This window comes from Xanthobacter sp. DMC12 (assembly GCF_056314105.1).
In genome coordinates this window covers 168443-280586 of record NZ_JBQUYZ010000006.1, presented here as the reverse complement: position 1 = coordinate 280586, position 112144 = coordinate 168443, and the positions used below count along the sequence as shown (strand labels likewise).

At 68.5% G+C, this 112144-nt stretch carries 110 protein-coding genes and 1 riboswitch (2 of these 111 cut by a window edge); of the genes, 54 read left to right on the top strand and 56 right to left on the bottom strand.

Translation table 11 applies throughout. The features are described from left to right. On the bottom strand, window positions 1-825 hold the 5' portion of the coding sequence (gene serB / locus ACT535_RS21335) for a phosphoserine phosphatase SerB (protein ID WP_476365925.1). It extends 75 nt beyond the left edge of the window; only the first 825 of its 900 coding nucleotides appear in the window; the start codon lies at window positions 823-825; its stop codon lies off the left edge, out of view. Here serB and miaA point away from each other — a divergent pair. Further along, on the top strand, window positions 824-1774 hold the full coding sequence (gene miaA / locus ACT535_RS21330) for a tRNA (adenosine(37)-N6)-dimethylallyltransferase MiaA (protein ID WP_476365924.1): 951 nt from the start codon (window positions 824-826) through the stop codon (window positions 1772-1774). The two genes, serB and miaA, sit on opposite strands and share 2 nt — an antisense overlap. Before the next feature lie 326 nt (window positions 1775-2100). On the opposite strand, the gene thiC is transcribed toward miaA, so the two are convergent. Further along, window positions 2101-3975, bottom strand: a complete 1875-nt coding sequence (gene thiC, locus ACT535_RS21325; RefSeq protein WP_168456522.1) for a phosphomethylpyrimidine synthase ThiC — start codon at window positions 3973-3975, stop codon at window positions 2101-2103. Window positions 3976-4058: 83 nt separating this feature from the next. Then, window positions 4059-4190, bottom strand: a riboswitch (TPP riboswitch). Between the two features lie 149 nt (window positions 4191-4339). Between thiC and bioB the strand changes: the two genes are divergently transcribed. Next, entirely contained in the window at window positions 4340-5317 is a 978-nt protein-coding gene (gene bioB, locus ACT535_RS21320; RefSeq protein ID WP_476365923.1) for a biotin synthase BioB, read from the top strand. A 51-nt stretch (window positions 5318-5368) separates the two neighbouring features. Here the strand turns inward: bioB and ACT535_RS21315 are convergent, their stop codons facing one another. Next, a complete protein-coding gene (locus tag ACT535_RS21315; protein WP_168456520.1) occupies window positions 5369-5635 on the bottom strand; it encodes a hypothetical protein in 267 nt (88 codons plus the stop codon). 298 nt (window positions 5636-5933) lie between these two features. On the opposite strand from ACT535_RS21315, the gene ACT535_RS21310 reads away from it, so the two are divergent. The 4 genes from ACT535_RS21310 (at window position 5934) to ACT535_RS21295 (ending at window position 9632) form a co-directional block, all read left to right on the top strand. Further along, complete coding sequence (locus ACT535_RS21310) at window positions 5934-6728, top strand: thymidylate synthase (protein WP_168456519.1); 795 nt, start codon at window positions 5934-5936, stop codon at window positions 6726-6728. Between the two features lie 24 nt (window positions 6729-6752). Then, window positions 6753-7352 (top strand): alpha/beta fold hydrolase, encoded by a 600-nt coding sequence (locus ACT535_RS21305; protein ID WP_476365922.1) that lies wholly within the window; start codon window positions 6753-6755, stop codon window positions 7350-7352. A 194-nt stretch (window positions 7353-7546) separates the two neighbouring features. After that, window positions 7547-8653 carry a tellurite resistance TerB family protein gene (locus ACT535_RS21300; RefSeq protein ID WP_476365921.1) on the top strand — a complete coding sequence of 369 codons (1107 nt, stop codon included), beginning with the start codon at window positions 7547-7549 and terminating at the stop codon, window positions 8651-8653. Between the two features lie 118 nt (window positions 8654-8771). Further along, a complete protein-coding gene (locus ACT535_RS21295; protein ID WP_476365920.1) occupies window positions 8772-9632 on the top strand; it encodes a protein-methionine-sulfoxide reductase heme-binding subunit MsrQ in 861 nt (286 codons plus the stop codon). Between the two features lie 246 nt (window positions 9633-9878). Here ACT535_RS21295 and ACT535_RS21290 read toward each other — a convergent pair whose 3' ends face one another. From ACT535_RS21290 to ACT535_RS21280, 3 genes are all read right to left on the bottom strand, one after another. Further along, window positions 9879-10385 (bottom strand): acetone carboxylase subunit gamma, encoded by a 507-nt coding sequence (locus ACT535_RS21290; protein ID WP_168456515.1) that lies wholly within the window; start codon window positions 10383-10385, stop codon window positions 9879-9881. A 72-nt stretch (window positions 10386-10457) separates the two neighbouring features. Beyond that, the gene (locus ACT535_RS21285; RefSeq protein ID WP_476365919.1) at window positions 10458-12788 is read right to left on the bottom strand and encodes a hydantoinase B/oxoprolinase family protein; all 2331 of its coding nucleotides are present in this window, start codon (window positions 12786-12788) and stop codon (window positions 10458-10460) included. A gap of 208 nt (window positions 12789-12996) precedes the next feature. Next, complete coding sequence (locus ACT535_RS21280) at window positions 12997-15150, bottom strand: hydantoinase/oxoprolinase family protein (protein ID WP_476365918.1); 2154 nt, start codon at window positions 15148-15150, stop codon at window positions 12997-12999. Between the two features lie 427 nt (window positions 15151-15577). On the opposite strand from ACT535_RS21280, the gene ACT535_RS21275 reads away from it, so the two are divergent. Next, window positions 15578-17467 (top strand): sigma-54-dependent Fis family transcriptional regulator, encoded by a 1890-nt coding sequence (locus tag ACT535_RS21275; protein WP_476365917.1) that lies wholly within the window; start codon window positions 15578-15580, stop codon window positions 17465-17467. 80 nt (window positions 17468-17547) lie between these two features. Further along, window positions 17548-18099 carry a glutathione peroxidase gene (locus tag ACT535_RS21270; RefSeq protein WP_476365916.1) on the top strand — a complete coding sequence of 184 codons (552 nt, stop codon included), beginning with the start codon at window positions 17548-17550 and terminating at the stop codon, window positions 18097-18099. Window positions 18100-18133: 34 nt separating this feature from the next. On the opposite strand, the gene lhpI is transcribed toward ACT535_RS21270, so the two are convergent. Continuing rightward, entirely contained in the window at window positions 18134-19069 is a 936-nt protein-coding gene (gene lhpI, locus ACT535_RS21265) for a bifunctional Delta(1)-pyrroline-2-carboxylate/Delta(1)-piperideine-2-carboxylate reductase (RefSeq protein WP_476365915.1), read from the bottom strand. A gap of 110 nt (window positions 19070-19179) precedes the next feature. Between lhpI and ACT535_RS21260 the strand changes: the two genes are divergently transcribed. From ACT535_RS21260 to ligD, 3 genes are all read left to right on the top strand, one after another. Next, window positions 19180-19464 (top strand): hypothetical protein, encoded by a 285-nt coding sequence (locus tag ACT535_RS21260; protein ID WP_168456509.1) that lies wholly within the window; start codon window positions 19180-19182, stop codon window positions 19462-19464. A 142-nt stretch (window positions 19465-19606) separates the two neighbouring features. Beyond that, window positions 19607-20512, top strand: coding sequence for a non-homologous end joining protein Ku (ku, locus tag ACT535_RS21255; protein ID WP_476365914.1), 906 nt, complete (start codon window positions 19607-19609; stop codon window positions 20510-20512). A gap of 3 nt (window positions 20513-20515) precedes the next feature. Next, complete coding sequence (gene ligD, locus ACT535_RS21250; protein ID WP_476365913.1) at window positions 20516-23116, top strand: DNA ligase D; 2601 nt, start codon at window positions 20516-20518, stop codon at window positions 23114-23116. A gap of 7 nt (window positions 23117-23123) precedes the next feature. Here ligD and ku (ACT535_RS21245) read toward each other — a convergent pair whose 3' ends face one another. Genes ku (ACT535_RS21245) through ACT535_RS21235 form a run of 3 tightly spaced genes read right to left on the bottom strand, consistent with a single transcriptional unit; the run spans window position 23124 to window position 24345 of the window. Continuing rightward, window positions 23124-23924 carry a non-homologous end joining protein Ku gene (ku, locus tag ACT535_RS21245; protein ID WP_476365912.1) on the bottom strand — a complete coding sequence of 267 codons (801 nt, stop codon included), beginning with the start codon at window positions 23922-23924 and terminating at the stop codon, window positions 23124-23126. Between the two features lie 14 nt (window positions 23925-23938). Beyond that, the gene (locus tag ACT535_RS21240; RefSeq protein WP_476365911.1) at window positions 23939-24127 is read right to left on the bottom strand and encodes a DUF3008 family protein; all 189 of its coding nucleotides are present in this window, start codon (window positions 24125-24127) and stop codon (window positions 23939-23941) included. Window positions 24128-24138: 11 nt separating this feature from the next. Next, window positions 24139-24345 (bottom strand): DUF2934 domain-containing protein, encoded by a 207-nt coding sequence (locus ACT535_RS21235; RefSeq protein ID WP_476365910.1) that lies wholly within the window; start codon window positions 24343-24345, stop codon window positions 24139-24141. 134 nt (window positions 24346-24479) lie between these two features. Here ACT535_RS21235 and amaB point away from each other — a divergent pair, with 134 nt between their 5' ends. Both amaB and eda read left to right on the top strand, forming a co-directional pair. Then, window positions 24480-26012 carry an L-piperidine-6-carboxylate dehydrogenase gene (gene amaB, locus ACT535_RS21230; protein WP_476365909.1) on the top strand — a complete coding sequence of 511 codons (1533 nt, stop codon included), beginning with the start codon at window positions 24480-24482 and terminating at the stop codon, window positions 26010-26012. A gap of 64 nt (window positions 26013-26076) precedes the next feature. Then, window positions 26077-26724: a bifunctional 4-hydroxy-2-oxoglutarate aldolase/2-dehydro-3-deoxy-phosphogluconate aldolase gene (gene eda, locus ACT535_RS21225; RefSeq protein WP_476365908.1), complete on the top strand. Its 648-nt coding sequence runs from the start codon at window positions 26077-26079 to the stop codon at window positions 26722-26724. A gap of 80 nt (window positions 26725-26804) precedes the next feature. Here eda and accC read toward each other — a convergent pair whose 3' ends face one another. From accC to ACT535_RS21200, 5 genes are all read right to left on the bottom strand, one after another. After that, on the bottom strand, window positions 26805-28163 hold the full coding sequence (accC, locus tag ACT535_RS21220) for an acetyl-CoA carboxylase biotin carboxylase subunit (RefSeq protein WP_168456501.1): 1359 nt from the start codon (window positions 28161-28163) through the stop codon (window positions 26805-26807). 55 nt (window positions 28164-28218) lie between these two features. Continuing rightward, on the bottom strand, window positions 28219-28698 hold the full coding sequence (accB, locus tag ACT535_RS21215; protein ID WP_476365907.1) for an acetyl-CoA carboxylase biotin carboxyl carrier protein: 480 nt from the start codon (window positions 28696-28698) through the stop codon (window positions 28219-28221). 52 nt (window positions 28699-28750) lie between these two features. Then, on the bottom strand, window positions 28751-29191 hold the full coding sequence (gene aroQ / locus ACT535_RS21210; RefSeq protein ID WP_476327318.1) for a type II 3-dehydroquinate dehydratase: 441 nt from the start codon (window positions 29189-29191) through the stop codon (window positions 28751-28753). A 143-nt stretch (window positions 29192-29334) separates the two neighbouring features. Then, window positions 29335-30132 (bottom strand): DsbA family protein, encoded by a 798-nt coding sequence (locus ACT535_RS21205; RefSeq protein WP_168456499.1) that lies wholly within the window; start codon window positions 30130-30132, stop codon window positions 29335-29337. A 35-nt stretch (window positions 30133-30167) separates the two neighbouring features. Next, entirely contained in the window at window positions 30168-31631 is a 1464-nt protein-coding gene (locus ACT535_RS21200; protein ID WP_476365906.1) for a M48 family metalloprotease, read from the bottom strand. A 239-nt stretch (window positions 31632-31870) separates the two neighbouring features. Here ACT535_RS21200 and ACT535_RS21195 point away from each other — a divergent pair, with 239 nt between their 5' ends. Together ACT535_RS21195 and aat are read left to right on the top strand one after the other, a co-directional pair. Beyond that, the gene (locus ACT535_RS21195) at window positions 31871-33040 is read left to right on the top strand and encodes a pyridoxal phosphate-dependent aminotransferase (RefSeq protein ID WP_476365905.1); all 1170 of its coding nucleotides are present in this window, start codon (window positions 31871-31873) and stop codon (window positions 33038-33040) included. A 106-nt stretch (window positions 33041-33146) separates the two neighbouring features. After that, window positions 33147-33818, top strand: coding sequence for a leucyl/phenylalanyl-tRNA--protein transferase (aat, locus tag ACT535_RS21190; protein WP_168456496.1), 672 nt, complete (start codon window positions 33147-33149; stop codon window positions 33816-33818). Here the strand turns inward: aat and ACT535_RS21185 are convergent. From ACT535_RS21185 to speB, 4 genes are all read right to left on the bottom strand, one after another. Next, window positions 33755-34432: a DUF2155 domain-containing protein gene (locus tag ACT535_RS21185; RefSeq protein WP_168456495.1), complete on the bottom strand. Its 678-nt coding sequence runs from the start codon at window positions 34430-34432 to the stop codon at window positions 33755-33757. The genes aat and ACT535_RS21185 overlap by 64 nt on opposite strands. A gap of 163 nt (window positions 34433-34595) precedes the next feature. After that, window positions 34596-35006, bottom strand: coding sequence for an NADH:ubiquinone oxidoreductase subunit NDUFA12 (locus ACT535_RS21180; protein ID WP_476327323.1), 411 nt, complete (start codon window positions 35004-35006; stop codon window positions 34596-34598). 82 nt (window positions 35007-35088) lie between these two features. Continuing rightward, window positions 35089-36186, bottom strand: coding sequence for a calcium:cation antiporter (locus tag ACT535_RS21175; RefSeq protein WP_476365904.1), 1098 nt, complete (start codon window positions 36184-36186; stop codon window positions 35089-35091). Between the two features lie 95 nt (window positions 36187-36281). Continuing rightward, complete coding sequence (gene speB, locus ACT535_RS21170) at window positions 36282-37262, bottom strand: agmatinase (protein ID WP_168456492.1); 981 nt, start codon at window positions 37260-37262, stop codon at window positions 36282-36284. 341 nt (window positions 37263-37603) lie between these two features. On the opposite strand from speB, the gene ACT535_RS21165 reads away from it, so the two are divergent. Further along, on the top strand, window positions 37604-38815 hold the full coding sequence (locus ACT535_RS21165; RefSeq protein WP_476365903.1) for a GGDEF domain-containing protein: 1212 nt from the start codon (window positions 37604-37606) through the stop codon (window positions 38813-38815). A 45-nt stretch (window positions 38816-38860) separates the two neighbouring features. On the opposite strand, the gene ACT535_RS21160 is transcribed toward ACT535_RS21165, so the two are convergent. The 3 genes from ACT535_RS21160 to ACT535_RS21150 form a co-directional block, all read right to left on the bottom strand. Continuing rightward, window positions 38861-40675, bottom strand: coding sequence for a hypothetical protein (locus tag ACT535_RS21160; protein ID WP_476365902.1), 1815 nt, complete (start codon window positions 40673-40675; stop codon window positions 38861-38863). A gap of 10 nt (window positions 40676-40685) precedes the next feature. Continuing rightward, window positions 40686-41225 (bottom strand): sigma factor-like helix-turn-helix DNA-binding protein, encoded by a 540-nt coding sequence (locus ACT535_RS21155; protein ID WP_168456489.1) that lies wholly within the window; start codon window positions 41223-41225, stop codon window positions 40686-40688. Between the two features lie 163 nt (window positions 41226-41388). Further along, window positions 41389-41784 carry a flagellar export protein FliJ gene (locus ACT535_RS21150; RefSeq protein ID WP_168456488.1) on the bottom strand — a complete coding sequence of 132 codons (396 nt, stop codon included), beginning with the start codon at window positions 41782-41784 and terminating at the stop codon, window positions 41389-41391. Between the two features lie 491 nt (window positions 41785-42275). On the opposite strand from ACT535_RS21150, the gene ctrA reads away from it, so the two are divergent. After that, the gene (gene ctrA, locus ACT535_RS21145; protein ID WP_168456487.1) at window positions 42276-42977 is read left to right on the top strand and encodes a response regulator transcription factor CtrA; all 702 of its coding nucleotides are present in this window, start codon (window positions 42276-42278) and stop codon (window positions 42975-42977) included. Between the two features lie 88 nt (window positions 42978-43065). Here ctrA and copM read toward each other — a convergent pair whose 3' ends face one another. Both copM and chpT read right to left on the bottom strand, forming a co-directional pair. Continuing rightward, window positions 43066-43398 (bottom strand): CopM family metallochaperone, encoded by a 333-nt coding sequence (copM, locus tag ACT535_RS21140; RefSeq protein ID WP_476365968.1) that lies wholly within the window; start codon window positions 43396-43398, stop codon window positions 43066-43068. Between the two features lie 662 nt (window positions 43399-44060). Continuing rightward, window positions 44061-44714, bottom strand: coding sequence for a histidine phosphotransferase ChpT (chpT, locus tag ACT535_RS21135; protein ID WP_476327341.1), 654 nt, complete (start codon window positions 44712-44714; stop codon window positions 44061-44063). A 195-nt stretch (window positions 44715-44909) separates the two neighbouring features. Here chpT and cysQ point away from each other — a divergent pair, with 195 nt between their 5' ends. From cysQ to ACT535_RS21115, 4 genes are all read left to right on the top strand, one after another. After that, window positions 44910-45752: a 3'(2'),5'-bisphosphate nucleotidase CysQ gene (gene cysQ / locus ACT535_RS21130; RefSeq protein WP_476365901.1), complete on the top strand. Its 843-nt coding sequence runs from the start codon at window positions 44910-44912 to the stop codon at window positions 45750-45752. Window positions 45753-45929: 177 nt separating this feature from the next. Beyond that, window positions 45930-46547, top strand: a complete 618-nt coding sequence (locus ACT535_RS21125; RefSeq protein ID WP_210254250.1) for an EipA family protein — start codon at window positions 45930-45932, stop codon at window positions 46545-46547. A gap of 141 nt (window positions 46548-46688) precedes the next feature. Continuing rightward, window positions 46689-48011, top strand: coding sequence for a coiled-coil domain-containing protein (locus ACT535_RS21120; RefSeq protein ID WP_476365900.1), 1323 nt, complete (start codon window positions 46689-46691; stop codon window positions 48009-48011). A 46-nt stretch (window positions 48012-48057) separates the two neighbouring features. Then, window positions 48058-48468 carry a DUF1801 domain-containing protein gene (locus ACT535_RS21115; RefSeq protein ID WP_476365899.1) on the top strand — a complete coding sequence of 137 codons (411 nt, stop codon included), beginning with the start codon at window positions 48058-48060 and terminating at the stop codon, window positions 48466-48468. A gap of 4 nt (window positions 48469-48472) precedes the next feature. Here the strand turns inward: ACT535_RS21115 and ACT535_RS21110 are convergent, their stop codons facing one another. Both ACT535_RS21110 and ACT535_RS21105 read right to left on the bottom strand, forming a co-directional pair. Further along, entirely contained in the window at window positions 48473-49252 is a 780-nt protein-coding gene (locus tag ACT535_RS21110) for a DUF2865 domain-containing protein (protein WP_476365898.1), read from the bottom strand. Between the two features lie 287 nt (window positions 49253-49539). Beyond that, the gene (locus tag ACT535_RS21105) at window positions 49540-49701 is read right to left on the bottom strand and encodes a hypothetical protein (RefSeq protein WP_168456481.1); all 162 of its coding nucleotides are present in this window, start codon (window positions 49699-49701) and stop codon (window positions 49540-49542) included. Window positions 49702-49974: 273 nt separating this feature from the next. Between ACT535_RS21105 and ACT535_RS21100 the strand changes: the two genes are divergently transcribed. From ACT535_RS21100 to ACT535_RS21075, 6 genes are all read left to right on the top strand, one after another. Next, window positions 49975-50904, top strand: coding sequence for a LysR family transcriptional regulator (locus ACT535_RS21100; RefSeq protein WP_168456480.1), 930 nt, complete (start codon window positions 49975-49977; stop codon window positions 50902-50904). Between the two features lie 272 nt (window positions 50905-51176). After that, window positions 51177-51671, top strand: a complete 495-nt coding sequence (locus tag ACT535_RS21095) for a formate dehydrogenase subunit gamma (RefSeq protein WP_476327353.1) — start codon at window positions 51177-51179, stop codon at window positions 51669-51671. Further along, on the top strand, window positions 51671-53233 hold the full coding sequence (locus ACT535_RS21090; protein WP_476365897.1) for a formate dehydrogenase beta subunit: 1563 nt from the start codon (window positions 51671-51673) through the stop codon (window positions 53231-53233). Before ACT535_RS21095 ends, ACT535_RS21090 begins: the two co-directional genes overlap by 1 nt. 18 nt (window positions 53234-53251) lie before the next feature. Further along, window positions 53252-56083 carry a formate dehydrogenase subunit alpha gene (gene fdhF / locus ACT535_RS21085; RefSeq protein WP_168456477.1) on the top strand — a complete coding sequence of 944 codons (2832 nt, stop codon included), beginning with the start codon at window positions 53252-53254 and terminating at the stop codon, window positions 56081-56083. Window positions 56084-56307: 224 nt separating this feature from the next. Then, the gene (gene fdhD, locus ACT535_RS21080; protein ID WP_476365896.1) at window positions 56308-57174 is read left to right on the top strand and encodes a formate dehydrogenase accessory sulfurtransferase FdhD; all 867 of its coding nucleotides are present in this window, start codon (window positions 56308-56310) and stop codon (window positions 57172-57174) included. Further along, window positions 57164-57394 carry a formate dehydrogenase subunit delta gene (locus ACT535_RS21075; protein WP_168456475.1) on the top strand — a complete coding sequence of 77 codons (231 nt, stop codon included), beginning with the start codon at window positions 57164-57166 and terminating at the stop codon, window positions 57392-57394. Before fdhD ends, ACT535_RS21075 begins: the two co-directional genes overlap by 11 nt. A 3-nt stretch (window positions 57395-57397) precedes the next feature. Here ACT535_RS21075 and ACT535_RS21070 read toward each other — a convergent pair whose 3' ends face one another. The 6 genes from ACT535_RS21070 to ACT535_RS21045 form a co-directional block, all read right to left on the bottom strand. After that, window positions 57398-58402 carry a cation diffusion facilitator family transporter gene (locus ACT535_RS21070; protein WP_476365895.1) on the bottom strand — a complete coding sequence of 335 codons (1005 nt, stop codon included), beginning with the start codon at window positions 58400-58402 and terminating at the stop codon, window positions 57398-57400. 82 nt (window positions 58403-58484) lie between these two features. Beyond that, complete coding sequence (pcaD, locus tag ACT535_RS21065) at window positions 58485-59258, bottom strand: 3-oxoadipate enol-lactonase (RefSeq protein WP_476365894.1); 774 nt, start codon at window positions 59256-59258, stop codon at window positions 58485-58487. Between the two features lie 247 nt (window positions 59259-59505). Continuing rightward, the gene (locus tag ACT535_RS21060; protein WP_394077883.1) at window positions 59506-59892 is read right to left on the bottom strand and encodes a DUF3126 family protein; all 387 of its coding nucleotides are present in this window, start codon (window positions 59890-59892) and stop codon (window positions 59506-59508) included. A 68-nt stretch (window positions 59893-59960) separates the two neighbouring features. Then, entirely contained in the window at window positions 59961-60860 is a 900-nt protein-coding gene (gene cysE, locus ACT535_RS21055) for a serine O-acetyltransferase (protein WP_210254249.1), read from the bottom strand. A 78-nt stretch (window positions 60861-60938) separates the two neighbouring features. Beyond that, on the bottom strand, window positions 60939-61691 hold the full coding sequence (locus ACT535_RS21050; RefSeq protein WP_476365893.1) for an alpha/beta fold hydrolase: 753 nt from the start codon (window positions 61689-61691) through the stop codon (window positions 60939-60941). Continuing rightward, window positions 61619-63025: a hypothetical protein gene (locus ACT535_RS21045; RefSeq protein ID WP_476365892.1), complete on the bottom strand. Its 1407-nt coding sequence runs from the start codon at window positions 63023-63025 to the stop codon at window positions 61619-61621. The genes ACT535_RS21050 and ACT535_RS21045 overlap by 73 nt, the downstream gene beginning before the upstream one ends. Before the next feature lie 166 nt (window positions 63026-63191). Between ACT535_RS21045 and ACT535_RS21040 the strand changes: the two genes are divergently transcribed. After that, on the top strand, window positions 63192-63827 hold the full coding sequence (locus ACT535_RS21040) for a glutathione S-transferase family protein (RefSeq protein ID WP_476365891.1): 636 nt from the start codon (window positions 63192-63194) through the stop codon (window positions 63825-63827). Window positions 63828-63851: 24 nt separating this feature from the next. Here the strand turns inward: ACT535_RS21040 and ACT535_RS21035 are convergent, their stop codons facing one another. Then, entirely contained in the window at window positions 63852-64601 is a 750-nt protein-coding gene (locus ACT535_RS21035; protein WP_476365890.1) for a sulfite exporter TauE/SafE family protein, read from the bottom strand. Window positions 64602-64737: 136 nt separating this feature from the next. Beyond that, window positions 64738-65445, bottom strand: a complete 708-nt coding sequence (locus tag ACT535_RS21030) for an aspartate/glutamate racemase family protein (RefSeq protein ID WP_168456468.1) — start codon at window positions 65443-65445, stop codon at window positions 64738-64740. A gap of 253 nt (window positions 65446-65698) precedes the next feature. On the opposite strand from ACT535_RS21030, the gene ACT535_RS21025 reads away from it, so the two are divergent. From ACT535_RS21025 to ACT535_RS20985, 9 genes are all read left to right on the top strand, one after another. Then, window positions 65699-67393: an ABC transporter substrate-binding protein gene (locus tag ACT535_RS21025; protein ID WP_476365889.1), complete on the top strand. Its 1695-nt coding sequence runs from the start codon at window positions 65699-65701 to the stop codon at window positions 67391-67393. A gap of 212 nt (window positions 67394-67605) precedes the next feature. Next, window positions 67606-68550: an ABC transporter permease gene (locus tag ACT535_RS21020; protein ID WP_168456467.1), complete on the top strand. Its 945-nt coding sequence runs from the start codon at window positions 67606-67608 to the stop codon at window positions 68548-68550. Further along, a complete protein-coding gene (locus ACT535_RS21015) occupies window positions 68547-69440 on the top strand; it encodes an ABC transporter permease (RefSeq protein WP_476365967.1) in 894 nt (297 codons plus the stop codon). Before ACT535_RS21020 ends, ACT535_RS21015 begins: the two co-directional genes overlap by 4 nt. After that, the gene (locus ACT535_RS21010; RefSeq protein ID WP_476365888.1) at window positions 69437-70498 is read left to right on the top strand and encodes an ABC transporter ATP-binding protein; all 1062 of its coding nucleotides are present in this window, start codon (window positions 69437-69439) and stop codon (window positions 70496-70498) included. Before ACT535_RS21015 ends, ACT535_RS21010 begins: the two co-directional genes overlap by 4 nt. Beyond that, window positions 70495-70710 (top strand): hypothetical protein, encoded by a 216-nt coding sequence (locus ACT535_RS21005; RefSeq protein ID WP_476365887.1) that lies wholly within the window; start codon window positions 70495-70497, stop codon window positions 70708-70710. Before ACT535_RS21010 ends, ACT535_RS21005 begins: the two co-directional genes overlap by 4 nt. Next, window positions 70707-72149 (top strand): amidase, encoded by a 1443-nt coding sequence (locus ACT535_RS21000; protein WP_476365886.1) that lies wholly within the window; start codon window positions 70707-70709, stop codon window positions 72147-72149. The genes ACT535_RS21005 and ACT535_RS21000 overlap by 4 nt, the downstream gene beginning before the upstream one ends. After that, on the top strand, window positions 72146-73174 hold the full coding sequence (locus ACT535_RS20995; RefSeq protein ID WP_476365885.1) for an ABC transporter ATP-binding protein: 1029 nt from the start codon (window positions 72146-72148) through the stop codon (window positions 73172-73174). The genes ACT535_RS21000 and ACT535_RS20995 overlap by 4 nt, the downstream gene beginning before the upstream one ends. Further along, window positions 73174-74424 (top strand): allantoate amidohydrolase, encoded by a 1251-nt coding sequence (locus ACT535_RS20990; protein WP_476365884.1) that lies wholly within the window; start codon window positions 73174-73176, stop codon window positions 74422-74424. The genes ACT535_RS20995 and ACT535_RS20990 overlap by 1 nt, the downstream gene beginning before the upstream one ends. Beyond that, a complete protein-coding gene (locus ACT535_RS20985) occupies window positions 74421-74894 on the top strand; it encodes an ureidoglycolate lyase (RefSeq protein WP_476365883.1) in 474 nt (157 codons plus the stop codon). The genes ACT535_RS20990 and ACT535_RS20985 overlap by 4 nt, the downstream gene beginning before the upstream one ends. 30 nt (window positions 74895-74924) lie before the next feature. On the opposite strand, the gene ACT535_RS20980 is transcribed toward ACT535_RS20985, so the two are convergent. The 11 genes from ACT535_RS20980 to ACT535_RS20930 all read right to left on the bottom strand — a co-directional run bounded on the left by ACT535_RS20980 (window position 74925) and on the right by ACT535_RS20930 (window position 87086). Next, on the bottom strand, window positions 74925-76088 hold the full coding sequence (locus ACT535_RS20980; RefSeq protein ID WP_476365882.1) for an acyltransferase family protein: 1164 nt from the start codon (window positions 76086-76088) through the stop codon (window positions 74925-74927). Between the two features lie 178 nt (window positions 76089-76266). Further along, window positions 76267-77211 carry an NAD(P)H-dependent flavin oxidoreductase gene (locus tag ACT535_RS20975; RefSeq protein WP_476365881.1) on the bottom strand — a complete coding sequence of 315 codons (945 nt, stop codon included), beginning with the start codon at window positions 77209-77211 and terminating at the stop codon, window positions 76267-76269. A gap of 55 nt (window positions 77212-77266) precedes the next feature. Further along, window positions 77267-78178, bottom strand: coding sequence for an enoyl-CoA hydratase-related protein (locus ACT535_RS20970; protein WP_476365880.1), 912 nt, complete (start codon window positions 78176-78178; stop codon window positions 77267-77269). Between the two features lie 3 nt (window positions 78179-78181). Next, window positions 78182-79390, bottom strand: a complete 1209-nt coding sequence (locus ACT535_RS20965; RefSeq protein ID WP_476365879.1) for an acetyl-CoA C-acetyltransferase — start codon at window positions 79388-79390, stop codon at window positions 78182-78184. A gap of 24 nt (window positions 79391-79414) precedes the next feature. Further along, the gene (locus ACT535_RS20960) at window positions 79415-81220 is read right to left on the bottom strand and encodes an AMP-dependent synthetase/ligase (protein ID WP_476365878.1); all 1806 of its coding nucleotides are present in this window, start codon (window positions 81218-81220) and stop codon (window positions 79415-79417) included. Between the two features lie 10 nt (window positions 81221-81230). Further along, on the bottom strand, window positions 81231-82049 hold the full coding sequence (locus ACT535_RS20955; protein WP_476365877.1) for an ABC transporter ATP-binding protein: 819 nt from the start codon (window positions 82047-82049) through the stop codon (window positions 81231-81233). Window positions 82050-82196: 147 nt separating this feature from the next. Beyond that, window positions 82197-83378 (bottom strand): ABC transporter substrate-binding protein, encoded by a 1182-nt coding sequence (locus tag ACT535_RS20950; RefSeq protein WP_476365876.1) that lies wholly within the window; start codon window positions 83376-83378, stop codon window positions 82197-82199. 44 nt (window positions 83379-83422) lie between these two features. Further along, window positions 83423-84466 (bottom strand): branched-chain amino acid ABC transporter permease, encoded by a 1044-nt coding sequence (locus ACT535_RS20945; protein WP_168456453.1) that lies wholly within the window; start codon window positions 84464-84466, stop codon window positions 83423-83425. Next, window positions 84466-85344, bottom strand: a complete 879-nt coding sequence (locus tag ACT535_RS20940) for a branched-chain amino acid ABC transporter permease (RefSeq protein WP_476365875.1) — start codon at window positions 85342-85344, stop codon at window positions 84466-84468. Before ACT535_RS20940 ends, ACT535_RS20945 begins: the two co-directional genes overlap by 1 nt. Continuing rightward, window positions 85344-86198, bottom strand: a complete 855-nt coding sequence (locus tag ACT535_RS20935) for an ABC transporter ATP-binding protein (protein WP_476365874.1) — start codon at window positions 86196-86198, stop codon at window positions 85344-85346. The genes ACT535_RS20940 and ACT535_RS20935 overlap by 1 nt, the downstream gene beginning before the upstream one ends. Window positions 86199-86324: 126 nt before the next feature. Beyond that, entirely contained in the window at window positions 86325-87086 is a 762-nt protein-coding gene (locus ACT535_RS20930; RefSeq protein ID WP_476365873.1) for a FadR/GntR family transcriptional regulator, read from the bottom strand. A 385-nt stretch (window positions 87087-87471) separates the two neighbouring features. Here ACT535_RS20930 and ACT535_RS20925 point away from each other — a divergent pair, with 385 nt between their 5' ends. The 3 genes from ACT535_RS20925 to ACT535_RS20915 all read left to right on the top strand — a co-directional run bounded on the left by ACT535_RS20925 (window position 87472) and on the right by ACT535_RS20915 (window position 89362). Continuing rightward, window positions 87472-88176, top strand: a complete 705-nt coding sequence (locus ACT535_RS20925) for an alpha/beta hydrolase (RefSeq protein WP_476365872.1) — start codon at window positions 87472-87474, stop codon at window positions 88174-88176. Continuing rightward, complete coding sequence (locus ACT535_RS20920) at window positions 88133-88813, top strand: cysteine dioxygenase family protein (protein ID WP_476365871.1); 681 nt, start codon at window positions 88133-88135, stop codon at window positions 88811-88813. The genes ACT535_RS20925 and ACT535_RS20920 overlap by 44 nt, the downstream gene beginning before the upstream one ends. Before the next feature lie 66 nt (window positions 88814-88879). After that, entirely contained in the window at window positions 88880-89362 is a 483-nt protein-coding gene (locus tag ACT535_RS20915; protein WP_476365870.1) for a YybH family protein, read from the top strand. An 18-nt stretch (window positions 89363-89380) separates the two neighbouring features. Here ACT535_RS20915 and ACT535_RS20910 read toward each other — a convergent pair whose 3' ends face one another. From ACT535_RS20910 to ACT535_RS20890, 5 genes are all read right to left on the bottom strand, one after another. After that, window positions 89381-89590 carry a hypothetical protein gene (locus ACT535_RS20910; protein ID WP_476365869.1) on the bottom strand — a complete coding sequence of 70 codons (210 nt, stop codon included), beginning with the start codon at window positions 89588-89590 and terminating at the stop codon, window positions 89381-89383. Further along, a complete protein-coding gene (locus ACT535_RS20905; RefSeq protein WP_476327417.1) occupies window positions 89559-89852 on the bottom strand; it encodes a BrnT family toxin in 294 nt (97 codons plus the stop codon). Before ACT535_RS20905 ends, ACT535_RS20910 begins: the two co-directional genes overlap by 32 nt. 142 nt (window positions 89853-89994) lie before the next feature. After that, entirely contained in the window at window positions 89995-91014 is a 1020-nt protein-coding gene (gene ilvC, locus ACT535_RS20900) for a ketol-acid reductoisomerase (RefSeq protein ID WP_168456447.1), read from the bottom strand. A 148-nt stretch (window positions 91015-91162) separates the two neighbouring features. Next, window positions 91163-91678, bottom strand: coding sequence for an acetolactate synthase small subunit (ilvN, locus tag ACT535_RS20895; RefSeq protein WP_168456446.1), 516 nt, complete (start codon window positions 91676-91678; stop codon window positions 91163-91165). Window positions 91679-91815: 137 nt separating this feature from the next. Further along, on the bottom strand, window positions 91816-93576 hold the full coding sequence (locus ACT535_RS20890; protein ID WP_476365868.1) for an acetolactate synthase 3 large subunit: 1761 nt from the start codon (window positions 93574-93576) through the stop codon (window positions 91816-91818). Between the two features lie 493 nt (window positions 93577-94069). Here ACT535_RS20890 and ACT535_RS20885 point away from each other — a divergent pair, with 493 nt between their 5' ends. The 8 genes from ACT535_RS20885 to lpxK all read left to right on the top strand — a co-directional run bounded on the left by ACT535_RS20885 (window position 94070) and on the right by lpxK (window position 100960). Next, window positions 94070-94795, top strand: a complete 726-nt coding sequence (locus tag ACT535_RS20885) for a class I SAM-dependent methyltransferase (protein ID WP_476365867.1) — start codon at window positions 94070-94072, stop codon at window positions 94793-94795. A 415-nt stretch (window positions 94796-95210) separates the two neighbouring features. Next, entirely contained in the window at window positions 95211-95696 is a 486-nt protein-coding gene (locus ACT535_RS20880; protein WP_168456443.1) for a hypothetical protein, read from the top strand. A 10-nt stretch (window positions 95697-95706) separates the two neighbouring features. Continuing rightward, window positions 95707-96672, top strand: a complete 966-nt coding sequence (ubiA, locus tag ACT535_RS20875; protein ID WP_476365866.1) for a 4-hydroxybenzoate octaprenyltransferase — start codon at window positions 95707-95709, stop codon at window positions 96670-96672. 85 nt (window positions 96673-96757) lie between these two features. Further along, window positions 96758-97609, top strand: a complete 852-nt coding sequence (locus tag ACT535_RS20870; RefSeq protein ID WP_476365865.1) for a 3'(2'),5'-bisphosphate nucleotidase CysQ — start codon at window positions 96758-96760, stop codon at window positions 97607-97609. After that, window positions 97606-97851, top strand: a complete 246-nt coding sequence (locus tag ACT535_RS20865; protein WP_476365864.1) for a DUF4170 domain-containing protein — start codon at window positions 97606-97608, stop codon at window positions 97849-97851. The genes ACT535_RS20870 and ACT535_RS20865 overlap by 4 nt, the downstream gene beginning before the upstream one ends. 60 nt (window positions 97852-97911) lie before the next feature. Next, window positions 97912-98610: a lysophospholipid acyltransferase family protein gene (locus ACT535_RS20860; RefSeq protein WP_168456439.1), complete on the top strand. Its 699-nt coding sequence runs from the start codon at window positions 97912-97914 to the stop codon at window positions 98608-98610. Window positions 98611-98648: 38 nt separating this feature from the next. Next, the gene (locus ACT535_RS20855) at window positions 98649-99944 is read left to right on the top strand and encodes a 3-deoxy-D-manno-octulosonic acid transferase (RefSeq protein ID WP_168456438.1); all 1296 of its coding nucleotides are present in this window, start codon (window positions 98649-98651) and stop codon (window positions 99942-99944) included. Then, a complete protein-coding gene (lpxK, locus tag ACT535_RS20850) occupies window positions 99944-100960 on the top strand; it encodes a tetraacyldisaccharide 4'-kinase (protein ID WP_476365863.1) in 1017 nt (338 codons plus the stop codon). The genes ACT535_RS20855 and lpxK overlap by 1 nt, the downstream gene beginning before the upstream one ends. A gap of 7 nt (window positions 100961-100967) precedes the next feature. Here the strand turns inward: lpxK and ACT535_RS20845 are convergent, their stop codons facing one another. Beyond that, window positions 100968-101339: a DUF423 domain-containing protein gene (locus ACT535_RS20845; protein ID WP_476365862.1), complete on the bottom strand. Its 372-nt coding sequence runs from the start codon at window positions 101337-101339 to the stop codon at window positions 100968-100970. Between the two features lie 277 nt (window positions 101340-101616). Here ACT535_RS20845 and acs point away from each other — a divergent pair, with 277 nt between their 5' ends. Next, window positions 101617-103569 (top strand): acetate--CoA ligase, encoded by a 1953-nt coding sequence (gene acs / locus ACT535_RS20840; RefSeq protein WP_168456435.1) that lies wholly within the window; start codon window positions 101617-101619, stop codon window positions 103567-103569. Between the two features lie 161 nt (window positions 103570-103730). Here the strand turns inward: acs and ACT535_RS20835 are convergent, their stop codons facing one another. From ACT535_RS20835 to ACT535_RS20825, 3 genes are all read right to left on the bottom strand, one after another. Then, window positions 103731-104003: a hypothetical protein gene (locus tag ACT535_RS20835; protein ID WP_024279661.1), complete on the bottom strand. Its 273-nt coding sequence runs from the start codon at window positions 104001-104003 to the stop codon at window positions 103731-103733. A 105-nt stretch (window positions 104004-104108) separates the two neighbouring features. Beyond that, the gene (locus tag ACT535_RS20830; protein WP_476365861.1) at window positions 104109-104510 is read right to left on the bottom strand and encodes a TIGR02301 family protein; all 402 of its coding nucleotides are present in this window, start codon (window positions 104508-104510) and stop codon (window positions 104109-104111) included. Between the two features lie 59 nt (window positions 104511-104569). Then, window positions 104570-105034, bottom strand: a complete 465-nt coding sequence (locus ACT535_RS20825) for an NUDIX hydrolase (protein WP_476365860.1) — start codon at window positions 105032-105034, stop codon at window positions 104570-104572. Window positions 105035-105219: 185 nt separating this feature from the next. Here ACT535_RS20825 and ACT535_RS20820 point away from each other — a divergent pair, with 185 nt between their 5' ends. From ACT535_RS20820 to ACT535_RS20810, 3 genes are all read left to right on the top strand, one after another. After that, window positions 105220-105783: an HD domain-containing protein gene (locus ACT535_RS20820; RefSeq protein WP_476365966.1), complete on the top strand. Its 564-nt coding sequence runs from the start codon at window positions 105220-105222 to the stop codon at window positions 105781-105783. After that, window positions 105780-106286 (top strand): tyrosine phosphatase family protein, encoded by a 507-nt coding sequence (locus tag ACT535_RS20815; protein WP_476365859.1) that lies wholly within the window; start codon window positions 105780-105782, stop codon window positions 106284-106286. Before ACT535_RS20820 ends, ACT535_RS20815 begins: the two co-directional genes overlap by 4 nt. 217 nt (window positions 106287-106503) lie before the next feature. Continuing rightward, window positions 106504-107688 (top strand): MFS transporter, encoded by a 1185-nt coding sequence (locus ACT535_RS20810; RefSeq protein ID WP_476365858.1) that lies wholly within the window; start codon window positions 106504-106506, stop codon window positions 107686-107688. Window positions 107689-107693: 5 nt separating this feature from the next. Here the strand turns inward: ACT535_RS20810 and ACT535_RS20805 are convergent, their stop codons facing one another. After that, a complete protein-coding gene (locus tag ACT535_RS20805; RefSeq protein WP_476365857.1) occupies window positions 107694-108623 on the bottom strand; it encodes a methyltransferase domain-containing protein in 930 nt (309 codons plus the stop codon). Between the two features lie 76 nt (window positions 108624-108699). Here ACT535_RS20805 and ACT535_RS20800 point away from each other — a divergent pair, with 76 nt between their 5' ends. Both ACT535_RS20800 and ACT535_RS20795 read left to right on the top strand, forming a co-directional pair. Next, window positions 108700-109746 (top strand): ligase-associated DNA damage response exonuclease, encoded by a 1047-nt coding sequence (locus ACT535_RS20800; protein WP_476365856.1) that lies wholly within the window; start codon window positions 108700-108702, stop codon window positions 109744-109746. Further along, window positions 109743-111374, top strand: a complete 1632-nt coding sequence (locus tag ACT535_RS20795) for a cisplatin damage response ATP-dependent DNA ligase (RefSeq protein ID WP_476365855.1) — start codon at window positions 109743-109745, stop codon at window positions 111372-111374. Before ACT535_RS20800 ends, ACT535_RS20795 begins: the two co-directional genes overlap by 4 nt. A gap of 147 nt (window positions 111375-111521) precedes the next feature. Here ACT535_RS20795 and ACT535_RS20790 read toward each other — a convergent pair whose 3' ends face one another. After that, window positions 111522-112144: the 3' portion of a S24 family peptidase gene (locus ACT535_RS20790; RefSeq protein ID WP_476365854.1), read on the bottom strand. It continues 55 nt past the right edge of the window; 623 of the gene's 678 nt are visible here — the last part of the coding sequence; its start codon lies off the right edge, out of view; it ends in the stop codon at window positions 111522-111524.

The following is a 112144-nucleotide window of genomic DNA, read 5'->3' as shown; positions in this document are numbered from 1 at the left end:
GGCGTGGGCGGCCGCCGCCACCGCCGGCTTGGCATGATAGGCGACGCCGAGGCCCGCCTCGCCCAGCATGGCGAGATCGTTGGCGCCGTCGCCCACCGCCATGGTCTCGGACGGGGCGAGATGCAGCCGGTCGCGCAGCTCCACCAGCGTGGCAAGCTTGGCCTCGCGGCCGAGGATGGGCTCGGCCACCGACCCCACCAGCGTGCCCTCCTCCACCAGCAGTTCGTTGGCGCGGTGCTCGTCGAAGCCGATGCGCGCGGCGATCTCCTGCGTGAACAAGGTGAAGCCACCGGAGACGAGCGCGGCATAGGCGCCGTTGGCCTTCATGGTGCCCACCAGCTCCGGCCCGCCGGGGGTCAGGGTGATGCGCTCGCGCAGTACGTCGCCTACCACGCCCGCCGACAGGCCGCGCAGCAGCGCCACCCGTTCGCGCAGTGCCGGCTCGAAGGCGATCTCGCCGCGCATGGCGCGCTCGGTGATGGCGGAGACGTGCGCCTTCAGGCCCACGAGATCGGCCAGTTCGTCGATGCACTCCTGCCCGATCATGGTCGAATCCATGTCGGCCAGGAACAGGCGCTTGCGCCGGCCGGTCTCAAGCTGCACCACCACGTCGATGGGGGCGTCCCCGAGCGCGCCGCGCACGGCGTCGGCCAGCGCGCCCGCATCGGCCGCGAGTTCAGGCGCGAAATGGATGTCCACCGCCACGCCGTCGTCCAGCACCACCGGATCCTGCGCCTCCGGCAGCACGGAAAGGGCGGCATGGATTGCCTCGTAGGTCAAAGCCGGGGCAGATGGGTTTGAAATCAGCGTCGCGACGTAGGCCATGGCAGTTTCAATGCTCGAAAGGGGAAAACCGTTGGCGGTGCTCATCGCAGGTCCGACCGCCAGCGGCAAGTCGGCGCTCGCGCTGGCCGTGGCCGAGCGGCTGGGCGGCATCGTCCTCAATGCAGATTCCATGCAGGTCTATGGCGATCTTGCCATCCTCACGGCGCGGCCGACCGTCGCGGAAATGGCCGAGGTGCCCCACGGCCTCTACGGCCACGTGGATGCGGACACGGACTATTCCGTCGGCCGCTGGCTGGAGGATGCGAAACGCGCCCTTCGCGACGCGCAGGCGGCCGGGCGCCTGCCGGTCTTCGTGGGCGGCACGGGGCTTTATTTCCGCGCACTGACGCAGGGGCTTGCCGAAATTCCCGCCATTCCCGAAGCCGTGCGCGCCGAGGTGCGCGGCGCGGCCGAGGCGCTGGACAGCCCGGCCCTCCACGCCCGCCTCGCCGCGGTCGATCCTTCAAGCGCCGAACGGCTGAAGGTGAACGACCGCCAGCGGGTGTTGCGCGCGCTGGAGGTGATCCACGCCACCGGCCGCTCGCTGACCGACTGGCAGAGGGATGCGCAGCCGCCGGTGCTCGATGCGGACAGGTGCGTGAAAATCGTGCTGGAGGTGGATCGCGATCTGCTGCGGCAGCGCATCGACGCCCGCTTCGAGGCGATGATGGCCGCTGGCGCCCTGGAGGAAGTGCGCGCCCTCGCCGCGCGCAACCTCGCCCCCGACCGCACGGTGCTGAAGGCCCACGGCGCGCCCGCCCTCACGCGCTATCTGAAGGGCGAGATGTCCCTCGCCGAGGCCATCGCCGAGGGCCAGAGCGACACCCGCCGCTACGCCAAAAGGCAGGCCACCTTCTTCCGCCACCAGATGCCCGACTGGGCGCGCGCATCGCCGGAAGCGGCGCTGGGGGCGGTGATGGGGATGCTTGGCGGAGGGGAGATGGGGTGAGCCGGAGCGCTGATCCCTTGATGGAGAGCAGCCGGAGGACGGTGTCGGCGGCATTCATTCACTGTCGCTCCGCCCGCACAGCGTCATGCCCGGGCTTGTCCCGGGCATCCACGTGGGACGGCCGGGAACAGCTCCGCAGACATCCACTCTAACGGAACCACGTGGATGGCCGGGACAAGCCCGGCCATGACGGTGGGACAAATGACAGTTGCCGTCGTGCTCAGGCTTGACCGGAGCACCCAGCTGCCATTTGCGCCGGCTGGAGAAATCGGCCCTCCGGTCGAGCCGGAGGGCGACGGCTCAGTACGCGGCTGCGCCGCCCCGCCTCACTCCGCCGCGGCGGGCGGCGGGGGGGCGACTTCGGGGGCCGGGGTGTAGATCAGACCGCCGCCGTCGCGGAACTTCTGGGCCATTTCGGCCATGCCTGCCGAGGCGAGGTTGTCGGCCTGGGCACGGGCGATGTCGCCGGCTTCCAGCTTCAGCTCCTGCGAGATCTTCATGGAGCAGAACTTCGGCCCGCACATGGAGCAGAAGTGCGCCACCTTGGCCCCCTCGGCGGGGAGCGTCTCGTCGTGGAAGCGCTCGGCCGTCTCCGGATCGAGCGAGAGCGCGAACTGGTCGCGCCAGCGGAAGGTGAAGCGGGCCCGGGAGAGCGCATCGTCGCGGATGCGCGCGGCCGGGTGGCCCTTGGCGAGATCGGCGGCGTGGGCGGCGATCTTGTAGGAGATGACGCCGGCCTTCACGTCGTCGCGGTCGGGCAGCCCGAGATGCTCCTTCGGCGTGACGTAGCAGAGCATCGCCGTGCCGAACCAGCCGATCATCGCCGCGCCGATGGCGGAGGAGATGTGGTCGTAGCCGGGGGAGATGTCCGTCACCAGCGGGCCGAGGGTGTAGAACGGCGCCTCGTGGCAGACCTTGAGCTGCTTCTCCACATTCTCGCGGATGAGGTGGAGCGGCACGTGGCCGGGGCCCTCGATCATCACCTGGCAATCATACTTCCAGGCGATCTCGGTGAGCTGGCCCAGCGTCTCCAGCTCGGCGAACTGCGCGGCGTCGTTGGCGTCCGCGATGGAGCCGGGGCGCAGGCCGTCGCCGAGGGAGAAGGAGACGTCATACTGGGCGAGGATCTCGCACAGCTCCTCGAAATGCTCGTAGAGGAAGCTCTCCTTGTGATGCGCGAGGCACCACTTGGCCATGATCGAGCCGCCGCGCGAGACGATGCCGGTGACGCGGTTGGCGGTGAGCGGCACGAAGGGCAGGCGCACGCCGGCGTGCACCGTCATGTAGTCCACGCCCTGCTCGCACTGCTCGATCACCGTGTCGCGGAACACCTCCCAGGTGAGGTCCTCGGCGACGCCGTTCACCTTCTCCAGCGCCTGATACAGCGGCACGGTGCCGATGGGCACCGGCGAGTTGCGCATGATCCATTCGCGGATGGTGTGGATGTTCTTGCCCGTGGACAGGTCCATCACCGTGTCGGCGCCCCAGCGGGTGGCCCACACCAGCTTGTCCACCTCTTCCGCCACGCCCGAGGTCACGGCCGAATTGCCGATGTTGGCGTTGATCTTCACGAGGAAGTTCCGGCCGATGGCCATCGGCTCGGTTTCGGGGTGGTTGATGTTGTTGGGGATGATGGCGCGGCCGCGCGCCACTTCCTGCCGCACGAATTCCGGCGTGATCTCAGCGGGGATGGCCGCGCCGAGGCCCATGGCCTGATGGTGCGGGTGGGCGCCGCCGTTCACCTTGGCGAGGTTTTCGCGGGCGGCGACATATTCCATCTCGGGCGTGATGATGCCGGCGCGGGCATAGGCCATCTGCGTCGGGCGCTTGCCCGGCTTGGCGCGCAAAGGCTTCCGGCCGGAGAGATCGAACTGCGGCAGGGTGGAGGACTGGCCGGCCTTCAGGCCGTCGTCCTCGGGCTTGAAGGCCCGGCCGTCCACCTCTTCCACGTCGCCGCGCTCGCGAATCCACTGGGCGCGCAGCTGCGGCAGGCCCTTGGTGAGGTCGATGACGGCCTGCGGATCGGTATAGGGGCCGGAGGTGTCGTACACCTTCACCGGCATCTCGGACGGGTCGGTGAGCGAAATCTCGCGCATGGCGACGCGCACGTCCGGCCGGGTGGCGGAGACGAACACCTTGCGCGAATGGGGCAGCGGCCCGGTGGTGACTTTCAGGGAGGACGTCGAGGCTTCGTCCAGCATTGCGGATCTCCGTTCAGCTTGCGCTTTCAACGAGAACCGGGGTGTAGAGCTAGGAGACGGGTGCGGGTCGACGCTGAGCGCCGGGGGAGCACAAGTTCCGATCCCTTCGCCGGTATGACCCGGATCAGGTTCGAAGGGTCATCGCGGCGCCGCGGAAGGATCTCCCGCGAACTTGCGATATCTCAGCCCCTTCCGGGGCCCCCCTTGGAACGATGACACTGTGATGTATACGAAAGCCCAATGTCAACGCTGCACTGCAGCGAACGCATAGGTCAAGTCACCCAATTGGGAAGATCGACGGTATTGGAACCCGGCGCCAGGCCGACTAAACCAGCCGAATAACTTTGCGAAGGAGCATGCGCGCATGGGCACGGGCTTGGCTGAGGATGGCACGATCCGCCACGACTGGACCGTTGACGAGATCGCGGCGCTCATGGACCTGCCCCTGCTGGAGCTGGTCGGCCGGGCCAATGCCGTCCACCGCGCCAACCACGACCCCAACGAGGTGCAGCGCGCGAGCCTGCTCTCCATCAAGACCGGCGGCTGCCCGGAGGATTGCGCCTATTGCTCCCAGTCCGCCCGCCATGCCGAGGTGGACCTGACGCGGGAGAAGTTCCTCGATCCCGCCTCCGTCATCGCCCTCGCCGCGCAGGCGCAGGCCAACGGCGCCGAGCGTTTCTGCATGGGCGCGGCGTGGCGGCGGGTGAAGGAAGGGCGCGAGTTCGACGCCGTGCTGGACATGGTGCGCGGGGTGCGCGGCCTCGGCATGGAAGCCTGCGTCACCCTCGGCATGCTGGAGCCGCATCAGGCCCAGCGCCTCGCCGAGGCGGGACTCACCGCCTACAATCACAATCTCGATACGGGGCCGGACTTCTACGGCGAGATCGTCACCACCCGCACCTATGCGGACCGCATCGACACGCTCACGAGCGTCCGCGCTGCGGGCATCGAACTGTGCTCTGGCGGCATCATCGGCATGGGCGAGACGATGCGTGACCGGGGCGCGATGCTGCAGGTGCTGGCGGGGTTCGATCCCCACCCCGAGAGCGTGCCGGTGAATGCGCTGGTGGCGGTGGAGGGCACGCCGCTGGCCGACCGCCCGCCGGTGGACCCGCTGGAGATCGTGCGCATGGTCGCCACCGCCCGCCTCGTCATGCCCGCCTCGCGGGTGCGGCTTTCGGCCGGTCGGGCGGCGCTCAGCCGCGAGGCGCAGATTCTGTGCTTCCTCGCGGGGGCGAATTCGGTGTTCTACGGGGATACGCTGCTCACCACACCCAATGCCGGCCTCGGCGCGGATGCCGCGCTGTTCGAGGCCATCGGCGGCGCCTGCGAGCGCTGCTAGGCGGGGATCAGGAAGGCTCCCTCTCCCCGTGCGGGAGAGGGGCGTTTTCTCTCACGCAGCCAGTTCGGCGTGGTGCAGGCGCGCCCGTTCGTGACCGCGCGACTGGGTCCGCTCGTCCTTGCCAGACCGCTCGTCCTTGCCCTTGATCTGGCGCAGCACTTCATCGAGCCGGGTGAGGGCGTCGCTGGCGGCGTGCTCCTCACGGCTCGACCCCGCCTCCCAGGCGGCCTCGTTGCGGAAGTCCTCGGCCTGCGCTTCCTGCACCAGAAAGGCGCGGACTTCGAGCAGCGCCGCCTTGAGGTTGGTTTGGGAGTTCATGTGTCTTGCCCTTGATCGTCACGTGTCTTGGGTTGTGCTCTTGCTGGTCTAATACGGCCACGTCGTGGCGAAAAAGGGGGTGTCCGAGGGTCATACGCTACGGAAATCCCTCACTTTTTCGCCATCTGCCCCCGCCGCGCCACAGCTCTCCCAGCGACAGCCTCGCCTTAAGAAGCCGGCAACCGTATTCGCGCCGCGGTGTGGATGGCGGCCGGCGGGTGCTGGCCGCATCCGGGCGGGCGGGCTAAGGTCGACGGGCGGAAGCCTTGTGTTGCTTGATCTTGGCCGGACATACCTAATGGAAGCTTACCACCAGCTCCTGCGCCGCATTCTCGATGAGGGCGTGCGCAAGGACGACCGGACCGGCACCGGAACGCTCTCGGTGTTCGGGCACCAGATGCGATTCGATCTGGGTGCCGGCTTCCCGTTGGTCACCACCAAGAAGCTGCACCTGAAATCCATCATCCACGAGCTTCTGTGGTTCCTCGCCGGCGACACCAACATCCGCTACCTGAAGGAAAACGGCGTCTCCATCTGGGACGAGTGGGCGGATGCCAACGGCAATCTCGGCCCGGTCTACGGACACCAGTGGCGCTCCTGGCCGACACCCGAAGGCGGCGTGATCGACCAGATCGCGCAGGTGGTCTCCGACATCCGCCGCAACCCCGATTCGCGGCGCCTCATCGTCACCGCCTGGAATCCGGCGGACGTGGCGAAGATGGCCCTGCCGCCCTGCCACTGCCTGTTCCAGTTCTACGTGCTGGAGGGCAAGCTTTCCTGCCAGCTTTACCAGCGCTCGGCGGACGTGTTCCTCGGCGTGCCGTTCAACATCGCCTCCTATGCGCTGCTCACCCACATGGTGGCGCAGGTGACGGGGCTGGGCGTCGGCGATTTCGTCCATACGCTGGGCGATGCCCATCTCTATGTGAACCATCTCGATCAGGCCCGCGAGCAGCTCTCCCGCACCCCGCGCGCCCTCCCCTCTTTGCGGCTGAACCCGGCGGTGACGGACATCTTCGCCTTCCGCTACGAGGACATCGAGATCGTGAACTACGATCCCCACCCGGCCATCAAGGCTCCGGTGGCGGTGTAGCCGCCCGCAGCCATCCGGCCAGCCATGATCGAGACGCTGTTCCTGCCCGGCGCAACGGGAGACGCCGCGTTCTGGCGGCCCGTCGCAGCGCGGGCCGAATGGGACGGCACGTTCTTCTCCTGGCCTGGACTGGGCAGCCAGCCGGCCCGGGCGGACGTGAACAGCATCGACGATCTCGTCGGGCTGGTCGCGGGCCGGATGCGCCAGCCCGTGGCCATCGTCGCCCAGTCCATGGGCGGGTACATCGCACTGAAGCTGGCGCTCGCCTTCCCTCACCTCGTCCGAACCCTCGTTCTGTGCGTGACCTCCGGCGGTGTCCCGGTCGCCGACCTCGGCGGAGAAGACTGGCGGCCGGACTATTTCGGCGCCTTCCCGAACGCGGCGCGATGGATCGCCGATCCGGTGGAGGATCTGTCCGGCCGGCTGTCGACGGTCCGCGCGCCGACGCTGCTGCTGTGGGGCGACGCCGATCCCATCAGCCCGGTGGCGGTCGGGGAAAGGCTGGCGCGCCTGCTGCCCGCTTCCCGCCTGTGCATCGTGCCGGGGGCGGGACATGATTTGGCGCAGACCCATGCGGCGGAAGCGGCGGACGAAATCCGCCGTCATCTGATCGCGACTTCGTAAGCCCGCGGGACCGGGCGGGGGCATCATCGGGCTTGTCCGGATGCCGGCTTCGTCCTTAGCTCGAACGCGGGCATGGACTTCCCCTTGGACTTCCCTAGCGTGAGACCGTGCCCGCGGTTGGACTCAATAAGGTGCTAGCAGCCTCGATCGCGGCCGGGCCTTGCGCCTGTGGCGGCACCAACAGGGAGGAAGCCATGGCCGGAACGGGTGATCTTCTGGGACAGCTCATCGGCGCGGCGCTCGGCTCGGGCAGCGTGCGCGGCGGCGGCGCCCCGCAGGGCGGTGGCGGGTTGCCGGGCGGGCTCGGCGACATTCTGGGACAGGTGCTCGGCGGCGGCCAGCGGGGCAGCTCGGGCGGGGCACCTTCCGGTCTGCCGGGCGGCCTCGGCGACATTCTCGGCCAGGTGCTCGGCGGCGGCGGTCCACGCGCTGGCGGCGCGTCGGGGTTGCCCGGCGGTCTCGGCGACATCCTCGGGCAGGTGCTGGGTGGCGGCCGCGCGGCGCCGCAGGGCGGACCCTCCGGCGGCGCATCGGCCGGCCCCACGGGCGGGCTGGAGGACATTCTCGGCCAGATCCTGGGCGGCGGCGGCGCGGGCCGCCCCTCCGGCGGCTCCACGCAAGGTGGGGGTATTTCCGGCGGCGCGGGCGGCGGCCTTGGCGATATTGCCGCCGAAGCGCTCGGCCGCGGCGGCTCCAACCCGGCCGGCGACTATCCCCAGCCGGAGCCGCAGCAGGCGCCGCCCGACTATCGCCAGCCGCAACCCTCACCCCAGCCCGGCCATCAACCTTCTTCATCGGGCGGCAGCGACCTAATGAGATATGGCGGCCTCGCCATCATCGGCATGCTGGCCTGGAAGGCCTACCGCAAGTGGCAGGCCGGCGCCGGCGGACGCTCGGCCTTCTCTTCCGGGGAACCGGACGCCGCCTTCTCCCCCGCCGCCGCGCCGGGCGGGCCGGAAGCCTTTTCCGGCGTGCTGCTCTCGGCCATGGCCGCCGCCGCGCAGGCGGACGGAGAGATCGACGAGGAGGAGGTCTCGCGCATCGGCGGCGGGCTGGAGCGCATGGGCTCCGCCTCTCCCCAGCGCGATGCGCTCATCGCCATCCTCACCACGCCGGTCGATCCCAACGAGGTGGTCGCCGCCGCCGCGACGCCCGAGGCGGCGCTGCAGATCTACGCGGCCTCTGCCCTCGCCATCCGGCCGGACAACGACGCCGAGCACGCCTATCTGGACTGGCTCGCGGGTTCGCTCGGCATCGATCCCGGCCTGAAGGCGCAAATCGACGGCGAGTTGAACGCCTGAGAGAGTTCGCCCCATCACGCCATCGTGCAGGCCATGGCCGTAACGCCGCCGCAGGGGGCGGCGTAAGGGGAAGCGGGCGCCGGGCGGGCGCCTGCACAGCTTTGCCGGAAAGGTCCCGATGCCCCTGTTTCACGAGCGCTCCGGCCGGTTCAGCCCCGAGAAGACCCTGTTCCTCGTCTCCAGCATCCTGCCGGCGGTGTGGCTCGTGGGCCTTGCCGCCAACGGCCAGCTCGGCGCGCGGCCGTGGACGGAGGCGATCCATTTCACCGGCCTGTGGGCCATTCGTTTCCTCGCGGTGACGCTGGCGGTGACGCCCCTGCGGCGGCTGTTCAACCTGCCGAAGCTCCATTTCGGCCGGCGCATCTTCGGCCTCGCGGCGCTCGGCTACGCGGCGCTGCATCTCACGCTCTACATCATCGACCAGGGCTTCGGCCGGGCGCTGAGCGAGATCGTGCTGCGCATTTATCTCACCATCGGAGCGGTGGCAGTGGCGCTGCTGGTCGCGCTCGGCGCCACCTCCACCGACGGCGCCATCCGGCGGCTCGGCGCGACCCGCTGGAACCGGCTGCACATGGCCGTCTACGCCATCGCCGTGCTGGGCACGGTGCATTTCTTCATGCAGTCCAAGCTCGATGTCACCGAGCCGGTGCTGATGGCCGGCATCTTCCTGCTGCTCTTCGCCTTCCGTGTGGCGGGACGCGACGGGAAGAGCGTGACGCCGCTCGCCATGGCGGGGCTCTCGGTGGCCGGGGCGGCGCTTACCGCGGGCGTCGAAATGCTCTGGTATGCGCTGGCGACGCGGGTGGACCCGTTTCTGGTGCTGGACGCGAATTTCACCCTCGACCTCGGCCCCCGCCCGGCCGTGTGGGTGCTGGTGATCGGCCTCGCGGTGGCGACGCTCGCCGCCATCACCCCGCCCGCCCCCCGCCCCTCCCGGCGTGCGGCGATGACCGGAAATACGGAAGGCGCAGGCGCCTGAAACGCGAAAGGAAGGGGTGCCCTGAGCCCCCTTCCTCCCGCTGGCGCCGGGCGCCCGGCGAAAGCCCCCGACGGGCCTTGTAAAAGAAGGATCGATCCGCCCCACCGCCGTCGTCCTCCGGCTTGACCGGAGGACCCATGACGCCGTTCGCCCATCTTTCGGAGGCCTGCTTGAGCCGTGGGATGGGCCCTCCGGTCAAGCCGGAGGGCGACGGTCGTCATCAGCTTGGCGGACGGTCAGGCTCCCTCACGCCGCGGCGCGTTCCGGCACCGGCAGGCCGAGCCATTCGGTGTAGAAGGCGTCGATGTCCGGCTCGAAATCGTGGATCACCGGATACCAGGGGGTCGGCGCCTCCACGTCGTGGAGCGTGCCGCATTCGGGGCAGAAATACTCCCGGATCACCTGCCACGAGGGCGTCGGGGCCATGAGGCGGGGATAGATCTCCTCCATCTTCTGCGGCGTGTCGCGGACATGGACGCGGGCGTGCAGCTTCCAATTGTCCTTCCAGTCGCAGAAATCATGGCCGCACTCGCAGCGCACGGTCCACTTCTTGGAGACCTTCTGCTGCACGATGAAGAGCTTCGGGCCGAGGGGCAGGATGATCTTGTCATCCCACGGCACGCGCTCCTGCAGGATTTCCACATAGGTCACGAACCGCTCGGGGTCCTTCGGGGTGGAGAGCATCTGGTGCAGCGTATCGGGATCGATCTTGCCTTCCACGAGATCGACGATCTTGGCGCGGGTATAGGACATGGTTTCCTCCTGAACATCTTGATTTGCGAAGAAAAAGCGGGCGGCGGCGCGGACCGCCGCCCAGTGGAGGGATCACTCCTCCACGAACTGCACGGTGGTCACGTCCGGCAGCTCGGAGATGTCCATGGAGTAGCGCGAGCCGTAGGTGGGCACGCCGATGTCCTCCTCGTTGAGCACCCAGCTCTCCGGCAGGTCCCAGAACGCCCGGAACTGCTGCTCGAACTTCGGGCCCAGCTTGAAGGAGGCGGCGAACATCTGCTGCACCTGGGTGCCCGCATCCTTGGCGAGGATCTTCTCGCGCTCGCCCTTCATCCACTCGCGGGTGGGGACGGATTTCGCGAGACGCGCCTTGCGGATATCCGCGCGGGCGGCCTTGGTCGCGGCCTCGTCCACCACCACGAGGCCGTCCGGCCCCTTCTTCACCACCACGCCGTAGACATCGCCGGCGAGGCGCTCCAGCACGTAGCCGCCGTTGATGTCATCGGCCACGGCCTGCGGCTCGCGGTCGAGCGGATCACCGAAGCCGGGGCCGCCGCGCATGTAGTTGAGGTAGAGGTCGTAGTCCGCGAACATCTCCTCGGTAGTGATGGCCTGCTTGTCGCGCTTGATCTGCGCCTTGGGCAGCATCGCATCCCAGGTGGGGTTCTCCGGGTCGGTGTCGCCGCCGAGCGGGATGTCGGCGCCGGAGGCGATCAGCTCCTTCAGCCCCGTCTTGTGGGCGGCGAAGCGATAGCCGGAGGCGGCGGGATAGCCACCCATCAGACCCCAGTCGGACGAGATGTGGCCGTTGCCCATGAAGAACATGGTCCAGTCCTTGGCGTTCCAGACCATGCGCAGGCTCTCGAAGCCGCAGCCGCCGCGATACTTGCCGGAGCCGCCCGAGGAGGCCTTGATCTGGCGGCCGAGATAGATCAGCGGCTCGGCCAGTTCCCAGATCTCCATGTCGCCCATGTCGCCTTCCGGGTTCCAGATGGCAGCGGCGTGGGAGAGGCCGTCCTGCACGGCGGTCGCCCCGGTGCCGTTGGCGGCGCATTCGAACGAGTTCACGGCGTGGATCTCGTCATACTGGTTGAAGCCGCCGCCCTGCAGCCAGTTGGAGGTGTTGGCGTTGCCCGCGTTCACCTCCTCGAGGTAGCCGCGGCCGAAATAGGAGCGCGACAGGCCGCGCCAGAGGGCCGTCCAGGCGGACACCAGGAAGTGCCAGGAATAGGAGAAGGCGACGCGGCGGTCGTCCGGGTTCATCCAGGTGCCCTTGGGCAGGCGGAACTCGGTGCCGTAGGCGGCGCCGTCGTTGATCATCTCGGAGGGGATGAGCGTCTGGGTCATCATCACCCAGATGCCCGAGGTGAAGCTCACCTGATGGGCATTGTAGGTGTGCCAGCCCCAGCGGCTCGACCCCTCGAAATCCAGCCGCCAGGTGCCGTCCTTGCGGATGGTCATCTCGCAGGGGGCGTGCATGATGGTGTCGAGCTTGGCGAAGTCGGAGGGCACCCGCACGTCCTCATGGGCGTAGGGCACGTCCACGAAGCCCACCTGCCGGTAGGTGCCGGGGATGGTCATGGCCTTGATGCGCGCCTGAAGGCCGAGGCGGCCATGCTCCACCGCTTCATAGGCGAACTTCCAGTAGGCCTCGATGCCCTCTTCCGCGACCACCTCTTCCACCAGCTTGCGGATCATGTGGCAGCCGGCGATACGGGTGCGCTCGTCCAGCATCCAGTAGCGGGTGGTGCGGACCATGCGCTGGCTCTCGTGCAGCCAGTCGCGGAACAGCTCGTCATTCGCGCCCACCTTGCGGCAGGTGATGGAATAGCCGTCGCCGAAGCGCTGCACCTGCCCCGTGGCCATGGAGCCCGGCCCCACCGCGCCGGTGTCGATGACGTGTGTGACGCCGCCCACCCAGCCGATCAGCTCACCTTCCCAGAAGATGGGGACGATGGTGTGGATGTCGCAGGGGTGGACGTTACCGATGAGACTGTCGTTGTTGCAGAAGATGTCCCGGTCGTGAACGCCCGGATTGGCCTCCCAATTGTTCTCGATCATGTATTTGATGGCCGCACCCATGGTTCCCACATGGATGATGATGCCGGTGGAGGTGAGAAGGCTGTCGCCCGCCGCGTTGTAGAGGGTGAAGCACAGTTCGCCCTCCTGCTCCACGATGGGCGAGGCGGCGATCTTCTTGGCGGTCTCGCGCGCATCCACCACGCCGGCGCGCAGGCGGGAGAACAGCTTGTTGTAGAGGATGGGCTCGCTCTCGCGCAGCTCCAGCTTCTTCAGGCCGGCATAATGGCCGGTGGCCTTGGTGGCCGTCATCAGCCGGTCGCGATGCTCTTTGAGCGTCTCGCCGCCCCGGACGATGCCGCGGGTGGCGCCCTCAAGGCTGGTCTGTTTGACGTTGACGTTCATGGGGTCGTTTCCTCTTGAGATTGGTTGGGTTTGCTGCCCGCTCCCCGTGCGGGAGAGGGCATCTTCCCGTTTCTCCCCTCTCCCCTTGCGGGAGAGGGGGCGGGGGTGAGGGGTGGGCGGCGCCCCTAGGCACCGACGCCGGCTCGTGCGGCGCGATACCCCTCACCCCAACCCTCTCCCGCAAGGGGAGAGGGAGTAATCCCGCCCCTCACACCTCCTTCAGGTGGAAGAGCCGGTGCCCATCGAGCCAGGTCTCGAAGCCGTCGGGCACGACAAACGTGGTGGCGTCGGATTCGATGATGGCGGGGCCCATGACGCGGTTGCCGGGGCGCAGGGATTCCATCTTGTAGAGCTGCGCATCCACCCACTTCTTCTTGCGATAGAACTTGCGGGTGCCGATCTTTGCTTCTTCCGGCGGGGTCTCGCCCTCTTCCGGCTCCTTGGGGATGCGGGGCTTGGGGATCGGCACCATGCCGCGCATGATGGCGCCGGTGACCGAGTATCCCAGCTCCGGCGAGCGGGCGGACGCCGCATAGACGCGGCCATAGGTGGCGTTGAAGGCGTCGGTGAGCTGGTCCCAGTCGCCGGCCGTTCCGGCGGTGGCGATGGGGCTCTCGATCTCCAGATCGTTCAGCTGCCCGCGATACTGCATGCGGTAGCCGGGCTGGAGCGTCACCTGATCGGCCGAATAGCCGTTCAGCTTGAACTCCTCCAGCACGTTGTGGGTCAGCTCTTCCCACGCCGCCTGAAGCGTCTCGGCCGCCTTCACCTTGTCCGCCTCCGGCGCGTCCGGCGGCATGTTGATGTCGAGGGACTTGTCGTAGCGATACTCGAAGTCCGCCGCCGCGCAGCCGAAGGCGGAGAAGCCGGCCGCCCAGGCGGGCACGATCACGTCCTCGAAGCCGAGGCCTTCCGTATAGCCATAGGTGTGGACCGGCCCGGCGCCGCCATAGGAGAAGCAGACGAAGCTCTGGGGCGAATAACCCTTGCCCGAGATCATGGAGCGCAGGTAATCGCGCAGATCAGAGTCGAGCAGCTCGATGATACCGGCCGCCGCATCTTCCACGGAGAGGCCGAGCTTGTCGGCGATCTGCACCTTGATGGCGTCCACCGAGCGCTGCCGGTCCAGCTTCACCGCGCCGCCGAGGAAGTTGTCGGGGTTCAGATAGCCGAGCACCATGTGGCAGTCGGAAATGGTGACGGTCTCGATGCCGCTCTCCTTCCAGCACACGCCCACCCGGTAGCCGGCCGAATCCGGGCCGAGCTTGATGGCGCGGGTGTAGGGATCGAGCCGGATGAAGGAGCCGGCGCCGGCGCCCACCGAGTCCATCGCCACCAGCGGCAGGGACAGCACGAGCCGGGCCATGTCCGGGTCGTTCTTGATGGTCATCTCCCCCTGGGTGATGAGCGCCACGTCGAACGAGGTGCCGCCGATGTCCGAGCAAGCGATGTTCTTGTAGCCCAGCACTTCGCCGAGATACTTCGCGCCGATCACCCCGCCGATGGGGCCGGAGACGATGGTGCGGGCCAGCTCCTTCGCCTTCCAGGAGATGGTGCCGCCATGGGTCGCCATCACGCGGAAGTCGAACTTGGTGCCGCGCTCCTTGAAGGCGTTGGAGATCTTGGAGAGCGTCTGGCGCGAAGGCTCGGCGGCGTAGCCTTCGAGGATGGTGGTATTGGTGCGATGGGTTTCCTTGCGCACCGGATAGTAATCGGCCGAGGCGAAGACCGGGATCTTCTTGCCGCTCTTCTCCACTTCCTCGGTCACGATATCGCGCACGCGGCGCTCGTTCACCGGGTTCTTGTAGGAGTGCATCAGGGAGATGACGATGCCTTCCACCTCCGCCGCGATGAGGTCGCGGGCCGCCTCGCGGGCGCTCTCCTCGCGCAGGGGGATGACCTGCGTGCCCATCATGTCCGTCCGCTCGATCACGCCGCGGGTGAGCTGGCGGGGCACGAGCGGCGGGTCGTAGCGATGGGTGTTCAGGTGGATGCGGTCCTCATAGGCATAGCCGAGGTGGCTCTGCACCGCGCGGCCCATGCGGTGGAAATCCTCCATGCCGCGATTGACGATGAGGCCGCATTTCAGCCCCTTGCGCTGGACCACGCGATTGAGCATCGCGGTGCCGGAATAGACGCCGGTCTGAAGCTGGGCGAGGGCCTCATGGAGCGACATGCCCCAGTTGGCGAGCCCGTCTTCAGAGGAAGCGATGAGGCCGAGGGCCTCGTTCTGCGGCGTGGACTGGGCCTTGCCGACGACGAAGTCGCCGTCCTGGTCCACGAAGAAGGTATCCGTCATGGTGCCGCCGGCATCGATGCCGAGCACCTGGACGCTGCGCAGGTTTCCCACGGGAACGTTCACGCTCGTTTCCTCCCTGTCGTGCCGGCGTTGGATTTTTCGGTGCCGGCTCGCAGCATGAGGGGCAGGATGCGTGCCAATCGCGATCGACTGTATAAATGCGAGGATTCTCCTGATCCTTGTGCAATGCGTCATGTAATCTGGAAGTCTTCGACTGTCCGATTTCCGGACACTTGTTGTCCGCCCCCCGATCGTTTCAGACGACGACTGCCACCACGCGGCCGGCCGGACTTGCGAGCAGCATGAAAGTGCGCGTATTCTCCGGCCAAAGCCGCCGCCGCCGGCCTCGATGCCGGCGGTCAGAACGCGGCAATTCAGGGAGTGAACCCGCCTGCGGGCGCTGCGGCCATTGGCCAAGGCAGCCTGCCGGCCAATGGCTCCGGCGGCGCACACGGGAACGCCGCGCCGCCCGGCCCGGAGGGCAGAGCTGGTGCCACATCGCGAGATTGCGCGCGCCTGGGAGGCGTTTCACCAGGACGGCGCCGCCTCCGCCGTCATCCGCCCGGCGGTGATGGCGTCCTGGCAGCGCTCCCGCCTTCATCACATCGCCGCCGACCGCCCGGCCGCTCCCCTGGTAAGCGAGGCCGAGCTGTTCCGCCGCCGCCACCAGAACAACCGCCTCGTCACCGCCGCCCGTCCGGCCATGGAGGAGGCGCGCCACCTCCTCTCCGACGCCCATTCCATGCTGATCCTCTCCGACCCGGACGGCACGATCCTGGAGGCCGAGGGCGATGCCCGTGCCCTCGACACCGGGCAGGAGGTGAAGCTGCAGCAGGGCGGCCTGTGGTGCGAGGCGGAGATCGGCACCAACGCCATCGGCACCGCGCTCGCCTGCGGGCGGCCGGTGCAGATCCACGCCGCCGAGCATTTCTGCGCCCCCGTCCAGCGCTGGACCTGTGCCGCCGCCCCGGTGCGCCACCCGCTCGACAAGGAGATCATCGGCGCGGTGGACATTTCCGGCTCCACCGACACCTTCAACCCGCAGAACCTCGCCCACGCGGTGGCCCTCGCCCACCAGATCGAGGCGGTGCTCGGCCGGCGCATGGAGATGGAGCACGAGCAGGTGCTGCGCCATTTCCTCTCCAAGCGTTCGCTCTGGCTCACCGAGGAAATCCTCGCCTTCGGCCGCTCCGGCGCGCTGATCTATTCCACCGACCGCGCCCTGAAGGAGGCGGCTCGGCGCTCGGACCGTCTCATCGCGGACGGCCGCCTCGCGGCGCTAAAAGACGTGACGCCCGATGCCTGGGCCGCGCGCATCGCCCAGCTTCTGCCCGGCGCCAGCGTCGAGATCGTGCGGGAGGACGGCGAGGAGATCGGCGGCGTGGTGGTGCTCCATGCGTCGCGCCGTCCGAAGCCCGCCCCGCGCGATCCGGCGCGCGAGCTGGAGCCCCTCGCCTTCGACGCCATCATCGGCGAGAGCGCGATTATGCAGGAGGTGAAGGCCAAGGCCCGCCGCATGGCGGAGAGCGGCCTGCCCATCCTGCTGGAGGGCGAGACGGGCGTGGGCAAGGAGGTCTTCGCCCGCGCCATCCATGGCGTGCGCGCGCCGGCCGGGCCGTTCGTTCCGCTCAATTGCGGCGGGCTGCCGCGCGATCTCATCGCCAGCGAATTGTTCGGCTACGAGAAGGGCGCCTTCACCGGCGCCGATGCCTCGGGCAAGCAGGGCAAGGTGGAGGCGGCGGACGGCGGCCTGCTCTGCCTCGACGAGATCGGCGAGATGCCGCTGGAGCTGCAATCCTATCTGCTGCGCGTGCTGGAGGATGGCGTGGTCTACCGCGTGGGCGGCCACACCGGGCGGCGGGTGGACCTGCGCCTCGTCTCCATGACCAATCGCGACCTCTCCGGCGAGGTGGCGGCGGGGCGCTTCCGGAAAGATCTGTTCTATCGCATCGCCGCGCTGCGCCTGCGCATCCCCCCGCTGCGCGAGCGGGGCGACGACGTGCTGCTCCTGCTCGACCACATCGGCCGCAGCGCCGCCGCCCGTGCCGGCCTTCCGCCCCCGCGCTTCACACAGGCCGCCCGCGCGGCGCTCGCCGCCTATTCCTGGCCGGGCAATGTGCGCGAACTGCGCAACGTGGTGGAAATGCTGATCGCCATGGGCAGCGCCGATGCGCCCATTGATGTCGGCGACCTGCCGCCGGAAATCGCCACCGCCGCCACCGCCGCGCCCCCCGCGACGGACCTTCGCACCGTGGAGGAAGCCGCCATCCGCGCCGCCGTGGAGGCCTGCGGCGGCAACCTCACCCGCGCCGCTCGCCGCCTCGGCATCGCCCGCTCGACGCTCTACATGCGCCTTGCCGCTTTGGAGCGCGACGCCTGACACCTGACGCAGCTTGATCTGCGCAGGTACCGGAGGGCGTGCTAGCCTGCGCACCGACGCAACCATCCCGGCAGGCTCTCATGTCCCAGACGCTGTTCGACATCCCCCTGAAGCGCATCGACGGCACGCCAGCGACGCTGGGTGAATTCAGCGGCAAGGTGCTCCTCGTGGTCAACGTCGCCTCCAAATGCGGGCTCACCCCGCAATATGCGGCCCTGGAACAGCTGTATGAGGCGCGCAAAGATCAGGGGCTCGAAATCCTCGGTTTCCCCGCCAATGATTTCGCGGGGCAGGAGCCCGGCACCGAAAGCGAGATCGCCAGCTTCTGCAGCCTGACCTACGGCGTCACCTTCCCCATGTTCGAAAAGATCTCGGTGACAGGCGCCACCCGCCACCCGCTCTATGACGCGCTGGTGGCGGCCCAGCCCGAGGCCGAGGGCGCGGAGGCCATGCGCGCGTTATTGTCCAGCCGCGGCCGCGCCGCCCCCGCCACGTCCGACGTGATCTGGAACTTCGAGAAGTTCCTGGTGGGCCGCGACGGCCGCGTCGTCGCGCGCTTCGCACCAAACGTGGCGCCTGACGACGAGCGCGTCTCACGAGCGCTCGACGCCGCGCTCTCGGCGGCCGGCTGAACGCCGGCCCGGCGCACGTCGCGGGGTGGCGGGACTACCGCCCCGCCACCAGCTCCGCCGCCACGAGATCCTCGATGGCCGCGCCCACGGACTTGAACAGGGTGATCGCCGAGGCGTCCGCCCGCCCCTGCTTCGTGCCGGCGCACAGCTCGTAGAGATCGGCCTTCACCTGGTCCTTCGACCAGATCCCGGCCGCAACCGGCAGCAAGAGGTCGCCGGCCTCGCCGAGGGCGCCGACATAGGTGTCCACATAGACGTCGCTGGCGAGGATGAGCGCGTCGTCGCTTTCGCGCATGGTGGGGGTGAAGGCGCCCACGAGGTCCACATGGGTGCCTGCCTTCACATCCCGCCCGAGGATCAGCGGATCGTCGGAGGTGGTGGCGCTGGTGACGATATCGGCGGCGGCGACGGCCGCCGACAGGTCGCGCGCGGGCTCGGCCGGCAGGCCCAGCGCGGCAAGCCGTTCCGCCATGGCGGCGGCGCGCTCCGGCACCCGGCCCCACACCAGCACGCGGCGGATGGGCCGCACGGCGCAATGGCCCTGCGCCAGCTGGAAGGCGAGATTGCCGGTGCCCACCACGGTCAGCGTCTCGCTGTCCATGCGCGAGAGGAAGGTGGAGGCCAGCGCCGAAGTCGCCGCCGTCCGCCGGTTGGTGAGCGCATCGGCCTCGATGATGGCCGTGGGCACGCCGGTGGTGCCGTCGAACAGGGCGTAGACACCATGAACCGCGCCGAGCCCCTTGGCGCCATTGGCCGGGAAGACGTTCACCAGCTTCACGCCGAACACCGCGCCGGGCCGCCACGCCGGCATGGTGAGGAGCCGGCCGGGCGTCGCCTCATTGCCCACATGGTGGACGCCGCGCACCGGCGATTCCACCTCCGCCGCCGCGAAGGCCGCCCGCAGCGCCGGCACCAGACGCTCATAAGTGAGCGCCGCCTCGACCGCGCCCGCGTCGTAGAATGCGACCATCCCGCCTCTCCTTTCCGGAAACCTCTTCTAGACCATGGGAGCCCCTGCGCTGCAACGGCACGGAACCAAAGGGCCGCGCGGCCACTTGGTTCTGCAAAGGAGACTTAGCCATGCACCACGATGCAGCGAGCCGCGGCCCCATCCGCCATTTCCTCCACGAGGCTGGCAACTTCTTCCACGCGCCGCCGGGCTCCGAGCCCATCCTCGAATGGCGCGCGAAGGCGACGGGCAGCCAGGTTCTGGTCTGCGACGGCATGCCCGTCGCCCGTCTCGATTGCCACGACCGGCGCTGGAGCTGGCGGGTGCTGGACGATGCCTCGGCGCCGATCCGCGCCGGGTCCGAAGCCGAGGCGCGGCTGCTGGCCACCTTCTACGCGCGGCGCCTGCACGGGTGATGTTGCCGAGATAGCCGGCGGAACTCCCTCTCCCCTTGCGGGAGAGGGTACGCTCCAGCACCGGACGCATTTTCCCTTGCCCGCGCCGCCGCGCGGGTGTGCTCTGACAACAGGTGAGAGAAGGCCTGCAACGAGGGGCGAGATGGCGCCACGGGCGAGCTGGAAGGGATTTCTCACGGTCGGCGCGCTGAGCTGCGCCGTCGGCCTCTATGCGGCCGCCTCCACCTCCGAGCGCATCAGCCTGCATATGGTGAACCGCAAGAGCGGCCATCGCCTGCGCCGGCAATATGTGGACGAGGAAACCGGCAAGCCGGTCGAGAATGACGATCAGGTGCGGGGCTACGAGGTCTCCAAGGGCGAATACATCACCATCGAGCCCGAGGAAGCGGCCGCCGTGCTGCCGGACAACGACAAGACCATTTCCATCGACGCCTTCCTGCCGTGCGACGGCATCGACACGGTGTATCTCGACCGCCCCTATTTCCTCGCACCGGTGGATGAGGCCGCCGCCGAGGTGTTCGACCTCCTGAAGCGCGGCATGGCCGCCCAGAAGGTGGCGGCGCTGGGGGAGGCGCTGCTGTTCCGCCGCGTCCGCCGGCTGCTCATCCGCCCCACCGGCGAGGGCAGTGCGCTGCTCGCCTCCACCCTCTCCTTCGACTACGAGGTACGCTCGGCGCAGGAGGCCTTCGCCGACGTGCCGGAGGTGAAGATCACCGGCGAGATGCGCGATCTCGCGACCCACATCATCAAGACCAAGGCCGGCAAATTCGATCCCGACGCCTATCCGGACCGCTACGAGGCTGCCCTGGCCGAGCTGGTGCGCGCCAAGATGGAGGGCAAGCCCCTGCCCAAGGCGCCGCCGCGCAAGGAAGAAAAGGTGGTGGACCTGCTGGAGGCCCTGCGCGCCAGCGCCAAGGCCACCGGTGGCGCGAACGGGAAGGCCGCCGGCGGAAGCGGCAAGAAGGCGCCCGCCAAAGCCAAGGCCGACAAGAAGGCCGCCGCCGAGAAACCCGCGCCCTCCCGCAAGACCACCCGCAAGGCGAGCTGAGCCATGGCCGACCTTGACCGCTACCGCGCCAAGCGCGACTTCGCCGCCACCCCCGAGCCCTCCGGCGCCGCCCGGCGCAAGGCGAAGGGTGAAGCCGCGCGGCCGGAAGGCTCGTTCGTCATCCAGAAGCATGCGGCGCGGCGCCTGCATTATGACTTCCGGCTGGAGATGGATGGCGTACTGAAGAGCTGGGCCGTCACCCGCGGCCCCAGCCTCGTGCCCGGCGAGAAGCGCCTTGCCGTGCATGTGGAGGACCATCCCCTCGACTACGGCGGCTTCGAGGGCACCATTCCCAAGGGCCAGTATGGCGGCGGCAACGTCATCATCTGGGACCGCGGCACCTGGACCCCCATCGGCGATCCCCACAAGGCCTATGCCAAGGGGCATATGGAATTCAGCCTCGACGGCGAAAAGCTCCACGGCCGCTGGCATCTGGTGCGGATGCACCCGCGCGGCGGGGAGAAGAAGGAGAACTGGCTCCTCATCAAGGCCGAGGACGCATTCGCCCGACCTGAGGGCGCGCCGGACATCCTCGAGGAGGAGCCGCTCTCCGTCGTCTCCGGCCGGGCCGTGGACGCCCTTTCAGAGGATGATCCCCCGCCGAAGAAGCGCGCCGCCAAGGCCGGGGCGGCTACGAAGAAGGCCGGGGCCAAATCCACCGTGGTGAAGTCCCCCATGGCGAAGTCCCCTGCCCCGCCCGCCGACGATCCCCCACCCGATGGCGCGAGGGGGAACACCGGCGCTCCACTCACCCTCCCGAAGGGCGCGAAGGCCGCCCCCCTCCCCGCCTTCGTGCCCCCCGCGCTGGCGACTCTCACGACCAAGGCGCCGGCCGGCACAAGATACCTCCACGAGATCAAGTTCGACGGCTATCGCATCCAGGCGCGGGTCGAAAACGGCAAGGTGCGCCTGCTCACCCGCACCGGACTCGACTGGACTGACCGATTCGGCACCGGCATCCCTGCCGAACTCACCCGATTCCCCATCCGAACCGCGCTTTTCGATGGTGAAATCGTCGTGGAATCCGGCAATGGCGCCACCGATTTCTCCGCCCTTCAAGCCGACCTTTCGGAGGGGCGCAGCGACCGTTTCGTCTATTACGTCTTCGATCTTCTCCACCTCGACGGCCACGACCTGACCCCGCTCCCCCTCAAGGATCGCAAGGACTTGCTGGAAAAACTGGTGGGCGAAACGGGGGACAAGGTGCGCTACAGCGCCCATTTCGAGGACGACGGCGCCCTCGTCCTGCGCCACGCCTGCCGCCTGAGCCTCGAAGGGGTTGTCTCGAAACTGAAGAATGCCCCCTACCACAGCGGCCGGACGCGCGACTGGATCAAGTCCAAGTGCTTGGAACGACAGGAGTTTGTGGTCGGCGGCTTCGTCCCCTCCACCACCTCGCGCACCGCCGTCGGCTCGCTGGCGCTGGGGGTGTTCGAGACCGGCAAGCTGCGCTATGTGGGACGCGTCGGAACGGGCTTCACCCAGCGCGTCGCGGCCGATCTCTACAAGCTGTTAGCCTCTGAAAAGACTGATGTTTCTCCCTTCTCCGGGAAGCTGACCGCAGAGGAAACGCGGGGCGTCACCTTCGTTGAGCCACGCCATGTGGCGGAGGTGGAATTCGGTGCCTGGACCGGCGACGGCCACCTACGCCACGCCGCCTTCCGCGGCCTGCGCGAAGACAAGCCGGCGACGGAGATCGTTCGGGAAAAGCCTGCCGAAACAAAGACTTCCGATCCACCCGCGCCCCAGCGCCGGGTGCGTCTCACCCATCCGGACCGGGTCTATTGGCCGGATGTCGGCCTCACCAAGGAAGGGCTGGCGGACTATTACGCGCAGGTCTGGCGCACCATGGCCCCGTTCGTCACCGGCCGCCCTCTGGCGCTGGTGCGCTGCCCGGAAGGCATTGACGGTCAACGGTTTTTCCAGAAGCACCCGTGGAAGGGACTGGACAAGAACATCCTCCAGGTGCCCGATCCGAAGGAGAAGGATGAAGCCCCCTACCTCGCCATTCGCGACCTCGACGGCCTGACGGCGCTGGTCCAGGGCGCGGCCCTGGAGATCCACCCATTCGGGGCGACGCTGGCGGACTGGGAGCGGCCGGACATCCTCACCATGGACCTTGATCCCGCCGACGATGTGCCGTGGCGGGACGTGATCGTTGCGGCTCAGGAAGTGAAGCAACGGCTTGAGAAAAAAGGCCTTTCCGCCTTCCTGAAAACCTCCGGGGGCAAGGGCCTGCACGTCTGTGCGCCGCTCCGGCCCAAGGCCGACTGGACCCGTTTGAAGGCCTTCACCAAGCAGATGGCCGAGGAAATGGCGGCTGACAGCCCGGAGCATTTCGTCGCCACCATCAGCAAGGCCAAGCGCAAGGGTCGGATTCTCATAGATTATTTGCGTAACCAGCGGGGCGCGACGGCGGTGGCACCTTATTCCACACGGGCGCGGCCGGGGGCCCCGGTGTCCATGCCGCTGGCGTGGGAGGAGCTGGGCGAGGCCATCGGCCCGCAGCATTTCAATGTCGGCAACGCCATGGCGCGGCTTATGAATCTCAGCCAGGACCCATGGGGCGATTTCCGCGCCGCCGCGGTGCCGTTGCCAGAATAGCGTGGCGCTACTTTCGCTTGCCCTTCTCCGCGGAAAGGCTGCGGCGCAACGCATCCATGATGCTCACCACATTGCCGCCGGTGGGAGCCTCGGGGGCTGGCTTGGCTGCCTTCTTCGCCGGACGCTTCTTGCGCTTGGAGGCGATGAGATCCATGAGCCCCGCCTGCACGGGGTCATGTACCATCTCCGGTTCAAAGGCTTGCGTGCGCTCGGAAATCAGCGTCTTGACGAGGCCGAGCGCAGCCTTGTCCGGTGCCTCCCGCGCTTCCGGCGCGCCATCGAATTCGCGCACCTCATCCCCGTAGCGCAAGGTCCACAGGATGAGCCCGCTCGCGCGCGGCTCCAGCATTACGCCGCGCTCGCGGCGATACATGACCAGGCGCGAGAGCGCGGCCGTCTTTGTTTCCTCCATGGCGGAGCGGATGACGGCAAAGGCTTCCGCCCCAACGGCGTCGTCGGGAACGAGATAGTGCGGCTTGTCCAGGTAGACCCAGCCGATGCTGTCGCGCGGGACGAAGCTCTCGATGTCGATCGTGCGGGTCGACTCGAGCGCGATGTCGTCGAGTTCTTCATCCTCGACAAGCACATAGCTGTCATCGCCCGTCTGGTAGCCGCGCGCCTCGTCCGCCTCGGCAACCGGCTTGCCCGAGCCCTCGTCCACGTATCGGGAGACGATGCGGTTGCCCGTCTCCCGGTTCAGGGTGTGAAAACGCAGCTTTTCCCGCTCTGACGTGGCCGGTGTCATGGCCACCCGGCAGGTCACGAGCGAGAGCTTCAGGTAGCCCTTCCAGAAGGCGCGCGGCGCCATGGACCGCTTACCGGTCAGTCTTTGGAGACATGGGACGGCTTGCCCTTCTGCTTGGTCGCGGCAAGGTCATGAAGCTCCTTCTCGCTCATGGAGTCCACCATCTGGCGGGAGGCCCCCTTGAGGGAAGATTTCTTGCGCTCGCCCTTCTTGACGGACAGGGCGGCGCCGGCCGCCATCTGCTGGGCCTTTGATTTTGCTGGCATTTGAAGCCTCCTCAGTAAGAGCGCCGGCCTTTCAGGACTTCCAGTTCCGCCCGCTCCCAATATTCGCGGTCGCGGCCCTGCGGGCAGCCGTCGTCCCGCCAAAGCGCGTGGGCGCGCCAGCGAATGCGATCGCGCTCGGTATCGGAGAGGCCCTGCAAGGCATTGGCGGTTTGGCCGGGCTCGGCGGTGATCGGGCTCGGGTTGGTGGCGTGGGGCATTCTCGTTCCTCCGCGCAAAAGTCGGCGCGCACGCGCGCTTCGCCCCCCTCGCCCAAAACCCTGCCCCGCGCGCGATGGTTCCCGCGGCCCTACGGGACGGCTAGAACAGGCCAAATCAGAATGAGGAGACGACCATGGCGCGCTTTCCCGTCACCGGCGAAATCGAAGCGGACTCAGACGCCCTGTTGGCGCGGCTCGGCATCCCGGCCGACCGCCTCAAAGGGACGCGCGAGGCAGTGACGCCGCTGACCGGGGAAGTCATTGCCCGCATCACGGAGATGGACGCGCCCGCGGTCCAGGAGGCCATCGGCCGGGCCCATGCCGCCTTCCTCCAGTGGCGCCTGGTGCCGGGGCCGCGGCGCGGCGAACTCGTGCGCCTGTTCGGCGAGGAGTTGCGCGCGGCCAAGGCCGACCTTGCCGCGCTGGTGACGCTGGAGGCCGGCAAGATCACGTCCGAGGGCCTCGGCGAGGTGCAGGAGATGATCGACATCTGCGACTTCGCCACCGGCCTCTCCCGGCAGCTTCACGGCCTCACCATCGCCACCGAGCGGCCAGACCACCGGATGATGGAGACCTGGCACCCCATAGGGGTGGTGGGCGTCATCTCGGCCTTCAACTTTCCCGTCGCCGTGTGGGCGTGGAATGCCGCGCTGGCGCTGGTTTGCGGAAATTCGGTGGTGTGGAAGCCATCGGAAAAGACGCCCCTCACCGCCCTCGCCGTGGACGCCATCTTCTCCCGCGCCGCCGACCGCTTCGGCGGTGTGCCGGAGGGGCTCTCCACCCTCGTGCTGGGCGGCCGCGCGGCGGGAGAGGCGCTGGTGGACGATGCGCGGGTGCCTGTCATTTCCGCCACCGGCTCCACCGCCATGGGCCGGCATGTGGGGCCGCGCGTGGCCCAGCGCTTCGGGCGCGCGATCCTCGAACTGGGCGGCAACAATGCCGCCATCGTCTGCCCCTCCGCTGATCTCGACCTGACGCTGCGCGCCGTCGCCTTCGCCGCCATGGGCACGGCCGGCCAGCGCTGCACCACCCTGCGTCGGCTGATGGTGCATGACAGCGTCTATGACGCGCTCCTGCCCCGCCTGAAGTCGGCCTATGCCTCTGTGAGCGTGGGCGATCCCCGCGCGGAGGGGACTTTGGTGGGTCCGCTCATCGATGCCGGCGCGTTCGAGGCCATGCAGGTGGCTCTGGAAGCCGCGCGCGCAGCCGGCGGCATCGTCACTGGCGGGGAGCGGCTGGGGGCCGAGTTCGCGCTCGATGGCTATTATGTCCGCCCCGCGCTGGTGGAAATGCCGGCGCAGACGGACACGGTGGCGGCAGAGACCTTCGCGCCCATCCTCTATGTGCTGCGCTACACCGACCTTGCCGACGCAATCCGCCTCAACAACGAGGTGCCGCAAGGCCTCGCCTCGGCCATCTTCACCACGGACCTGCGGGAGGCGGAACGTTTCCTCTCGGCGGCAGGGTCGGATTGCGGTATCGCGAACGTGAACATCGGCCCGTCCGGCGCGGAAATCGGGGGCGCGTTCGGCGGCGAGAAGGAGACCGGCGGCGGACGCGAGGCGGGCTCCGACAGCTGGAAGGCGTACATGCGCCGCGCGACCAACACCATCAACTACGGCTCGAGCCTGCCGCTGGCCCAGGGCGTGACCTTCGACGTGGGATGAGCGCAGCGATTGGGCTCGACACGGCGGCAGGACTGCGCTTCAACCGATTTAACGGAGATACCCCATGACCCTTCCGAGCCCCCTTCCCTTCGTCGCCAAGGCCCCGGTGGTGCCGGTGGTGGTCATCGAGCGCCTTGAGGATGCCGTGCCGCTGGCCCGCGCGCTTGTGGAGGGCGGCCTGCCGCTGATCGAAGTCACGCTGCGCACGCCGGTGGCGCTGGAAGCCCTGCGCCTGATCGCTGCCGAGGTGGAAGGTGCCATCGCCGGCGCCGGCACCGTCACAACCCGCGCGCAGATCGAAGCGACCATCGATGCCGGTGCCACCTTCCTCGTCAGCCCGGGTACGACGCCGGAGCTGGCGGCCGCCTTCACCGAGACGCCGATTCCGGTGATGGCCGGCTGCGCCACGGCGTCCGAGGCCATGCGGCTGGCGGAATTGGGCTTTGAGGTGCTGAAGTTTTTCCCGGCCGAGGCCTCGGGGGGCGCAGCCTTCCTGAAGTCCATTGCCGGCCCCCTGCCCCACCTGCGCTTCTGCCCGACGGGCGGCATCGGCCCCGCGAATGCGGGCGACTATCTCGCCCTGCCCAACGTGGTGGCCGTAGGCGGCTCCTGGGTGGTGCCGACCGATGCGATCCGCGCCGGCAACTTCGCCAAGGTGCGCGAGCTTGCGGCGGCGGCGGCCCAGCTCAAGCGGGCGGCCAAGTTCGGCTGAGCAGGCGCCTCTCCTGAAACAAAAAGCCCGGCGATCACGCCGGGCTTTTTCATTCTGGGAGCGGTGTCAGATGGCTTTCGTCAGCCGACGGTCTTGCCTTCGCCCTCCGCGAGGAAGTGCTCCAGCCAGTGGATGTCGTACTGCCCCTCGGCGATGGCGCGGGTGCGCACCAGCGTGCGGAACAGGGGTAGTGTCGTGTCGATGCCGTCCACCACGAACTCGTCCAGCGCCCGGCGCAGCCGGCGCAGGCACTCGTCCCGCGTCTTGCCGTGGACGATGAGCTTGCCCACGAGGCTGTCGTAGGTGGGCGGGATGACGTAGCCCTGATAGGCGTTGGAATCGACGCGGATGCCGAGGCCTCCGGGCACGTGATAGTGCGTGATCTTGCCCGGCGAGGGGCGGAAGGTGGTCGGGTGCTCGGCGTTCACGCGGCACTCGATGGCGTGGCCTTCCATCACCACGTCGCTCTGCTTCAGCGTCAGCTCCTCGCCGGCGGCGACGCGGATCTGCTCGTTGATGAGGTCGATGCCGGTGACCATCTCCGTCACCGGATGCTCCACCTGGATGCGGGTGTTCATCTCGATGAAGTAGAACTCGCCGTTCTCGTAGAGGAATTCGATCGTGCCGACGCCGAGATAGCCGAGCTTGCGCATGGCGCTGGCGCAGGTCTCGCCGATCTGGGCCCGCTGGGCCGCGGTGATGACGGGGGACGGCGCCTCTTCCCACACCTTCTGATGGCGGCGCTGGAGCGAGCAGTCGCGCTCGCCGAGATGGATGGCGTGGCCCTTCCCGTCGCCCAGCACCTGCACCTCGATGTGGCGCGGGGTGCCGAGGTATTTCTCCAGATAGACGGCATCGTCGCCGAAGGCGGCCTTCGCCTCCGTGCGGGCGGTAGAGAGGGCCTGCGACAGGTCGTCGGCGGTCAGGGCCACCTTCATGCCGCGCCCGCCGCCGCCAGCGGCGGCCTTCACCAGCACCGGAAAGCCGATTTCGGCGGCGACGCGGTGCGCCTCCTCATCCGAATGGATGCCGCCGTCAGAGCCGGGCACCACGGGGATGCCGAGGGCCTGCGCTGTCTTCTTGGCCTCGATCTTGTCGCCCATGATGCGGATGTGCTCCGCCTTGGGCCCAATGAAATGGATGTTGTGATCGGCCAGAATCTCGGCGAAGCGAGCGTTTTCGGCGAGGAAGCCGTAGCCCGGATGCACCGCATCCGCCCCGGTGATCTCGCAGGCAGCGAGCAGCGAGGGAATGTTGAGATAGCTCTCGCGGGCTGGCGGCGGGCCGATGCAGACGCTCTCGTCCGCAAGGCGCACGTGCATGGCGTCGGCGTCGGCGGTGGAATGCACCGCCACCGTCGCGATGCCCAGCTCCTTGCAGGCGCGCAGGATGCGCAGCGCGATCTCGCCGCGGTTGGCGATGAGGATTTTTCTGAACATCAGCGGTGCGTGCCTTGTGGGTGCCTGCGGGTGGGCCTGCCTCGTCCGGTCGCGCTCATTCGATGATGAGCAGGGGCTCGCCGTATTCCACCGGCTGCGCGTTGCCCACGAGGATGCGCGTCACGGTGCCGGAGCGCGGCGCGGGGATGGCGTTCATGGTCTTCATCGCCTCGACGATGAGCACGGTCTGCCCCTCGCGCACGCTCGCACCCACCTCGATGAAGGGGGCGGCGCCGGGCTCGGCGGCGAGATAGGCGGTGCCCACCATGGGGGAGGCAACGACGCCGGGATGCTTGGAGAGGTCCGCAGGGGCCTCGGCCGCGACAGCCGGCGCGGCCGCTGCGACGGGGTCGGCCGCCGGATAAGGAGCGGCGTAGGGTGATCCCTGGGCGATGGTGACCGGGGCGGGCGCGCGCACCACGCGGATGCGCAGGCCCTCGTGCTCCACCTCGATCTCGGTCAGGTCGCTGCCCGAGAGGAGATCGGCGATCTCCTTGACGATGGCGGTGTCGATGGGAGGGTTGGAGGGCTTCATGATGTTCCTGGCTCTGGCCGGCCAAAGGGCCGCGCGAGGGCGTTGAGGGATCTTAAGGGGTCTGCGGCAGGCCGGCGATGGCGCGCAGGCCCAGCACATAGCTCTGGGGTCCGAAGCCGCAGATCACTCCGCGGACGACGGGCGACAGGTAGGAATGGTGGCGGAAGTCTTCCCGTGCGAACACGTTGGACAAATGCACCTCGATGGTCGCCACCCCCACCGCGGACACCGCGTCGCGCAGCGCGACGGAGGTGTGGGTGTAGGCAGCGGCGTTGAGGACAATGCCCCGCGCACCGCGGGCCGCCTGGATGAAATCCACCAGCGCGCCTTCCGAATTGGTCTGGCGGAAGACGATGTCGAAGCCCAGCGCTTCGCCCTCGGCCCGGCACAGCGCCTCGACATCGGCAAGCGTCGCCGCGCCATAGATGCCGGGCTCGCGGGTACCGAGCAGGTTGAGGTTGGGCCCGTTCAGGACGTGGACGGTTTCTGTCATCCGTGCGTGATCTGCCACCGGCCTCCTGTCGGCCGGGTCGCAGCCTTATAGGGGTGCGCGCGCCCGATGGAAAGAGTGCCCGCGGAACGGGCGGCCAAGGCGGCCGCCCCCATCCGTGAGCATTCGGGCGGGTGACGCCCCTTCTACTTACCCGTCTGCTTGCTGCGGGCGTCGGCGACAGCGGCCTTCAGCTTGTCGAAGCCGACGGCGCCGATCACCACCTGATCGCCGATCACGTAGGACGGCGTGCCGTTAAGCGAGAGCGCCTCGGCGATCTTCATGCTCTCGTCGAGGGTGGCGTTCAGCTCGGGCGAAGTGGCCTGCTTCTGGATCAGCGCCGGGTCGATGCCGACCTCCTTCGCCGCCGCCAGCGCCTTGGCGCGATCGGCCTGGCCGCGACCGCCGAGAAGGGCCTGATGGAACGCCATGTACTTCTCGGGGGCCACCATGCGCACGGCGACGGCCACCTGCGCGGCCTCGACCGAGCCCTGGCCGAGCACCGGGAACTCCTTCAGCACCACGCGCAGCTTCGGATCCTGCTTGATGAGGTCCTGAAGGTCCGACAGCGCCTTTTTGCAATAGCCGCAATTGTAGTCGAAGAACTCGACCAGCGTGACGTCGCCCTGCGGATTGCCGGCGACGATGCCGCGCGGGCTCGACAACAGCAGCGGCTTCAGCTCGGCCACCGCCTTGCTGCGCTGGGTCGCATCGGCCACCATCTGCCGGCTTTCCAGCACGGAGATGGCTTCCTGGAGCACTTCCGGGTTCTGGATCAGATACTCGCGGATGATGCCGCCGAGTTCCTTCTTCTCCTCGTCCGTGAAGGCTGCGGCCGGGCTGGCGGCAAGGAAGAGGGCCGGCAGGGCGGCCAGCGCCAGCGCGGAAAGGCGGGCGGCGAGGTGCCGAAAGCCGGTTCGGGCCAGGCCCGTGGGGGAGAACATGCGGGGCTCCTTGGGTGAAAAGCTGTCTTTGAGCATCAGCGCTGATTGGCGGCCGATGCGGGCGGTTTGAAATTCACGAGATCGTCGGCCTTGAGCCAGCCGGGCGAGCCCTGCGGAAACTTGGTCCGGGCGCGGGCCGCGAGTTCCCGGCCGAGCTTGAAGTCGCCGGACGCGAAATAGGACTGCGCGGACGCGAGGTCCGCATTGGCCGTATCGCCTGAACGGCCATAGGCCAGCGCGAGCGAGCGCCAAGCGGACGGGGAGTTCGGATCACGCTGGGTCGCCTGCACCAGTTCGCGGATGGCTTCCTGGGTGTAGGTCTGGTTGCCCGACTGCACGAGCGCCTGCCCCAGCATGGCGCGGATGAGCGGCGCGCCATTGGTCATCTGCACAGCCTTGCGGAGCGGTGCGACGGAATCGCTCGCGCGCCCGGCCTCAAGCAGCGCCTGCCCCTTGAGCTCGTAGAAATAGGGGTTCGACGGCTCCTTGGCGATGAGGGCGTCGATCTGGCGGATGGACGAATCCACATTGCCGAAGCGGTAGGCCGAGATGGCACGCGCATACTGGGCCGCCATGGAGCCGTCGGAGGGCGGGTAACGGCGTGCCACCGCCTCGGGACGCTCCATGAAGCCGATGAGCTTCGCGCGCATCATGTCGTGGCGCGCCTGCAGGGCCGGGGGGTCCTTGACCTCGTAATAGGGGCTCGCCTTGGCCAGTTGTTCCAGCGCGGCGATACGCTCGCGGGCCATGGGATGGCTCAGGGCGTAGGGATCGATCCGCTGGCTGATGAAAAGCTGGTCGTTCTGGAAGCGCTCGAACGTCTGCAGCATGCCCTTGGCGGACTGGCCAGTGGCATTGAGATACTTCACTGCCGAGCGGTCGGCGGCGGATTCCTCGCCGCGCTGATAGGAGAGCAGCGAGCGGCGGATCATCTCCTGCGGCGCCGACATTGCGGCAGCGCCCATGTTGCCGACGTCCCGGCCGTTCATGCCGCTCGCCGCGCCGGCCGCGACGCCGCCCGCCGCCAGAAGCATGGCGACGATCGCCATGGTCTGCGCACCGGCGATCTGCTCCCGCATCCGGGCGAGGTGGCCGCCGGCGATATGGCCGGTCTCGTGGGCGAGCACACCGATGATCTGGTTGGGCGTCACCGAATCGACGAGCGCGCCGGTGTTCACGAAGATGCGCCGGCCATCGGCCACGAAGGCGTTGAAGGCCCGGCTGGAGATGAGCACCACCTCGACGTTCTGCTGGGCAAGCCCCGCCGCCTTGAGGATGGGGCGGGTATAGTCCTTGAGCAGCGCCTCGATCTCGGTGTCCTGGATGGTCTGCGGCGCCGACTGGGGGGCCTGTTCCTGCGCGCGGGCGGCAACAGTCCATGTCGCCTGCACCGGAAGGGCCGTCGCCGCAGCAAGACACAGCACGCGTCCGGCGGTGCGCAGCCCGCCCCCCACACGCTCCGCCAATCCGATCCGCTGTTCCGCTCGGGCTCGATCCATTCCGTCAACCACCACGCAAGCCGCCATTCACGCAGGGACTAAAGCCATATCCGCCTTGGCTCGCTCCGGGGCACAGGCTACGAGATTGCCGGACACTGGCGTCGGCGAAAGCCGAGGTCAATCCGCTGGCCTTCACGTTGGGGCGAACCCGCCTCAGGGACAGGCAGAATAAGGCGGCAGCACGGCAGCGCGAGCATCGGCGCGGCCTTCACCCGCAGGAACGCAACGGAATTTCGGCAATGCGGCAGGTTCTTCCCCTCCTCTCCCGGCGCAGTGCGGTCGAGCCCTTTATCGTCATGGACGTGATGGAGCACGCCGCCCGGATCGAGGCGCAGGGCGGGCATGTGATCCATCTGGAGGTTGGCCAGCCGGCGGCCCCGGCACCGCTCGTCGCGCGGCAGGCGGCGGCCGCCGCGTTGGCAGCCGGACAGGTGGGCTATACCGCCGCCCTCGGTATCCCGGCCCTTCGGGCGCGCATCGCCCGCCATTACGAAGAGCAGCACGGCGTCTGCGTCGATCCGGAGCGGATCGTCGTGACCAATGGGTCGTCGGGTGGCTTCATCCTGGCTTTCCTGGCCCTGTTCGAGCCGGGAGATCGCGTGGCCATCGCGGCGCCGGGCTATCCGCCCTACCGCCACGTCCTGTCGGCGCTCGGCTGCGAGCCGGTGCTGATCGAGACCCGCGCAGAAGATCGCCATGCTTTGACCGCCGAGCGGCTGATGGAAGCGCACCGGGCCGGGCCGCTCAAGGGCGTTCTGGTGGCGAGCCCCGCCAATCCCACCGGCACCATGATGGACCGCGCCGCCCTGACCGCGCTCCACGCCTGCGCCCGCGACCTCGGCCTCGCCTTCGTCTCTGACGAAATCTACCACGGGCTCGATTACGCCTTCCCGGCGGTGAGCGCGGTGGAGATCGGCGACGATGTGACCGTCATCAACTCCTTCTCCAAATACTTCTGCATGACCGGCTGGCGCGTCGGCTGGATGGTGGTGCCGCCGGGCGTCTCGCGCACCATGGAGCGGCTTCAGCAGAATTTCTCGATTTCGGTGCCCACCCTGTCCCAGATCGCCGCCGACGCCGCCTTCGAGGGCCGCGCCGAGATGGATCAAGTGAAGGCAACCTATGTCGAGAACCGGCGCATCCTGACCGAAGGGCTGCCCGCCGCAGGCCTCGGCCGCTTCCTGCCGGCCGACGGCGCCTTCTACCTCTATGCCGACGTCTCCGACTTCACCGACGATTCGGCCGCCTTCGCCCGCAGCCTGCTGGACGCGGCCCATGTGGCGGCGACGCCGGGGGTGGATTTCGATCCGTTCCACGGCCGCCAGTTCCTGCGCTTCTCGTATGCCGGCTCCGGCCCCGACATGGCGGAAGCCGTCCGGCGCATCGGTGACTTCCTGAAGCGGGGGTGAGAGGGGAACCGGCGCCCCATTCTGCGTGTCAAAGGGTCGCAGGACCCTCCGGGAACTGGGGCGGGACGCCACACGGCCGCTCCATTTGCTGGTAGGATGAACCTCCATGAGCCGGCCCAACGATCAGATCGTCGAGATCACGCCCGATGTGCTGCTGAAGGCCTATGCCTGCGGCATCTTCCCGATGGCCGAGAGCGCCGACGATCCCGGCCTCTACTGGATCGAGCCCGAGCGGCGCGGCATCATCCCCCTTGATGCCTTCCACGTTTCCTCCCGCCTCGCCCGGACCGTGCGCGCGGACAAGTTCGAGGTCCGCGTGGACAGCGACTTCGAGGCGGTGATCGACGGCTGCGCCGAGCCCCAGGAAGGCCGTGACAAGACCTGGATCAACGCGCCGATCCGCCGCCTCTACGGCGAACTGTTCGCCCGCGGCCGCTGCCACACAGTGGAAGCCTGGCGCGACGGGCGGCTGGTGGGCGGGCTCTATGGGGTGCGGCTGGGTGGCGCCTTCTTCGGCGAGAGCATGTTCCACCGGGAGCGGGACGCCTCCAAGGTGGCGCTTGTGCATCTGGTGGGACGGCTGATCGCCGGCGGCTTCCGGCTGCTGGATACCCAGTTCGTCACTAGCCACCTCAAGACCTTCGGGGCACTGGAGGTGTCACGCCGCCACTATCACAAGCTGCTGGAGCACGCGCTTGAGGCGGAAGGCGACTTCTACTGCTGGCCCCGCGCCGTGACCGGAGAGGGCGCCTTGCAGCCGATCAGCCACACGTCATAGATCGGGTGCTCCACCGCGTGCAGGCCTGGGCTCGCCGCGAACATCCAGCCGGTGAAAATCCGCTTGGCCTGCCCCTGCAGGGTGACCTCGTTCACTTCGGTGAAGGAGGTGGTGTTCTGCGTCTCGGTGGCGGGGCGCGTGTAGCAGACGCGCGGCGTCACCTGCAGGGCGCCGAACTGGGCCGTCTCGCCGATGGCAATATCGAACGAGGTGATCCGGCCGGTGATCTTGTCGAGGCCGGCATAGACCGCAAAGTCGTTGGCGATCTTCTGCGTCGGCGGCTGCACCACCACCACGTCGCCCTCATCGCCGGGAGGGGCCGGCTGAAAGCCCGCCTGCGGCGGCTGCTGTTGTTGCGCGGCGGCCGGCGGCGGTGGCGCGGGCGCCCGCTGGATGGCGGCCGGGGCCGCCGGACGCTGCGCGGGAGCTGCGGGCGGGGCGGAGATCACCGGAACGCTGTTGGGCACCGCGGGCAGCGGGCGCTGGTTGGGAATCGTTCCGGGCGGCGGCAGGGGCGTCTGCTCGATGGTGCCGCGGCTCTGCGCCAGCGCCTGAGGCATCGCGGCGGCAATCAGGCCGGCGGCCAGCAGCGAAACGGAGCAGAGGAAGCGCATCAGTCTGTGGACCCGTGGAATGAAGGCGGCGCGACCGGGAAGCGGTCCGGCCTCTCTCCCCTTCTGACCGCCTGAATCAGGCGGTGGCAAGGCGGCACCGGGGGAGCCGCCTCAGAAAGCAATCCGTGCCACGAGGGGCGGGATCCCAATGCGCGGGGCCGGCCTATTCGCCGGGCGTCCAGGCCTTGTAGTCGCCCGTGACGCGGGGACGCAGGCCGCCGGCCAGCACCGATCCCTTGGGACGGTAGGCGCCGGGCGTGCCGGTCATGTTGCGGCGGTGCGGCTTCTGCCAGGAGCGGGGGGTGTAGGTCTCGTCCACCGGCGGGGTATCCACGCGGTGGTGGATCCAGCCCCACCAGCCGGGCGGAATGGTCGAGGCTTCGGCGTAGCCGGGATAGATGACCCAGCGGCGCTCGAAACCCAGCGTCGGGTCAACCGCGCCGCCCTTGGTGCGATAGTAGCGATTGCCGAACTCGTCCTCGCCCACAAGCTCACCGAACCGCTTCGTCCACCACATGGTGCCGACGGTCTGCTTGTTCCACCAGGTGAAGATGTAGAGCAGAAGGTTCTTCACGGCCCGCGCCTCGTTCAAGTCGCGCGGAACATGCCATCCGCCCCGCCCGATGTCCACCGCCGGACAGGGGCCGATCCGCGCTTTAGGGGGCAAACAGCAGCATCACATAGACGCAGAACACGATCAGGTGGACCACGCCATTGAGCGCATTGGTCTTTCCCGTGCCGAAGGACAGCACCGAGAGGACGAAGGTGAGCAGCAACATGGTCCGGTCCTCGTTGTCGAGGCCGAGCACCATGGGCCGCCCGATCATGACGCTGATGAACGCCATGGCCGGGATGGTCAGCGACACCGTGGCGAGCGCCGAGCCGAGGGCGATGTTGAGAGAATGCTGCAGATGGTTGCGGGCGGCGGCGCGCACGGCCGACAGGCCTTCCGGGAGAAGAATGAGCGTCGCCACGAGCGCGCCGGTCACGGCATCGGGATCGCGCAGGGCGAAATGGGCGAGGAAATCCTCGAACGAAATCGCCACCCAGCCGGAGAGCGCCACCACCGCCCCGAGGCTCCCCAGGAGCATTAAGACGGCACGCAGGAAAGCCGGCAACTCCGGGGGCGCTTCCGCGTGGCCTTCCGGCTGCGCGTTGAAATGCTCGCGGTGGCGGACCGTCTGCATGTAGAGAAAGGCCGCGTAGAGGGCGAGCGCGATCGCCGACATGTAGATGAGCTGGAACGGCGAGAAGATGCCGGACGCCCCTGCCCGCGTCTCGCTGGGCAGGATCAGCAGCATCACCCCGAGGGCGATCGTCGCCGAGAGATAGCCCGAGACGCCCTGCTGCTGGATGGTCTGCTCACGGTGGCGGATGCTGCCCAGCAGGAGGCACAGGCCGACGATGCCGGCATTCACGATCATCAGCACGGAGAGCACCGATTCGCGGGCGAGCGTTGGGTTATTCTCTCCGTTGAGCATCATGGAGGCCATCACCGAGACCTCGATGACGGTGACCGAGAGCGTGAGGACCAGGGTGCCCCACGGCTGGCCAAGCCGGGCCTCCACCACATCCGCATGGCCGACGGCCGAGAAGGCCGAGCCGCACAGGAGCGCGACCGAGCCTATGGCAAGCAATCCCGGCAGGACGCCGGATGCGGCTGGCGAGACGCCCGGCCACAGGAAGAACGTCAGCGCCAGCAGACCACCCAGGACCGGCAGGACATAGGCCGAGACGGCAGGCCCCTTCCCCATCTCTTCCCTCCCCGGCCGCGGCTGACGCTCAGTGAGGCCTTTCCTTATCCGGTTCGCACCGCAAAAGGTACTGCCATCCTGCCTGCGCCTTTCGCCTAAAGCGCCGGCGAGCGCCCCCCCTCCTTGCGTTCCGCCAGCAGGCACAGATAGAGCGAGGCGAGCGTCGCGCCGGCGAGCGCCGTGATCTCCGCATGGTCGTAGGGCGGGGACACCTCCACCACGTCAAACCCCTTGAGGTCGAGCGCACCGAGGCGCCTGAGGCAGGCGATCACCTCGCGGGTGGAGAGGCCACCGCACACCGGCGTGCCGGTGCCGGGCGCAAAGGCGGGGTCGAGGGCGTCGATATCGAAGCTCAGATAGACCGGCGCATCCCCCACCCGCTCGCAGATGTGCCGCGCCAGCGCCGCGGGCCCCATCTCGCCCGCCACGTTGCCGTGGACGATCTCGATGCCGTAGCTGCGCGGCGCGTGGGTCCGGATGCCCACCTGGATCGAACGGTCGACCCGGATGAGCCCGTCCTTCACCGCCCGGGTAATCATGGTGCCGTGGTCTACCCGGTCCCCAGCGTCGTCCCAGGTGTCCTGATGGGCGTCGAACTGCACCAGCGCCACCGGCTGGCCGAGGCGTGCCGTGAGTGCCCGCAGGATGGGATAGGTGAGGAAATGGTCGCCGCCGAGGGTCACGAGGTGGCTGCCGCGGGCGTAATGGGCGGCCGCCTGCGCCGCGATGGCACCGGGGATACCGGCCGGCAGTCCGTAGTCGAACACGCAATCCCCGCCATCGGCGACGTCCAGCTTCTCGAACGGATCGAAGCCGAAAGGGTAGAAGGGATCGCCATCCAGGATGGAGGACGCGGCGCGGATCGCGCGCGGTCCGAACCGCGTGCCGGGCCGGTTCGACACCGCCACATCGAGGGGCACCCCCCAGACGACCACTTCGGCTCCGCCCCCGTCGCGGGCATAGCGCCGGCGCAGGAAGGAGGCGACGCCCGAGTAGTTCGGCTCGGTGGACTGGCCGTGGCGGAAAGCCGGGTCCAGGGCCCGGTCGACGGGGCGGGGAAGGGTCGGATCGGCCATTTTATCCTCGCAGGGATTTCTCGCGCGGCAGGGAGTTCACGAGGCGGTGGGACGTCACGGGCGGCGGGTCGTCTCCCCACGAACGAATCCAGCGCCGCCGGCCCGTCCGCGCCGGCGCATCATAGCGAAGGCTGCGCCGCCCGAAAGCACCGGCCAGCCCGGTTTCCGGCCCCCCGCCGGGTCGCCGGAGGATGGGAAAACGATGCGCACAATCGGAAACAAAATTACGCCGTACAATAGTAGGACGAACGACTTGTGCGCACGCGCACTACACGCTATTGGCGCATACAACCAGCTTTTCTCCTTTTGCGCGGACGAACGGTCCTGGAGCGGCCCGATACATGGATTTCCAGGTCCAGACTGTGTTGTCGGTCTCGGCCGTTGTGGGCCTGCTTCTGGCTGCCCTGCAACTCCTGGCGGGATGGCGGTTGCGGCAGTCCTGCCTGTTGGTGTGGTCGCTTGCCAACCTGTTCCTCACCACCGGCTGCGTGTTCCTCGCCGCGCGCACCAACATCGGTCTTCCGGTCAGCGCGCTGATCGGCAATGGCTGCATCCTCATCGGCATGGGGCTCATCTACAGCGGCATCCGCGTCTTTGACGAACGGCCGCGGGGGCTGGTCGCCGTGGCGGCGGTCGCGCTGTTCGGCACAGGCCTCCTCGGCTTGTCGCTGTGGAGCGGAAACAACATGGCCGACCGGGTCACCATCACCTCCATTCTGGTCGGGTGCTGGAGTGCGACAGCGGGACGCGCCCTGATGCAGACGTCCGGCGGCGGACCGATCATCTCGCGTGTCGCTTCGGCCATCGTCCTGATCGCGGTGGCCGGCGGCTACACGGTCCGGGGCGTCGGCGTGCAGTTCGGGCTGCTGCCGTTGCCGGGCAATGGCGGCCCGGCGGAGGTGCTGGTGGTCATCCTCGGCCTCGGCCTCGCCATCTGCTGGACCTTCGGCAGCCTGTACATGGTGCTCGAGAAGGTCGCTTCCCGCGACGATCTCACCGGCCTGCTCAATCGCCGCGCCGCCCTGCAGCGGGGCGAGGAACTGCTGCGCATCGCCCGCGCCCGGCGCCAGCCGTTCTCGCTGCTTCTGGCAGACCTCGACCACTTCAAGTCGGTCAACGACCGCTTCGGCCACGACGTGGGCGACCTCGCGCTGCAGCGGTTCGCCGCTCAGGTGCCGCAATGCATCCGGCCCAATGATGTCGCCGGGCGCTATGGCGGAGAGGAGTTCTGCATCCTGCTGCCGGGGGCCGGCGCGGAAGGTGCGCGTGCCACCTCTGAGCGGCTGCGCCTGCTGGTGGAAGAGCAGCTTCGCGAAGTGGCCGGCTACAACATCGGTGTCACGCTCACCGTCGGAGCGGCCACCTTCGTGCCGGGAAGCGGCGGGCCGGACACCATCGCCGACCTCATCGTCGCGGCCGACGGTGCGCTCTATTCCGGCAAGGCACTGGGCCGAAACCGCACGGCCATGGCTCCCCTACCGGTCGGGGGGGCACCCAGCATCCCCCAGGAGGCTCCCGGCCACGGGGCAGCGGCCGCCGACCTCTCCCGTTAGTGAAGGCTCAATGCGGCTCGCCAGCCGGCACGCGGCGCGGACGGTTCATTCCGGCACCAGCCGCCCGCGGTAGACGACGGCCGTGCCTGGCCCGGCCGAGGTGTCCGGCCGCTCCACCGGCTCGCGGGTGACAACCAGTTCGGTTCCGGCGAGGCCCTTGCGTCCGAGACGCGCGAGGTCCGGCAGTCGCTCCGACAGGCCGGCCGAGAAGGCACCAATGAAGCGCGCGCCCGAAGCCGGAGAAACCAGCCACAGGCGATAGGTCTCGCCGTCCGGCGGCGCCGGAGCGAAGGACCGCAGGTGCAGGGCGCCGCTGTCCGGATCGATCCGGACCGAGACGGCCGGCAGCGGCTCCGCCTGCATCACCGCGACCCAATAGCCCTCACCCGGCCAGACCCACTCGCGATAGGCCGCCACTCCGCCCAGCCCCAGGCAGAGCACCGCGAGGAGAAGCGAAACCCCGCGCCAGGGGCCGTGCCGCACGACGATGCGCGTGGGCGGGTTCGGCTCGTCAGGCAGCGCGGACACCTCACCGGAAGCGACTTCAGCCGCCCATCCCGGCAGCGGCGCCTCCTCGGCCTTCTCGCCCGCGGCCGGATCGGCGGACGGGGGCTCGCTTGCCGGCGCTTCCTGAGGCACAGCTTCAGGCGAGGACGCCTCGGCGGCATCTGCGGGCACGCCAGCCGGAGCGAGCGCCTCTGCCCCCTCTTCCAGTTTCTTCGGCTCAGGGGCCTCGATCACATCCGGCACCCTGGGCGCTGAGGCAGGTTCAGGCACAGCTTCGGCCACGGGCGACGGAGCAGACTCCAGCGCGGCCTGCTCCGTTTCAACCGGCGGCGGCGGGGAAACGGGAGCGACCGGCGCGGCCTCAGCCGTATCCGGGACATCACCCGACACCGCCAGGGCCGTCGGCTCCTGCACTACGGGCGGCGGCTCCGGAACGGTCGCGGCCGGTCCCTCCGGCGGCGCTGCTTCAGCCGGCTCAGCCGCTGGTGGGGGCGGCGGAAGGCTCCCCGCGACCGACGCCGTTGCGACAGGCGGCGCGCCATCCCCGGCCGGGGCAGGCGTCTCGGCGACGGGCTCCGGCTCCGGCGGTGGATCGGGCTCCAGGAACATGAAGGCCGGTGGGGGCGTGAGCGGCTCGGGCGCCGGACGGGGGCGCGGCGGAGGCGGCACCAGTTGCAGCGGCGCTGCCTGCTCCGGCAACCGCGAGGCAATGGGCGTGCTCTCCGGCCGGGGCAAGGCCGGATGCGCCACCTCGGACGTCACCGGAGACAGCGGTCCCATCAACCGCGCGTCCCGGATCGTCCCGACTGGCGCGCGGCCCGGGTCCATCGATTGGGACGGCCCCATCGGGCCCGCCTCGAGCGGCGGGAAAGACCGCCGGCGGGCGGGCCGTTCCGCGCCGCGCGCAGGCTCGGTGCGACCCGGCTCGGCGCTGCGGCCGAGGCCGAACAGCCGTCGCACCCGCGAAACGGCGCCCGCTCCCTCCCCTGTCCCCGACCGCAGCGGCCGGCCTTCCGGCAGAGCCGGACGGCGCGGCGGATCGGGCGATGGCGACATGCCGCGCGGCAGGGAGGCCCCGCGCAGCGCGGGCGGGGCGCTCCTCAGATCCGAGGCGATGGCACGCCAGATGTCCGGCGAGGGGATCACCGGCACCGCCAGCTCATGCAGCGGGGCAAGCCGACGCTCCCACAGGCGGACGAGGGCGGCGAACTGCGGCTCGGCGGCACACCGGGCGCGCACGCGGCGGCGGTCGTCATTGTCGAGGGTGCCGAGCACGTATTCTGCGGCGAGGATGCGGTCCGCATCCGGCGGGGCCACACGCTCGGGCAGGCGATCAGGCAAGGCGGGGCTCATGGGATGGCTCTCATGGCCGCCGCCCCAGGAACTCGCCCAACTGGTGGATGCTGCGGGCCATCCAGGCGCGGATGGCGGGCGCGGGCGCGTCGAAATAGACCGACAACGCCTCGTAGCTCCAGCCGTCATAGAAGGCGAGCAGCAGCATCCGCCGCCGCTCTTCCGGCAGCCGGCCGAGACAGGTGAGGAGGCGCGTCAAGGCCGGGCTGCGGTGGGGCGAGGCGATGGGATCGTTGCCGCGCTGGGCGGCGTCGAACGGCTCGAAGGCGTCGCCCACCGGCCGCTGCCAGGCCATGTCGAGGGCACACCCCCGCGCGATGGAGACCATCCAGCACACGGGGTCCTCGTTCTGCCGAAGGGTATGCGCCTCGGAGCGAACGCGCCGGTAGGCCTGCCGCACGGCTTCCGCGGCAAGCTCCGGGCGGCGCAGCAGGCGCAGCACGATGCCGTAGAGCTTCGGGCTGGTCAGCCGGTAAAGCTCTTCGAATGCGCGCAGATCGCCGGCGGCAACCGCGTCGACGAGGGCATGGACCTTGCGGTGGGGAGTCACGGAACACTCGTGCTCGGGGTTTGGCCGAGCAGAAGCTACCGGAGCGGCAGACCCGAATGGAAGCCTCAAGGTTGCAGGAACCGGCCGCGGATGGGAAAAATCGTGTTCCGCACCGCAGCAACGGCTACCTGCGTACCCCCTTGAAACTTAAGCTATACCGCGCTCAGAAGCGCACCGGCGCGTTGGGCCTGAGCGGCGGGCGGCGGGTCGTGTTGTCCACACGCGCGGAACGGTCCATCTCTCCGGCCGCCTCTACCAGCGCGAGGTCCGCCTCGGCCTCTGTCAGCGTGGCCTTGGCCTCGTCCTGCTGAACCTTGAGGTCATCCGCCGAGCGGCGCAGGTTGTCGCGGCGGGTGCGGGCGGCGAGCGCGAGCGGCGGATAAGCGAAGTGCCGCGGATCGGTGATGCCGGAGCGCGCCTCCTCGGCGGCGATGTCGCGGTCCAGATCCTGGGCCATGCGCTCGAACTCGGCGATCATCGTATCGATCTGCACGAGGCGCCGGCGCGCATCGTCGATCTGGAACCGCTTGGCACGGATCAGGGGGTCACGCGACTTCATCGGCGTCTACTCCGGTACAAATGACGCTGCCCTTCGGTGGTCGCGCACGCTGCCTGCCATCCTGCCTGCCATGTGCGCCGGGGCTTCCGGGCAATGAGAATGTCCTGTGCTGGTTGCCCTTTCCTTACCTCCGGCGTCGCCGTAGCGGGAAAATCGTACGAACCGCCCCGTCGGCAACCAATCGTTTACCGCCTTCGTTAATGATGACGCTACGGTTCGGGTGATGCGCCGCCGCGCGCTCATCCGGACGCCGGATCAAGGGGCTCGGGCGAGGGGTGGTCGGGCGGTTTGCGTGGGGCTGTGGAAAAACCTTAAGTGCCTGAAATGGAGTCAGTCTTGACTCCCATGCACAAAGATTTTTCCGCAGACTCTTGTGGGCAGGAATCGAGTTCTGTTAACGATTCTACACACGTAACGCGAATCACCCCGATGGCCGAGCAACGAAAGTCGGCGCCGCCGCCTTTCGGCTAGTTGCGAGGAAAGGGATAGCCATGCGCGTCTTGCTCATCGAGGACGACAGTGCTACGGCCCGAGGCATCGAATTGATGCTGAAGACCGAGAGCTTCAACGTCTATACGACCAACCTCGGTGAGGAAGGCGTGGACCTCGGCAAGGTCTACGAATACGATATCATCCTTCTTGACCTGAATTTGCCCGACATGTCCGGCTTTGAGGTCTTGCGCTCCCTTCGCGTCGCGAAGGTGAAGACGCCCATCCTCATCCTTTCCGGCCTCGCCAATACGGAAGACAAGGTAAAGGGCTTCGGCTTCGGCGCCGACGACTACCTGACCAAGCCCTTCCACAAGGACGAGATGGTGGCGCGCATCCACGCCATCGTGCGGCGCTCCAAGGGCCATGCCCAGTCGGTGATCCAGACCGGCGACCTCATCGTCAACCTGGACACCAAGACCGTCGAGGTGGAGGGCAACCGCGTCCACCTCACCGGCAAGGAATATCAGATGCTGGAGCTGCTCTCGCTCCGCAAGGGCACCACCCTCACCAAGGAGATGTTCCTGAACCATCTCTACGGCGGCATGGACGAGCCCGAACTGAAGATCATCGACGTGTTCATCTGCAAGCTGCGCAAGAAGCTGGCGAACGCGTCCGCCGGCAAGAACTATATCGAGACGGTCTGGGGCCGCGGCTATGTGCTGCGCGAGCCCATGCCCGGTGCCGAGCGCATCGCCGTCTGACCTGACTGCCCTTTCCCTTTTCTTCTCGTCACGAGGCCCCGCTCCGGCGGGGCCTCTTGCGTTTGGGGCCTATCGTTTCGGGCTTCGGCTACTTCTTCGCGGGCGCGCGAGCCTCGGCGCGGGCGAGCCAGGCCTTCATGAAGGCGATCTCCTCCTCCTGCGCCTTGATGATCCCCTCCGCGAGCTTTCGGATTTCGGGGTCCTTGCCGAAAGCGAGTTCCACCTTGGCCATGGCGACAGCCCCCTGGTGGTGGGGGATCATGCCGCGCACGAAGTCCACGTCGGCATCGCCGGAATAGGCGATGTCCATGTCCTTGTGCATCTGCGCCCCGGCGGCCTTGAACGCGGCCGTGGAGGGGGTGTCGGCTGCCGTCGTGGCCGGACCGCCCATGGCGTGGGGCATGGTCTGCATGTCGTGCATCATCGCACCGCCGGGCATGGTCGACTGGGCCGCCGCCGGGCTGATGGACAGAAAGCCGGCGACAACGACGGCAGCGAAGGTGAAGGGCACGGCCGCGCGAAGGCGTGCCGCGAAAGTGCGGGACCGCATGGGGTCTCTCCTCAATGATGGCATGTCCGTTCCGGCGCCCTCGGCCGGCGCCGTGGCCGTCAGGCCCAATGTCGGGGCGGCGGGAGCTGGACTTCCGGCCCCAGGGCGGGCCGCTCGGGCGAGGGCGCGGGGCCGAGACGCTGGCCGGCTCCGTCCGGCCGCGGGGCGAGGTCAAGCGCTGGCGCGACCCAGTGGCAGGACATCAGGCAGCCGTTGCCCAGGCAACAGGACGCGCCCGAGGGCACCGAGGCGCCGCCCGCATGGGAAAGGCGCGGCGTCACGACAGGCCGCGCTATTCGATGCAATGAGCCGGCCGGTTCGGGCAGAAAGGAAGCCGCCAGGGGCGCCGCCACGGGGGCGATAGCCTCACGAGAACTCGACGCTGGCGCGTCCTGCGCTGCTTCATGATGACAGCCGAGGCGGGCGAAGGCGGCGCCGCTCGTCGCAGCCGCCAGACCCAGCGCGCTGCAGAGCAGCGCGACAAAAAGGAGAAGCCGGGCGGCAAGGCTCATGGAGCCATATCCTCGGTCCGATCAGGCCGCGGTCAGGGTAACCGTATCTCCGTCCTGGGTGAAGGCGACGGAAAGGCCGCAGTCTTTGGCCAGGAGGCCGGCATAGAAGGGCTGCACCGAATGGGCGTCCAGCCCGCCCTCGGGAAGGGTGCCCTTGGCCAGCGCCTCGATGCCCTGCGGGATGCGGGCGCTCTGGCCGGTGGAGACGAGGGCAAACGTCACGTCGTCCCCCTCCCCCGCCCCGGTGACGCGGATGACGCCGCCGCGCGGCACGGTGGTGCCGGCCAGAAGCACGAGGTTGAGCAGCAGCTTCACCCGGTTCTTGGGCAGCAGCACGCGCGGCAGCGTCCATTCCAGCGCCGTGCGCTGGTCCTCGATCACGCCCCGCACCACCTGCTCGGCATCGCCCGTGTCGAGCCGCGCGCCGGCCGAGCCCGCCGCGCCGAAGGCGAGCCGGGTGAACTGAAGCCGGGCCGAGGCCTGCCGGGCGCTCTTGGCGATGAGGTCGAGGGCCACGTCGCGCATGTCGGCGGCGTTCTCGTCTTCAAGAACTTCGAGGCCGTTGACGATGGCGCCCACCGGGCTGATGACGTCGTGGCAGACCCGCGAGCACAGGAGCGCGCCGAGATCGAGCGCGGAGACGGCGAGCGGAATGCGGGGGGCGTCGGCGGACATGACGTTTCCCGGGGCGGCGACGGAAACGGCGCCGGGCACCGCATGCGTCTCGAACAGCGAATCCGTCTTGAGGGACGGCCGGACCTGATACACCGCCGCCGGGAAGGGCCACAAGCCGCGCGACCCTCCCGCCGCATCGACACACGGTCCGCACCCGTCTAGAGACGACCGAAATCCGCCCATCGAGACCCGACCATGACCCAGCGCCCTCCCCGCTCCCCCGCGCCCACCGATGCCGCAATCCTCGCGGGGCTGGCCGAGGCGGCGCTCGCGGCGGGCGTTGCGATCCGGCGCATCGAGGCGGAGGGCATCGATCCCAGCCACAAGGCGGACCTCAGCCCGGTGACGGCGGCCGACCATGCGGCGGAAGAGATCATCTGCGCGGCGCTGGCCCACCTGCTCCCCGGCGTCCCGGTGGTGGCCGAAGAGGCCATGGCGCTGGGGGCGCAGGTGAATTGCGGCAACCGTTTCGTACTGGTCGATCCCCTCGACGGCACCAAGGAGTTCATCTCCGGCAACGGAGAATACACGGTGAACATCGCATTGGTGGAGGACGGCACGCCGGTGCTCGGTGTCGTCTATGCGCCGGCGCGGGCGTTGCTGTTCGCCGGCCGGCCCGGCGCCGCCTTCCGCGCCATCCGCGCGCCGGGCGCGGCTGTGGATGCGCAGGACTGGACGCCCATCGCCTGCCGAAAGGTGCCCGATGGCCCCATCGTCGTGGCGGCCAGCCGCTCCCACGGCGATCCTGCCACGGACGCGCTGATCGGTCGCTACGAGGTGGCCGAGCGCATTCCCGCCGGCTCGGCGCTCAAGTTCGGCCTGCTCGCCGAGGGCAAGGTGGACCTTTATCCCCGCCTCGGGACCGTGATGGAATGGGACAGCGCGGCCGGCCATGCCCTCGTCGCCGCCGCTGGCGGCAGCGTGACCCGGCCGGACGGCAGCCCACTGACCTATGGTCATGCGGACGCCAGCTACAAGGTGCACGGGTTCATCGCCTGGGGGGCAGGCGGCCCGGCCCGCGTGCGCCCCGCGGATTAACGCGGCGATAACACGCGATCATCATGGTGATTGGGATGCAACGGCTCGGGACAAGCGACGGCACGCCTTTGCGCGGTCACACTGGTCGCCATAATTGGCTCGATTCGTCCCGCTGTTTGCGAATTTCAACGCCCGCCCGCTGAAGCCCTCCGGCCGACGCCCACCGCGAGAGACCCCATGCGCTTTGCTTCCGTGCGCTTCTCTTCAAGCCTCCTGAAGACCGCCCGCGCGCTCGCGCTCGCCGTGGGCCTCATCTCGGGCCTGCCCCTCGCCGCGGGGCTCGCGCCGGCCGCGGCACAGGGCCAGACGCCGCAGAACTATTCAACCAACGAACTGGTGAGCAAGGGCCACTCCTTCTTCGGCAGCGTCTCCCGCGGGCTGGCGCTGTCCATCGAGAAGGCGGTGAGCCAGTGGGGACAGCCCAACGGCTACATTCTCGGCCAGGAAGGCGCCGGCGCGTTCATCGGCGGCCTGCGCTACGGCGAGGGCGTGCTCTATACCCGCAACGCCGGCGACCTGAAGGTCTACTGGCAGGGCCCCTCGGTGGGCTGGGACTTCGGCGGCGACGGCGCGCGCACCATGATCCTCGTCTACAATCTCAAGAGCGTGGACGACATCTTCCGCCGCTTCGGCGGCATCTCCGGCTCGGCCTATCTGGTGGCGGGATTCGGCATGACGGCGCTCGGTGCCGACGGGATCGTGGTCGTTCCGATCCGCTCGGGCGTGGGCGTGCGCCTCGGTGCCAACCTCGGCTACCTCAAGTTCACGCCCAATCCCACCTGGAACCCCTTCTGACCGCATTGGGGCCTGACGGCGCTGGCACGCGCGCGCGGGCCATGGCATGAATGAAACGGGCGCCCGCCGCGAAGCGGGCGCTGGCTCAGGTGACGGCGGTGGTCTTGCCGGCGTGCCTCCAGGCGAAGGGCGAGTGCGCGCGTGATCGAGCAGATCATGTATTTCATGCTGGGCGTGCTGATCGCGACGCTCGTGGCTCTGCTCGTGCTGCCCGCTGTCTGGCACCGGGCTGTCCGGCTCACCACCAAGCGGGTGGAAGCGGCGGTTCCCATCTCCATCTTCGAGGTGCAGGCCGACAAGGATCAGCAGCGCGCCTTCTTCGCCCTCAACCAGCGGCGGCTGGAGCTGCAGTCGGACGCCATGCGCGACACGATTGTCGCCAACGCCGCCACCATCGAGACCCAGCGCCAGCACGCGTTCAATCTGGAAGGGGAGTTGAAGACCCTCCAGGCCCAGCACGCCTTGCTTCAGGCCACCAGCGCCGAGCGCGATGTGCTGCTGGGCGAAACCCAGGATCAGCTCGCCGACCGCACCGCCGCCGTCGCCCGCCTTGAAGAGGCGCTGGCCGATCGCACCGCCGCCCTGGCCGCGCTGGAAGCCGCGCACGGCACCCTCACCGGCGATGCCCGCGCCCAGGCCGAGGCGCTGATGGCGCGCGAAGAGGCGCTTTCCGCCGCCCGCGCACGCATCACCGCGCTGGAAGCGGACGTGGCCGGCCTGAGCGCGCGCCTTTCCGACACCACGCGCCGGCTCGAAGAGACCGCCGCGACCCTGGACGCCGAGCGCGCGGCCACCCTCGAGGCCCGCGCCATCGCCGCACAGGCCGCCACGGAGCTTTCGACCGACCTCACGGAGACGCAGGAAGCCCTTGCGCTCAAGGTGGCGGAGAGCGAGGCGCGGGCGCAGGCCATCGCCGCGCTCGAAGCCGAGCGCGACCGGCTGGCCCAGGCCCTCGCCATTGCCGAGGGCGACCTCGACGCCAACCGCGCCGTCGTCCACGCCTTCGAGCAACGCCGCGCCAGCGAATTCGTCGCGGCCGAAGCCGAGAACCGGCGGCTGGAGGATGCCCTGCGCATGCTCAAGGCTGACCATTCCCTGATGGAAGAGGCGGTGCAGCGCCGTCGCGACGACGGCAGCGCACCGGTTCCGTCAGCCGTGGTGGCTGTGTCCCCTCGGGCGGACGACGCCATCCTGCGCGAGAGCATGACCGATCTCGCCGCGCGCCTTGCGGCCCTCACCGCCCGGCTGGAAGGCGATGGCTCGCCCATCCGTCAGGCCGTGGCCGACGGGGCTGGTGGCGACCTTGCCGCCCGCATCCGCGCCCTGCTGGAGCAGGCCGACGCCAGCATTGGCGACGAAGGGCCGTTATCCGGTGACGGCGCCGCGACCGAGGCCGAAGTTCAGCCCGCCGCAGGGACTGTCCGCCGCAGCCGCAAGTCGTCACGCAGCCGGGCCGCGGTTTGAGCGGTCCGGTTTCGCGCGCCGACGTGCGAAAGTCCGGAGAGGACGCATGAGCGATCCAGATTCCCCCGCGGCCCGCATTGACGCGAAGATTGCGGGGCTGACCGACTGGCGCGGCGCCGTGCTGGCCCGCGTGCGCACCCTGATCCATGAGGCCGATCCCGAGGTGACCGAGGCGGTGAAGTGGGTGAAGCCCACCAACCCCTGCGGCGTGCCCACATGGGAACACGCCGGCATCCTCTGCACGGGCGAAATCTACAAGAGCTATGTGAAACTCACTTTCGCCCAGGGGGCGGCGCTCGATGACCCGAGCGGGCTCTTCAATGCCGGCCTGGGCGGCGGCACCCGCCGGGCCATCGACATTCACCAGGGTGAAGAGGTGGATGCCGACGCGTTCAAGGCGCTCGTGCAGGCGGCCGTCGCCCTCAACCTTGCCCGGCAGGCCTCGAAACGGCGGTAGCGTCCTATCGCGACGCCAGCGTCAGCTCGTCGAGGCGCGCCCGCATGGAGCGCGGCAGTTCGGGGAAGCGGGAGGGCTCGACGAAATCCGCCGTCCGGTAGGGCGGCCCCTTGGTCTTGCCGGTGAAGACGCGGGTGCCCTCGGCGGTCATCACCACATCGCCACGCCTGAGGGTGGGATCCTCCATCACGTCCACATGGGTCAGGCCACCCACCTTGCCGTTGCAGGTGCAGCCCTCCACGAGGCGCTGGCGGTAGACGTAGGCATTGGGCAATTCCGAATACGGCTTTCCCTCGCGCGTGACGGCGCCATCGATGCCGCGCGCGGGGTCCGAGGTGCTGACGACCGTCATCTTCGCCGCCGGGCAGAAGGCTGCGCACTGGGCGAGATCGCTCTTCTCCGCGCCCGCGCGGCCGGGAAGGGGAAAATAGCGCCCGTCGCAGGTGCGCACACAGAAGCCGTGGCCGCCGCCGCTGTAGCTGGGGGCACCGTCCAGCCCGCGCGGCGTGACGAGAATGCGCGGCTGTTCGCTGGCTCGGTAAGACGGGCGCCCGCCGAACAAGGCTGAGAAAAAGTCCGTGAGCGGCGATCCGCCGTGCGAGGGAAACAACCCGCGCGACTGCGCTTTGGCCTCGCTGCCAACGGGCGCGAGCGAAAGGGCGAGGCCCAGGGCGAAAGCGGCAATCAGAGCCAGGAGCCCCTCGCCGATGCCGCGTCCCGATAGCGGCTCGCCCCCGCCGGCCTTCTCGGCCTGCCGCGCACCCAGCCCCGATCGTTGTGCCATCTTCCACCCCGTTCCAAGCATCTCGGCGCGTGGTTGCGGCCACACGCCGTCGCTAGGCTGCTGCAGGTCAGACACCTGCTCAGGCCGACGACGCCTGCGGCGACCCAATCGTTCCACCGGACGTGCAACGCCAATCAGGACGGAGACGTGCGGGCCGAAGGCGGTCGCAGCGAATTCGGCGCGGTTCGCAGCGCCTGACGAGGCCCCGGGGCATGGGGCTCAGGACGAGCGATATCGGCACGAAGACGGCAGCGCAAGCCACAGCCAAGCTTGATGTCGTTAATATCTCAGGCGAAGGCGGATACGCCGTGAACAGGCGGCCGCGGCGTTTCGGCCGGGCGCTCGTGCGGCTGCGTGAGGACCGCAAGGGTGGGCGTCGCAACCAGCAGGGTAGCGAACAGCATCACGACCACGGAAATCAGAACGGACCCATTGGCTACGCGGGGCATCGCGGGACTCCCTCTCCCCGATTCCGGCTGATGGTCCGCCGCACCATCGCCATCCCTAATATAACCTTAATTCCTGGTGGACGGTTCCTGTGCTCAAGGTCACGTTCGCGAGAGTGGGGTTGCGCGAATCAATAAACACACCGCCCGCCTACCGCCACCGAAGGCAGTGAGGTTTCCCGTTTCCCGCCGTGGCAGTGGATGACCCTCGCCGGCGCTGCGGTGCGGCAACGAAGCCGCCTTGCGCGTCACCGCCCGCCGCACTGATATGGCGGCATGATAGACAAGCTCGAATACCTGATCGCCCTTGCGCGTGAACGCCACTTCGGCCGGGCGGCCGAGGCCTGCGGTGTCACCCAGCCGACCCTCTCCGCCGGGATCAAGCAGCTGGAGGACACGCTGGGGGTGCTGCTGGTACAGCGCGGCTCCCGCTTCATGGGCTTCACCCCCGAGGGCGAGCGCACGCTGGAATGGGCGCGGCGCATCGTGGCCGACAGCCGCGCCATGCGTCAGGACATCGACGCGCTGAAGCGCGGCCTCGCCGGCCCCCTCCGCATCGCAGCCATTCCCACGGCCCTGCCCATGGTGGCGGCGCTGACGACCCCGTTCCGCGCCCGCCATCCGGACGTGCGCTTCACGGTCATCTCGCGCACCTCCATCGAGATCCTGAACCACCTGGAAAATCTGGAGATCGACGCCGGGCTCACCTATCTCGACAACGAGCCGCTCGGCCGCGTGAACACGGTCCCGCTCTATCGCGAGCGCTACCGCCTCGTGACCGCCGCCGATGCCAAGTATGGCGACCGGGAGAGCGTGACCTGGGCGGAAGTGGCCGAGCTGCAGCTCGCCCTCCTCACCCCCGACATGCAGAACCGGCGTATCGTCGACAATCTCCTCGCCGCCGCCGGCGCCAGCCATAAGCCGACGCTCGAATCCAATTCCATGATCGTGCTGTTCACCCATGTGCGCACGGGACTGTGGTCGAGCGTGATGCCGGCCATGCTGGCGGATTCGCTGGGGCTGACCTCCACCGTGCGCTCCATTCCGATCCTGGAGCCGGACATCTCCCACTCCATCGGCCTCGTGGTGCCCCATCGCGAGCCGACGACGCCCATCACGGCGGCTCTCGTAGCGGAAGCACGGCGCATCGCGCCGAAGCTGGAGCAGGCGACTCTGACCGACCCGGCAATTGCTGCAATGCAATAATTCGGGGCGGCCCGTGCCGCTCCCAAAACCGTGTCCGCATAGAAAAACACGATCAATATACCAAGAACCATCCCAGACTGACCGGAATGACGCAGGCCAGCGCCTTGATTTCCGGTCTGCGCCCCTCTCAACCAGGCCCGGCTTGATAGAGATGTTCTATTGCAACATCCTACAGCTGCCTTGATTGAAGGGCCACGTGTGACACACTTTCCCCCAAGCAACACGAAGCGGCGGCAACGCGGCCTCGGGCAGTTGGGGAAAGCGAGACGTCCATGGCGGTCTATGAGGATTGGAGCACCGAGCGCGCAGCGCAGGTGATCGCGGAGCACAAGCATCTCGACGGGGCGACCATGCCGATCCTGCACGCCATGCAGGAGACGTTCGGTTTCGTGCCGGATCCCGTGGTTCCGATGATCGCGGAGACGCTCAACCTCTCCCGCGCCGAGGTCTACGGCGTCCTCACCTTCTATCATGACTTCCGCCGCGAGCCCCCGGGCCGCACGGTGGTGAAGCTCTGCGCGGCTGAGGCCTGCCAGTCCATGGGCAGCACCGCCCTCACGGCCTATGCGGAAGAGAAGCTGGGCGTCGCGATGGGCGAGACCTCGGCCGACGGCCGCGTGACGCTCGAACCCATCTACTGCCTCGGCCTGTGCGCCTGCGCCCCCTCCGCCCTGGTGGACGGGCAGCTGGTCGGCCGCCTCGACCGCGCCACCGTCGACGAAATCGCCGAGTGCGTCGCCGCCGGCAAGCACTTCGGAGAGGTGTGATGAAGTCCCCCCGCATCTTCGTTCCCAACGACGCCACCGCCATCGCCTGCGGCGCCGACCGCGTCGCCAAGCGGCTCGAGGCCGGCCTTCTCGCCCGTGGCATCACCGCCGACATCACCCGCAACGGCTCGCGTGGCCTGTTCTGGCTGGAGCCGCTGGTGGAGATCGAGACCGAGCGTGGCCGCATCGGCTACGGCCCGGTCACGCCCGCCGAGGTGGACGAACTGCTGCACGCCGGCTTCCTGCACGGCGCCGATCACCCCAAGTGCATCGGCGTGGTGGATGAGCTGCCCTGGCTGAAGAAGCAGACCCGCCTGACCTTCGCCCGCATCGGCATCATCGATCCGCTCTCCCTCACCGAATACGAGGCGCACGGCGGCTATCGCGGCCTCAAGCGCGCGCTGGAGCTGGGGCCGTCCGGCACGGTGGAAGAAGTGTTCGAGAGTGGCCTGCGCGGCCGTGGCGGCGCGGGCTTCCCGACCGGCATCAAGTGGCGCACGGTCGCCGCCGCCCCGGCCGACCAGAAGTACATCGTCTGCAACGCCGATGAGGGCGACTCGGGCACCTTCGCCGACCGCCTCATCATGGAGGCGGACCCCTACTGCCTCATCGAGGGCATGACCATCGCCGGCCTCGCCGTGGGCGCGACCAAGGGCTTCGTCTACTGCCGCTCGGAATATCCCATCGCCTTCGTGGTGATGGAGAAGGCCATCGAGAAGGCGCGCATGGCGGGCCTGCTCGGCGACAACATCATGGGCTCGGGCGTTTCCTTCGACATGGAAATGCGCATGGGCGCGGGCGCCTATGTCTGCGGCGAGGAAACGTCGCTGCTGGAGAGCCTTGAGGGCAAGCGCGGTCTCGTGCGCGCCAAGCCGCCGCTGCCGGCGCATGTGGGCCTGTTCGGCAAGCCCACCGTCATCAACAACCTCGTCTCCCTCGCCACCGTGCCGATCATCCTCGACAAGGGCGGCAAGTTCTATCGCGACTTCGGCATGGGCCGTTCGCGCGGGACGATGCCCATCCAGCTCGCGGGCAACATCAAGCACGGCGGCCTGTTCGAGACCGCCTTCGGCATCACGCTGGGCGAGCTTGTCGAGGAGATCGGCGGCGGCACGGCCTCCGGCCGTCCGGTGAAGGCGGTGCAGGCGGGCGGGCCGCTGGGCGCCTACCTGCCGGTGCATCAGTTCGACACGCCGTTCGACTATGAGGCCTTCGCGGCCAAGGACGCGCTCATCGGCCATGGCGGCATCGTGGTGTTCGACGACACGGTGGACATGGCCCACATGGCCAAGTTCGCCATGGAGTTCTGCGCCCACGAAAGCTGCGGCAAGTGCACCCCCTGCCGCATCGGCTCCACGCGCGGCGTCGAGACCATCGACAAGATCGTCGCCGGCGAGAAGCGCGAGCAGAACCTCGCGCTGCTGGAAGACCTTTGCCACACCATGAAGCTCGGCTCGCTCTGCGCGCTCGGCGGCTTCACGCCCTACCCCGTCGTCAGCGCCCTCACCCATTTCCCGGAAGACTTCGGCGCCACGCCGAAGCTCCCGGCCGCGGCCGAATGACCGTAAAGGAACGCCCCCATGTCGCTCGTCCATGAAATCGACTACGGCACGCCGGCTTCCAAGTCGGAGAAGCTGGTTACGCTCACCATCGACGGCATGAAGGTGCAGGTGCCGGAAGGCACCTCCATCATGCGCGCCGCGATGGAGGTGGGGAACCAGATCCCCAAGCTCTGCGCCACCGACATGCTCGACGCCTTCGGCTCCTGCCGCCTGTGCCTCGTCGAGATCGAGGGCCGCAACGGCACCCCCGCCTCCTGCACCACCCCGGTGGCGGACGGCATCGTGGTGAAGACCCAGACCGAGCGGCTCAAGAAGATCCGCAAGGGGGTGATGGAGCTCTACATCTCCGACCACCCGCTGGACTGCCTGACCTGCTCGGCCAACGGCGACTGCGAGCTGCAGGACATGGCCGGCGTCGTCGGCCTGCGCGACGTGCGCTACGGCTATGAGGGCGAGAACCACACGAAGCTGGGCAAGGACGAGTCCAACCCCTACTTCACCTATGAAAAGTCGAAGTGTATCGTCTGCAACCGCTGCGTCCGCGCCTGCGAGGAAGTGCAGGGCACGTTCGCGCTCACCATCTCCGGCCGTGGCTTCGACAGCCGCGTCTCGCCCGGCATGGACGAGAGCTTCCTCACCTCGGAGTGCGTCTCCTGCGGCGCCTGCGTCCAGTCCTGCCCGACCGCGACGCTGAACGAGAAGGCCATGTACAACATCGGCACCCCCGAGCACTCGGTGGTGACGACCTGCGCCTATTGCGGCGTCGGCTGCACCTTCAAGGCCGAGATGCGCGGTGACGAGCTGGTGCGCATGGTGCCCTACAAGGACGGCAAGGCGAACCGCGGCCATTCCTGCGTCAAGGGCCGCTTCGCCTATGGCTATGCCGTCCATCAGGACCGCATCCTCAAGCCCATGATCCGCTCCTCCATCCACGAGCCGTGGAAGGAAGTGAGCTATGAGGAGGCGATCGCCTACGCCGCCTCCGAGTTCAAGCGCATCCAGGAGAAGTACGGCAAGCGCTCTGTGGGTGGCATCACCTCCTCGCGCTGCACCAACGAGGAGACCTACCTCGTCCAGAAGCTGATCCGCGGCGGCTTCGGCAACAACAACGTGGACACCTGCGCCCGCGTCTGCCATTCGCCCACCGGCTACGGCCTCTCCGTGACCTACGGCACCTCGGCCGGTACCCAGGACTTCGACAGCGTCGAAGAAACCGACGTGGTCCTCATCATCGGCGCGAACCCGACCGACGGCCACCCGGTGTTCGGCTCCCGCCTCAAGAAGCGGCTGCGCCAGGGTGCCAAGCTCATCGTGATCGATCCGCGCCGCACCGACGTGGTCCGCTCGCCCCATATCGAGGCGGCCTACCATCTGCCACTGCGCCCCGGCACCAACGTGGCGATCGTGACGGCCATGGCTCACGTCATCGTCACCGAAGGTCTGGTGAACGAGCAGTTTGTGCGCGAGCGCTGCGACTGGGACGAGTTCCAGGAATGGGCTGCCTTCGTCGCCGAGGAGCGGCACTCCCCCGAGGCGGTTGAGAAGTACACCGGCGTGTCGGCCGAGGCGGTGCGCGGCGCGGCTCGCCTCTATGCCACCGGCGGCAACGGCGCGATCTATTACGGCCTCGGCGTGACCGAGCATTCGCAGGGCTCGACCACGGTCATCGCCATCGCCAACCTCGCCATGGCCACCGGCAACATCGGCCGCAACGGCGTGGGCGTGAACCCGCTCCGCGGCCAGAACAACGTGCAGGGCTCGTGCGACATGGGCTCGTTCCCGCACGAGCTGCCGGGCTACCGCCACATCTCGGACGACGCCACCCGCGCCTCCTTCGAAGCCCTGTGGGGCGTCGGGCTCGATGACGAGCCGGGCCTGCGCATCCCGAACATGTTCGATGCGGCCGTGGAAGGCACCTACAAGGGCATGTATGTGCAGGGCGAGGACATCCTCCAGTCCGACCCCGACACCAAGCACGTCTCCGCCGGCCTTGCCGCGCTGGAGTGCCTGGTGGTGCAGGACCTGTTCCTGAACGAGACCGCCAACTACGCCCACGTCTTCCTGCCGGGCTGCTCCTTCCTTGAGAAGGACGGCACCTTCACCAATGCCGAGCGCCGCATCCAGCGTATCCGCAAGGTGATGGCGCCGAAGAACGGCTATGCGGACTGGGAAGTCACCCAGATGCTGTCGAACGCGCTGGGCTTCCCAATGAACTACAGCCACCCCGGCGAGATCATGGACGAGATCGCGGCGCTGACCCCCTCGTTCGCCGGCGTGAACTACAAGCTGCTCGACGAGATGGGCTCGGTGCAGTGGCCCTGCAACGAGAAGGCGCCGGAAGGCACGCCCATCATGCACATCGGCGGCTTCGTACGCGGCAAGGGCAAGTTCATGCTCACCGAGTATGTGCCCACCGACGAGAAGACCGGGCCGCGCTTCCCGCTGCTGCTCACCACCGGCCGCATCCTCAGCCAGTACAACGTGGGCGCCCAGACCCGGCGTACAGAGAACTCCGTCTGGCATTCCGAGGACGTGCTGGAAGTCCATCCCCACGACGCTGAGCTGCGGGGCATCCGCGACGGCGATTTCGTGAAGCTGGACAGCCGCGCCGGCTCGACCTCGCTGCGCGCGGTGATCTCGGATCGCGTGGCGCCGGGCGTGGTCTACACCACCTTCCATCACCCGGTGACCCAGGCCAACGTGGTGACCACCGACTATTCCGACTGGGCCACCAACTGCCCGGAATACAAGGTGACGGCGGTGCAGATCTCGCCTTCCAACGGCCCCACCCAGTGGCAGGAGGAATACGAAGACCTCAGCCGCAAGAGCCGCCGCATCGCAGCGGAGTGAGGGGCGGGGGCGTCCGCCTCCGGCTAGTGGCCGCCCTAGATGTTCGCGCCCCCTCTCCCCATACGGGAGAGGGCCGGGGTGAGGGGTATTCCGCCGCTTAAGCTGGTGCCGGACGGATAGGCCCTGCCCCCTCACCCCCAACCCCTCTCCCGCAAGGGGAGAGGGGAGCCTTGGCTGAACTGCCCCTTCCAGCCGTCCTCAGGTGCCCCCATCTAGATGAAACGATGACCGACGAGCCCGCCTGCCCGCTCCCCTCCGATCTCCCCGCGCCCCCTCCGGCGCGGCGGGTGGAGCGCGTGCAGTTGAGGGACGGCGCGCTCTCGGACGGCACTCGTGCGGTGCCGGAAGAGGTCCCGGTGGCCCTTACCTTCAACGGCACCACCCATGCGGTGATGATGGCGAGCCCCACCGATATCGCCGCCTTCGCGCTGGGCTTCGCGCTCACCGAAGGCATCGTCGCGGCGAAGGAGGAGATCCTGTCCCGCGACGTGATCGTCGTCGATGAGGGCATCGAGGCCCGCATGTGGATCGCCGAGGAGAAGATGAAGCATCTCTCCGCCCGGCGCCGCGCGCTCGCCGGCCCCACCGGCTGCGGCCTGTGCGGCGTGGAGAGCCTGGCGGAGGCGGTGAAGCCGGCCGCCCATGTCACCGCGACGTCCGTTTTCGCGCCGGACGTGGTGCTGGGTGCCATGGCCACCCTCGGCCCACTTCAGGCGCTGAACCGCGAAACCCGCGCGGTGCATGCCGCCGCCTATTTCGAGCCCGGCCGCGGCATCCTCGCTCTGGCGGAGGACGTGGGCCGCCACAATGCCCTCGACAAGCTCGTCGGCATGGCAGCCGACGCCGGTTTCGACACCGCGCGCGGCCTGCTGCTGCTCACCAGCCGTGTCTCCATCGAGATGGTGCAGAAGGCGGCGGTGCTGGGCGTTGGCGTCATCGCCGCGGTGTCCGCCCCGACGTCTCTCGCCATCCGCACGGCGATTGCTGCGGGCATCACCCTTGCCGCCATCGTGCGCGATGACGGCTTCGAGATTTTCACCCATCCCGGGCGCATCGCGCCCGCGTCATCGGAACGGGACCATGTCGCATAACTCCACCGAGAAGCTGGTCTACATGGCCAACCAGATCGCCACCGCCTTCGCCGCGCAGAAGCACGAGGCGGCGGTGGAGGCGACGCGCACCCACATCCGGAAGTTCTGGGACCCGCGCATGCGCACCAAGATCGCCGAGCATGTGGCCCATGGCGGCGAGGGCCTTCTGCCCATCGCCCGCGAGGCCCTGGAAGGATTGCAGGCGCCGAAGGCCGCCTGATCCCTACACCACGTCCTTCGGCGCGAGGGCGCATTTCATGCGCCCCTCCTCCACCTGGAGCACCGGGTGGACGATGCCGAAACGGGCCTTCAATCCTTCGCACGTCTCCGACAGGAAATCGTCGTCGAGGTCAGCCCCCGGCCGCACCAGATGGGCGCTGAGCGCCACCGATGTGGTGCTGAGGCCCCAGATGTGCAGGTCGTGGACCTCGCTCACCCCCGGCCGCGCGGCGAGATAGGCCTCCACCGCCTCGGCGTCGATCCCCTCCGGCACCATGTCCATGGCGAGGTTCACGCTGTCCTTCAGCAGCCCCCAGGTGCCGGCGATGATGGCGACGGAGATCGCCAGCGACACCACGGGGTCCAGCCACAACCAGCCTGTCAGCGCGATCACCGCGCCGGCGATCACCACGCCCAGCGAGATCGCGCCGTCAGCCATCATGTGGATGAAGGCGCCCCGCACGTTCAGGTCGCCCTTGCGCCCGGCCATGAACAGCAGCGCCGTGCCGATGTTCACGCCCACACCAATCAGCGCCACCACCATGACGATGCCGGTCTGGATGGGTTCGGGGTCGGCGATGCGGCCGAAGGCTTCCAGAATGATGCCGCCGGTGGCCACCAGCAGCAGCGTCGCATTGGCGAGCGCGGCGAGGATGGAGGAGCGGCCGTAGCCGTAGGTGCGCTTCGGCGTCGGTGCCCGCCGCGACAGCCACGCGGCACCCCAGGCGAGCAGCAGGCCGAGCACGTCCGAGAGATTGTGCCCCGCATCCGCCAGCAGCGCGAGCGAGCCGGACATGAAGCCGAACCCCGCCTCGATGAGGACGAAGGCCAGATTCAGCCCCGCGCCGATGGCGAAGGCCCGGAGCGAATCCGGCGGAGCATGGGAATGGCCGTGGCCACCGTGGGCATGGGAGTGGCCGGCGTGATCGTGGCGACCATGTTCATGATCGTCATGATCGTGATCGTGGTCGTCGTGATCGTGGCCGTGACCGCTCTGAAGGGATGCCATGCCGCGCCTCCACGCATTCGCGCGGCATCTTCCACAAGCGGGGGGCGATGTCACGCGCCACCGGCGCGGCGTGAGCGCACGGCTATCCCAGGAAGGCGGAAACGGTCCGTGCGAACGCTTCGGGCTGCTCGATGGCGGAGAGGTGCCCACCCGGCAGGCGCGCCAGTCTGGCGCCCGGAATGGCGGTGGCAATGGCCTCGCCCCAGGCCGGCGGCGTGGAGCGGTCGCCATCGGAGACCATCACCAGTGTTTCGACTGAGATGCGCGCAACGTCCGGGCGGAAATCCATGTCGCGCATGGCGGCGCTGGTGCCCATGTAGCCCGAGGGCTTCGTCCCGGTCACCATCGCCCGGACGTCCGCGACCCGCGCGGGCCGCTGCGCCTTGAACTCGGGCGTGAACCAGCTGTCGATGACGGAATCGGCGATGGGCCCGGTGCCGTCCTTGCGCACCGCCTTGATGCGGTGATCCCAGAAGCGCGCCGGGCCGGCATGGGCGGTGGTGTTCGAGAGCACGAGGCGGGTGAGGCGCTGGGGCGCGTTCAGCGCCAGCCACTGGCCCACCATGCCGCCCAGCGACAGGCCGCAGAAGTCGGCAGTGGCGAGGTTGAGGCGATCCATCAGCGCCAGCACGTCGCGGCCGAGGTCGCCCATAGAATAGACCTGATCCGGCGCGGCGCTTTCGCCATGGCCGCGGGCGTCGTAGCGGATGAGGCGGCGGCTCGCGAACAGCGGAGCCACCTCGTCCCACATGCCGAGCGTGCAGCCGAGGGAATGGGAGAGGATGAGCGGCGGCGCGCCCTCCGGCCCCGTCACCTCCACCCTGAACCGCTCCCCGGAGACCTCCAGCAGCGCCACGGCGCCCTCCCCTCTGGATTCAATATGCCAGAGGTGTAGCGCGTTCAGGGGAAGGCGCAAGCGCGTATGGTGACGGCGAGAGCCCGCCGTCGTCCTCCGGCTCGACCGGAGGACCCATCTCTCCTCCCGCACCGGCGCCAAGCCGCACGATAGACCCTCCGGTCAAGCCGGAGGGCGACGGCGGCTGCAGTGGAAAAGCACCCGAAAAGGATGTGGGCGGTTTGGGGCAGGAAGGCCTATCGCAGGCTCACTCGAGGTCGGTCTCGAAGATGGCCATGCGGAAGTTCTGCGTGACCTTCCCCTTTTCCTCGTCCTTGGTGAGGGTACCGATGGAATCCTCGCCGAGATAGACCTCGGCCGTGTCCTTCGACTTGGCGAAGGCGACCACCTTGAACTTCGGGTTGCCGAACTTGGTGCGGAGGTAGCTCGGAGCGTCCTTGTCCAGAACCGGCATGCGGAAATGATAGGAAAGCTCGCCGTCCTCCTCGTCCTTGTCCAGAGTGCCGATGGCTTCCTCGCCGAGGAACACCTCAGCGCTGCCCTTCGGCTTCGCGCGGGCCGCCACGTTGATCTGCGGATTGTTAAAGAGGTTCCGCATATAACGCTGCACCTGCTCGATCTCGGTCTTGTCCAAGGGGTGTCCTCCTGAGAGCGGATGGCCGCCTTATGGCCGCCATCGGGCGCGCGTTCAAGCCGGCGGGGTCAGATGTCAGCACCGGACCAGATGTTGTCCTCGAACATCTGATCCATGGAGCGCGAAGGCTCGGCGCAGCCGGCCTCGCCCACCACCTTGGCCGGGATGCCGGCGACGGTGGTGTTGCGCGGGACCGGCTTCAGCACCACCGAACCGGCGGCGACGCGGGCGCAGCGGCCAACCTCGATGTTGCCCAGCACCTTTGCGCCGGCGCCGATGAGCACGCCGCGCCGGATCTTGGGATGCCGGTCACCGCTCTCCTTGCCGGTGCCGCCCAGCGTCACGCCCTGGAGGATGGAGACGTCATCCTCGATCACCGCCGTCGCGCCGACGACGATGCCGGTGGCATGGTCGAAGAACACGCCGCGGCCCATGGGCACCTGCGGATGGATATCGACGGCGAAGACGGACGAGGCGCGGCTCTGGAGGTAGAGCGCGAAATCCTTGTGCCCGTTGTTCCACAGGGAGTGCGCCAGCCGGTGCGCCTGGATGGCGTGGAAGCCCTTGAAATAGAGCACCGGCTCCAGCGTGCGGTCGGCGGCGGGATCACGGTCCACCACCGCCATCACGTCGGCGCGCAGGGCCTGGGGGATGTCCTTGTCGCGGGCCACCGCATCGAGCCAGGCGGCGCGGATGGCCGAGCCCGGCAGGTCGGTATCGCCGAGGCGGGCGGCGATGCGCTCGCCGATCACCGCCTCAAGGCTTGGCTGGCCGAGGATGGCGCTGGTGAAGAAGCCGGCGAGCAGCGGCTCGCGCTCGGCGGCCTCCTCGGCCTCGTTGCGCAGGCGCGCCCACACCGGGTCTACCACATCGTGCCAGCGCTCGGTGCCAAGGCGCGTCACGCGCGGCCCGGCGATCTCCGGAACCTGCGAAACCGGCGCCTGCGAAACCATCGGCAATTGCGGCATCTCTGCCTCCTCGGGGCTCAGACTTGCCCCTGTTCTAGCACATGCGGCGGCAAGGCGAGAGGTTCCCGCCGGCCGGCGTCAGGGGCGCCCCTTCAGGAAGTCGAGAGCGCCCTGCTTGAACACCTTGTCGCCCACGGCGGGATTGTGGTCACGGTTGGGGATGTCGAGCTGGGTGCCGTCCGGGAGCAGCGCCACCAGCGGCGCGGCGGCGCCGGAAACCGTGTCGCGGGTGCCGATGGCCACCATCACCGGCTGGTAGATGCGCCCCACCTCCTCCCGCGTCAGCACCTGCCGGGAGCCACGGATGCAGGCGGCGAGTGCCTTGAGGTCCGCCTTGTTGGCATCGGCGAAGGCGCGGAACATGCGGCCCATGGCATCCGGCACGTCATCAAGGCTCGGCGCCTCCAGCGCGTCCGCCACCGTCTGCGGCAGGCCGACCCCGTCCACGAGGTGGATGCCGAGACCCCCGAAAATCGCCGAGCGCACCGCATGAGGAAAATGCAGCGCCATCTGGGCGGCGACGCGGGCGCCCATGGAATAGCCGATCACGTCCGCCCGCTCGAGGCCGAGGTGCCGGAGCAGGCGGTGGGCGTCCTCTGCCATCAGGCGGGTGTGGTAGAGCGCAGGATCGTAGAGCTTCTCGGATTCCCCGTGGCCGCGATGGTCAAAGGCTATGACGCGGTAGCCCGCCTCGGTGAGCGTCTTGGTCCAGGAGGGGCCGACCCAGTTGATCTCCTTGGTGGAGGCGAAGCCGTGGATCAGGAGGACCGGCTCGCCGGCACCCTGGTCGAGATAGGCGATATCGACACCGTCGGAGGAGAAGTGGGGCATGAGGGACCTTCGCGGGGAACAAGAACAGGCGGGGGCTCACGCCGCTCGGGCGCGCGGGCCGGGAAACTAGAAGGTCCCTCCCCGCCTGCCAACTCCCCGCCGGTCTCCTCCAGTCCGAGGGCGCGCACCACCTCGGTGGCGGCGAGTACGTCGCGGGTGGCCTCGGCGATGACATCGGCGGCGGCCGGGGCCGGGACCGCGATCGCCGCCACGGGCGCAACGGTGGGTGCGCGCCGCACAAACGGCTTTCCGCGTGGCATTGCGGCGGGAGGCTCGTGCCTGCGCCCCCGCCGCCGCTTGTGCCGCCACGTCCGGCGGGCACAGGCGACGCAGAAGGAATTGAAGCTCGACACCAGCGCGAACAGATAGAAGACCGCGAGGAAGCCCCACCAGATGAGGTGGAACAGCAGGCTGGTGATGGCGATGGCCCCGCGCCCCAGCGTCTTCAGGATGCCGAGGGTCTGCACGCCCTTGGCGTCAGCGAGCCGGGCGACGCGGGAGAGGTCGCGCCCGCCCTCGGCCACCTTCAGCCCTTCCAGCGCGGCGCGGGTGCCGGCCTTGGTCTCGATGCGGGCGGTATCGTCCAGCATGCGCGTGAGGGTGGCGAGGCGATCGGTGCGCACCACGCTCTTCACCGCCGCCCCGTCCACCGCGGCCGAGCCAGACAGGAGCCGGCGCAGGGCCACGAAGTCCACGCTCTCCCGCGCGGCACGGGTGAAGCTGCGCAGCAAGCCGGCGGAAAGGCGGCCCGTGCGCTTCGCCACCTTCACCAGCGAGATGCCCATGCGCACCGGCAGGCTCGCGCCCACGGTGGCGTAGGTGCCGGCCGTCACGGCGATGCCCACCGCCGACAGGCCGAGAATGAGCTGGTCCGGCTCCTCGCCGCGGGCGATCTTCAGGCCCTCGCGGCCGGCATCGCGGATGTCGCCCCAGACCATCAGGTCGCTGGTCGCCGCCCCCGCGAGGCCGGCGAGGTCTGTGGGCTGGCCGGTGAGGAAGCCCATGCCGAACGCCTTGGCGGAATGCAGCGCCTGCGCGCCCGCGCCATTGGCCGCTTCCACCTGTTTGCGCAGCTCCGGGGGAATTGCGAGGTGCCGGGCATCGGCCAAGGCGAGATAGGAGGTGGCGAGCGCCGTGTCGTCCTCCGCCAATGCGGCCTCGATGGCGCGCGTCGCGTCCTCCCCCGTGAACCCCTTGAGGCCGAGATCCGCGAGGGCGGCGGGATCGTCGCGGGCCGCGATGAGCTTCGCGCTCTCCTTTGCCACGGGCACAAGCCAGGGCGCCGCGCCGAGCAGCGAAATGAAGACGACGAGGAAGGCGAAGATGCGGGCCATGGTCTTTCCGTGCCGTCATCCTTGCATCCCATTGTGGCGAAGTCGAAAGCATTCGCCGGAAAGGCTTGAGGCTCGCACCCATGGCTCGCACCCTTGGCTCGCACCCATGGCTCGCGCCCGCCGGCGAACGGCGCTAGAAGCGCCCCGCACGAGGGGAGGACACCACATGCTCAAGGTCTGGGGCCGCATCAATTCGGTGAACGTCGAGAAGGTGATCTGGACCGTGCGGGAGCTCGGCCTACCCTTCGAGCGGATCGAGGCCGGCGGCGCCTTCGGCGTGGTGGACACGGCCGAATTCCGGGCGAAGAACCCCGTAGGACGGGTGCCGGTGATCGAGGATGATGGCTTCGTGCTGTGGGAATCCAACGCCATCGTGCGCTATCTCGCCACCCGCCACGGGCTCGGCACGCTGATGCCCGCCGATCTCCAGGCGCAGGCCGAGGCGGGGCACTGGATGGATTTCCAGCTCGGCACCGTCGCCGCGCCACTGAGCGCGCTGACGTGGGGCATCGTGCGCACCGCGCCGAACAAGCGCGATCCGAAGGCCCTCGCCCCCGCCTTCGCCAATCTCGGCACGGCGCTGACGATCGTGGACGCGGCGCTCGTCGGGCGCGAGCATCTGGTGGGCGATCGCCTCACCGTGGCCGATATCCCCCTCGCCTGCTGCGCCCACCGCTGGTTCAACATGCCGCTGGACGGGACCGGGCTGGAACGGCCGGAGCTCCCCAACCTCGCGGCATGGTACGGACGGCTCAAGGCGCGCCCGGCGCTTGAGGGGCTGATGCCGGTGCCGCTGACCTGAGCGGCCCCGGTGGCGGACGCACGCTCAGAAGTGCGTCACCCCGTCATAGATCAGCTTCAGGCCGACCACGGCGAGGATCGTATAGACGAGGCCGAAGAAGCGGGCCGGCGAGACCCGCCGCACCAGCCAGACGCCGGCCATGGTGGCCACCACCGCGACGGGGAACAGCACGGCCGAGGTGGCGAGGTTCTCGAACGAGACCTGCCCCAGCGCGAGGAAGAACGGCAGCTTCACCCAGTTCACCACGGCGAAGAAGGCGGTGGCTGTCGCCGCGAACTGCTGCACGGGCAACGGCCGCCGCAGCAGGTAGATCATCAGCGGCGGCCCTCCCGCGTTGGCGATCATGCTGGTGAAGCCGGAGACCACGCTCCACACCACGCCCGAGACCTGCCCCGCCACACCGGGCTCGCGCTTCAGCCGTCGCGACAGGAAGGCGCGCGCCGCTTCCGCCACCGAAAGCACGCCGATGCCGAAGGCCACCGCCGCATCGGACACCGAGGCCGCAAGCAGATAGCCGAGAATGATGCCCGCGACGGCGCCCGGAAGGGTCCGCAGCAGTTCCTTGCGGCTCCAGCGGCGCCAGTAGGCGTAGAGGCTCACCACGTCCTGCACGATGAGCACCGGCAGGATGATGGCCGCCGCCTGGATGGGCGACATCACCAGCGCCAGGATGGGTTGGCCCAGCACCGACAGGCCGGTGAAGCCGCCCTTGGAGAGCCCCACCACGATGGTGGCGGGAACGGCGGCGGCATAGAAAAGCGGATCGACGATCAAGGGGGAACTCGCTGCGGCAGCCGCCCCTCGCGCGGGACGGGCGCCGGTCGCACGGAGGCGCCGGCCCGCCGCCTATAGCAGCCCCTCCGGTGCGGCACGACATAAAACGCCCGGCAAGGCCAAGCCCCCGCTGCTTTCAGCCCCTCTCCCTGCGGCACGGGCCGAGCCGCGCGAGAGCGAGCGCCTGCTCGAAGCCCGCTTCGAGGGAATCGATGACGGGCACCGGCGCCGCGACCTCGATCTCCGCCGCATAGCCGGCCAGCGCCGCCCCGCCGAGGATCACCACGTCCGGCGCCTGCGCCGCGATGGTCTCCTCCACCACCCGGGCCACGGCCCAGGTCTTGTCCGAGGAGCCATCCGCGTGGCGTGCGGACAGGCCGAGGGCGTCGCCGGGGACCATGGCGATACCCGCGCAGCGCCCGTCCAGATGGGTCCGGCGCATCAGCTCGCGCAGCATGGCGGGCCATTCACCGTGGGGCACCACGATGGAGAATCGCTCGCCCAACTGGAGCGCGGCGAGGATGCTCGCCTCGGCCATGCCGGCAAAGGGGAAGGTGAAGGTGCCCCGCAGCGCCTCAAGGCCCGGCTCGCCGAAGCACGCATAGAGGGCGGCATCGAACGGCGGGCGTCCCTCCTGCGCCTCCTGCGCCACGGCCGCCGCTGCCGCGTCGAGAGCCGCATGGCCGGCCACGGCCGCGGATTGGCGTGTGGTGACATAGGGCTCGCCGAAGGTGGCGGTGACGCCGGCGAGTTCGACGCCCGCCGGCGCGCGACGCTGGAGGGCCGCCACCATCCGGTCGGTCACGGCCGCGCTGGTGTTCGCATTCAGGACCAGAATCTTCAAAGCGCCCTCCCCCATGCCCGCCCCAAAGGAAGCATCGGGGCGCCGCCGTGAAAAGCGGCAGGATCATCGTTCGACCCAAAAAGCATGCGCCCGACCCGACATGCCTAATTGGTAGGCATATATGCAATTCATCGATGATTTAACGATAAACTGTCCCTTCCATTCCCTAGCGGCATAAAGGATCGGGACAGCTCCGGCCGCATGGCACAGGGGTTGCTAGCCAGCATGGGCATCCGCCGAAGAGGACTCGACGATGCCCATCACCCATCTGCGCAACAGCCCGGCCCGCCGCCTCCTGAGGACGGCTGCCTTTCTCATGGCCACGGGCGGCGCCTTCGCCGCGCCGGCCCTTCTGGCACCGGGGTTTGCCGCTGCGGAGACCACCCTGCGCATCGGCATGACGGCGGCCGACATTCCGCGCACCCTCGGCCAGCCCGACCAGGGTTTCGAGGGCAACCGCTTCACCGGCCTCACCATGTATGACGCGCTGGTGCTGTGGGATCTGTCCTCCGCCACCAAGCCCAGCGTCCTCGTGCCCGGCCTCGCCACCGAGTGGAAGGTGGACGATAACGACAAGACCAAGTGGATCTTCAAGCTGCGCCCCGGCGTGACGTTCCATGACGGTTCGCCGTTCAACGCCGATGCCGTGGTATGGAACGTGGACAAGGTGCTCAACAAGGAGGCACCCCAGTTCGATGCCAGCCAGGTGGGCGTCACCGCCTCGCGCATGCCGACCCTGCGCTCGGCGAAGAAGATCGACGATCTGACGGTGGAGCTGACCACCTCGGAGCCCGACTCCTTCCTGCCCTACAATCTCACCAACCTGTTCATGGCGAGCCCAACCCACTGGCAGAAGCTCTATGAGACCGCCGAGGGCGCCGACGCCAAGGCGAAGGCCGCGGCGGCCTGGACCATCTTCGCCCGCAGCGCCTCCGGCACCGGCCCGTGGAAGATGGCCGCCTTCGTCCCGCGTGAGCGGCTGGAGCTGGTGAAGAACGCCGCCTACTGGGACAAGAACCGCATCCCGAAGACCGACCGCATGGTGCTATTGCCCATGCCCGAGGCCAACGCCCGCACCGCCGCCCTCCTCGCCGGGCAGGTGGACTGGATCGAGGCGCCCGCGCCCGACGCCCTGCCGCAGCTCAAGTCCCGCGGCTTCAAGATCGAGGCGAACGAGCAGCCGCACGTCTGGCCGTGGCAGTTCTCGCGCATCGAGGGCTCGCCCTGGAACGACATCCGGGTGCGCAAGGCAGCGAACCTCTGCATCGACCGCGAAGGCATGAAGGAGGGCCTGCTCGGTGGCCTGATGGCGCCCGCCACCGGCACCGTGGAGCCCGGCCACCCCTGGCGCGGCAACCCGACCTTCCAGATCAAGTATGATGTGAAGGAAGGCCAGAAGCTGATGAAGGAGGCCGGCTTCGGCCCCGACAAGAAGCTGACGGTGACGACGCAGACGTCGGCCTCCGGCTCGGGCCAGATGCTGCCGCTGCCCATGAACGAATACCTGCAGCAGGCGCTGGCCGAGTGCTATTTCGACGTGAAGCTCGACGTCATCGAGTGGAACACGCTGTTCACCAACTGGCGCAAGGGCGCGAAGGACCCCTCCGCCAATGGTTCCAATGCGGTGAACATCACCTATGCGGCCATGGACCCCTTCTTCGCCATGGTGCGCTTCCTCCAGTCCGGCATGGCGCCGCCCGTTTCCAACAACTGGGGCTACATCAACAACCCGAAGTTCGACGAGCTGGTGAAGAAGGCGCGCAACGCCTTCGATCCCGCCGCGCGCGATGCCGCCCTCGCCGAGCTGCACGCCGCCTCGGTGGACGATGCCGCCTTCCTGTGGGTCGCCCATGACGTGGGTCCGCGCGCGCTGAGCCCGAAGATCAAGGGCTTCGTGCAGCCCAAGAGCTGGTTCGTGGACTTCTCGCCGGTGTCCATCGGGCAGTGAGGCGGGGACCTTCTCCCCTTGCGGGAGAAGGTGGATCGCGGCGCAGCCGCGAGACGGATGAGGGGCTGTCGCCGACCGCACGGTGTCGGGAGCGGCGGCGCCTTCACCCCTCACCCCCGCCCCCTCTCCCGCAAGGGGAGAGGGGAGAGAACAGAAGCGACACACGCGGAGCCGCCCGCCCCGCGCCTTTCCGATTGAAGCAAGGTGGCCCCGTGCTCCTCTATATCCTGCGGCGCATCGTCTATGTGATCCCCATCGTCGTCTCGGTGGCGCTGGTGTGCTTCCTGCTGGTTCACATCACCCCGGGCGATCCGCTGGTGGCGGTGCTGCCGCCGGACGCCTCGGCGGAACTTGCGGCGCAGATGCGCGCGGCCTACGGCTTCGACCAGCCCCTGCCGGTGCAGTTCGGCATCTGGGTCTGGAAGGCGCTGCACGGCAATCTCGGCACCTCCATCGCCACCGGCCGGCCGGTGCTCGCCGAGGTGACGGCGGCGGTGGGCAACACCTTCATCCTCGCGGTGACCGCAGCCTTCATCGGCTTCGTGCTGGGCGCCTTCTTCGGCCTGATCGCCGGCTACTTCCGCAACACCTGGGTGGACAAGCTCGCCACCTCCATCGCGGTGGCGGGCGTCTCCGTGCCCCACTACTGGCTGGGCATGGTGCTCGTCATCATCTTCTCCGTGTGGCTCAACTGGCTGCCCGCCGTGGGCATGGGGCCGGGCGGCTGGGCGTGGAACTGGGAGCATCTGCGCTTCCTCATCCTGCCCGCCGTCACCATGTCGGTGATCCCGATGGGCATCGTGACGCGCACGGTGCGCGCGCTCACCGGCGACATCCTCTCGCAGGATTTCGTGGAGGCGCTGCGCTCCAAGGGCCTGCGCGAGACACAGGTGTTCCGCCACGTAGTGAAGAACGCCCTGCCCACGGCCATCGCCGTCATGGGCCTGCAACTCGGCTACCTGCTCGGCGGCTCCATCCTCATCGAGACGGTGTTTTCCTGGCCGGGCACGGGCTTCCTTTTGAACTCGGCGATCTTCCAGCGCGACTTACCCCTCTTGCAGGGCACGATCCTGGTGCTGGCGCTGTTCTTCGTCTTCCTCAACCTCGTGGTGGACATCGCCCAGGCGGCGATCGACCCGCGCATCAAGAGGGCCTGAGCGTGACCGCCACAAGCGACGCCGCCCTCGAGGCGGCCCCCATCGAGAAGGCCCGCGGCTATTGGGCGACGGTAGCCCGCCGCCTTTCCCGCGACAAGGTGAGCATGGCCTGCGCGGCCATTCTCCTCCTCATCGTGCTCGCCGCCATCTTCGCCCCCTGGCTCGGCCTCGCCGATCCCTACCAGGGCTCCATGATCCGCCGGCTGCGCCCCATCGGCACGCCCAACTATCCGCTGGGCAGCGACGAACTCGGCCGCGACATGCTCTCCCGCCTCGTCTATGGCGGGCGGCTCTCGCTGCTGATCGGCATCCTGCCGGTGATCCTCGCCTTCGGCATCGGCACCAGCCTCGGCCTGCTGGCGGGCTATCTCGGCGGCAAGGTCAACACGCTGATCATGCGCACGATCGACGTATTCTACGCCTTCCCGTCCGTGCTGCTGGCCATCGCCATCTCGGGCGTGCTCGGGGCCGGCATCGTCAATTCCATTGTGTCGCTCACCGTTGTGTTCGTCCCGCAGATCACCCGCGTGGCGGAGAGCGTCACCACCTCGGTCCGTTCGCTGGACTTCGTGGATGCGGCGCGGGCGTCCGGCGCCTCGGCGCTCACCATCATGCGCGTGCATATGCTGGGCAACGTGCTGGGGCCGATCTTCGTCTATGCGACGGGCCTCATCTCCGTCTCGATGATCCTCGCGGCGGGTCTCTCCTTCCTCGGCCTCGGCACGCGGCCGCCGGAGCCCGAATGGGGCCTGATGCTGAACACGCTGCGCACCGCCATCTACGTCAATCCGGGCGTCGCGGCGCTGCCGGGAGTGATGATCTTCGCCGTCTCCATCTGCTTCAACATGCTCAGCGACGGGCTGCGCAGCGCCATGGACATCCGCAATTGAGCACCATCGAACCTCTTGAGGATCTCGGCGGACCGGCCCAGCCGCTGCTCGCCGTGAAAAGCCTCACCAAGCACTTCCCCATCGGCGGCGGCCTGTTCGCCGAGAAGAAGACGGTGCGGGCGGTGGACGACGTCTCCTTCGCCGTCGCCAAGGGCGAGACGCTCGGCATCGTGGGCGAGAGCGGCTGCGGCAAGTCCACCACCGCGCGCCTGCTCATGCACCTGATGCCGCGCACGTCAGGCGAAATCCTCTTCGACGGACAGGTCGTCGGCTACAGCCTGTCCATGCGCGAGTTCCGGCGTGGGATGCAGATGGTGTTCCAGGACAGCTATGCGTCACTGAACCCGCGCCTCACCATAGAGGAGAGCATCGCCTTCGGCCCCAAGGTCCATGGCGTTGCGGACAAGGAGGCGCGGGCGCTCGCCCGCGAGCTGATGGGCAAGGTGGGCCTGCGCCCCGAGGTCTTCGCCAACCGCTATCCCCACGAGGTCTCCGGCGGCCAGCGCCAGCGTGTCAACATCGCCCGCGCCCTCGCGCTGAAGCCGCGGCTCGTGATCCTCGACGAGGCGGTCTCGGCGCTCGACAAGTCGGTGGAAGCGCAGGTGCTGAACCTGCTCACCGACCTCAAGCGCGAGTTCGGCCTTACCTATGTCTTCATCAGCCACGACCTCAACGTGGTCCGCTACATCTCCGACCGCGTGCTGGTGATGTATCTCGGGCAGGTGGTGGAGGTCGGGCCGGTGGATCAGGTGTGGGAGGCGCCCGCCCACCCCTATACGCGCGCACTGCTCGCCGCCATGCCGGCCCTCGACCCGGACAAGCGCACCGAGACGCCGCCGCTGTCCGGCGATCCGCCGAACCCCATCGATCCGCCCGCCGGCTGCCGCTTCCACACCCGCTGTTCCTTCGCCGAGGAGGTGTGCGGCCGCATCGGCCCTGCGCTCTCCCCGGCGACGCCGGGCGATACGGCGCCGGATGCCCATCTCGCCGCCTGCCACATGGTGATCCCGGGCTCCGGCCACAGCCGCGCGCCCGCCGCGACGGAGGTCGCCGCATGAGCCAGCACCTTTCGCCGGAAGACGCCGCCGCCATCATCCGCGCCGCCGGCCTCGATCTCTCCGCCGCCGACGCTGCGCGGATCGCCGCCGGCATCTCGCCCGGCCTTGCCGCCTTCTCCGCCGTGGCCGGCACCCTGCCGTTCGATCTGGAGCCTGCGACCTTCCTCACGGTGCAACGGCCCCGTGCGGAGCCTCAGGAGGGCGGCCAATGAGCCTGTCGCTCCGCCCCTCCGCCGGCGCCCCGGCCGATCCGGCATTGATGACGCTGGCGGAGGCTGCCATGGCCATCCGCGCCGGCGTGCTCTCCTCCCGCGAGGCGACGGAGGCCTGCCTCGCCCGCATCGCGCGCCTTCAGCCGGCCATCAACGCCTTCATCGCCATCGAGCCGGAAGCAGCCCTCGCCGCCGCAGATGCGGCTGACGCGGCACTGGCGCAGGGTGAGGAGAAGGGCCTGCTCCACGGACTGCCCCTCGCCCACAAGGACATGTTCTACGAGGAAGGCCGCGTCTCCACCTGCGGCTCGAAGATCCTCCGGGAAAGGGTGGCGACGACCGATTCCACGGCGCTCGCCCGCATCAAGGCGGCCGGCACGGTGCGGCTCGGCGCGCTGCACATGGTGGAATTCGCCTATGGCCCCACCGGCCACAACGCCCATTTCGGCGCGGCGCGGAACCCGTGGAACACCGCCCATGTCACCGGCGGCTCCTCCTCCGGCTCGGGGGCGGCGGTGGCAGCGCGGCTCACCTACGGCGCGCTCGGCTCGGACACCGGCGGCTCCATCCGCATGCCGGCGCATTTCTGCGGCGTCACGGGGCTGAAGACGACCGTGGGGCTGGTGAGCCGCTACGGCGCCATGCCGCTCTCCTTCTCCCTCGACACCATCGGCCCGCTGGCACGGACGGTGGAGGATTGCGCCATCCTGCTCGGCCTCATGGCCGGACACGACCCGCTGGACCCCACCACCGCCACCGCCCCGGTGCCGGACTATCTCGCCGCTGCCGAAGGCCGCCTGAAGGGCCTCACCATCGGCATCCCGGATGCCTTCTATGTGGACGATCTAGACCCCGAGGTCGCCCGCGTGCTGGACGAGACCATCGCCACGCTGAAGCGCGGCGGCGCGCGCATCGTCACGGTCTCATTGCCCGACCAGACGAAGCTCTCCGGCGCCTCGCAGGTGGTGCTGAATTGCGAGGCCTCCGCCAGCCACAAGGCGTGGCTTCTGGAGCGCCCGCAGGACTATGGCCCGCAGATCCGCACCCGGCTGGAGAACGGCTTCGCCATCCCCGCCGTGACCTATCTGGAGGCGCTGCGCTGGCGGGGGCCGGCGCTGGCCGAGCATCTCGGCGCCGTGGCCGAGGTGGATGCGGTGCTTGCCCCCACCGCGCCCATGCCCGCCCCCACCATCGCCGAAACCGACACGGACGGCGGGCCTGGCGCGGAAGCGATGATCCAGCGCATCACCCGCTTCACCCGGCCGGTGAACTATCTCGGCCTGCCCACCGTGAGCCTTCCTTGCGGCTTCACCCGCACGGGGCTGCCCGTCGGGCTTCAAGTGATCGGCCGCCCGTTCGCCGAGGCGACGCTGATCCGCATCGGCGCCGCCTTCCAGCGCGAGACCGACTTTCATGAACAGATGCCGGAGGAAGCATGAGCGAAGCTGCAAGCCAAGCGACCGGCGCGAAAATCGTGGCTGAGGCAGCAACGCCCCTCGTCGACATCCGCGACCTCACCATCCGCTTCACCGGCGAGCGCACAGTCCATGCGGTGAACGGCGTGTCCCTCTCCCTCGGCGAGGGCGAGGTGCTGGGGCTGCTGGGTGAATCCGGCTCGGGCAAGAGCGTCACCATGCGCGCGCTCATGCGCCTTCTACCCAAAAGGCGCTCGGTGATCTCCGGCAGCGTGCATGTGGCGGGGCAGGACGTGCTCGCCATGGACGACGCCACCCTCTCCGACTTCCGCGGCCGCACCGTTTCCATGATCTTCCAGGAGCCGGCGCTGGCGCTGGACCCGGTCTACACCATCGGCCGGCAGATTTCGGAATCGGTGATGCGCCACGAGGGCCTGAGCCAGCGCGATGCCACCGCCCGCGCGCTGGAAATGCTGGAGCTGGTGCGCATCCCGTCCGCCAAGCGCCGGCTCGATGCCTATCCCCACGAGATGAGCGGCGGCATGCGCCAGCGCGCCATGATCGCGCTTGCCCTCGCCTGCCGCCCCAAGATCCTTCTGGCGGACGAGCCCACCACCGCGCTCGACGCCACCGTGCAGATCCAGATCCTGCTGCTGCTGCGCGAGCTGCAGCGGGAAATGGGCATGTCGGTGATCTTCGTCACTCACGACATCGGCGTCGCCATCGAGATCTGCGACAAGGTGGCGGTGATGTATGCCGGCCAGATCGTGGAGACCGGCACGCTGGGCGAAATCGTCCGCACGCCGCAGCATCCCTATCCGCGCGGGCTGCTGGCCTCCACCGTCCACGGCGCGGCGCGCGGAGCACGGCTGGAGACCATCCCCGGCACGCCGCCCTCCCTCGACAAGGCGCCCGTCGCCTGCTCCTTTGCCCCGCGCTGTGCCTATGCCCAACCGCGCTGCACCGCCGCGCCGCCGCCCTACGTCCATCTCGGCCCCGGCCGCGACGTGCGCTGTGTTCTGGCTGAAACCCCCGTCCCGGTGAATTGATGTCCGCGCTCGCCACCAACCTCACGATCAACGCCGACCGCCTCTGGAGCACCATCATCGAGACTGCCCGCTTCGGCGGCACGGAGAAGGGCGGCGTGCGCCGCCTCACCCTGTCGGAGGAGGACCGGCAGGTGCGCGACTGGTTCCGCGCCGCCTGCGAGGCCGCCGGCTGCACCGTGAGCGTGGACGGCCTCGGCAACATGTTCGCCCTGCGGCCGGGCAAGGACATGACGAAGCCGCCGCTGGGCATCGGCTCCCACCTCGACACCCAGCCCACCGGCGGCAAGTTCGACGGCATATTGGGCGTGATGGCGGCGCTGGAAGTGGTGCGCACGCTGAATGACGCCGGCATCGAGACCGACGCGCCGCTCTGCGTCTGCAACTGGACCAACGAGGAAGGCTCCCGCTTCGCCCCGGCCATGATGGGCTCGGCGGGCTACGTGGCCGACCTGCCGGTTTCCGACATCCTCGCCCGCACGGATGCGGAGGGCATCAGCGTCGGCGCGGCGCTCGACGCCATCGGCTACCGCGGGCCGGAGGCGGTGGGCGCGCAGAAGTTCTCGGGCTTCCTCGAACTCCACATCGAGCAGGGGCCCATCCTGGAGGCGGAGGGCCTTCCCATCGGCGTGGTGGAGCACGGCCAGGGCATCATCTGGTACGACGGCCGCATCACCGGCTTTGAGAGCCACACGGGCTCCACGCCCATGCACCTGAGAAAGGATGCGCTCGCGGCCTTGTCCGAGATCGTGCTGGCCATCGAGGCTCTCGCCAAGGCGCACGGGCCGAACGCGGTCGGCAGTGTCGGCGAGGCGGTGATCGCACGGCCCTCGCGCAATGTGATCCCCGGCGAGATCGCCTTTTCCGGCGAGTTCCGCACGCCGGACGCCGGCATCCTCGATGCGCTCGACAAGGGCCTTCAGGCGCAGGTGAAGGAGATCGCAGCGCGGCGGACGGTGGAGATCCATCTCGACACCATCTGGCGCAAGGAGCCCACCCATTTCGATCCGGCCATGACCGGCGCCATCGCCGCCGCCGCCGACCGGCTCGGCCTGCCGCACCGGCCCATCGTCTCCGGCGCGGGGCATGACAGCTTCCACCTCGCCACCGTGGTGCCCACGGCGATGATCTTCGTGCCCTGCAAGGACGGCGTGAGCCACAACGAGCTGGAATCCGCCAAGCCGGAGGAGTGCGCCGCCGGCGCCAACGTGCTGCTGCACGCGGTGCTCGCAGTGGCGGGCGGCGGGGCGTGACGCCTCTCGTTCCGCGCCCGCTGACGGCGGAGGCCTTCGCGCCCTATGGCGAGGTGTTCGCCGTGCCGGAGACGGTGGGCGTGCGCACCTCGTTCGACGCCGGTCTCTTGAACCTGCGGTCGGACGTGCCCGCGAGCCTCTCCCTCATCCTCGCCGCGCCGGTGCCACAGCCGGTGGCGGTGAGCGTGATCGAGCGGCACGTCTTCACCTCCCAGAGCTTCGTGCCCATGGCGGCGGCCCGCTGGGTGATCGTGGTGGCACCGGGCACGGCCGAGGGCGGGCCGGACCTTGCGGCGGCGGAAGCCTTCCTGCCCGCGCCCGGACAGGGCATCACGCTGGCGCCGGGCAGCTGGCACGCCCCGCTGACTGTGCTCGATGCCCCGGCCCCGTTCGCGCTCCTCATGTGGCGCGACTATGGGCCGGACGACGAGGAGGTGATCGCCATGCCGCCGATGATGGTGGTGATCTAAGCCCGCGCGGCGCTTGAGCGGAGGCAGCCTTTATCCCGCGGCGAGCCGCGCCCGCCCCCATTTGCGTACGGCGTGCAGGCCATCGAGCACCGGCCGCTCCACCACGGCGAGGAACAGGCTGGCGAGCGCAAAGGTCGCCAGCGCCGTGAGCGCGAACAGGAGCGCGAGCCCTCCCACGCCGAGCGGCGCGAAATGCACGAAGGCCCAGGCCGCCGGCCCCACGATCAGCGGCACATGCACCAGATAGAGCGGGAAGGAGAGCGCGCCGAGATGCTGCAGCGCCGGCCGCTCGAACAGGTCGCGCAGCCAGGGCGTGGTGAGGAAGGCGACGATGACGAGGAGCGCCCCCGCCTCCCGCCATCCTGCGCCGCCGAGGCGGGAGAGGACGGCATCGGCGAGGCCCGGCCCATCCGCATGGCCGGGATAGGTGGCGCCGAGCACGAGGCCGAGAAGCGCGAGCAGCGTGCCCGCCACCGGCATGGGCCGGAGCCAGCCGCGCAGCTCGAACACCAGCGCGCCACCGCAGAAGGCGGCGAGCGAAAAGTTACCAGCGATGGCGAGGCCAAGGAGCCCCGCGACCAGCGCCGGCACGCGCGCCCGGCCACGCACAAGGGCATAGCCGCCATAGATGAGGAACGAGCCCATCAGCTCGATGCGCATGGTCCACAGCGGATTGTCGAACAGCGGCTTGCCTGTCTCCACGAACACCTGAACCGCCCCCTCCCAGGCCGCCTGCCATAAGGGCGGGATGGGCGGCTGGTGGGTCCAGCGGAACCAGGAACTGCCGGAGAGCGCCTGCGCCGCCTTCCCCGCCTCCGGAAAGCCGGCGATCCAGAACCAGGCGATGAGCGAGCCGGCGAGCGCCGGCAGGGCGAGGCGGAAGTAGCGCAAGCCGATCAAGAGCGGCGCTTCCTTCAGCGTGCGCGGCGCCGAGGCAGCCAGCACGAAGCCGCTCAGAGCGAAGAAGACGGCGACCGAGAAATGCCCGTTCCACAGCACCGCCAGCGGCGTGTCGGAGACCGAGAACCCCTCGCGCCCCCAGGAGCGGAAGGGGCCGGGCACGAAGGCGTAGAAGAAATGGAAGATGGCGACGGTGCAGGAGGCGAAGCCACGCAGGCCGTCGAGGCTCGTCACGCGCCCCAGCGGAGGATCGGCGTGGGGCGGATCGATGAGGTGCGTACCGGAAACGGGCATCAGGCGGGCATCGGGGCAGCAAGCGGGAGCCGGACCGTAGCGCCGTCATGGGCGCAGGTCCATGCCAGGCCGCCGTGCGCCCGGCTCGAACCGAGCCCTATTTCCGCCGCGTGGCCCACCCACGCATGGGCCCTCCGGTCGAGCCGGAGGGCGACGCTGGACCAAGCCGCTTGGTCAGTCAGGCCCCTGCGAACGCATCGGAGCAAAGCGCCTTGAGCGCCGCGCGATACTCCTCGCCGAGGCGCGCGCACAGCTCCGCCGCGCCGGGCAGGTCGGCGATGCCGCCCACCCCCTGCCCGGCCGACCACACGGTCTTCCACGCCTTCGCCTCGTTGGACATGTCGAGCTTGGCGTGGCCCTGGAGATTGTCCGGGTCGAGCCCGGCGGCGCGGATGCTGGGCTTCATGAAGTTGGCGTTCACGCCGCTGATGGCGGGCGTGTAGAGGATGTCCGCCGCCGAGGAGGACAGGATCATGTCCTTGAATTCCTGCGGCACCATGGCCTCGCGCGTGGCGATGAAGCGCGTGCCCATGTAGGCGAGGTCCGCTCCCGCCGCGCGCGCGGCGAGGATCTGGGCGCCGGTGTTGATGGCGCCGGCCATCAAGATGGTGCCGGCGAACACCTGCCGGATTTCGGTGACGAGGGCGAACGGGCTGAGCTGCCCCGCATGGCCGCCCGCGCCGGCGGACACGGCGATGATGCCATCCACGCCGGCTTCCGCCGCCTTCTCCGCATGGCGGCGGCTGATGACATCGTGGAAGACGACGCCGCCATAGGCATGCACCGCCTTTACGAGGTCCGGCACGGCACCGAGCGAGGTGATGATGAGCGGCACCTTTTCCTCGACGCAGATGGCGAGGTCCGCTTCCAGCCGCGGATTGGACTTGTGGACGATGAGGTTGACGCCGAACGGCGCCGCATCCGGCGTCTCCGCGAGGCGCGCCTTTATCTCGCGCACCCAGTCACGGAAGCCCTCGCTGGTGCGGGCGTTCAGCGCCGGAAAGGTGCCCACGAGCCCCGAGCGCGAGACCTCCACCACGAGATCCGGGCCGGAGGTGAGGAACATGGGTGCGGCGACGGCGGGGATTTTCAGGCGGCCCTCGAAGGCGGCGGGAAGCGGCATGGGGTGGTCCTTGTTCTGGTGCGGCGGGGCCGCGTGTCCTTGATCCTGAGGCCGTTCAGACGGCGGCCGCCTTCGCGGCCTGGCGGGCGAAGAAGGCGGCGATCTTCTCCTGCGCCTGTGCGCTTTGGATGAGGCGGGCGCAATAATCGCGCTCCACCTTCAGCGCCGTGTCCATGGGCAGGCGTGCGCCCTCGAACACGCAGGAGAGGATGGCGCGCGGCGCGGGATCCTCTCCCTTGGTCCGCGCCAGCACGCGGGCATTCCAGAGGGCAAAGAGGTCTCCCGCGGCGGTGCTGGTGGGCGCGAGGCCCGGCAGGCGGAAGCCCTTCACATCCCATGGCGCGACGGCGCTCACCCGGCCCTCGCGCAGGGCCGCCTTCGCTGCGGGGATGAGATCGTCCGGCGCGACGATCGCATCGATCAGCCCCGCCGCCTGCGCCTCGGCGGCAGTCATGGCGCGCCCCTCCAGCAGGATGGGCAAGGCAGCGGCCATGCCGAGACGGCGCAGCACGCGCTGGGTGCCGCCCGCGCCGGGCAGGATGCCGAGCGTCACCTCCGGCAGGCCGAAAAGGCCCTTCGGATTGTCGGCCGCGAGACGGTGATGGCAGGCGAGCATCAGTTCCAGCCCTGCGCCCAGCGCCGTGCCCGGCGCGGCGGCGACCACCGGCTTGCCGCACGTCTCCAGCCGTCGGAACAGCGCGCCCATGCGGCCGATGCGCCGCGCCGCTTCCGGCAATGTCACGTCCGGCCCGGCAAGGCCGCTCATGATCGAAAGGTCCGCCCCGGCGAGGAAGGAGGACTTTCCAGAGGTGACGATGACGCCGGAGACAGCGCCATCCGCCGCCAGCCGTTCCACCTCGACCTCCAGCGCATCCACCAGCCCCCAGCCGAGCGTGTTCACCGACCGGCCGGGCTGGTCGAGGATGAGAATGGCGATGCCGTCGCCGTCGATCTCGGTGCGCAGCATGGCTCAGACCCGTTCGATGATGGTGGCGACGCCCATGCCGGCGCCGATGCACAAGGTGGCGAGCGCCGTCGCCTTGCCCGTGCGCTCCAGCTCGTCCAGCACGGTGCCGAGGATCATGGCTCCGGTGGCACCGAGCGGGTGGCCCATGGCGATGGCGCCGCCGTTCACGTTCACCTGCGCGGGGTCGAGGCCCAAGGCGTCGGTGAAGCGCAGTGCGACGGCGGCGAACGCCTCGTTGATCTCGAAGAGGTCGATGTCCGCAACCCGCATCCCCGCGCGCTTCAGCGCCTTCTCGGCGGCGAAGGAGGGAGCGGTAAGCATGATGGTGGGTTCCGAGCCGATCTCCGCGAAGGCGCGGATGCGCGCGCGCGGCCTCAGGCCCGCCGCCTCGCCGGCCTCCCGCGTGCCGATGAGCACGGCGGCCGCGCCATCCACGATGCCGGAGGAATTGCCGGCGTGATGGACATGGGCGATCTCACCGACCTCCGGATAGCGCAGGCGCGCGATGGCATCGAAGCCGGGGTCCGCTCCCATGGCGGCGAAGGCGGGCTTGAGGCGGGCGAGATCCTCCACGCTGGAATTGACCCGCACCGCCTCGTCGCGGTCCAGCATCACCTCTCCGATGGCGTCGGTGACGGGCACGATGGAGCGGGCGAAGCGGCCTTCCGCCCACGCCCGCGCGGCCCGGTGATGGCTCTCGACGGCAAAGGCATCCACGGCGGTGCGGTCATAGCCCCATTTCGTCGCAATGAGGTCGGCGCTGATGCCCTGCGGCACGAAGCGGGTGGCGAAGGCCACGTCCGGATCCTGGCTCCACGCCCCGCCGTCGGAGAGGATGGGAATGCGCGACATGCTCTCGCAGCCGCCGCCGATCACCATGTCCGCCTGCCCCGCCATCACCTTGGCGGAGGCCATGTTCACCGCCTCCAGCCCGGAGCCGCAGAAGCGGTTGATCTGAACGCCCGCCACCTCCTCGTCATAGCCCGCGCGCAGGGCGGCGATGCGCGGCAGGCATTGGCCCTGCTCGCCGATGGGCATGACGACGCCCATCACGATGTCGCTCACCTGCGCCGTGTCCAGTTGGCTGCGGTCGCGCAGCGCGGACAGCACGGTGGCGGCGAGGTGCACGGGCGTTGCCGCATGCAGCGCGCCATCCGGCTTGCCGCGGCCGCGCGGGGTACGCACATGGTCGAAGATGTAGGCGTCCGGCATGGAGAATCCTTGCAGCCCCGAAGGTCAGGCGTAGAGGCCTTCGATCTCGGTGGCGTATTTCTTCTGGATGTTGGAACGGCGGATCTTCATGGTCGCCGTCACCTCGTCATCGTCGTGGTCCAGCTCCTTGGTGAGGAGGTGGAAGCGGCGGATGTGGGAGACTTGGGCAAGCTCCCCATTGGCCTTGGCGATCTCGCCCTCGATCAGCGCGCGAACCTGCGGGTTCTCCACGAGATTGCGGAAGTTGGTGTAGGAAATCGCCTTCTCTTCTGCCCATTTGCCCACCGTCTCGAAATCGATCTGGATGAGGGCGGAGACATATTTGCGCGCCTCGCCGATGACGATGCATTCCTTGATGAAGACGCTGGACTTCGCGACATTCTCGATCTCCGACGGGCTCAAATTCTTGCCGCCGGCTGTAATCATGATGTCCTTCAGGCGATCCACGATCTTCACCTGATCGCCCACCATTTCCACCACGTCGCCCGTGTGGAGCCAGCCATCGCGGAGCGCCGCCGTCGTCGCCTCCTCGTTGCGGTAGTAGCCGGCGAAGACGAGGTCGCCTTTCACCAGCAGTTCGTTGTGCGGGCCGAGCTTCACCTCCACGCCCTCCGCCGCCGGACCGACGCAGCCGGGGCGGAGATCGGTGAGGCGCTGGCCGGTGCACATGCCGGTGGTCTCGGTGGCGCCATAGACTTCCACAAGAGGCACACCGAGCGTGCGGAAGAAGCGCACGATATTGGGCGAGATCGGCGCCGCGCCGGTCATCGCCACCTTGGCGCGCCTGAGGCCGATGAAGTTCTGAAGAGCGCGGAAGTAGAGCAGGTAGGCCACGACGAAAATCACCCGCTCCTTCAGCGAGCGCCGCGACGGATGCTTTTCGGCGAACGGCTCGCAGGCCTTCAGCAGGCGCTCGTAGAGCGCGCGGCGCAGGCCGCCCGCCTCCATCATCTTGATGGTGATGGAGGCCGCCAGCTTCTCCCAGATGCGCGGCACGCCGAGGAACATGGAGGGGGCGACCTCCCGCAGGTCCTCCTGGATGGTGCGGATGCTCTCGCCGAAATTCACCTGCGAGCCCAGATAGATGGGCGCCATGGTGGTGAGCATCTGCTCGGCCACATGGCAGAGCGGCAGATAGGAGACGTGGGTGGTGGTCTCGTCGAGCCCCAGCCGCTCCGTGAGCGCGATCGCCTCGGCGCGCAGGTTGCGATAGGTGAGCATCGCGCCCTTGGGCTTTCCGGTGGAGCCGGATGTGTAGATCATCAGCGCCACGTCGGCGAGCGACTGGCGCGCCAGCGCGGCGTCGATCAGGCCGGGGTGCGCGGCGCGGTGGGCGGCACCCATCTCGATCATCGTGTCGAAGGCGATCACCTCGCCGCCCGTATAGGTGCGCAGGCCCTTCTTCTCCACCACCACGATGCGCCGGAGCTTCGGCAGTTCGGCCCGCCGCTCCAGAACCTTGTCCACCTGCTCCTGGTCCTCGCAGACGACAATCTCCGCCTCCGCGTGGCCGAGCACGTAGGCCACCTCATTGGCTGGGCTGGTGGGATAGACACCCACCGTCACCGCCCCGAGGAGGCCGGCGCCGAGCTGGGTGAGCACCCATTCGATGCGGTTTTCCGAGAGCACCGCCACATGCCCGCCCTCGGGCAGGCCGAGGGCGCGCAGGCCATGGCCAGCGAGGGCCGCGCGCTCGAAATAGGCCTGCCACGACACCGGATTCCAGATGCCGAAATCCTTCTGGCGGATGGCGGTGCGCTCGCCGATGCGCTGCGCATTGAGACGCAGCATCTGCGGCAGGCTGAGGTCGGGAAAGCCAAGTGCGGTCATGGTCGCGCGCTCACGAAAGCCAGCGCTTGCGGCGCTTGTAGTGCTTGATGTCGCGGTAGCTTTTCGCCCCCGCCTCCCCGGCCATGCCGAGGTAGAATTCGCGCACGTCCTGGTCCGCCATCAGCCGCTCGGTGGGGCCGTCCAGCACGATCTTGCCGGTCTCCATGATGTAGCCGTAGTGCGAGACGGCGAGCGCCACCGCCGCATTCTGCTCCACCAGCAGCATGGAGACGCTGCGCTCGCGATTGATGCGGGCGATGATGGTGAAGATCTCCTCCACCAGCTTCGGCGAGAGGCCGAGGGACGGCTCATCCAGCAGGATCAGCTTCGGCTCCGCCACCAGCGCGCGGCCGATGGCCAGCATCTGCTGCTCGCCGCCGGAGAGATAGCCCGCGCGGCCGGTGCGTCGCTCGTGGAGGCGGGGGAAATACTCGTAGACCGCATCGAAGGAGGAGGGCTTCGCCGCCCGCCCGGTGAGGGCGTAAGTGGCGGCGACGAGGTTCTCCTCCACCGTGAGATCCTCGAAGATGCGCCGCCCCTCCATCACGTGGAACAGGCCGCGCCGCACAAGCTCGTGCGGCTTCTCGGCTCCGCTCGCCGCCCCGTCGAAGGTGATGGCGCCGGAGGTGACGTCGCCATCCTCCAGCGCCAGCAGGTTGGAAACCGCCTTGAGGGTGGTGGATTTGCCGGCTCCGTTGGAGCCCAGCAGCGCCACCACCTTCCCGGCCTCCACCTTCAGCGACAGGCCGCGCAGCACCTGGATCGTCTTGTTGTAGACGACCTCGATGTTGGAGATGTCGAGGATGGGGGCGCCTGGAGTCTCAGTCATTGTTCCCCCCGCCCACCGCCGTCATGCTCCGGCGCGACCGGAGCATCCATGCCGCCGCCCCGCGCCAGCACCCGGAGGCCCGATGAGCCCTCCGGTCAAGCCGGAGGGCGACGGCGGGAGGAAAGATGAGCAGAGCGGTCATCGGCATCACTTCTTCAGGCTGATCCAATCGGACGCCGGCTTCATCTGCTTGTCGGCGGCGTTGAACTGGTAGATGCGGCCCACCGGCACGGAATTTCCCGGCACCGAGATCGGCACGCCGATGATGCCGCCGGTGTCGAAATCCTTGATGGAATTGAGCGCGGCCTTCAGCGTCTTGCCGTTCAGTTCCTGCCCGGCCGCGAGCGTGCGCTTGGCCGCTTCGCCCATGAGCATGGCGGTGAGGAAACCCTGCATGTAGCCCGTCGCCTGATAGGTGGGGCGCAGCTTGCGGATCTTTTCAAGGATCGGCGCATCGGGGGCCGTATCGTAATAATAACGGTAGGGCATCACGCCCATGAAGCCGTCCGCCGGCGCACCCACATTCGCCCAGAGCGAGTTGTCCATGGACCAAAAGGTGCCCATGAACTTGGTCTTGAGCCCCAGTTGCTTGGCCTGGGACATGAATTCGGGCAGCGGCGCCAGAACATAGCCGTGGAAGATGGTGAAGTCTGGGTTGGCGCGGCGCAGCTTCAGCACCTCGGTGGAGACGTCCACAGCGGTCGGGGGGGTGACGATCTGCGCCACCACGTCAAGCCCCATGGCCTTCGCCCGCTTCACGCTCGCCTCGATGGGGTCGCGGCCGAACTCGGTGTCCGAATTCACGAAGACGAGCTTCGCGCCCGGCTGCGCCTTGGCGATGTATTCGAGCAGGATGGCGAACATTTCGACATAGTCCGGCCCGGCCATGAACTGGAACGGATACTTCACGGGGTCGTTCAGCTCGCTGCCGAAGGAGGCGCCGGCCATGAGGATGCTGCCGCGGCGGTTCAGCTCCTCGTTGATGGTCTTGGCGAAGCCGGTCGAGTCGCCATAGTAGAGATGGATGTCGTTCTGGGTGGTGAGCTTGTTGAACACCGCAACGGACGTATCCACCTTGTAGGCGGTGTCCTCATAGGCGAGGCGCAGCTTGCGCCCGGCAATGCCGCCCGCCTCGTTGGTGAGCTTCACATAGTCCGACATGCCCGCCTCGATGGCCACGCCGGCGAAGGCGAACACGCCCGTGAGCGGGATGGAGCCGCCGATGACGATCTCCTTCTCCTGCGCATAGGCGGTGAAGCCGGGGAAGGCCGAGGCGAGGCCGGCGCCGGCGGCGAGGCCCATGATCTGGCGTCTGTTGAGACTGGTCATTGGCGTTTTCTCCCTTGGATCTTTTTACTTGGTCTTTTCTGGCGTTACGTCCGGAATGGCCACAGATGGAAGAAACGGCGCGCACGGCGCACCATTTCCGCCAGCCCATGCGGCTCGAAGACGAGAAACAGGATGATGAGCGCGCCGAACACGATGGTGCGCACGGGCGAGAGCGCCGCGCCGGCATTGGGGAAGATGGGGGCAAGCCAGTCCACCACGTACTTCAGCAGCTCCGGCACCAGCGTCATGAAGGCTGCGCCCAGCACCGAGCCGATGATGGTGCCGAGCCCGCCCACGATGACCGCCGCGAGGAAGAAGATGGAGGTGGCGAAGGGGAAGCTTTCCGGCGTCACCACGCGGAAGAAATAGGCCCACATGCCGCCCGCCACGCCCGCATAAAAAGACGAGAGGGCGAAGCTCATGAGCTTGTAGCGCAGCAGCGGAATGCCCAGCACTTCGGCCGAGATGTCCCGGTCGCGGATGGCGATGAAGGCGCGGCCGATGCGGGTGCGGAACAGGTTCGCGGCGCCCAGCACCATCAGGCAGGTGATGGGCACGATGACGAAGTAGAGCGCGAACGGGCTCGCCAGTTCCAGCCCGAACAGCCGCGCCGGCGCGACATTGATGCCGCGCACGCCGCCCGTCACCGATACCCAATGGGTGAAGACGAAATGCAGGATCACCGACGCCGCGATGGTGGCGATGGCAAGATAGAGCCCCTTCACCCTGAGGCTCGGAATGCCCACCAGCACGCCCACGAAGGCCGCGACGAAACCGGCCGCGAGGATGTTGAGAAGGAACGGCGTGCCCACCTGCCCCTCGAAGAAGGCAACCGTATAGGCCCCCACCGCCATGAAGGCCGCCTGCCCGAGGCTGACGAGGCCCGTAAAGCCGGTGAGAATATTGAGCCCCGTCGCGCTCGCCACGTTGATTGCGACAAGACAGGCCAGATAAAGCCAGTATTGGTTGAGCACGAAGGGCGCGAGCACGAGCATCGCGAGGAGCACGCCCATCCACGCCCGCTGCGTCGCTGTGACGAGCAGGCCCTCGTCGGCGATGTAGGTTTCCTTGGCGGTTGCGATGCGCATCAGAGCCGCTCGATCTCCACGGTGCCGAACAGGCCGTAGGGCCGGATCATCAGCGCCGCGATGAGGATGGAGAAGGTGGTGACGAGCTTGTACTCGCCGCCGAGGAAGGTGCCGGCCCAGGCCTCCACCAGGCCGATGAGGATGCCGCCGACGAGCGCGCCGAGCACGCTATCCAGCCCGCCGATGATGACCACCACCAGGGCCGAGAGGCCGAACACGCCCATGGTGGGCGAGATGCCGCCGATGGCGCCCACCAGCAGCCCCGCCCCGGCGGCGGTGGCGCAGGCCACCATCCAGGCCAGCGAGAACACCGCCGGCACGTTGATGCCGCAGGAATAGGCTGCCGCCTGGTCGGTGGCCGTGGCGCGCAGGGCGACGCCGCCGCGCCAGAAGCGGAACAGCAGCAGGAACAGGGCGATGACCAGCGCCGACACCACGAAGCCAATGGCGATTTTGCGCGAGACATAGGCCTCGCCGATGAACACCGGCGCCTGCCCCATGAAGTCCGGCAGCGCCCGCGGATCGGTGTTCCAGATCAGCTCCGTGGCACCGATGAGCACGGAGCCGAGCCCCACCGTGAGCATCAGCACCGAAATGGAGCTCTCCCCGAGCATGGGCCGGATGAGCGTGCGCTCCACCACGAAGCCGAACAGCGCGCCGCCGGCAATGGCGAGCGGAATGGCGAGCCATGTGGCGAGGCCGAAGGCGGTGACGAAGGCGAAGAAGAGATATCCCCCCAGCATCAAGATTTCGCCCACCGCGAGATTGATGACGCGCGTCGCCTTGTAGATGAGCACGAAGGACAGAGCCGTAAGGGACAACAATGCGCCGGAGCCGAGCCCCGCCAGCGTCACCTCGGCGAAGAAGAGCCAATCCATCAGGCCGCCTCCCCCACGCCCGAGAGGCGGCGCATCAGCTCGGCGGGATCGCCCGAACCGAGATAGGCGGCGGCGACCTCGGGATTGGACTGCACCTGCGCCGGCAGGCCCTGCGCGATGACCTTGCCGAAATTCAGCACCACCACATGGTCGGAGATGTCCATCACCATCCCCATGTCGTGCTCCACCATAAGGATGGAGATGCCCCACTCTTCCTTCACGTCGAGGATGAAGCGGGCCATGTCCTCGGTCTCTTCGCGGTTCATGCCGGCGACGGGCTCGTCCAGCATCAGGAGGCGCGGGCGCATGGCGAGGGCGCGGGCGAGTTCCACGCGCTTCTGGAGGCCGTAGGAGAGAGAGGCGACCGGCTTGTTGCGGATGTGGTCGATCTCCAGGAAATCGATGATCTGCCGCTCCACCTCGGCGCGCAGCTCCATCTCCTCGGCCCGGGCCGCGCCCCAATAGGTGAGCGCCTGCAAGAGGTTGGTCTTCATGTGGGCGTGCCGGCCGAGCTTGATGTTGTCGAGCACGGTCATGCCCTTGAAGAGCGCGATGTTCTGGAAGGTGCGCGCCAGCCCCGCCTTCGCCCGCTGCGGCGGGTGGGTGTGGGTGATGTCCGCGCCGTCGAGCCGGATGGCGCCCGCGCGCGGACGGTAGAAGCCCGAAATGCAGTTGAAGAGCGAGGTCTTGCCGGCGCCGTTGGGGCCGATAAGGGCCGTGATGGAGCCGGGCTTCACCGCGAAGGACACATCGGTGAGCGCCTTCAGCCCGCCGAACCACAGGCCGAGGCCGTCCACCGCCAGGTGCGCGGCGGCCGGCGCAGGCGTTGCCGCGGAGGCGGGCGCGACGCTCATGCCCTCTCTCCCGGATGCGGGCCGGCGCACGCGCGCCGCCCGGCCGCAGGGACCGAGTTGACCTGTTCCAAGGCATTCCCTCCAAAGCCGCCGGTTTTCCGGCGGTCGTCTTGGCTTTACTTCACTTCAACTCTGCGACTTGCTCAGCGCGTAGCGCGCGAAGATGCGCTCCACCGGCTCGTCGATCTCGCGGCCGGCCCGCACGAAGCCCTTGCGCCAGTCGATCAGGTGCCGGCGCATCCAGGTGCGGGAGAGGTCGAGGTCGCGCGCCTTGACGGCATCGATGATGAAGCGATGCGCCTGCGCCATGCGTGCGGCGCCCTCCGGCACACGACGGCAGATCATTTCCGTCGAGGGAAAGAACAGCAAGGCGGCGGGCTCGCGCGCCATCTCCAGCACACGGTTGCCGCAGGCGCGGGCGAGCAGGGCGTGAAACTCGGAATCCAGCTCCGCCATCACGACCGGATTGTTCACCGCCGCTTCCAGGCGCTCCTGGTTTTCCTCCAGCGCGGCCAGCATGTCCGCGTCCGCATGGATCACCGCGCCTTCGACGACCCCCACCTCCAGTACCATGGCGGTGTCGAACAATTCGCGAAACGTCACGTCCTGCAACACCAGCGCGCGGCTGATGCGGGTGGAGAGCGCCGCCGGCCGGGGCTCGCAGACGAACAGCTTGCGGCTCGCCTCCCGCCGCACGAGGCCGCCCTGCTCCAGCACGCGGATGCCCTCGCGCACCGTGGAGCGGTTCACCCCGAACTGCCGCACCAACGCCGCCTCGGTGCCGATCTCGTCCCCCGGCCGCAGCCGGCCGGACACGATCTCGGCCTCGATGGCCTCGGCGACCATCTCGTAGGCGGAAGGGACCTTGATGCGGTCGAACCGTTCCATGAGCACCGGGAAATCCGCGAAAGGGCACTTTGTCGGACAAAAGGCTATTTCTGGCTCAGAGGGTTGTCAACGGGCATTTCGTGGAACGAATGACTCAATTTAAGTCGTTGAAAGTATTATATTTCAATCGAAACTCATCGACAGACCGACATATTGTGCATTGCGACAACGCAGGCGCACCAGGCGGACCGCCCGGAGGCTGAAGCTCGCCCGGCCCTGTTCTTGCGTGGGCCACGGCTACGTGGCCGGAATTGCCCGGCGTGTGTCGGGGGCGGGTGAACATGTCCTTGATTTTCCGTGATGAATGCGAACGGGCCGGACGCCTAGACGCCGCGTCGCAAACCCGACAGGGCGTCCCCTGCGACGGCTTCCGGGCAACGGCAGGATGACGACCGCCGTCACCGCCGGGCCGAAGATCGCCGCTCTCTCTTGCGGCAAGCCGGTCTATCTCGTGGTGCTGCTGCATGCCGAGGGCAGTTGCGGGCAGGAGGTGATCGACCTCGCGCTGAATTTCGCGCCCGAACTGCCCAAGGCGGATTTCCTCGCCGCCGAGGCCCCCTTCCCGGCCGCGACGGGTCGCCGCTGGTTTCCCGGCGAGAGCTTTTCCACCGAGGCCATCGTCGCCGGCCTCGCGACCAGCGCTCCGCTGCTCGACGCCTTTCTCGACGAGATGCTGGCGGCGCGACGCCTGCCGGGCGACCATCTCGCCCTCGTGGGCTTCTCGCAGGGCGCCATACTGGCCCTCGAGGTGGGCCTGCGCCGTGCCGTGCCGCCCGCCGTCATCATCGCCTTCGGGGGTGCCCTGCCCGAGGCGCGCGACATTGGTCCGCCGCGGGCGAAGCCACCGGTGGTGTTCATCCATGGCGAGGACGATGCCGTGGTGCCACTCGCCGACATGATCGCCACCCGCGACCGCCTGAAGGCCCTCGGCCTGCCGGTGAAGAGCATGCGCCGGCCCGGCCTCGGCCACGGCGTGGATGACGACGGCATCGTCGCCGCCGGCAGCGTGCTGGCCGCGACCCTCGTGAAGCCGAAGAAGGCGAGCGATGACCATGACCATGATCCCGACGACCACGATCATGACCACTGAGACCGGAGCCGCCCCCGTGACGGACGTCATCGCCTCCCCGCCCGAGCCGCTGCGCCGCTTCTCGTGGGACATCCAGTCCATGGTCGAGCTGGCGGACGACCCCCGGGAAATCCTGATGATTGGCCGCGACCTGATGGGCCGGCTGGTGGCGCAGGATGACTGGCTACCGGAGGTCTTCGCCCGGCTCGATGGCGTGCCGTTCCGCCAGTACCAGCTCTATGCGGACCAGATGACCCGCTTCACGGTCGTCGCAACCGTTCTCGCCCCCGGCGCCGCGCTGCCCCTGTGCGAGCAGGCCGTGTGGGAACTGGCCGGCGTGCTGCGCGGCGAGATCGTGCGCCAGCGCCTTGCGCTGCCCGAAGGCGCATCGCCGGTCGCGCGGGCGCCGGAGAAACGCCTTGGCGCGGGCGCGGTGGATGCCTTCTCACCTAGGGACGGCGACGGCCTTGCCATCGCCAACGGCTCGGCCACCGCACCGGCGATCCTGATCGAGGTGCATGGTGCCGAGATCGGCGGTGCGGCGCGCCGCGCCGTCGGGCCGGACGGCAGCGTGGGCAGCTTCACCACGGTGTACGCCAACCCGCCCGAGGCGCCGGCGTGGGACATCCTGACCATTCAGGCGCGCATCACGGACTGACTGTTGCCGGGCGACATGCGCCGGTGGTCTAGTCGCTCTGCGCCCGCCGGCGCGGAGACCTGCGAGATGCTGCGCCGCGCCGTCCTGATCCTCGCCCTTCTGCTCGCACCGGCCATCGCACGCGCTGGGGACGGCGCCGCACCGGATCGCGCAGCAGAGGTCGCCATCCGCGCCCGCCTCGCCGCCTGGGCCGAGGCTTTCAACCGGGGCGACGCCACCGCCACCTGCGAACTGTTCTCCGATGATCTGCGGGCTGACGTGCAAGGCGCCCCGGCGGGCGACAGGGCAACAGTCTGCGCGCGCATCGCCAAGGCGCTGGCGAAGTCGGCCGGCAAGCTCGCCTATACGTGTGTGGTTCACGAAATCCTGGTGTCCGGCGACCTCGCCATGGTCCGCCTCACCTGGGTGCTCACCGCGCGGCCGGACGGCAAGGAGATTTCGCGCGACGAGGGCATGGACATATTCCGCCGCGACGCCGACGGCGTCTGGCGCATCGCGCGCTATATGGCGTTCACGGTGAACGAAGAGGATGCGCCGGCCGGAAAATAGCCCGCCTCGGCAACTCGCTTATTCGGCAGCTTCCTTGGGCGGCTTGCGGCGGCTCTTCGCCGGAATGACGAGATCGAACTCCGCCAGTTCCTCGTCGGTGGGCCAGGTCATGTCCTTATCCCACGCCCAATGCGCGCGGATGTCTTCGTCGCTCATGGCGCGCAGCTTCTCCCAGTCGACCTCCTTGATCGCCCGGTCAGCTTCCTCCAATTGCTTCTTGGTAGGCACGCCGCTCGCTCCGCTTCGCCATCCTGAGGGATATGGCCCGCCGCCTCCGGCCTCGCCACGTCCACACACACAATAGCACATCTTCGCCGATGGCAGCCACGGACTCGAAACGCAGCTCGGTCTGGGGCGGCTTGAGGGAACGGCGGTCGAGGCGCGGTCGCCCGTCGAACAGACGACCGGAAATGGAAAGCGGCAAACCATGCTTGGCACGGTTTGCGGCATCCTTGTCGTCATCCCATTCGAGGTCGTCTGTCTCGCCCATCGCGGCCCCCGTCGCCGTTAGATTCTGACATATCCTGGCTTCGCGGCCCAGACTTCGCTCCGGTGACAGTGTCACCGGGCCCGCCAAAAAAAAGCCCCGGAGCAGCGCGGGCTGCTCCGGGGCCTGCCTCAACGCATGAGGATCAGTTCTTCGACTTGTCCACGAGGGCCTTGGCCTTGATCCAGGGCATCATGGCGCGCAGCTTCTCGCCGACTTCCTCGATGGGGTGGGCGTTGGCGCGGGCGCGGGTGGCCTTGAAGGAGGCCTGGTTGACCTTGTTCTCCAGCATCCAGTCACGGGTGAACTTGCCGGACTGGATGTCGTTCAGCACGCGCTTCATCTCGGCCTTGGTCTCGGCGGTGATGATGCGGGGGCCGGTGACATACTCGCCGTATTCGGCGGTGTTGGAGATGGAGTAGTTCATGTTGGCGATGCCGCCCTCATAGATGAGGTCGACGATCAGCTTCACCTCGTGGAGGCACTCGAAATAGGCCATCTCGGGGGCGTAGCCGGCTTCCACCAGCGTCTCGAAGCCGGCGCGGATCAGCTCCACGAGGCCGCCGCAGAGCACCACCTGCTCGCCGAACAGGTCGGTCTCGCACTCTTCCTTGAAGGTGGTCTCGATGACGCCGGCGCGGCCGCCGCCGATGGCGGAGGCGTAGGACAGGCCGAGGTCATGGGCGTTGCCCGAGGCGTCCTGGGCGATGGCGATGAGGGTCGGCACGCCGCCGCCGCGCTGGTACTCGGAGCGCACGGTGTGGCCGGGACCCTTAGGGGCGACCATCAGCACGTCGAGGTCCTTGCGGGGCTCGATGAGGTTGAAGTGCACGTTGAGGCCGTGGGCGAACAGCAGCGCCGCGCCGTGCTTCATGTTGTCCGCGAGGCTCTCGCGATAGATGTCGCCCTGCAGCTCGTCGGGGGTGAGCATCATCACCACGTCGGCGATCTTGGCGGCCTCGGCGGGCGCCATCACCTTGAAGCCCTCGGCCTCGGCCTTCTTGGCGGAGGCGGAGCCGGGACGCAGGCCGATGATGACATCCTTCACGCCCGAGTCGCGCATGTTGAGCGCGTGGGCATGGCCCTGGCTGCCATAACCGATGACGGCGACCTTCTTGCCCTTGATCAGGTTCAGGTCGGCGTCGCTGTCGTAATAAACGCGCATCGTGGTCTCCTTATGGGCGTTATCTCGAATTGGGGGATGGCCGCGGCTCCTTTGCACCGGATCGCGGCAAATGGAAACAGGCGTTTCGCCCGGCACCGCTGCCGGCGAACGCCTGTTTCCGATTGGTCACATTGTCAGGCCGCGGCCCTCACATGGCTTCCGGGCCGCGGGAAATGGCCACCACGCCGGTGCGCGCAACCTCCACGAGGCCGAGCGGCTCCATCAGCCAGGCGAACTGGTCGATCTTGTCCGACTTGCCGGTGATCTCGAACACGAAGCTTTCGCGCGTCGCGTCGATGACACGGGCGCGGAAGGCCTCGGCGAGCCGAAGCGCCTCGCCGCGGGCATCGCCCACGCCACGCACCTTCACCATGGCGAGTTCGCGCTCCAGCGCCGAGGCTTCCACGGTGAGGTCGCGCACCCGGTGGACAGGCACGAGGCGGTCGAGCTGGTTCTTGATCTGCTCAATCACCATGGGCGTGCCGGTGGTGACGATGGTGATGCGCGAGAGGTGGCCCTCGTGGCTCACCTCGGACACCGTGAGGCTGTCGATGTTGTAGCCGCGGCCGGAGAACAGCCCGATGACGCGCGCCAGCACGCCCGGCTCGTTGTCGACCAGGACGGAGAGGGTGTGGCGCTCGATGGGCTCTTGGGTGTTGGGCATGGTTGTCTCGGATGGAAGGGCGTGAGGGCGGCGATGCGCCGAGAAGAGGCTCCCTCTCCCCTTGCGGGAGAGGGTTGGGTGCGGGGGTTACGTCCGTCTGGCCAGCGCCGGGCGGCTCCGCCCGGCGGCTTCGCGCCTCACACCAGCATCTTGCCCTCGTCGGTGATGGCCTCGTCGAGGTCGATCGCCATGTCGCCGAGGATCATCTCGTTGTGGGCGCGGCCCGACGGGATCATGGGGAAGCAGTTTTCCTGCTGGTCCACGATGCAGTCGAAGATCACCGGCCGCTTGATGGCGATCATCTCCTCGATGGCCGCGTCGAGATCGGACGGCTTGTCGCAGCGGATGCCCACGCCGCCGTAGGCGTCGGCGAGCTTCACGAAGTCGGGCAGCGCCTCGGAATAGGAGTGCGAGTAGCGCGCGCCGTGCAGCAGTTCCTGCCACTGGCGCACCATGCCCATGTACTTGTTGTTCAGGATGAAGATCTTCACTGGCAGGTCGAACTGCACGGCGGTCGACATCTCCTGCATGTTCATGAGGATGGAGGCCTCGCCGGCGATGTCGATGCACAGGGCGTCGGGGTGCGCCTTCTGCGCGCCGATGGCGGCGGGCAGGCCGTAGCCCATGGTGCCGAGGCCGCCGGAGGTCATCCAGCGGTTCGGCTCCTCGAAGCGGAAGAACTGCGCCGCCCACATCTGGTGCTGGCCCACCTCGGTGGAGATGTAGACGTCCTTGTCCTTGGTGAGATTGTAGAGCCGCTCGATGGCGTACTGCGGCTTGATGATCTCGTCCGAATGCCGGTAGGCGAGGCAGTTGCGCCCCCGCCAGCGGTCGATCTGCGCCCACCAGGACTCCAGCGCCGCCTTGTCCAGCTTCAGGCCGCGGGCCTTCCAGGCGGCGAGCATGTCGGCGAGCACGCGGGTGCAGTCGCCGATGATGGGCAGGTCCACCTTGACGTTCTTGTTGATGGACGAGGGGTCGATGTCGATGTGGATCTTCTTGGAGCCCGGCGCGAAGGCGTCGAGGCGGCCGGTGATGCGGTCATCGAAGCGCGCGCCGATGCAGACCATCACGTCGCAGCCGTGCATGGCCATGTTGGCTTCGTAGGTGCCGTGCATGCCCAGCATGCCAAGCCACTGGCGGTCGGCCGCCGGGAAGGCGCCGAGGCCCATGAGGGTCGAGGTGACGGGCACGCCGGTGAGGCGGGCCAGCTCGCGCAGGATGCGGCTCGCCTCCGGCCCGGAATTGATGACGCCGCCGCCGGTGTAGAAGATGGGCCGCTTCGCCCCGGCCAACATCTCCACCGCCGCCGCGATCTGCGGCGCCTCGGCGTCGAGCTTGGGGCGGTAGGTCTTGTGCTGGATGTTCTCGCGGCCGACATAGGTGCCGGTGGCGAACTGCACGTCCTTCGGGATGTCGACGACCACCGGGCCCGGCCGGCCGTTCTGGGCGACATAAAAGGCCTCATGCAGGGTGCGCGCGAGGTCGTTCACGTCCCGCACCAGGTAATTGTGCTTGGTGCAGGGGCGGGTGATGCCGACCGTGTCGCACTCCTGGAAAGCGTCGTTGCCGATGAGGTGGGTCGCCACCTGCCCGGTGATGCAGACGATCGGGATGGAATCCATCAGCGCGTCTGTGAGGCCGGTGACGGCATTGGTGGCGCCGGGGCCGGAGGTGACGAGCACGACGCCGACCTTGCCGGAGGAGCGGGCATAGCCCTCGGCCGAATGCACCGCCGCCTGCTCGTGGCGCACGAGGATGTGCTCGATGTGGTTCTGGTGGAACAGCGCATCGTAGATCGGCAGCACGGCGCCGCCCGGGTAGCCGAAGATGTGCTCGACGCCCTGGTCAGCGAAGGCCTGGATCACCATCTCGGCGCCGGTCATCTGCTTGCTCATGGTCCAACTCCCTGCGGGATGCTCTCGGTCCCGGCCGGCGCGCTTCGCCGGACTTTTATCCTTGTCTCCGCCCGGCCTGCGGCCCGGCTCGATCCTTGAAATCCGCGCCGGCGCCCGGCCCAGAAACGACGAAGGGGCCCGAAGGCCCCTCGTCACGCGCCACCTCGTTCGTCACAGCCCTCAGGCCGGACGGAAAGTGGCGCACCACCCTACGAGAAGAATAACGATCTTGCGCATGTCGGCGCCGTCCCTTTCAAAAGTTGCGCAAAACTACCCACGCCCGAGCGCGCCGTCAAGCGGCAACCATCGGGAGCGGAACTGATGGCGACACTAGATGGTTCAGCACATGCTGACCATCGCAGGCGGAGCAGGATACCGCCCCTCATCCGGCAGGTTTCGCCATACCGCATGCGACTATAAAACAGATATCATCCCGCACTCTTGTATATTATACGGGTTGTAAAAAGCAACGAATAAGCAAGGGAGCGATCAGATGCAAGAATGGAAAAATCGCCTATACGATGCATATGTATCTAGCAACCAGGGCGGTCAGGATGCATCTCTTGGTTATTCAGTGCGCGGCCCGCACATAAACTCATTCATAAAACACCATATGCCATCGGATCGGCATATTAAAATACTGGACGTCGGATGCGGCGCCGGGGATGTCATTTACTGGCTTAAAAAATCAGACTATCATGATATATCCGGATTTGACATATCACCCGAAATGATTGATCTGGCACACAGACGAGGCGTCGTCGAAGCCTATCTCGGAGATATTAATCAATCTCTTTCTTCGATACAATCCAATAGCATTGATGCTGCAATTTGTTTTGACATATTCGAACATTTATCGAGATCTGAATTATTCAACATATCTGATGAAATATTTCGCATCTTGAAACCCGGCGGAACGATCTTCGTTCACACACCAAACGCGTCCGGAATTTTCGGAGATCACGTCCGATATGGCGATATTACACATGAAATTTCGTTCACATCGACATCGATGCGCCAGCTTATGCTCACTGTAGGCTTTGAAAACATATCGTCGTTCGAAGACAAGCCCGTTCCCCATGGGCTAAAAAGTACCATTCGAGCTATCATCTGGGCGGTTGGAACGGCAGGCTTCCGACTACTTTACGCTGCAGAGACCGGGAGTTTCAATTATATCGCGAGCCAGAACTTCCTGACTTCCGCAACCAAGCCTGCATAGGTCTTCGCAATAAGCGGCTCGAGTTGGCGCCCCCACGCCGGAACGCCAGACTGGCACCGCAAGCCAGATGGACCGTGTTCCACAACAGGAATCAAAAAAAGTTCGCTTTCGGCCGGCACTCCGTGGAGCGCGGACGATGGCGTCCTCCCGGCGGCGCGCCCGCGCGCGCCCGTATGGACGGTCCCCGGCGCACCTCTCGCAAATTACGAACTGCGCGAGCGCTTCCAAGCCTGTCAGGCCTCGGCGAGACGATCGATACGCACGTGGCAGGCCGTTGGTCTGCCACGCCCGATGCACTCCGTTAGGGAATGCGTGGTAGCTTTCCGCAGCTTCCGCCGTGATATTGCCCAAAGTTGGGGGTCTGTATATCAAACCTGCGGTCCCGACGGATCCCGATGAGGAGGGGCACTGCCTCATGAAGAAGTTCACGCTCGCGATTTCGGCCACTCTCCTCGCGACGGCGCTGTCTGCCGGCGCCGCGCTGGCGGATTGCCAGACGGATGTCGCCTCGGTGCGCGGTGAACTGGAAGAGAAGGGCAAGGCCCTGCAGTCGATCGTGAACAAGAAGGAGAAGAACCCGCAGGTCCTCTGCCCCGCGTTCCGCGCCTATGCCGCGGCCGAGCAGAAGTGGGTGAAGTTCCTGGCCGACAACAAGGATTGGTGCCAGGTTCCGCAGCAGGCCATCGATACGGCCGCCGCCTCCAACAAGAAGACCATCGATCTGCGTAACAAGATCTGCGAGGCCGCGGCCAACGGTGCGACCGGCGTCGAGGGCGGCGGCGGCAAGCCCCCGCCGCAGGGCTCCATGTCCAGCGCGCTGGGCATCACCACCGGCTACAGCATCGATGCCGGCAAGAACTCCGGCGTGTTCGGTACGCTCAACGGCAACGCCCTGAAGTGAGGCTGACCGATTGAGTTCCAGCGAAGGGGCGTCCGCCCCGCCGATCGCCGATGCCCCACGCGGTAACTGGGTGGAGCGCCTGGCCCCTGGCCCGGTGCGTCCCTACCTGCGACTCGCGCGGATGGACCGGCCCATCGGCTCATGGCTCCTGCTCCTGCCCTGCTGGTGGTCCACGGCGCTCGCGGCCATCGCCAATGACGATCCCTACCCCTCGGTGAAGCTGCTGGTGCTGTTCGCCATCGGCGCCGTCGCCATGCGCGGGGCGGGCTGCACCTGGAACGACATCCTCGATCGCAAGATCGACCGGCAGGTGGCGCGCACCCGCGGCCGGCCCATCGCGTCCGGGCAGGTAAGCGTCCCCGCAGCCTTCGCCTTCCTCGTGTTCCAGGCCCTCGTCGGCCTCGCGGTGCTGCTGTCACTGCCGCATTTCGCCATCGTCACCGGCATCGCCTCCCTCGGCGTGGTGGCCGTCTACCCGCTGATGAAGCGCGTCACCTCGGTGCCGCAACTCATCCTCGGCATCGCCTTCTCCTGGGGGGCGCTGATGGGCTGGGCGAGCGTGATGCGCACCATCGCCGATCCAGCCCTGCTGCTGTTCGCCGGCTCGGTGCTTTGGGTGTTCGCCTACGACACCATCTATGCCCATCAGGACAAGGAGGACGACGCCATTGTCGGCGTGCGCTCCACGGCCCTGCTGTTCGGGCGCAGCACCGGCCTTGCGGTGTCGCTGTGCTACGCCGTGGTGGTGTTCCTGTTCGCGGCGGCGCTCATGTCCGTGCCGGTGGGGCCGTTTGCCTATCTCGGCCTGATCGGCTTCGCCGTTCACCTGTGGCTGCAGGTGCGCCGGCTCGACATTGACGATCCCGAGCGCTGCCTCGCCGTCTTCAAGTCGAATCGCGACGCCGGCCTGATCCTGTTCGCGGGCCTCGCCCTCGACACCCTTCTTCCCAACACCATCGCGCCTCTCCTGCCGTAAGGACAGCCCGCGGGGCGGTCCGATTGACGCGGTGCAGCATCAGATGGCTTGCCTCGCGGCGTCCGCGCCCCTATTTGGCAGGGCAATGAGCACCGAACCGACGCGCGCCGGCGGCGGGGATCATCCCCGGTTCGCCATCGAAGACGCCTTTGCCCGCCGTATGGTCGATACGGTGGCGCAGGCCGGCGAGATGGCGCGCAGCATGTTCGCGGCCGGCGTAAAGACCTGGACCAAGGGCAACGATTCCCCCGTCACCGAGGCCGACATGGCGGTGGACGCCTTCCTGCGGCAGCATCTCACGGCACTCGATCCCGCCGCCGGCTGGCTGTCCGAGGAATCGGCCGACACGCCCGCGCGCCTGTCCGCCCAGCGGCTGTGGGTGGTGGACCCCATCGACGGCACCCGCGCGTTCATGGCCGCCGGCAGCGACTGGGCGGTCTCCGTGGCGCTGGTGGTGGGGGGACGGCCGGTCGCCGCCGCGCTGTTCGCCCCGGCCACCGACGAAATGTTCACCGCCATGGCCGGCGCCGGCGCCTTCCATAACGGCCGCCGCCTCGCCGCCCCTTCACGCGCGCGGCTCGACGGTGCGCGGGTCGCCGGCCCGCCGGCCGATCTCGACCGCATCGCCCGCGCCGCCCGCGTGGAGCGCCTGCCGCGCATCCGCTCGCTGGCGCTGCGCCTCGCGCGGGTCGCCACCGGCGAGATCGACGTCGCCCTCGCCGGAGGCAATTCCAACGACTGGGATCTGGCCGCCGCCGATCTCGTGGTCACGGAGGCGCAGGGGCGCCTCACCGGCCACGACGGCGTGGCGCTGCGCTACAATGCGCCGGTCCCCAGCCACGCCCCCCTCGTCTGCGCCGGTGCCCCGCTGCACCCGGCCGCGCTCGAGGCCATGGGCGCACCCGTTTCTTTCAAAGCCGCATTGGATACGCCATGACCGACACGAAGAAGCAGTTGCCCCACCTGGTTTTCGGCGGGGAATTGACCGCAATCGACAGCACCGAGTTCAAGGATCTTACCAAGCTCGACATCGTCGGCATTTATCCCGACTATGCCAGCGCCGCGGCCGCCTGGAAGGCGAAGGCGCAGCAGACCGTGGACAACGCGCTGATGCGCTACTTCGTGGTACATCTCCACCGCCTCCTCGATCCGGAAACCGGCAAGGTTCAGGGCGGGTGAGGATCAGGTCTCTCGTTCCGCATCCCCTGCGGGACGCAACAACAGTGGGCAAACCATAAGATGTGGCGGCGACTGAGGACCAACCGCGCCTTCAAGGTGGCAGCGGGGACGACGTTTGCGTCCTATTTCAAGCTGGTGGCGCATACGACGGATTTCGTCATCGAGCCGCCGGACGTCTTCGAGGCCATCGACGAGCACCTGCCGGTGATCGTCACCTTCTGGCACGGGCAGCATTTCCTGACGCCGTTCGCCATGAAGCCACACCACAAGGCCAAGGTGCTGATCTCCCGCCATGCGGATGCGGAGATCAATGCCATTGCCGCCGAGAAGCTGGGCGTCGGGACCATTCGCGGCTCCGGCGCTACCTCCAAGCGCGACTTCCACCGCAAGGGGGCGGTCTCCGCCACCTATCAGATGCTGGATACCCTTGCGGAAGGCATCAATGTGGCGATGACGGCCGATGTCCCCAAGATCGCGCGCAAGGTGGGGATGGGCGTCGTTACCATTGCACGCTACTCGGGACGCCCTATCATCCCGGTCGCCATGGCGACCCGTAATCGCATCACCCTGAAGAGCTGGGACCGCGCCAGCCTGAACCTGCCGTTCGGGAAGGGTGCAGCCGTGGCCGGCGCGCCGATCTGGGTCGCCCGCGACGTGGACGAGGCCGGCCTCATCGCCGCCCGCGACCAGGTGCAGGCCGCCCTCGAGGACGTGACCCGCCGGGCTGAGGCCCTGGCCGCACGGACCTCGCGCCGATGAAGGGCCAGCCATGAAAGGCGAGCCATGAAGGCCGCGGCATGAAGGGGCGCAAGCTGCCTCTCACCCTCCGGGCCTACCGGCGGGCGAGTTCCGTGGCGGCGCTGCTGGCGCCGGCGTGGCTCTCCTATCGCGTCCGCAAGGGCAAGGAAGACCCGGCGCGCCTCGCCGAGCGGCGCGGCTATGCCAGCACGGAGCGCCCCCCGGGGCCGCTCGTGTGGGTGCATGGTGCCAGCGTGGGCGAAGTCATCTCCGTCCTGCCGCTGATCGAGCGGCTGACGCAGCGCGGCTTCCGCGTGCTGCTCACCTCCGGCACGCTCACCTCGAGCCGTGTCGCCGAGCGACGGGCGCCGCCCGGCGTCATCCACCAGTTCGTGCCGCTGGATGCCCGCGCCTTCGTCGCACGCTTCCTCGACCATTGGTCGCCGGACCTCGTGCTGCTCGCTGAATCCGAGCTGTGGCCCAACCTCCTGGCGGAGCTGGGGCGGCGCGGCACGCCCATCGTTCTGGTCAACGGCCGCCTATCCGAGCGCTCCGCCAATCGCTGGAAGAAGCTGCCCAAGAGCGCGCGGGCACTGCTCTCCCGCGTTGATCTGTGCCTCGCCCAGAGCGAGGAGGACGGCGCGCGCTTCCAGGCGCTGGGCACGCCGCGGGTGGAAGTCTGCGGCAATCTGAAGTTCGACGTGCCGCCCCCTTCCGCCGATTCCGCCGAGCTGCAGCGGCTCGACAAGGCGCTGGGCAAGCGGCCGATCCTGCTCGCCGCCTCCACCCATGAGGGCGAGGAAGCGCTGATGCTGGAGGCGCACGAGATCCTCACCTCCAAGATCCCGGATCTGGTGACGGTGATCGCCCCCCGCCATCCCGAACGCGGGCTGGATGTGGCGGCCCTCGCCCAGGCGGCCGACCTCGGCACCCGCCAGCGCAGCCTCGGCGAACTGCCGGACCGGGAAACCGACATCTATATCGCCGACACCATCGGCGAACTGGGCCTGTTCTATCGCATGGCGCCGGTGGTGTTCATGGGCGGCTCCCTGGTGGAGCACGGCGGGCAGAACCCCATCGAGCCGGCGAAGCTCGGCGCGGTGGTGCTGCACGGCCCCCATGTGTGGAACTTCGCCAACATCTACGAGCGGCTGGACGCCGACGAGGGCGCGGCGGAAGTCACCGACGCGCTGGGTATCGCCCGCGCCGCCTATGCCCTCATCAAGGACCCGCAACTGCACGGCGAGATGGCCGACGCGGCCCATGCCGCCGTGACCTCGCTGGGCGGCGCGCTCGACCGCACGCTCACGGCCATCGAGCCCTATCTGGTCCACATCCGCCTGCAGGCCCGCTGATGCGGCGCGCGCCCGCCTTCTGGTGGCGCGACCGGCCGGGCCTTGCCGCCACCCTCCTCTCCCCGGTGGCGGCGGTGATCGGCGGCGTGGCGCTGCGCCGGCTCGGGCAAACCGGCGGCACGGTGGACGTGCCGGTGATCTGCATCGGCAATCCGACGGTCGGCGGCGCGGGCAAGACCCCCACCGCCATCGCCCTCATCGAACGGCTCAAGGTGCGCGGCGCGCAGCCCTTCGCCTTGCTGCGCGGCCACGGCGGCAAGGTGAAGGCGCCCCTTCGCGTGGATCTTGCCGCCCACACCGCGGCGGATGTGGGCGACGAAGCCCTCCTGCTCGCCCGCCATGCCCCGACCATCGTCGCGGGTGGCGACCGGCTGGGCGGCGCGCGACTGGCGGTGAAGGCCGGCGCGAGCCATGTGGTGATGGACGACGGCTTCCAGAACCCCTCGCTGCACAAGGATTGCAGCCTGCTGGTGATCGACGCCGGCGTCGGCGTCGGCAACGGCTGCGTCACCCCCTCCGGTCCCCTGCGCGCGCCGCTGGCGCCGCAGCTTGAGAAGGCCGACGCGGTGCTGGTGATCGGCGAGGGCGCGCCGGGCGAGCGGGTGGCCGGCGCGGGGCGCGCGGCCGGGCTCGCCGTGCTGCGGGGACATCTGGCGCCGGAGCCCTCGGCCATCGCGGCGCTGAGGGGCCTGCCGCTGGTCGCCTTCGCCGGCATCGGCCGGCCGGAGAAGTTCTTCGCCACGCTGGAGGCGCAGGGTCTGTCGGTGGTCGCCCGCCACCCCTTCGCCGACCACCACCCCTACCGGCCCGACGAGATCGCCCGCCTCACGTCGGAGGCGGCGCGCCTCGGGGCGCGGCTGGTGACGACGCAGAAGGATCTGGCGCGCCTTGAGCCAGAGATCGCGCGCACGGCGACCATCGCCCCCCTGCCCGTCCGTCTCGCGCTCGACGGCGCGGATCAGCTCGACGCACTAATCGACCGGGCCGAGGCCCGCGCCGCCGCACGAACGTCCTGATCCGACCTCAGTGCCGCCGGGCGAGCAACGCGGTCGCCGCCACCATCAGCCAGCCGAGGATCATCAGGCTGCCGCCGAACGGCGCGCTTCCGCCGAGGAGCTTGACGTCCATCAAGGCCCGCGACGCCAGATCGCCCGAAAAGAGAAGTGTGCCGAGCGCGATGGCGCTGGCCCCCACCTTCAGCAGCACGCCTCCGCGGGCAAGCTGGAGGGCGAGGGCCACCAGCGCCGCCAGTGCCGCGGCATTGAACAGCAGGAAGTGCGACGCGGTCTCGAGGTTGGTGCCCCCGCCCACATGGGCCGCCGCAGCCGCGGCGCCGACACCGGCAGCACCGAACAGGCCGGCAAGAAGAACGAGAAGACAGGTCCAGAGGTCCATCGGGCGTTTCCTTGAAGCGCCGCGGCCGATCGCGGGCAGCCCGTCTATACGCCCGCCGGAAGGGTCGCGGTGCATGACATCGCGGCGCAGGGTGTGGCAGCGCCCGACACGACCCCCGGGCATGCCCGGGGCCAACCAAGGGCTATGAGCCCAAAGTCTGGCTGGGCGGTGCCTTGTGGAGCGTCGAGGTGCTCAGCATAATCCGCCCCAACCAAGGCGGGTACCGCCATGAATGATGGACAGCGGCCAAAGCGGTCCGCGCGAGGGAGGCAGAAGAATGTCCGACAAGGTCTATGACGTTCCGTCCCAGTGGGCTCAGAAAGCCTATGTGGACGACGCGCACTACCAGTCCATGTATGCCGCCTCGGTCAACGACCCGAACGCCTTCTGGGGCGAGCACGGCAAAAGGATCGACTGGTTCACGCCCTACACGAAGGTGAAGAACACCTCGTATGATCCCGGCCACGTCTCCATCAAGTGGTTCGAGGACGGCGTGACCAACGTCGCCTACAATTGCGTGGACCGGCATCTCGAGACCCGCGGCGACCAGGTGGCCATCATCTGGGAGGGCGACAGCCCCGACGAGAGCCGCAAGATCACCTATCGCGAGCTGTCCTCCGAGGTGAACAAGCTCGCCAACGTGCTGCGCAACCGCGGCGTCGAGAAGGGCGACCGCGTCACCATCTACCTGCCGATGATCCCCGAGGCGGCATTCGCCATGCTGGCCTGCGCGCGGCTCGGCGCCATTCACTCCATCGTGTTCGGTGGCTTTTCCCCGGACAGCCTCGGCGGGCGCATCGCCGACTGCGGCTCGAAGGTCGTCATCACCGCCGACGAGGGCCTGCGCGGCGGCCGCAAGGTGCCGCTGAAGGCCAATGTGGACGCGGCGGTGAGCCAGATCGACGGCGGCGTGGACCACGTGATCGTCGTGCGCCGCACCGGCGGCAAGGTGGACATGACCCCCGGCCGCGACGTCTATTACGACGAAGCCGCCGCCATGGTGACGGACGAATGCCCGGCCGAGCACATGAACGCGGAAGATCCGCTGTTCATCCTCTACACCTCCGGCTCCACCGGCAAGCCGAAGGGCGTGCTTCACACCACCGGCGGCTATCTCGTCTATGCGTCCATGACGCATCAGTACGTGTTCGACTATCACCCCGGCGACATCTACTGGTGCACCGCTGACGTGGGCTGGGTGACGGGCCATTCCTACATCGTCTATGGCCCGCTCGCGAACGGCGCCACCACGCTGATGTTCGAGGGCATCCCGAACTATCCGTCGGTCTCCCGCTTCTGGGACGTGATCGACAAGCACCAGGTGTCCATCTTCTACACCGCCCCCACCGCCATTCGCTCGCTGATGCAGGCGGGCGAGGAGCCGGTGAAGAAGACCTCGCGCGCCTCCCTGCGCCTGCTCGGCTCGGTGGGCGAGCCCATCAATCCGGAAGCCTGGGAGTGGTACTACCACGTGGTGGGCGAGGGCCGCTGCCCGATCGTCGATACCTGGTGGCAGACCGAGACCGGCGGCATCCTCATCACCCCCCTGCCCGGCGCGACGAAGCTCAAGCCCGGCTCGGCGACCCGTCCCTTCTTCGGCGTCCAGCCGGAAGTCGTGGATGCGGCCGGCGGCGTGCTGGAAGGCGCCTGCGAGGGCAACCTCGTGATCGCCGACTCGTGGCCGGGCCAGATGCGCACGGTCTATGGCGACCATGAGCGCTTCGAGCAGACCTACTTCTCCACCTATCCCGGCAAGTATTTCACCGGCGACGGCTGCCGCCGCGACGCGGACGGCTTCTACTGGATCACCGGCCGCGTGGACGACGTCATCAACGTCTCCGGCCATCGCATGGGTACGGCGGAGGTGGAAAGCGCCCTCGTCGCCCATCCGAAGGTGTCCGAGGCCGCCGTCGTGGGCTTCCCGCACGACATCAAGGGCCAGGGCATCTATGCCTATGTCACCCTGATGGACGGCGTGGAGCCCACCGAGGAGCTGCGCAAGGAGCTGGTAGCCTGGGTGCGCCGCGAGATCGGCCCCATCGCCTCGCCGGACCTGATCCAGTTCGCGCCGGGCCTGCCCAAGACCCGCTCGGGCAAGATCATGCGCCGCATCCTGCGCAAGATCGCGGAAGACCAGTTCGAGAGCCTCGGCGACACCTCGACGCTGGCGGATCCCGGCGTGGTGGAAGACCTCATCAGCAACCGCCAGAACAAGCGCGACGCGGCCTGAGGCTCTGCCGCCTGGCACGAACGATACCCAGAAGCCGGCGTCCCTCGGGGCGCCGGTTTTCTTTTGGGCCGTTGCAAAAGAAAAACCGGGCGCTCGCGAGAGGCCCGGCGGGAGGAATGCGACGAAGATAGAGGCTCGGCGAGGGGGGCTCGCCGCGCCGGTCAGTGCGAGCGGCTGACCACCGTATATTCACCGGCGGCGACGCGCTCGGCGACGCGGGCCATATATTCGGAGCTGGCGGCCTCGCCATAGGTGGCGACGAGGCTGCGCAGGGCGGTGAAGAGCGCAGCCTGCACCAGGCAATCCTCGTCCAGCCCTTCGCGCACGGCCTCGACCCACGCATCGTTCAGATAGGTCAAGGCGGCGTGGCGGTCATCTGCGGCCATGTCCGAGATTTCCGGCAGGTCGATGACGGGGTTTGTCAGGGTGGACACGTTTGGCTGCCTCCGCGCCGAAGAACCGAACGGCGCACCGGATATCTAGCACTTCACGCTGGGGGATTCAGGCGAGTTCTGACCAAAAGGTTAACACGAAAGGGGTCAATTCCCCCCATACCGCACCACGATTTCGTGAGTGAGGCGCCCGCCCTCGTCGAGCTGGCGATCCACCGCCATGCGCGCGGCCGGCGTGCAGCTGCGGTAGACCTCGGCATAGCTGGAATAGCCGCGGTTGAAGCTGGCGATGATCTTGGAGCGGCGGGCGTCCGAGGGCTGCTCGGTGTCGATGAGCGCCTGCATCTCGTTGCGCCAGCGCTGCGCCTCGGCGGTGACGCCGCAGAGGGGCCGCAGGTAATGCAGGGCGCCGAGAATCTCCGCGAGCCGCATCAGATCGCCGTCATAGGGCGGCGGCGCGCCTTCCGTCGGCCCGGCGGCGCGGGACGATACGGGGCCGGCGAGCACGAGGCCGGCGGCGAGAAGGAGAGAAAAGGCGCGCTTCAGCATGGTTCCGCCCTAACTCCTGCGGCCCGCGGCGCGCCGGGTCAAGGGGGCGAAGCCGCGGCTCACATCTCGCCCATCAGCAGCGCGGCCTTGGCCACCACCTCGGCAAGCCCCTCGGTGGTGGTGAGGCTCGCGACCTCATTGGGCCGGAACCAGCCCACCTCAGCCGCCTCCTCGCCGGGCATGGGCTCCCCACCGCGCCAGCGGGCGGCGTGGGCGAGCACCACGAAATGGGCCTTCAGCTCGCCCTCGCGGTTGCGGACGATGATGTCGCGGGCGGCGGCAAGGCCGACGATCTCGGCCTCCACGCCCACCTCTTCCATCACCTCGCGCACGGCGGCCTCGGCCACCGTCTCACCCGGCTCCACCCGCCCGCCCGGCAGGCTCCACAGCCCGGCGCCGGGATTGGCGGCGCGGCGGGCGAGCAGCACGAGGGGGCCGCGGAACACGGCAGCGCTGGCGGCGAGCGTCGGGCGCACCTCGACGCGCGGAGTGGCCGGCGTCTCGCTCTCAAGGGTGTCGGACATGGCGAATCTCGGACCGAAATGGGCGGCGTCCACCCGTGACGGGCGGCTTGTGGCGTTTCGGCCGGAGCTTACCTTTCCCCGATCCGAGGAGCACGCGATTCGTGACCGAGCCTGACGTCCCCGCCAAACCCGCTCCCAAAGCCGCCCGCCCCCGCGCCGGTGCCGCGCCGCGCGCGTGGCAGCGCATGCTCTCCGGCCGACGGCTCGATCTGCTCGACCCCTCCCCCCTCGACGTGGAGATCGAGGACATCGCCCACGGCCTTGCCCGCGTGGCGCGCTGGAACGGCCAGACCTCGGGCGCCAACATCTTCTCCGTGGCCCAGCATTCCCTGCTGGTGGAGAAGATTTCCCGCCGCACCCATCCGGACCTCGATGCCCGCTGGCGCCTGTGCGTGCTGCTGCACGATGCCCCGGAATACGTCATCGGCGACATGATCTCCCCCTTCAAGGCGGTGCTGGGGGGTGACTACAAGACGGTGGAGGCGCGCCTGCTCGGGGCCATCTGCGTGCGATTTTCGCTGCCGGTGGGGTGGCCCGATCAACTTTTGAAGATCGTCAAGGCGGCGGACCGCGCCTCGGCCTATTTCGAGGCGACGCGGCTGGCGGGATTCGCGGAGGAGGAGGCCAAGGCCTTCTTCGGCCGACCCGCCCGCCTCGACGCTGGGGTGGAAAAGGATTATCTCACCCCGTGGGAGGCGGAAACGGCGAAAGCCCGTTTCCTCAAGAGATTCGAGGAGCTTGCGCCATGATCCATGTCTGCTCCCTCGCCAAGCTGCACGAAACGGTGGAACAGACCGGCGCGCGGCATGTCATCACCCTCATCAACGGCGGCACGGTGCTGACCCGGCCGAGCAACGTCGACCCCACCAACCATCTCTTCCTCGGCATCAACGACATCGCCGAGGAGATCGAGGGGCTGGTGGCGCCGGGCGAGGCGCACATGCTCGAGCTGTTCGAGTTCGTGCGCGCCTGGCCGCGCCAGACGCCGCTTGTGATCCATTGCTATGCCGGCATCTCGCGTTCCACGGCGGCGGCCTACGCCACGCTGTGCGCCCTGCTGCCGGATCGCGACGAGATGGAGCTGGCGCAGCGCCTGCGCCATGCCTCGCCCACCGCGACGCCCAACCCGCGCATCGTCTCCCTCGCCGATGCGGCGCTGAAGCGAGACGGCCGCATGGTCGCCGCCATCCACGCCATCGGCCGCGGCGCCGACGCCTTCGAGGGCGAGCCCTTCGCCTTGCCGGTGGCCTGACGGGGAAAGCCGCCCCACCGGGATCGCGCTCTTCTCAGCTTTGCATCGGACGCGCGGCATGGAGGCCGGCTGCGCGCGCCGCCCCCTCGCGAGCGTGGCGGGCATGGGCTATGTTGCGCCGCAACTTGCCCCCGACAGACTGAGCGCCGGGCCTGTGGCGCCTCTTCGCCAGCCCGCGCCGTCTCCCCGCCCCGGCCGGTTCGGCCAGAGACCATTCATGCCCGCTTCCGCACAGAGCCCCAATCAATTGGGCTTCGCCCGCATCTTCGCCATGGCCGCCGCCGCGGGCGTCGCCGTGGCGAACATCTATTACAACCAGCCCATGCTGGCGGTGATGGAGGCGGACCTGCCCGGCCCTCTGACGCCGCTGGTGCCCACCGTGACGCAGCTCGGCTATGCCGCAGGCCTCTTCCTCCTGGTGCCGCTGGCGGATCAGCTGGAACGGCGTCGGCTTATCGTCCTGCATTTCGTCGCCGTCGCCGCAGCGGCCGCCCTCTCCGCCCTCGCCCAGGGCGCGCTGGCGCTGCTCGCGGCCTCACTCCTCCTCGGCCTCGGCTCCACGGTGGCGCAGCAGATCGTGCCCTTCGCCGCCCATCTCGCGCCGCCGGAGAAGCGGGGGGCGACGGTGGGAACGGTGCTCTCGGGCATCCTCGCCGGCATCCTGCTCAGCCGCACGCTGGCCGGCTTCGTCGCCGCCCATGCGGGCTGGCGCGCCATGTTCTGGCTGGCGGTGCCCATGGCGCTCGCCGCCGCGGCGCTGATGGCGGCCATGCTCCCGCGCAGCAAGCCGGAAGGAAGGCTGAGCTACCGAAGCCTCATGGCCTCCCTCGTCGGCCTGTGGATGGAATTCCCGACGCTCCGGCGCGCCGCGATCACGCAGGCGCTCATCTTCGCCTCCTTCATCGCCTTCTGGACCATCCTCGCCTTCCGGCTGGAGGGGCCGCCTTTCGGCCTCGGCTCTGAGGCGGCTGGCCTGTTCGGCATTCTCGGGCTCATCGGCGTGCTGGCGGCGCCCCTGTTCGGCCGCTTCACCGACCGCCGCGGTCCTGCCAGCGTGGTGATTCTGGGCGTCGTGCTGGCGCTCGCCGCGTGGGTGTTCTTCTCCGCATGGCCGCAACTGGCCGGTCTGGGCGTGGGCGTGGTGTTGATCGACCTTGGCATTCAGAGCGCGCTGGTGGGCAATCAGCATCGCATCTTCGCGCTGCGGCCGGCGGCGCGGGCGCGGCTCAATACCATCCTCGTGGGCACCATGTTCCTCGGCGGCGCCTTCGGCTCGGCTGCCGCCACGATGGCATGGACCTGGGGCGGCTGGGCCGCCGTCTGCGCCACCGGCCTCGGTCTGTGCGTCGCGTCGCTGGTCCTTACGCTGCTGGCCGGGCGCGTGGGGACGCCAAGGGGCTGAACGCCTCAGCCGGCCGCCAGCACGCCCACGAGGCCCGGCACCGGCTGGCCTTTCTCCGAACGCGTGGAAGCCTGCTCCAGCAGAACCACCGCGAGTCCCGCCTCCGCCGCCAGCGCGCGGACATAGGGCTCCGCATGGGCATAGCGCAGCGTCTCGCGCAGCAGCACGCCCGCGCCGTCGTGCGTCTCCAGCGTGAAGGCAAACAGGCCGCCGGGCGCCAGCGCGGCGCGGGCGGCGTGGAAGATGGGGGCGAGATCGCCCACGTAGCAGAGCGCATCGGCGGCGAGGACGAGATCGAGGCCTCCGGCCGGCACCGCCCCCAGCGCCGCGCCCATCTCGCCGGCTTCGAGGGCGGCATAGAGGCCGAGGGCCCGCGCCTTCTCCAGCATGGCGGGAGAGAGATCCACGCCGTCGAGCCGCTCAACGAGCGGCGAAAAAAGCACACCGGCGAGGCCCGTGCCGCAGCCGAGGTCCAGCGCCGCACCGAAACGCAGCTCACGGGCCTGCGTGGCGCAGGCGGCGCGCACCGCCTCCAGCAGCAGCTCGGGGCCGCGATAGGCCAGCTTCTCGCGCAGCGCCGTGTCGAAGCGGTCGGCATATTGGTCGAACAGCGTGCGCACATAGGCCGCCGACATGGCGCCCTCGGTTGTCCCACCCCCGAGCTGCGCCCGCCGCAGCCCCGCCCCCAGCCGGTCGGCGGGATCGAGCGCGAGCGCCCGGCCATAGGCCTCCCGTGCCGCCTCGCTTTCCCCCTGCCCTTCCCGCGCCTCGCCCAGCAGGAACCAGGCGGCGGCGAAATGCGGCGCTGCCTCCACCGTCTCGGCCAGAAGCTCGGCGGCAGCGGCGAAATCGCCCTCGGCGAGGAATGCGCGCGCCCAGTCGAGCCGCCGGTCGAGAACGGGATCACCTGATGTATCGAAGGCAGCAGCGGACACGCTCGATCTCGCAGATTGGAACCTCGCGCAGGCGCGCAAGTCTCCCCATATAGTGGTGAACCCGCCCAATAAAGTGATGCGCCCGGAAGACCTCCTCTGCCCCTCGCCCAAGGGCCTCTACAGCCCCATCGGCGATTTCTACGTGGACCCCACCCGCGCCGTGCCGCGGGCGGTGATCACGCACGGCCATTCGGACCATGCCCGCGCCGGCCACGCGCACGTGCTCGCCACCCGCGAAACGCTCGACATCATGGCGCTGCGCATGGGGCCGGATTTCGCGGGAGCGACGCAGGCGCTGGCCTATGGCGAGGCGATCACCATCAACGGGGTGACGGTGAGCCTCCATCCCGCCGGCCATGTGCTCGGCTCGGCCCAGGTGCGGCTGGAGAAGGACGGCCTCGTGATCGTCGTCTCCGGCGACTACAAGGACGCCGCCGACCCCACCTGCGCGCCGTTCGAGCCCATCCGCTGCCACGTCTTCGTCAGCGAGGCGACGTTCGGCCTGCCGGTGTTCCGCCATCCCCCCGCGGCGGGGGAGGTGGACAAGCTGCTCGCCTCGGTGCGCATCTTCCCCGAGCGCACCCACATCGTCGGCGCGTACTCACTCGGCAAGGCGCAGCGCATGATGGCGCTGATCCGCCGGGCGGGGCACGACGCGCCGATCTACGTCCACGGCGCCCTCATCAACATCACCGATTACTATCAAAGCTGCGGCATGGATTTCGGCGAGATCCTGCCGGTGAAGGGCGCGCCGAAATCGGCCTTCGCCGGGGCCATCGTCATCGCCCCGCCCTCCTCCATGACGGACCTCTGGGCGCGCCGCTTCGCCGATCCCATCACGTGCTTTGCCTCCGGCTGGATGCGCGTGCGCGCCCGCGCCCGCCAGCGTGGGGTGGAACTGCCGCTGGTGGTGTCGGACCACGCCGATTGGGACGGCCTTACCGCCTCCATCCGCGCCACCGGCTGCGAGGAATTGTGGGTGACCCACGGTGCCGAGGATGCCCTCGTCCACTGGGCCCACACCCGTCAGCTCCGCGCCCGACCGTTGCACATGGTCGGATATGGCGAAGAGGACGAGGAGGTCGCGACAGCGGCGCCGGAGGGGGAGGCCCCCGCCCCATGAACCGCTTCGCCGCGCTGCTTGATCGCATGTCCTACGAGGCCGGGCGCAATGCCAAGATCCGGCTCATGGCGGACTATTTCCGCTCGACGCCGGACCCCGAGCGCGGGCTCGCGCTGGCGGCGCTCACCGGGGCGCTATCGTTCGCCAATGCCAAGCCCGGCGTGGTGCGCGCGCTGATCGCCGAGCGGGCGGACCCGGTGCTGTTCGAGATGTCCTACGATTATGTGGGCGATCTCTCCGAGACCGTCGCCCTCATGTGGCCCCGGCCGGAGGGCGCGCGGCCGCACGCGCCGCTGCTGTCGGAGATCGTCCACGGCCTCTCCACCTTCTCCAAGGTGTCCCTGCCCCGGCATCTGGCCGAATGGCTGGACGGCCTCGACGAGACAGGCCGCTGGGCGCTCCTGAAGCTCATCACCGGTGCCATGCGGGTGGGCGCCTCCGCGCGCCTCGCCAAGACCGCCGTCGCGAGCCTCGGAGCGGTGACGCCGGACGAAGTGGAGCTGGTCTGGCCGGGGCTGGAGCCGCCCTATGAAGAGCTGTTCGCCTGGGTAGAGGGGCGTGGGCCGCGGCCTGAGACCTCCAACCCCGCCCCGTTCCGCCCGGTGATGCTCGCCCACGCCATCGAGGAGACGGATTTCACCGCCCTCGACCCGGCCGATTTCCGCGCCGAGTGGAAGTGGGACGGCATCCGCGTGCAGGCGGTGGCCGGCACCGGGCCGGATGGCGCGCGGGTGGTGCGGCTCTATTCCCGCACCGGCGAGGACATCTCCGGCGCCTTCCCTGATATGGCGGAGGCCATCGCCTTCGACGGCGCCATGGACGGCGAACTGCTCATCGTCCGGGACGGCCGGGTGGAGCCGTTCAACGTCCTCCAGCAGCGGCTGAACCGCAAAACGGTGACGGTGAAGATGCTGGCGGAATTTCCCGCCCACATCCGCGCCTATGACCTGCTCGTGGACGGCACGGACGATTTGCGCGACCAGCCCTTCGCCACCCGCCGCGCCCGGCTGGAAGCGCTCGTCGCACGCCTCCACACCCCGCGCATCGACCTCTCCCCCATGGTGCCCTTCTCCACCTGGGAGGAGCTGACCGCCGCCCGCCGCGATCCCGCCTCGGCCGGCGCGGGCGCGGATGCCGGGGCGGTTGAAGGGGTGATGATCAAGCGGGCGGACAGCCTCTATCTGCCCGGCCGGCCCAAGGGCCCGTGGTGGAAGTGGAAGCGCGATCCGCACACGGTGGATGCGGTGCTCATGTATGCCCAGCGCGGGCACGGCAAGCGCTCGTCCTTTTATTCTGACTACACCTTCGGGGTGTGGACGATCGGCGACGAGGGCGAGGACATTCTGGTGCCGGTGGGCAAGGCCTATTTCGGCTTCACCGACGAGGAATTGAAGCAGATCGACGCCTTCGTGCGCCGCGCCACCATCAATCGCTTCGGCCCGGTGCGCGAGGTGGTGCACGAGAAGGACGAGGGGCTGGTGCTGGAAGTGGCCTTCGAGGGCCTCGCCCGCTCCACCCGCCACCGCTCCGGCATCGCCATGCGCTTCCCCCGCATCGCCCGCCTGAGATGGGACAAGCCGCCTGGCGAGGCGGACCGGCTGGAGACGCTGGAGGCGTTGCTGGGGTGAGGCGGTCGCATGCCCAAGGATTGTTGCGGGCCGTCGCCCTCCGGCTCGACCGGAGGGCCCATACCGCCGCCGGGTCAAATGTCGAAATGGGTGCTCCGGTCGAGCCGGAGCACGACGGCCCTGTCTCTCGTCGAGCGGTCGGGCGCGCTACTGGCTCGCCCACACGATCCGCGCGATCCAGTCCACCTGATCCAGCGGAATCTGCCGGTCCTCGTGGGCGGGGTTGAGGGAGCGCAGCTCGATGTGGCGGGTGGTCTTGCGCACCAGCTCCTTGGCGAGCACCTCGCCTTCCTTGGTCTTCAGCACCACCCGGTCGCCGCGGCGCGGCTCGGAGGCGGGGGAGACCACCACCACGTCGCCGTCGCGATAGACCGGCTCCATGGAATCGCCGGCGATCTCCAGCGCATAGGCGTGGGCGTCGTGGACATCGGGAAAGACGACCTCGTCCCAGCCGCTGCCCACGGGAAAGCCGGCATCGTCGAAGAAGCCGCCCGAGCCGGCCTGGGCGAAGCCGATCTGCGGGATGGCGTTGAGCGGGCGCGTCGGGGGCGCGGGCGCCTCTTCGGCAAAGCCGCCGCCGTGGGCCGGGCGCCCGGACTCATCCAGCAGGGAGAAGAACTGCTCCGGGCTGGTGCCGGTGGCGGCGAGGGCCTTGGCGATGCTCTCGGTGGAGGGCCAGCGCGGCCGGCCATCGATGGTCACGCGCTTGGAGCGGTTGAAGGTGGTGGGGTCGAGCCCCGCCCGCCGCGCAAGGCCGGAGGTGGACAGCC

Coding starts and splice junctions, on each gene's coding strand:
- ACT535_RS20915 (WP_476365870.1), top strand. CDS start 88,880: ATGCTGCGCCGCGCCGTCCTGATCCTCGCCCTTCTGCTCGCACCGGCC.
- ACT535_RS20930 (WP_476365873.1), bottom strand. CDS start 87,086: ATGGAACGGTTCGACCGCATCAAGGTCCCTTCCGCCTACGAGATGGTC.
- ACT535_RS21270 (WP_476365916.1), top strand. CDS start 17,548: ATGTCCCAGACGCTGTTCGACATCCCCCTGAAGCGCATCGACGGCACG.
- ACT535_RS21025 (WP_476365889.1), top strand. CDS start 65,699: ATGCCCATCACCCATCTGCGCAACAGCCCGGCCCGCCGCCTCCTGAGG.
- ACT535_RS20855 (WP_168456438.1), top strand. CDS start 98,649: ATGAAGGGGCGCAAGCTGCCTCTCACCCTCCGGGCCTACCGGCGGGCG.
- acs (WP_168456435.1), top strand. CDS start 101,617: ATGTCCGACAAGGTCTATGACGTTCCGTCCCAGTGGGCTCAGAAAGCC.
- ACT535_RS21110 (WP_476365898.1), bottom strand. CDS start 49,252: ATGGCACAACGATCGGGGCTGGGTGCGCGGCAGGCCGAGAAGGCCGGC.
- ilvC (WP_168456447.1), bottom strand. CDS start 91,014: ATGCGCGTTTATTACGACAGCGACGCCGACCTGAACCTGATCAAGGGC.
- amaB (WP_476365909.1), top strand. CDS start 24,480: ATGGCGCGCTTTCCCGTCACCGGCGAAATCGAAGCGGACTCAGACGCC.
- ACT535_RS21005 (WP_476365887.1), top strand. CDS start 70,495: ATGAGCCAGCACCTTTCGCCGGAAGACGCCGCCGCCATCATCCGCGCC.
- ACT535_RS21305 (WP_476365922.1), top strand. CDS start 6,753: ATGATCGAGACGCTGTTCCTGCCCGGCGCAACGGGAGACGCCGCGTTC.
- speB (WP_168456492.1), bottom strand. CDS start 37,262: ATGGCCGATCCGACCCTTCCCCGCCCCGTCGACCGGGCCCTGGACCCG.
- ACT535_RS20820 (WP_476365966.1), top strand. CDS start 105,220: ATGCTCTCCGGCCGACGGCTCGATCTGCTCGACCCCTCCCCCCTCGAC.
- ACT535_RS21125 (WP_210254250.1), top strand. CDS start 45,930: ATGCGCTTTGCTTCCGTGCGCTTCTCTTCAAGCCTCCTGAAGACCGCC.
- miaA (WP_476365924.1), top strand. CDS start 824: ATGGCAGTTTCAATGCTCGAAAGGGGAAAACCGTTGGCGGTGCTCATC.
- ACT535_RS20955 (WP_476365877.1), bottom strand. CDS start 82,049: ATGACTGAGACTCCAGGCGCCCCCATCCTCGACATCTCCAACATCGAG.
- ACT535_RS20980 (WP_476365882.1), bottom strand. CDS start 76,088: ATGCCCGTTTCCGGTACGCACCTCATCGATCCGCCCCACGCCGATCCT.
- ACT535_RS21050 (WP_476365893.1), bottom strand. CDS start 61,691: ATGCCCCACTTCTCCTCCGACGGTGTCGATATCGCCTATCTCGACCAG.
- ACT535_RS20995 (WP_476365885.1), top strand. CDS start 72,146: ATGAGCGAAGCTGCAAGCCAAGCGACCGGCGCGAAAATCGTGGCTGAG.
- ACT535_RS21075 (WP_168456475.1), top strand. CDS start 57,164: ATGTCGCATAACTCCACCGAGAAGCTGGTCTACATGGCCAACCAGATC.
- ACT535_RS20815 (WP_476365859.1), top strand. CDS start 105,780: ATGATCCATGTCTGCTCCCTCGCCAAGCTGCACGAAACGGTGGAACAG.
- ACT535_RS20810 (WP_476365858.1), top strand. CDS start 106,504: ATGCCCGCTTCCGCACAGAGCCCCAATCAATTGGGCTTCGCCCGCATC.
- ctrA (WP_168456487.1), top strand. CDS start 42,276: ATGCGCGTCTTGCTCATCGAGGACGACAGTGCTACGGCCCGAGGCATC.
- ACT535_RS21000 (WP_476365886.1), top strand. CDS start 70,707: ATGAGCCTGTCGCTCCGCCCCTCCGCCGGCGCCCCGGCCGATCCGGCA.
- eda (WP_476365908.1), top strand. CDS start 26,077: ATGACCCTTCCGAGCCCCCTTCCCTTCGTCGCCAAGGCCCCGGTGGTG.
- ACT535_RS20865 (WP_476365864.1), top strand. CDS start 97,606: ATGACCGACACGAAGAAGCAGTTGCCCCACCTGGTTTTCGGCGGGGAA.
- ACT535_RS20950 (WP_476365876.1), bottom strand. CDS start 83,378: ATGACCAGTCTCAACAGACGCCAGATCATGGGCCTCGCCGCCGGCGCC.
- ACT535_RS21095 (WP_476327353.1), top strand. CDS start 51,177: ATGGCGGTCTATGAGGATTGGAGCACCGAGCGCGCAGCGCAGGTGATC.
- lpxK (WP_476365863.1), top strand. CDS start 99,944: ATGCGGCGCGCGCCCGCCTTCTGGTGGCGCGACCGGCCGGGCCTTGCC.
- ACT535_RS21315 (WP_168456520.1), bottom strand. CDS start 5,635: ATGAACTCCCAAACCAACCTCAAGGCGGCGCTGCTCGAAGTCCGCGCC.
- ACT535_RS21045 (WP_476365892.1), bottom strand. CDS start 63,025: ATGGCCCGCATCTTCGCCTTCCTCGTCGTCTTCATTTCGCTGCTCGGC.
- ku (WP_476365912.1), bottom strand. CDS start 23,924: ATGGCGCCGCGCGCCTTCTGGAAGGGCTACCTGAAGCTCTCGCTCGTG.
- ACT535_RS21195 (WP_476365905.1), top strand. CDS start 31,871: ATGCGGCAGGTTCTTCCCCTCCTCTCCCGGCGCAGTGCGGTCGAGCCC.
- ACT535_RS20845 (WP_476365862.1), bottom strand. CDS start 101,339: ATGGACCTCTGGACCTGTCTTCTCGTTCTTCTTGCCGGCCTGTTCGGT.
- fdhD (WP_476365896.1), top strand. CDS start 56,308: ATGACCGACGAGCCCGCCTGCCCGCTCCCCTCCGATCTCCCCGCGCCC.
- ACT535_RS21235 (WP_476365910.1), bottom strand. CDS start 24,345: ATGCCCCACGCCACCAACCCGAGCCCGATCACCGCCGAGCCCGGCCAA.
- ACT535_RS21175 (WP_476365904.1), bottom strand. CDS start 36,186: ATGGGGAAGGGGCCTGCCGTCTCGGCCTATGTCCTGCCGGTCCTGGGT.
- ACT535_RS21165 (WP_476365903.1), top strand. CDS start 37,604: ATGGATTTCCAGGTCCAGACTGTGTTGTCGGTCTCGGCCGTTGTGGGC.
- ACT535_RS20935 (WP_476365874.1), bottom strand. CDS start 86,198: ATGAGCGTCGCGCCCGCCTCCGCGGCAACGCCTGCGCCGGCCGCCGCG.
- ACT535_RS21070 (WP_476365895.1), bottom strand. CDS start 58,402: ATGGCATCCCTTCAGAGCGGTCACGGCCACGATCACGACGACCACGAT.
- ACT535_RS21290 (WP_168456515.1), bottom strand. CDS start 10,385: ATGTCCTATACCCGCGCCAAGATCGTCGATCTCGTGGAAGGCAAGATC.
- ACT535_RS21100 (WP_168456480.1), top strand. CDS start 49,975: ATGATAGACAAGCTCGAATACCTGATCGCCCTTGCGCGTGAACGCCAC.
- ACT535_RS20830 (WP_476365861.1), bottom strand. CDS start 104,510: ATGCTGAAGCGCGCCTTTTCTCTCCTTCTCGCCGCCGGCCTCGTGCTC.
- ACT535_RS21205 (WP_168456499.1), bottom strand. CDS start 30,132: ATGTTCTCCCCCACGGGCCTGGCCCGAACCGGCTTTCGGCACCTCGCC.
- ACT535_RS21185 (WP_168456495.1), bottom strand. CDS start 34,432: ATGCGCTTCCTCTGCTCCGTTTCGCTGCTGGCCGCCGGCCTGATTGCC.
- ACT535_RS21295 (WP_476365920.1), top strand. CDS start 8,772: ATGCCCCTGTTTCACGAGCGCTCCGGCCGGTTCAGCCCCGAGAAGACC.
- ACT535_RS20885 (WP_476365867.1), top strand. CDS start 94,070: ATGCAAGAATGGAAAAATCGCCTATACGATGCATATGTATCTAGCAAC.
- ACT535_RS20825 (WP_476365860.1), bottom strand. CDS start 105,034: ATGTCCGACACCCTTGAGAGCGAGACGCCGGCCACTCCGCGCGTCGAG.
- ACT535_RS20960 (WP_476365878.1), bottom strand. CDS start 81,220: ATGACCGCACTTGGCTTTCCCGACCTCAGCCTGCCGCAGATGCTGCGT.
- ACT535_RS20970 (WP_476365880.1), bottom strand. CDS start 78,178: ATGCTGCGCACCGAGATCGACGGCGACGGCATCGCCATTCTCATCCTC.
- accB (WP_476365907.1), bottom strand. CDS start 28,698: ATGAAGCCCTCCAACCCTCCCATCGACACCGCCATCGTCAAGGAGATC.
- ACT535_RS20975 (WP_476365881.1), bottom strand. CDS start 77,211: ATGCCGCTTCCCGCCGCCTTCGAGGGCCGCCTGAAAATCCCCGCCGTC.
- ACT535_RS20990 (WP_476365884.1), top strand. CDS start 73,174: ATGTCCGCGCTCGCCACCAACCTCACGATCAACGCCGACCGCCTCTGG.
- bioB (WP_476365923.1), top strand. CDS start 4,340: ATGGGCACGGGCTTGGCTGAGGATGGCACGATCCGCCACGACTGGACC.
- ACT535_RS21260 (WP_168456509.1), top strand. CDS start 19,180: ATGCACCACGATGCAGCGAGCCGCGGCCCCATCCGCCATTTCCTCCAC.
- ACT535_RS21150 (WP_168456488.1), bottom strand. CDS start 41,784: ATGAAGTCGCGTGACCCCCTGATCCGTGCCAAGCGGTTCCAGATCGAC.
- cysE (WP_210254249.1), bottom strand. CDS start 60,860: ATGCCGCAATTGCCGATGGTTTCGCAGGCGCCGGTTTCGCAGGTTCCG.
- ACT535_RS21240 (WP_476365911.1), bottom strand. CDS start 24,127: ATGCCAGCAAAATCAAAGGCCCAGCAGATGGCGGCCGGCGCCGCCCTG.
- fdhF (WP_168456477.1), top strand. CDS start 53,252: ATGTCGCTCGTCCATGAAATCGACTACGGCACGCCGGCTTCCAAGTCG.
- aroQ (WP_476327318.1), bottom strand. CDS start 29,191: ATGACAGAAACCGTCCACGTCCTGAACGGGCCCAACCTCAACCTGCTC.
- ACT535_RS20860 (WP_168456439.1), top strand. CDS start 97,912: ATGTGGCGGCGACTGAGGACCAACCGCGCCTTCAAGGTGGCAGCGGGG.
- ACT535_RS21040 (WP_476365891.1), top strand. CDS start 63,192: ATGCTCAAGGTCTGGGGCCGCATCAATTCGGTGAACGTCGAGAAGGTG.
- ligD (WP_476365913.1), top strand. CDS start 20,516: ATGGCCGACCTTGACCGCTACCGCGCCAAGCGCGACTTCGCCGCCACC.
- ACT535_RS20925 (WP_476365872.1), top strand. CDS start 87,472: ATGACGACCGCCGTCACCGCCGGGCCGAAGATCGCCGCTCTCTCTTGC.
- ACT535_RS21200 (WP_476365906.1), bottom strand. CDS start 31,631: ATGGATCGAGCCCGAGCGGAACAGCGGATCGGATTGGCGGAGCGTGTG.
- ACT535_RS20905 (WP_476327417.1), bottom strand. CDS start 89,852: ATGGGCGAGACAGACGACCTCGAATGGGATGACGACAAGGATGCCGCA.
- thiC (WP_168456522.1), bottom strand. CDS start 3,975: ATGCTGGACGAAGCCTCGACGTCCTCCCTGAAAGTCACCACCGGGCCG.
- ACT535_RS21310 (WP_168456519.1), top strand. CDS start 5,934: ATGGAAGCTTACCACCAGCTCCTGCGCCGCATTCTCGATGAGGGCGTG.
- ACT535_RS21115 (WP_476365899.1), top strand. CDS start 48,058: ATGAGCGATCCAGATTCCCCCGCGGCCCGCATTGACGCGAAGATTGCG.
- ACT535_RS21105 (WP_168456481.1), bottom strand. CDS start 49,701: ATGCCCCGCGTAGCCAATGGGTCCGTTCTGATTTCCGTGGTCGTGATG.
- aat (WP_168456496.1), top strand. CDS start 33,147: ATGAGCCGGCCCAACGATCAGATCGTCGAGATCACGCCCGATGTGCTG.
- ACT535_RS20800 (WP_476365856.1), top strand. CDS start 108,700: ATGCGCCCGGAAGACCTCCTCTGCCCCTCGCCCAAGGGCCTCTACAGC.
- ACT535_RS20880 (WP_168456443.1), top strand. CDS start 95,211: ATGAAGAAGTTCACGCTCGCGATTTCGGCCACTCTCCTCGCGACGGCG.
- copM (WP_476365968.1), bottom strand. CDS start 43,398: ATGCACGACATGCAGACCATGCCCCACGCCATGGGCGGTCCGGCCACG.
- ACT535_RS20940 (WP_476365875.1), bottom strand. CDS start 85,344: ATGGATTGGCTCTTCTTCGCCGAGGTGACGCTGGCGGGGCTCGGCTCC.
- ACT535_RS20965 (WP_476365879.1), bottom strand. CDS start 79,390: ATGCCGGACGCCTACATCTTCGACCATGTGCGTACCCCGCGCGGCCGC.
- cysQ (WP_476365901.1), top strand. CDS start 44,910: ATGACCCAGCGCCCTCCCCGCTCCCCCGCGCCCACCGATGCCGCAATC.
- lhpI (WP_476365915.1), bottom strand. CDS start 19,069: ATGGTCGCATTCTACGACGCGGGCGCGGTCGAGGCGGCGCTCACTTAT.
- ACT535_RS21300 (WP_476365921.1), top strand. CDS start 7,547: ATGGCCGGAACGGGTGATCTTCTGGGACAGCTCATCGGCGCGGCGCTC.
- ku (WP_476365914.1), top strand. CDS start 19,607: ATGGCGCCACGGGCGAGCTGGAAGGGATTTCTCACGGTCGGCGCGCTG.
- ACT535_RS20890 (WP_476365868.1), bottom strand. CDS start 93,576: ATGAGCAAGCAGATGACCGGCGCCGAGATGGTGATCCAGGCCTTCGCT.
- ACT535_RS21160 (WP_476365902.1), bottom strand. CDS start 40,675: ATGAGCCCCGCCTTGCCTGATCGCCTGCCCGAGCGTGTGGCCCCGCCG.
- ACT535_RS21285 (WP_476365919.1), bottom strand. CDS start 12,788: ATGAACGTCAACGTCAAACAGACCAGCCTTGAGGGCGCCACCCGCGGC.
- ACT535_RS20870 (WP_476365865.1), top strand. CDS start 96,758: ATGAGCACCGAACCGACGCGCGCCGGCGGCGGGGATCATCCCCGGTTC.
- ilvN (WP_168456446.1), bottom strand. CDS start 91,678: ATGCCCAACACCCAAGAGCCCATCGAGCGCCACACCCTCTCCGTCCTG.
- ACT535_RS20795 (WP_476365855.1), top strand. CDS start 109,743: ATGAACCGCTTCGCCGCGCTGCTTGATCGCATGTCCTACGAGGCCGGG.
- ACT535_RS21090 (WP_476365897.1), top strand. CDS start 51,671: ATGAAGTCCCCCCGCATCTTCGTTCCCAACGACGCCACCGCCATCGCC.
- ACT535_RS20945 (WP_168456453.1), bottom strand. CDS start 84,466: ATGCGCATCGCAACCGCCAAGGAAACCTACATCGCCGACGAGGGCCTG.
- chpT (WP_476327341.1), bottom strand. CDS start 44,714: ATGTCCGCCGACGCCCCCCGCATTCCGCTCGCCGTCTCCGCGCTCGAT.
- ACT535_RS20920 (WP_476365871.1), top strand. CDS start 88,133: ATGACCATGACCATGATCCCGACGACCACGATCATGACCACTGAGACC.
- accC (WP_168456501.1), bottom strand. CDS start 28,163: ATGTTCAGAAAAATCCTCATCGCCAACCGCGGCGAGATCGCGCTGCGC.